The organism is Bifidobacterium miconisargentati, assembly GCF_019331675.1.
Taxonomy (GTDB): Bacteria; Actinomycetota; Actinomycetes; order Actinomycetales; family Bifidobacteriaceae; genus Bifidobacterium; species Bifidobacterium miconisargentati.
In genome coordinates, this window is the sequence record NZ_JAHBBJ010000001.1 from 115,343 (window position 1) to 230,685 (window position 115,343).

Consider the following 115,343-nt stretch of genomic DNA (forward strand, 5'->3'; position numbering starts at 1 on the left):
GACGACACATCACGGCCACACGCGCCGCCCCACGCCGGGCCTGCGGCCCATTTTTCTGCCGGCCTTCGCCCGTTAGGGCTCCGGCCGGAAGCGGAACGGCGAAGCCGTCGTCCCGATTATTTTGTTTTTCCCGGTCGGCCACAGGCCTCTGGATCATACCGGCTTCACGGAACCCGTCAACATCCGCGCCCGACCGGACACGGCCGGTCCGCGCGTCCTTATGACGGAACCCGTTCGGGCCGGTAACGCTTCGCTTGCCCAACCGGGCAAAACAAAAAACCAGGGAGAACCACCATCCCGGTTCGGACCGACAGGAGGGTCACCATGAATCAGGAATCAACGGCACTTGACATTCAACTCAGTGACGGCAGGCCAATCGTCATCGACGCGACCGCCTTCAACCAGCCCGGCCAGCTACCCTACTTCGCCGTCATCGGCATCACCGGCGGCGCAACCGGACGCGACGTCATCAAGCAGGCGGTCGAACACACCATCGGAACATGGCCCGAGGGACGCATGACCGTGAACCTCAGCCCCGCCACGGCGCGCAAGAACATGAGGGAAGCGGGAGCAGCCATCGCATTGAGCGTCATCGGCACAACCGGCATCCAACGCGACCGGTACGCGAACATCCCCGTGCTCGGAGGAACCGACCCCGATGGGAACATCACCACAGTCGAACACGTGCAGCCGCTGCTCGAACACGCAGCCCGAACCGGCATCACGGAAATCATCATCCCCGCCGGCAACGCGAGCGACGCGCGCCCGGTGGAGGGACTCACCATCCGTTCTGCCCGGACGCTCGGGGAAATCATCGGCCGGGTCGACTTCACGCTCGATGAATACGACACGCTACGCGCAGAGGTCACCGGCTATATCACCGCCTACTGGCAGCAGGCCGACGACGGACGCCCCTACTATGCCGCCCAAAACCCCGGTTCAACGACACGGGACATGGCCCGCTCCTATATGAGCGAACGGTACGAGGACTATCTCGCCGACCTCATGGACACCGATCCCGAACTGTTCGCCGCGATCAACAAGAACCCCGTCACCCCGGTCGACATCAACAGAACGCCTCTCGAACAGGCCATCGACCAGTTCGACGCGATGTTCGCCCTTGTCTGGCCCGAAGACTGAAAGGAACACCCATGAACACCATCACCGCCCTCATCATCGAGCCCGGCAGGAAACCCCTTCTCGCGACCATCGAGGACGACCTCGAAACCCTTCAATCAATCGTCGGCGGATACCTCGAACCCCTGCCGCTCGCCTCGGATGCCGTCTGCTACGTGAACGAGGAAGGAAAACTCTTGGGGCTCGAACCGAACCGGATGCTCATGAGGAACAACCATGCCATAGAAGTAATCCGCGGAACGTTCCTCATCTGCGGCCGGCCCCCGGGCACAGACCGTCACGTAAGCCTGAACGATATGCAGGCGGAAACATACAAGCGCAGGTTCGAGCATCCCTTGCGTGCCGCATGAACACGACCCGTGGAACGTGGCCCCGTCCAGCGACGGGAGCCACGGCCGGGAAGAACCGGGCGTTCTCCCCGGCAGCCCCACTCGGCTCGCCAGGCCGTGACGGAGCACGCCACAGGCGAGAACCCTTTCAGAAAAAGAAAGACGGCTACGCCGTCGCCCATCTTCCAAGACTGCGTCTTTCCTTTGTTTTTCCCGGTCGACCGGAGGCCTTTGGATCATACCGGCTTCACGGAACTCGTCAACGCCCACGCACGGCGGACGCCTGCGCGTTCTTATGACGGAACCCGTTCGGGCCGGTAACGCTTCGCTTGCCCAACCGGGCAAAACAAAAAAACCACAGGGGCACACCCCGACACCGTTCAGGACCAACAGGAGGGTCATCATGAACACCATCACCGGTATCAGCACCGAAGCCATCCAATCCGTCGCCGACGGCTGGAAGTCCGACATCATCACCATGGGATACCATGCCGCGAACCGCCAATGGTTCACGCCCCTCATCGACGCATGGCTCGACGCCATCGAAGGCAACGCCCATACCAATGACAATTGGAAGGCCGGGCTTCTGGCGGTTCTCCGGGACAGCAAGTCCATCAGGGACGCCCTGCTCCTGAGCGTCATCGATTCACGTCTGACACGAGACATGCTGCTCGGCGTCGCCGCGGACCCGCACACCCCCGAGACCCGTGAACTCGTCGGACGGACGCTCACCAACGGTTTCGAGAACCCGGACGCCAAACCGGACTGCGAGCGTTTCGCCCGCGCGTTCCTCACCCTCATCGACCTGTCCGCGGCCAGTGACGAACCGGAATACGAATCGCAGCCACTCGCCGCCGCCGCATGGCTCGCATGGTGGGCCGGAGACAAGGACGCGGGGATGCTCGCGTCCGCGGCCCTAGCCATCGACGAAGAAAACTCCTTGGCCACGCTCGTTCTCGCCGCCGGAAACCGTCACCCCGCATACCTCGGCTGACCACATCCCATGAAACGTCGGGCCGTCCCATAAGGACGGTCCGTCACGGAAAGGAACAACCATGAAAGAACAAGACATCACCCTCATCCTCGTCCTGCTCTCCCCCGTATCGGCCGTACTCATGAACACCCCGGGCGGCGTCGTATGGACCGTGACATGGAGCCTGCTGTTCGCCGTCACAACCTCCGCGCTCACCATGCACGCCCTCGTGAAACTCTAGGCAACCGCCGTCCGCGGGCATGGTCCCGCGGACGGCCTCCGGCGGCGCAAGGGAGACGCCGGCGCTCTCCCTTGCGAATCCCTCACGCATCCATTCCACAACAAGGAAAACACCCGGCCGGTAAAATTTTACCGAGCCCAGGAACAGCGCCTACCATCCACATATAGGAGAACCACAGAAGACGAAGGAACGGAACGATGTACGGATTGACCTGGATTATGGTAGACGCGCTCGTCATATGCGTCATGCTCATCATCACCGCGGCCCTCGCCGTACTCGCGTTTGCGATAGGTCTCGTGACCCATCCGATCCGCACCATCGCGTTCGCGCTCAATAAGCTCGCAGGCCTCGCCGGAGGGCTCGCTCTCATCTTCGCCTTGGTCGACTGGTTTCTTTACGACCATGCGAAACCGGATTTCATGCCGGTGCTGCTCGGCTGCATCGGCGTGATAGTCGTGTCCGTGATCGTAAACGTGGCGACCGAAGCCATCCTGGATCTGCCCACACGATCGCAGCGGCGGGCGATCAGGCAAGAGCGGCGCATGCGTCTGGAACGACTCGAACACGAAGGAAAGGCTCGAAGCAAGCCGTGTCGCTTCGACCGGGAGACGGGGAAGATAGTTCCCCTTCAACAGGAGTCGCCCGATCTGGACAGGTAGTACCGTTCCGGGGATGCAGAGAGGCCCGCACTTATTGTGCGGGCCTCTCTGCATTCGGGAGAATCAGTAGCCGGACGAATACGAGTAGCCGGACACCGGAGCGTCCTCCTCGGGCGACATCGAGGAGACGTCGTACCCATCCCCTTCTGACGGCCGCTCCCCCGCATCGGAGACAGGCGGGACCACTGCCGGAGAACCCGTGTCGTCTTTCGGCTCGTCCGCGGCCTTGGATACCGTCTGCCCGTCCGCGGGGGAGGATCCCGGATCCTCGGTCTTCCCGCTCTCGGACTCGTCCATCCGGGCGAGGACATCGGCGCCGAACACCATCCGCCGTTCCGCCGGCGTGCAACGAAGCAGCTTGGCGACATCGGCGACGCTCATCCCGGTCTCCTCCATATACGGGCGCACGGCCTCCTGCGCATCCGCGGCGCCGCTGCGCATCCGGGACACCGCGTCCGCGAGAGAGCCCAACAAAGCGCGGCGCCGTTTCAACGTCGCCTCAAGATCGCGGTCAGCCGCCGCGATCAGATCATTCCTCCACTGTCTGCCTGCGGCAATAGAAGCCATCAGAAATCCTTTCCAAGTTTTCTTCGCCAACACGCACGCGACGACCCGCGTGCCGCATGAGAATCACCTCACGGAAAGCGAGGATAACTATGGAAAACCTGAGCGACGTGCGTGTCCGGCAAGACCGGAACACGCAATCTCCCGCATCGAAGCGGGAGATCCCGGAACGCTTGGCGATTCCGGGAGAAAACACCTCCGAAAATCCTCCGGTTTCCGGAGGAGCAAGCATCGCAAGTGTGGCCACACTTGCCGCTCGCAGGCTTCGCCCGACTCATGCGGGAGACCCGAACCCCATAGCCGGAGGCGACGATGAACTGGCGTGAGGGACGCACGCGCAGCGTGTGTCGGAAGGTCATGCTGACGCCCGAGGAAGCCAAGGAGATCGACGATCTCTACCACCGGGTGAAGGCCGGGAAACGCTACCGCAGCTTCTCGCAATTCGCCCGCGACCTCATGCTCACCGGCCGTGTCGTGAACGTCGTCGTCGCCTGCGAACCTGCCCGAATACGCTCCGAGATACGACGAATCGGCGTCAACATCAACCAGATCGCGTCCCTGGCGAACACGACCGGAACCATCACGCAGGAACAGATAGAGGAGATCCTCACCGGATACGGGGCCATCGAGGCGACGCTGCGCGGCATCGACCGCGAATACCGCCGAAAGCTCTCCGAGCAAGGCGGCGAGTGATGGCGGTCGTGAAAATCAACACGGTCAAAGCGACCATCGACAAGGCCATCGCCTACATCGCGAACCCAGCGAAGACCGAGGACGGAACGCTCGTGGAAGCAAGCTGGACCGATTCCATCGACCCTTGGCAGCTACGCGAGGACATGATGAGCACGCTGGAGGAATCCGCGAACGGCCTACGGCCCGGCAGCGTGCTCGCACGCCACGTCATCCAGTCGTTCGACCCGCGCGACGGGGTCGACCCGCAGGAGGCGCACCGCATCGGCGTCGAATTCGCCGAGCAGATCACCGGCGGGAACCACCAGTACGTGATCGCCACGCACGTGGACCGCGGCCATATGCACAACCACATCATCATCTGCAACGCCTCCGACGTCACCCGCCGCAAGATGCGGCTGACAAAAGGCACGCTCGGCGAATGGCGTTCGATCAGCGACCGCCTGTGCATCGAACACAAACTCAGCATCATCCGCCCCACCGGCAATCCGCGACACGGCAGAAGCATGGGCGAACTGTACACAAGCGCACGGGGCGAAGGCATCAAGGATGCGATACGCACGCTCATCGACGCGACCTGCGCACGCTCGACAAGCTGGCCGGAATTCCGGAACCTGCTCGCCGGCAACGGCGTGACCGTCACCGTACGAGGCAGACACCTGACCTACACGGACCAGGAAACCGGGCTCAGGATCCGCGACGTGAAGCTCGGACTCGCGTACAACGAGGACAACATCATGGCCAAGATAAACCGGCAGAACCTCGACCGGATCACGTTCAACGAGAAGATGATCGCGCGACGGGACGAGGACACGCTCACCGTATGGCTGCCGAAAACCGGGCGCCGCGAGCAGATCACCATCCCCTACGACCATCTCGTCCAAGATGGCAGAACCTGGCACGCATACCTCGGAGAGGACGCCGAACAAGTCGTCACCGACAAGACGGGACGATACGTGCGACGGCTCATGCCCGGCCAGATCTACGAGCATTTCACCCGCCCCGACATCGACCTGACCAGCTTCGTGGACCGCCGTCGGACCGTCGCTCCGGGCAAGACCGACGCCCAACGCCGCTACTACACCGTCCAAGCCATCAAGCTCGACAGGCTGCGCGACCAGGCGCGGGAACTGTCCGCGGCGCAACGGTGGATGGGCGACACCGGCGACGGGCTCGAAGACGCGATCCGTCACCTGGACGAACGGATCCGCCAGGAAAGGGACGGGTTCCAAGCCGAAATCGTGGCCCTCGCGGAGACGACGGACACACGCGGCGAAAGCGAGGAACACAATCCGGGACCACGGGAAAACCCTGCGGACGACCGTCATCTGGAGCTGCGTCAGCGTCGCATCGGCGAACTCCAGAAGGACCTCGCCGCGTTGAAACGAGTCCAGGAACGTGTCCGCACGCAACGCGAGCAACGCCAACGCGAGAGGACCAGGACCCGCGGCATACGCCGATGAACCCACAACAAGGAAAGGAAAACCAATCATGTCATTTGAGGAGCAGGTCGAGCAGATCGCGCAGCAGACGGCCCAGCAAGCCGCCCAAGGTGTCGCGGGAGCGGGAGCCCGAGTCGTCGTGCGAGTAAGCGGATGGGTCGCCAAACAGCTGCTCAAAGGCGCTTCATGGCCCCTCAGAAAAGGAGCGCAAGCCGCCAAAGACGCGATCCACACGAAGCTGACGACCGGCCGGATGAGCGAGAAACGGCTTCAGATCACCGGTGGAGGAGACCTTCACCATCTCGAATTCAACCCGGAGAAACTCAAGGACATCACCCGGGAACTCCGCAAGGCGGGCGTGAACTACAGCATCGAGGAGCATGACAACGGCCAATGGTTCCTGATCTTCCAAGGCAAGGATCAGGACCACATCCAGCATGTAGTCGCGCGTGCGCTCGGCGAACTCGACCTGCAGCTCACGGAGGACCAACCCGACCTGAAACAGGAACAGGAACAGCCGTCGACGCCAGTACAAAAGGAACCTGCCGAACCCGAAACCCCGGAACAGACGGATAAGACAGAGGTCCGGACAGCATCACCGGAGGACGGGCAGACAAGCAGGGAGCAGCCCAAACACAGCGAGAAAACCAAAGCCCCCGGGACCGCCAGACCGAAAAACAAGAAGGCGTTCAAAGCCGAACTCGAAGGCAGGGCGAACGAGAAGCTGCGTATCGCCAATGAGAAACCCGTACCGGTGAAGACCAAGGCAAGAGGCAAATGAGTCCCATGGTCGGCCCATCGGAGCTGCGCGATATCCGCCGTCTCGCCGTCTACCAGGACAGGATCAACGCCGTCGACTGGTCCGGACCATCTTCGCCGGCGACAGCGTGGGCATACTCCGGCGACGTGTTAAAAACGGTCAGCGTCGCAAGCGACGAAGGCCCCGACAGTCAGGGAGTATGGCATATGCCCGGCGATCCGATCGTTGACACATACCGGTACGAGGAATCGGAACACGAGCCGGCGCTCACGCCCACCGGCTCCTCGACCATCGTGGGCAGCCCGCAGTCCCGGGCCGTGGGATCGTTGCCGGACGCACTGACCATGGGCTTCAGCGGCGACGTGAACGTCTCGGAAGGGGTCGTGGAAAAGCCCGGAACGGTACGTCTCGCGATGGCCGATGGGCGGCCGATTCCGTTCGGGTGGGCGCAAGCGGTCAGGCAAGCAGCCATCGAGAACAAGGCTTCAGATCCGGACGGAACCCGAATCGCGGTCATCCAGGCAGCGATAGACGCCCCCTCCGAACCAACCGTCTGGTTTCTGGAAAACAACGGATACGACCTGCACGCCGTCGTCTGGCACCGGGCCGCGGAAGGCGGATACGACAGGGTGGCCCGAACGCACCTGCAGTACCAAGATGCCGGGGACGAGCCGCTGCTGCAGACGATTTCACGCACCGAGCCCACACCCATCGACGTCTCCCAGCGCATGGACACGGCTCGCATGGCATGGGAAAGCCGGCTCATCGTGGACCGCTACCAGCTTCAACGTGCGCAGGACGCGGGCAATCCGGCAGGACTGCGCACACGAATCGGATACCAGCAGCAGGGGCTGCTCTTCCCCGGGGAGCAAGCCCGTCTCATCGTCGCCGGCACCGGCAAGCCGGCGGACCAGTGGCGGGACAAGGTCGCAACGGCCGCGGCCCTGCTACTCGCGCAACAGCCGGAACACACAATCAAAAAGAAAGGACACACCATCATGAGCGACAGCATGAACAGCGGAGAGCAACTGCTCGCGACACTCAAAACCGACCCGGGATCCAAGGCCGGATGGAACGCCGAACAACTCGACGCCGCATTGACGGCGGCCAGCACGGAGGTCAACGAACTCGGCGACCGCATGGAGGAACTCGCCTACGAGATCCGGCAGGCGGAGCGGGGCGAGGGCGGAACCGTGGAGGACGCGCAACAGCGGTTCTACACCGTCCAGGACGAGCATCGGGCCGCGCGGGACCGTCAATGGGACATTCAACAGGAGCTGTTCAAAAGGACCGGCGCGAACCCGTCCAGAACTCAGAACGGATCCGCCGGAGCGACCGGACGAACGCGCGGCCAGGCCAAATCATGGGCGAAGGTCAACGTGCCGAACAAGCTCGTGCACGTGTTCCAGCAGCATGGCAAAGACGGGAAAACCTGGCAGAAAATCAGCGTTCGCATCCCCTCCGGGACCACAATCAACGGCGTTCCATTGGACGGGTTCAATCTCGACCAGTTCGCGTCGAAGCGCGTGCTGGAAGCCAAAGCCAACGGCCGCGACGTCACCGTGGCCTTTCCCCCGGACAAGCCCATCGAGCTCTGGAAAGGCAAGGGAGCGAACCGTGAAACGTTCCGCATCGACAATCCATGGGATCTGTGCAAAGCCGTGAAGGCGAGCCGGGAGGCGTTCCTCAACGCCGCGAAGATCCGGGGTCTCGCCGCCAAGGGGCGGCTCGAACCGGTATCGCCGGCCGGGGAGCCGACCCACGGGGCAAGAGAGCTCGCACTCTGCCTGAACAACGACGCGGACCTCTACCCGCAAATCCAAAGGACCGCCGAACGGCTCGCACGATATTACGTGGACGGCCAATACGATCCCGACAAGGCCGTCAAGGCGTTCCGGCATATCGCCGACCAGGAAGCCATCCAATACGAACGGCAGTTCGGCAACAAGGACGCGCAGCGCATCGGCGACGTCACCTCGTTCACCATGGCGGACCGCACCATGGCCGCCGCCCTCGTGCTCGCCGAGAACACCGAACTCATCAACGAGCAGATCGACAGTCTTGCGGATCAAGGCATCGGCGACCCCGAGATCATCAACGCGAACCTCAACCTGCGCAATCTGGCGAACCCGCCGGAGCAACGGCAGATTCCACCCGAAACGGATATGGACGCTCTCGGACTGGTCGAGAAATGGGGCGAAAGCTACGACAGCGTGTCCCGAAACAGCAGCAGCTGGGAGGTCACCAACCAAATCCTGGAGTACAGCGGGCTGGATCCGGCCGAACACGAAGGCCTCGGAAATGCCGTGCATGAACTCGTGGAACCGGTGTTCGACGAACTGGACGGGGACATGCCTGGCGGGAGCCAGCAGTTCGCCCAAGCCGTCATGGAGCATGAGGCGGAACGCATGAACCCTGACCTGACGCCCATGCAGCAGTTGCCTGAAGGCGTCGGCCAGGACCCATGGCCGTCCGCGGAGCCGACCCGGCCGCCCCAGGATCAGAATCCGGCGCAACCGGCATCCGGCGTGTCCGAACCGCGGCCAGCCAAGGGCACGGACGTCGCCAAGGAATCCAGGCAACCCCCTTCCACGTCGATGAAATCGTTCAGGGAGGCGATGGCGGAACGAGCCAAAACACTCATGGAATCCTCCAGAGCACAGCCGGCGCAGCCCGTTAGGGGACCCCAACATGACGCTCGGTGAAGGCCCGTCCGTCACGCTCGTCGCCGACCGGGATCCGCAAAGCGAAGCAACCAGGCAGATGCTCGACCGGGACGGCGTCTCCTACCGGACCGTCGCCGTGTCAAGCAACGAAGGACGCACGCTGATGGCAGCACATGGGTTCCCGGCACCGCCCGCGGTGTTCGCACCGGGAACCGCATGGTACGGTCACAGGCCCGACCTGGTGAAGACGCTGGCCCATGACCTCGGCGGCGCGAAGTGAACGGCCCGGACACGGTCAGCGCCTACGTGGAGGGATGGCTGCTCAAGGATCCGACAATACCGGACGTCGACGGTCCCGCGACGTTCCTTCTCCAGGCGATCGATTCCACGGGAAGGAGCGGCCCGATCATCCAGGTCACCGTTCCCGGAATGCGGGAGAACCGGTATCTCAGGTTCATGAGGCCACGCGGCGGAGACCGGGCAATCGTCGTCGGAGCCGCCGACGGACAGTCCATGGACGGGCAACGTGCCGCCGTCGAGGCCCGGATTCTGGCGTTTGGCACCAGTCTCGACATGCAGGACGCAGGACCATGCCGGCGACCCTGACGCTCGTGTCCGAGGATCCCGAGGGAACGCTCGCACAGCTGGCGCGAGCGGGCGTCACGGTAGACGACGTCATCCCGGCGGACGCTCCCATGGGTCGGCTCGTGCAGTTCATGACCGGACTCGCCGAAGCGGTCGTCATCACCGATATGGGTCTGGAAACCATCATGCCGATCGCCGAATTGGACCCGGGTAGGACGCCAGGAGTCCATTTCAGGACCCACACGCAGGAGGAGACAGTCATGGCCGACAACGACGGCGGTCCTTCGGACAGCCGCGACGACACGCTCGCGTCACTGCTCACGCGCCGTCAGGCGTTGGAAGACATGCGACGCCGGGCGGAGGAATACCTCCGCGCGCGACGCGAACACGCGCATGAAGAAAACGAAAGGACAAGATAAATGAAACTCGTCATAGCGGAGAAACGCTCCGTGGCGCAGGCCATCGCCCAGGCCCTCGACCCGCACCCGAAGGCCATGGACGGCTACATCCAGACACGCGAAGCAATGGTCAGCTGGGCGCAGGGTCATCTCGTGGACCTGGCGGAACCCGACAAATACGGGGACGAACCATGGCATGAGGGACGGTGGCGGATGGAGGACCTTCCCATCGACCCCATGGAATTCAAATGGGAAACCAGTCACGCCAAAGGAGCCGGCGAACGCTACCGGCAGCTCGTCGGACTCATGAGACGCGACGACGTGGACGGGCTTGTCAACGCCTGCGATCCGGATCGCGAGGGCGAGGCGATCTTCCGTCGCATCACCATGCACTCCGGTGTCGGCAAGCCGGCGTCGCGCCTGTGGGTGGCCTCGCTGGAAGAGGAAGCCATACGCAACGCCTGGCAAACCATGAGGCCGGAGAGCGAATACGACGGGCTCGCACGCGCCGCGGACGCCCGGGCCAAGGCGGACTGGCTCGTCGGCATGAACGCCACCAGGGCCCACACCATCGCCTACCGGCGCACCCTTGTCATGGGCCGCGTGCAAACGCCGACGCTCGCGCTCATCGTGGAACGCGACCGGCAGATCGACGACCACAAGCCGCAGACCTATTGGAAAGTCGCCGCGGACATGGGCGGGTGGACGCTGGTCAGCGACCGGATCGATGACCAGGACGAGGCCGAACGGCTCCGCTCCCGGACGGTCGGGGAAAGCCTGCATGTGGACAAGGCCGAACGAAAGACAGTCCATGACAGGCCTCCCCGCCTCTATGACCTGACCGGGCTGCAGAAGGACATGAGCCGACTGCACGGCATGACGGCCGCGGACACGCTCGCGGCGCTCCAGCACCTCTACGAGTTGAAACTCGCCACCTATCCACGCACCGACAGCCAATACATCACGCACGACGACCTGCCCACGCTCGACACGCTCATAACCTCCGGCAGGCTCATCGACGGATTCCTGACACCGGCGGCCGTGCCGGCGAACCCACGGCCCGCTCTGGCCGTAAACGACGAGAAAGTGGCGGGCCACACCGCGATTCTGCCCACGACAAGACTCGACGCGCCGCGACTGGCCGATCTGGCCGAACCGGAACGCAAGGTCATCACACGCATCGTCCGCCGCATGTGGGAAGCGGTCGGCGGCGACCGTGTCCGGCACGTGACCAGCATCGAAGCCACATGCGCCGGCATACGGTTCACGGCAAGGGAGGATCGGACCATCAGCCCCGGCTGGACCGCGATCGAGACGGAGAAGCCCGCAGATGAAGCCGACGACGCGGAAACGAGCGGATCAATCCCGGAGGAAGCACGAGACGGCGTGGACCTGCGCGCCGTCTCATCGGAGGCCCGTGAATGCGTGACCCAGCCCCCGAAACCGTTCACCGAGGCGACCCTTCTGGCCGCGATGGAACACGCGAGCCGCTACGTGGAGGACAAGCATCTCAAAGCGGCACTCGAAGACGATACAAGCCATTCCGGAGGCATCGGCACGCCGGCCACTCGCGCGGACATCATCGAAAAGCTCGTCTCCTCCAAATACGCGGCCCGCAAAGGCAAGCAATTGCGTTCCACTCCCGAAGGCCGGCTCCTCATACATGTGGCCGCCCCGGAACTCACCGACATACGAACGACCGCCGAATGGGAGGACATGCTCGCCGGCATCGAACACGGGAGAACGGACGAGGACGAGTTCCTCGGCATGATCCGTGGAATGTGCGCCGACATGCCGGGCATGGTCCTGGACCGGCTCGACCCCTACTGCCGCAATGACGACACCGGGAAACCACGGCAGGAATACGGTCCTTGCCCGCGCTGCGGGCAGCCCGTCATCAGGACGGGGAGCATATGGCAATGCTCGACCAACCGCAGTGAGAAAACCCCGGAAGGCGACTGGCAGCAGACCGCAGGCTGCGGGTACAAGATCTTCGGCACGCTTGCCGGACGCAAGCTCACCGACCAGCAGATCCGCCAGGCCCTATCCGGCGCCACGCCAACCGTCACGGGATTCACCAGCCGCAGCGGCAAGAAGTTCGACGCGCGCATCCAAGCCGACCCCGAACGGGGCGTCAGCATGCTGTTCGACAAAGGAGGAAACCGATGAACAGAAAAACCAACCCGATAGCGGTCATCATCACCATGCTGCTCGCCCTCTGGGCGGGCGACCTGCTCGGCATGCAGGCAAGGGCGGAAACGGCCGCCGGCACGCCGGTCAACGACATGATCCTCAAGACGCTGCTCGCCCTCCAGCAACCATTCCGGTTCAGCCTCGACAGGCGGGACCTTCTCGCCGGCCTGGGATGCGCCGCGCTCGTGGGACTGATCTGGATGGTCCGCTGGTCGAATCGACGCAACTACCGGCAGGGCGAGGAATACGGCACCGCCCGATGGGGCGACGCCGACGACATGGCTCCCTACACGGACGCCGATGTCAGCCAGAACATCCAGATGACCCGCACCGAAGGCCTCAGCCTGGACGCGAAGGCCACGCACCGGAACATCAACGTGCTCGTGTCCGGATCCTCCGGCTCCGGCAAGACCCGCTCATACGTGATGCCCAACATCCGACGCGCGAACATGAGCTTCGCGATCACAGACCCGAAAGGCGAGATCTACAGGGCGACCTCGGAAATGCTCGCCGGCAAGGGATACGACGTACGCAAGCTCGACCTCGTGGACCTCATGCAATCCGACGGGTTCAACCCCATGCACTACATCAACCCCGACAGTCCCGAAGCGTCGATCATGACGCTCACCGAGAACCTGATCGCGAACACCGACAGCGCCGACGCGAAAAAGGGCGGAAGCGACGAATTCTGGACGAAAGCGGAACGCGCCCTCTACAACGCGCTCATCACGTGGGTGTACTACACGTCCGACAACCCGTCCCTGAACGAGGTGGTCGACATGGTAGGCAAAATGGAAGCCTCGGAAACCAACGAGAACATGATGAGCGAGATCGACGCCCTCATGGCCGCCGCACGCGACATGATCAAGGAAGTGCAGGACAAGCCCGACGAATGGGACGACGACGTCAAACGCATGTGCCGAGGACTCGTGTTCGCCTGCGGCCAGTACCGCGTGTTCACCCAAGGTGCCGGCGAAACCAAGAAGAGCATCATCATCAGCGCAGGCGTGCGACTCGCACCCATGCAGATGGTCGACATCCGCCGGATCCTCGACCACGACACCATCGGACTCGACCAGGCAGGCCATCGGAAGACCGCGATATACCTGATCATGTCGGACACGAGCACGACATTCAACTTCATGGCCTCGATCTTCTACCAGTGCCTGTTCGAGTCGAACATCTACGTCGCCGACCATCAGGACACCGGCGAACTGCCCGTTCCCCTGCATTTCTACATGGACGAGTTCGCGAACATCGGACAGATCCCGGGATTCGTGCAGAAACTCGCCACCATCCGAAGCCGCCGGATCAGCTGCTCGATCATCATCCAGAACCTCGCCCAGCTCAAAAGCCGCTACAAGGACGACTGGGAAACGATCGTAGGCAACTGCGACAGCTTCCTGTTCCTGGGCGGCAAGGAACAGACCACCACCGAATTCGTATCCAAAACGCTCGGCAAGGCCACCATCGACATGAGGGAGACCAGCGAGCAACGCGGCGCTTCCGGCGGATACACCGTCAGCTATCGAAGCACCGGCCGCGAACTCATGCTCCCCGACGAGCTCGCGCAGATGCCCGACGACCACTGCGTGTACCTGCTTCGAGGATGCAGACCCTTCTATTCGCTCAAGACCATTCCGGACAAGCCGACGGCGAAACCCAAATCCCGTCTCCGGCATTCACCCGATTGGCGACCGGTCAGATGACGATCAAACCCGACGGCAAGAGCGCCACGAACCGGGCCCGAAGCGGATAAAACTCCATTCGTTCATGCGTGCCCCATGCGGGGACACGCATGAACGAATGTGCATCCCGCTATTCACGTCCACCATCCACACGTAGAACAACTGTTCGACAATTGGATGACATGAAATACATGGATCGGATCCAGGCGGATCGTGCCTGCGCCAAAAACATCAGTCCGCTCGTCAACGGGCGACAGCTGAGAATCATTGCCGAGCCCATCGACCGGGGACATTACCTGCGAAGGAAAGTGGAACAGACCTATCGAACGAACAAAGCAGCCACAGAAGGCAGCGGAGGCAGCATCGAATGGGTGCTCCGCTCCGACTTGGCCGATCCGCCGATCCCATTGGAATGACCATCCTAGTCCCCGCTTTATTGCGGCGCGTACGAGCCAGGTCGGCGGTTCACTCCCCGGAAACGGATACCATGGGCTCACACAATGGACGGCCGAAGGCCCGAAGCCGAAGGAGACGACTGCAATACGAACAGCTCGACACCTCCCCCAGTAGATACGTTGTGCTCGATGTGGAGACGAACGGGCTGAGCGCCCGTTATGACGACCTGCTATCGATTTCGTTGTACAAGCCGGACACGCAGGAAAGATATGACAGGTTCCTTCCCCTGGAGTTGTCTCCTTTCGTGGAGACGACCTATATCAACGGCATCACCGAAGAGGATCTCAAGGACGAATCTCCGCTGAGCCAGGACGAGGTCAGACAACTGTTCGAGGATTTCGAGCTTGAATCCAGGATTATATTGCACTACGGAACAATAGACGAACGTTTCCTAAAGCAATATTTTGAACGGCATAATCTGGAAGGCTTCGAGAAGCTGACATTCTTCAATTACAAGAAACTGATCCGCGCGTCGAGATGGTCATCGGGTGAGATAACGAAGGACAACCTCTGCCGCATGCTCGGCATTGAAGGAGTCCGGGAAGTCCATTCGGGAGGCAACGATTGCATCCTGGAGTGGAAGCTGTTCGAGAGGATCGGAGGCCGTGGGCTATTGGCCACGACGGATGGGCCAAGCATCAATGTATTCGTCATCACACCGGGGTATCTCATCCCCGCCAGTTTCCTCTACACCTATCCAAGGCTTGGCGAGTTGATGGACCGCCCCTATATCCTGCATGAGGAGAGGGAGGTGTTCCGGCTTTCGGTTCCAGGCACAGGGATAAAACGGTTCCCCGCGAATATCACGGGCGTCACATTGGAGAATCTCATTGATTCCATGCTCGACGTCAAAATCGTCGACTCGACCGACTTCCTTTCGGACAACAAGAGAAAGCTCGAATACCTTGGCAGCCTAAACACGCAGCAGGCCGCAATCCCCGTGCGACTCGAATCGGACGGCAGCGTGACATCGGCAAGGAAGGAGGATCGAAAGCTCACGGATGAGATTAACCATGTGCTCGACATGTTCCGGAAACGTATCAGCCCGCTTATCGAATACATCAAGCATGATATTTTCGCCGATAAGCCCATACTCTCTCAGGAACTGTGCGTGGATGAGGAGCATGGCATTTTGGCATTGTGCGACCTGTCCACCGATCAGGCCGTGCTCGAAATCAAAACCGGCGAAGCCAACGTGGAACACTATAAGGAGCAGCTTTATTATGAGGCCCATGGCCGCAAGAGCTACATCATGGGCATGGAATGGGTTTTCAACCCTGATCATACGAAGCTCAGAAAAGTCGACTTCGTGATTTCGCAAGTCGTCACAACGGCCGGAACCAAACCGGGGAAAACCGTGACGGCAAACGAGACCAGCCGTTTGCTTGCCGAACGGAGGTGGAAGGAGAGGACGGCACCATTCAACGTGGAAGTCCGGGAATACAAGAACTATAAGACAATGATGCGGCTGGCATGCGGCCGTTGCGGGCAGGAGTGGACGGTAAGCCCGTCAAGATTGTCTGCATTCGATGGCGACCCCTGCCCGAATTGCAATCCGAAGGCACCTAGAACGAGGACTCCCCGTTCGGACGGGCGAAACTCTCGGAAAGCGATGACGCCCGAAGAGGCATTGACGGGACGCGCCAAACGGTTCCGAGCCAAAGTTCTGGAACGCAGTTCGGAAACGATCGAAGTGATTGTTGAGAGCTACACGGGCGCCAAGGAGCCAGTGACGGCGCGCTGTGTGAAATGCGACCATGGCACGATGCCGGTGCCCCAAGTGCGGATGAAGGCACGCTCACGGGGTCATAGGCTACCATCCGAACCAGGCAGTCCAGTGAACCCTCCCGCTGTTTTGTCCGGGGAAACGGACCAGGACGGGGCCGATCCGCCTGATTGGGATGGTGACGTCGACGGGGCGGATGAATACGATTGCGGCGGGGAGTACGAGTAGGACTGCGACGGAGAGGACTGCGACGGAGCAGATGCTTCCTGTTCATCGTTCCCGGCTTCGGTGGTGGTTTTCTTCCGGGCCTCATCGTCGGCCTTGGCCTTGGCCTTGCCGACCTCGTCACAGAGTTGGGTCAGGCGTCGCTCGGCCTCGATGGCCGTCGTCAGATTCGCTGCCGTGACCGGACTATCCCTCCATTCGTCCGCGAGCTCAAGCATTTCAGTCCGGGCGTCGGTGTCGGGTGCTTTCTTCAGACCGTCAGCCGTTGCAATGAGGTCGGACAGGGATGCTCCGACCTCGGAGGCCTTGGATCGCATGACGGCCGTCCAAATCGTATTCAGACTGTCGGTGGCCTTAGCGATGCCATCGGCCTTGTCCTCGTCGTCTTTCGTGGTATCGGTCATGCTGGCGGACAGGGTTTCCCGGGACCGCTTCACCTTCCGGTCGTCGGAGACTGGCGATTTCTTGACTTTTCCGAGTAGCATGTTCGCCCGTTTCGTCGCGTTCGCCAGACTCCGACGCGCCTCATCATCCTTTCGGGCCTGCTCTGCGACCGCCTGCTGTCTGTCGGATTGGATCATATGGACGGCGATCGCGGTACCTCCGCCGGCGAACAGGACCGCGAGGATCAGGACGGGCGCCAGCAGGGTGCGGGTCCAGCCGTTCAGGGTACGGCGGGGGATCTCGTCAAAGGCATCGTCTTCCGTCCCATCCGTTTCGGGATCGGAGGCAGAGGACGCCGGAACGGCTGCGATCTCCCGGATCGGAGAATCGGGTTCACCGGTCTGCTTGATATCCGAAGGCTCTGCTGCGGGCGGCGGGGCGGCGGCCGGTTCCGCGAGGGCCTGTGGTTTTGTGGTTTTCAGGTATTTCGGCGGTCGTTTGTTGTCACCCCGTTTCCAGCCTGCGGGCGGTTCGGGCGGTTCTCCGGCAAGGTCCGGCCCGACCGAGAGAGCATGGTCGATCCAGTCCTGGAGTTCGGGCCATGCGCTGGGATGATCGGCCACCTGTTCGAGCAGATCCCACTGCTCGATGTCCAGGCAGATCGATTCCAGTTCCGCGGGTTTGAGTCTTGGGGACAGGCGTTTCGTCATTGCGTGTCGTCCTCCGCCGAGGCACGTTGCCCGTCCGCGGTCTGGGGGCCGGTGCCCTTGGACGGGGTGAACGCACCCTCCGAAGGCGGGTCGATCCTCGTGATAATCCACCCCATGGTCTTGTCCTTCTCATACGTGAGCGTCCAGGCGAACGGGAGACCCTGGTAGACGCTGCAGGAGACCGCGTCATCGGCTTGGTAGGACAGGAATCCCTGTGGGTCGGCATCCGGCTGGGCGATGATCTTTGATCGCCACTGCAGGCCTTCAGCGTTCTCGGCGAACCAGCCGGTCAGGTCGGCGTCGGCATCCAAGTAGGCGGTCAGGGCCTTCGGTGCGAGTTTTCCGCACACGTCACCCGCCTTGTCGGCCGAGAGGCCCGGATACTCCTGTCCGGCGGATGATCGCCCGGCTTCTCCGGTGTCTTTCTTACGGCTCGTGCTCCGGGTGACGTCAATCGTCGCGGATGACGTTTGCGCCGTCTCGTTCTGCCTCTGGCGGGCCCGCTGCCGTGAGAACATGCCCGACACGATGATCAGGGTGAGCGCGAGAAGGCAGGCGAGGACGACAAGTATCACACGTTTTCGGTCTTTCACGGTCACGTCCTTTCCTTAGTGGATGAAGTCCATGCCGCCTCGATTCGCATCGAGTTCGGCTTTGGTGAATGTGCGTGTGGAGACCACGCCGACGCCCCTGGCGTTGGCCTCGCTGATCAGGATCGAACCGTCCGGGTATACGGCCTCCACGATGGCGACATGTCCGTACGTGGGATCGGCACCCAGCACCCCGGCATGGAAACTGACCGCGTCGCCCGGAGACGGATCCAGACTCACGGAGTATCCGAGACTTCGCGCGGTCACGCCCCACCTGCCGCCATCACCCATATACGGGTCGACCGGCTTGCCGATCTGTGAACGGCGGATCGCCGCCCACCATGTGCATTGCCCCCACGCATATGTGCTGCCGGGACCGGTGTCGATGCCGGTGATGTCAACGATGCCGGCGGCGTTTGCTGACAGTTTCGGGGTCAGTTCGCCCACCGAACCGCCACCCCCGCCCACCGAGGCCTGGTATTTGTTCATCAGGCTCTTGATGTGCGATACATACCGGGCGACCTCGCCGGCCGGCACCCCACCCGCCTTGAGTGCGTTGCCCATGCCCGTGTTGTATGCGGCAAGCGCGAGGTCGACGGGGTCCCCGGTCAGCCGGCCGCTGTCCTTGTAGGATTTCGCCTGCTTGACCAGGTCGCACATGAGCAGGCCCTGCGAGTAGATCGCGTCATGCGGGTTCCACACGTCGGCAACGCCGTCGCCGTCGCCGTCCTTACCCACGGACGCCCAGGTATCCGGCATGAACTGGGATATGCCCTGCGCACCCGCACCGCTCTCCGCCTTGGGATCCCAGTTGGATTCGTTCTCGATCTGCGCGGCTATCAGGGGTGCCGTGATATCGGAGCAGAGGCTGCCGGCGCGCAGCACGTCGGACTGGTATTGCGCCGGCACGTTCGACAGTCCCGATGACTGGGAGCTGTTGAAGATGCTCAGGAACGAGGTCACCAGCATCACCATCACCAGGATGATCGACAGGACCACGGCGGCCGGAACGCCCAGCGATGAGGAGACCGCGGCGGCCATATGCGCAACCATCCGGGATGCGGCCTGGGCGGCACGGGAGGCCCATCGCGCCGCGGTGGAGGCTCCCTGGGATGCCGACCGCACGCCCTTGACGGCCGTTTTGGCGCCTCGTGCGGCGGCCTTCGCGCCACGCACTCCCGTTCGTCCGGCGCGCCAGGCGGCGCGTGGGGCGAACGGCATGCGTTTCGATACGGATATGGTCAGGCCCTGGACCTTGGCTCCGATATGCGTGGCCTCGTCGCCGTCGTTGTTCAGGCCGGCGGCGATGCGATCCGCCGACGACTCGATGCCCTGCACCCCGAAACGGGACAATCCGGTGATGCTCTTGAGCCGATGGACCACGGCACGCTTGCCGGCGCTCTTGCCCACGGCGGGCGCACCGGGATCCCCGGCCGCGATCTTCGCGGCTATGGCCTGGCCGGAACCGGCGGAACGCAGGAGCGATGAGGCCTTGACGTCACGCACCGTCCGGGCCCCGGCCCGCGAGGAACGCCCAGCGGAAACGGGGCCAGCGGCCGCGGTGCGTACGGCAGGTCCTTGTTTCGTTCCCCGGGCACCCTGGACGGGAGATGGGCCGGCGGTTCGCGGGGACTGACGCTCCCCGGCGACCGTTGCCTTCCGGTCAGACGTGCCGCGGGGAACGTTCCCGCCGGACGACCGGCCATGGTCTTCGCCCCCGGATGCGTAGGACGTGTACGCGGGACGTGCGGCGTCATTGCCTTGCCGGGACCGTCCAGGCATGCCGGAACCCGTCGACACCGTCGCTTCCGATCCGATGCCCGAGCCCATCGGGTCGATGCTGGTGCCGAGAATCGCGCGGCTGGCCGACGGCGTGCTCGTAGTGACGTGGCCCGACGCCTGCACGCCGGAGCTCATGGACTTGGCACCGGTATTGACCGTTCCCATGGCCACGGCCCTGTGCGTCTCGGCCGGCCGCGTATCCCCGGATTCCTTCCTGCGGTAGACGCTCGGCATGGATCAGGCCCCGAAGTTGGTGTCGTACAGACGGAACAGTTCGGTATGCGGGTCGATGCGCACATCGAACGGGACGAATGCGTTGCCGAACTTCATCAGGCCCTGGCCGGGCAGCACGCCGGTGAAGTAGGCGCGTTCCTCGTCGGACAAATGGAGCATGTCGCACAGGGTGTCCGCGTCGGTGGGCTGCTGGTTGAGCATCAGCAGGTAATCGACGTTGGACAGCATCAGGCTCGCGTTCCGGTCGCCGAGCAGCTCCTCAATGTTCTGAGTGATGCCGGTGACGCCCAACCCGTACTTGCGGGCTCGCTTGAAGATGTCCTTGAACTGGCGGGAAGAGTACTCGTTGCCGAAGAACCGGTGGAACTCGTCCACGTACAGCCAGGTGCGACGGTTGAGCTGCTGGTTGCGGCGGACACGGTTCCATACCTGGTCCAGGACGGTCATCATGCCGAACGTGCGGATCTCGCCGTCCAAGGCGGACACGTCGAATACCGTGAACCGGTTGGACAGGTCCACGTTCGTCTGGCCGCTGAAGCCCGACAGACTGCCGGTGGCATAGGTTTCCAAGGCGATGGCGAGCTCATGGCCGGCGCTCTCCCCCGTCTTTTCCAAGGCCAGTCTCAGGTCGGCCAGGGTGGGCTGCGGCAGGCCCGGATGCTCGCGGAATTGACGGTACAGGTTCATGACGCAACGATCCACGAGGGCGCGTTCGACCTTGTCCAGACCCTGGCTGCCGCCCAGCAGGCTGCCCATCATGTCGACCACGACCGACGTCTTGGCTCGAATCGGGTCCTCGTCATCGGTGCCGTCCATGAGGATGTCCATCGGGTTGATCCTCTGGCTGCCGCCGGCACTCACCTCGATGCGTGATCCATGGAACGCCTCGCACAACGGCAGATATTCGCGTTCCGGATCGATGACGATGATGTCGTCGTCACGGGTCAGGTAGAGTGCGCCCAGCTCCCACTTCACGCTGAAGCTTTTGCCGCCGCCGGAAGTGGCGAGCACGAAGCCGTTGCTGTTCAGCCCCTTCCTGCGGTCCGCGACAATCAGGTTCCCGGACCTGCGGTTCTGACCGTACACGATGCCGCCGGGCTGGTAGACCTCACGGCTGGTGAACGGGACAAGGATGGACGCCGAATTCGTGGTCAGCGTGCGTTTCATGGGCAGGAGGTTGTTACCCAAAGGCAGTACCGCAATCAATCCCTCGGGCTGCATGTACTGGAGGGATTCGACCTGGCAGGACTGGCGCAGCGCGGCGGCCTTCACATCGGCCGTATGCTGGTCAAGTTCCTCGGGGCTGTCGGCCGAGATGCCGATGACCATGATCGCGTTCACGAGACGCTGGTTCGTGGACTGCAGTTCGGCACGCAGGCCGGCGACCTGCTCCTTCGCGTCCCGCAAGTCCTGCGGGATCGCGTCGGCGGGAAGCCCGGCCTTGATGTTGTTCTTCGACTCCTCGATGGTCTGCATGTCGAGTTCGGCGTCCTTACGCTTCACGATGCGCAGGCCCTCGCCCTTGTCATAGGGTGCCAGATGGATGCTCACGTCGATCTGCGCCTTAACGGCGGTGATCTCCGAAACCAGCTGGTCGGACAGTTCCGGGGGAAAGTCGCTGATCCACATGGTGCGCATGTACCGGGTGCGGTCCCCCGCGGTGATCTTCATATACCCGGGATTGCGGGTGTCCATCGCCCAAGGGGCAACGTAATCCTTCGTATCCGGTTTGCCGAAGCCACGGGACTTCATGAACCGTTCCTCATCGAACAGGAACGGCTGCCCGTAACGCAGCGTCTCGGCCATCAGCCGAAGCCGGTCCGCCCGGTCCATGCGCGTCGCCTGGCACCCGTCTATGGCGTTCAACTGGGCGGTCACGCGCATCACCAGACGGTTCAGCGAATTGACCGCGCGTTCCGCGTCGGCGTCCTCCACGGTCAGGGTCATAGTCTTGACCTGATCCGTGTTACGGGTCGCCGTGCTCATCTTGTCCAGGATGTTGCGGTTGTAGTCCTCCCGCAGCTGGTCGAACCCGTCACGGCGCAACGGCATGCTCACCTCGTCCACGACCTGTTCGACGCCTCGCGTGCGCGTGTGGATGCCGATCTGGAGGCGTTCGCCGCCCGTGAACGAGTTCAGCATGCCCGCCCACCGGTCGATGATCTCCATCTGATGCTGTTCGGTGCTGATCTCGTAGTTGATATCGGTGAACTCCAGGGTCAGAGACCACTGGTTGTCGCCCAGATAGGCGACGCCCTTGCGGGCCATCGAATCATATCCGAGCAGATCCTTGACTCCGGCGGGCATGCGCCGCTTGCGACCCCGGCCCTCCTGCGAGGGTTCCACACCCTGCCGGCGGGAGGAGGAAGGGTTCTCCCCTGTCTTATCCTTACGTTTCGAGAACATCAACGCTCCTTCATGCTTGGCTTGTGCGAACGACGGAAACGACGGGCGGGACCGTCCATCAGCCACAAGTGTTGTCCGGACAGATGGCGCCACATGTAATGCATGTACTTCTCCGACATGAGACCCATGGGCCGCCACCACCCGTAGGCGGCCAACGGCACCATGAGAGGGAATTCCAGATACATGATCACGTTCGGATCCCACCCAGCCAGCAGCCACAGCGCGACATAGCTGCCGCCGCACAGGACTGCCATCAGGGTCAGGCTCAGCAGCTGCCGCCATGTCATGTGCAGCCAGACCTTCGGCTCCACCGTGGAGATCTCTCGGAATACGGGCATCATCAGCATGATGCGTCCTCTCCCCTCGTCATGCCTCGGTGCCCAGCCAGCGCTTGGCCACCGAATTCGATATCGCGACCACGCCGATCAGCAGGACGCTGGCGAGCAGCAGGTTGCCGAACTGGCCGATGACCCAGCCGGACAGGCTGTCCCCCTTGTTGAACGAGTCCGGCTTCATCACGTCCGAAACCATCTGCCGGTACATGACCACGCTCAGATACAAGGTCACGCACTGCAATACGATCGACGCATAGCTCTTGAAATAGCCGATGCCCATCTGCCGCGTCTCCTCGCAGGCGATGAACGCGATGGGCAACGGATTGAACGCGGTCATCAGATAGATCTGGATGAACCGGAGCATCACGACGACAGTGAACACGATCGCCGCGAGCTTGGATACCAGGAACGGGATGATCAGCAGCACCAGGCATGCGGCCTGGCCAAACACGCCCGCGTCCTTGACCGCGTCCTTCATCTGGTCGCCCAAACCCAACGTGTCGGCGTTGCCGGTGGTCGTCGCCACTGAGGTGACGCCACCCATGATCGAGGATCCCACCTCATCGATGCCCTTCAGCATCAGGTCGGCGTTCTGGGCGGCCAGAAGGACCAGGGTGAGCTTGATCATGATCATGCCGATAAGGCGCACGCTCAGCTCGCGGTCGCCGTCGGCCTTCTGGCTGGCACGGGCGAGTTCGAGCATGAACACGATCGACAGCACGATAGCCGCGATGGGCTTGACCGCGACCGTGGCGACCGTCAACGACAGCTGGTAGAGGCTGGCCGAATACTCGGACGGGGCCTGCAGCAGCGTGTCGACAACGGTCTGGTCAACGCCGCCGCCGATCGCGTTGAGCATGTCTATGACGAAATCCTCCATGCCGGCGGCCCCAACGTCACAGGGCGATGGCCTTGAAAATCTGCGCCGCTGCGATGATCAGGCCACCGCCCACCACCTGCCACATGCCGGCCTGGATGCCCGGACCGTTCTGATCCTTCAGGCTGGTGCCGAGAGCGACCGCACCCCACACCAGCAGGGCGCCGCCGCCGATCGTGGTGAACTGGACGAACAGGTCCAGCACCTGGGAGAGCATCTCCGTGCCTCCCGCGGCCAGGACCACGCCGTCCGGCTGCGCCAGAACCTGTCCGTCGGAAAACCCGTGGAACAACTGCATCATGTCTCTGTCTCCTTTGCTGTCATGGTCTTTTCGACCGCTCCAGCATGAGACCGTCGCACGCCGGTTGCGTGCGTGTCAGACGAAAAATCCGAGCATGGGAATGTCATCCCATCACCGGATGGGGCGCCGCCAGCCATGACACGTGCTCGGCCAGCCATGGGCACAACCACGCGAAACACGTGAACACGACGCCCGACCACATCAGCAGGTACAGGACCAGGCGGACCGGAAGAAAACCGGCCTGGAGACGCCACAACAGCAGCATGGGATTCCACCACCCATCCCTGCGCAGCCGTCGGATGGAGGCACGGCGGTCGAGCAGCCAGCATCCCGCGTCAAGCACCAGCCAGGAGCCCAGCAGGAGCACGGCCAGGCTGGGTGTCACGGGAGCGTCATGATTGACGCGGCGCACCGTATCGCTTACACGCGAAATCGTCGCGCCGACGGTTCGAGGCGTCGAGTCCGCACCGGTCAGTTCCCTGACGGTTCCCTCCGAGGCCCGGGCCCAGTAATCGAATTCAGCGAACGCCACAAGACGGTTGGACGGTTCGCTGGTGGGGTATTTCGGATCGCACGTGGTCAGCACGAGCGTACGCTCGCCTTCCACGGGATCGAGCACGCTCCAATCATCCGCGGTGACGATCTTCGTGCCGGTGATCCGGTACACATACCAGTAGTCCTTCGTGCGGATGACCACGGCATCGCCCACACGGACGGTATCGAGCAGCCACAGGCTGGCCGACTGGCGGTGCCCCGCGTAGCCGGTCATGCCGAGCGCGCCGGGCATGACGGAGTTCTCATAATGGGCGACGCCGAGGTTGTTGAGTATGTCATCCCCGGTGCCCTGTTGGATGAGCCGGTCCCAACCGGATCCGAACCGGGGGATGTACATGTGGCCTATCACGCCCGCGTATCCGGGCGCGGCCTCCAGGGGCGGATCGGAATACCGGGGTTCGGCCACGCGCGCGGATCCGGAATCCGTTGCATCGCCGGACGGGTCCCAGCCCTGCGAGGACTCGATCCGCTCCATGGTCGAGACCACGTCGAACGATGCGCCCCAGTACTGCCAGAGCCATTGGACGCCCAGCATGATCGACGCCAGGGCTATCAGGCCCAGCAGCACGTCGAAGAGGCACTCCACGGGACTCCGACGTGACCGTACTCGTCCAGCATGAACGGCATGGACCGAGTCAGCCTTCAACCTTTCCATGTTCCTCCGCCCTCGTGGCCCAGCCACGCTCGGCGAGGAGCCCCACCAGACGCTCCACCAACACGCTGTCCGCGTCGACCTTGGGCTCAATCGGGCTCAGCGTCAACTCGAACGGCAGCCCGTTCTCGCGCACAACGGCCTTATAGAACAGGGTGATCGCCGCGCTCGGCGTCAGACCGAGCTGATCGAAAACCGATTCGGCCTGGCGTCGCAGTTCGGGATCGATGCGAATCGAGGTCGGCGCAGTGGTCGCCATGGGAACTCCTCCCCTACATCAACGCGGATAAACGCTATCCAGCATACGTCACCGCAGCGTGCGTGTCCGGGTACCCGAATTCAATTTGTAAGTGCAACGCCCGTCGTTGGTTGTCGTGTCTTTGACATTACCTTGCCGAGTTCGCGGTACCAAACCTCGTTGGGTGTTTCCCAGCCCAGGACCTTCATGGGGGTGTCGTTGATCTCGTCCACGATGGCCTGCAGGTCCGCGTCCGTCAGGTCGTCGAGGCCGGTTTTCTTGGGCAGGTAGCGGCGGATGCGCCCGTTGCGGTTCTCGTTCGTGCCCCGCTGGTACGAGGAGTACGGGTCCGCGAAATAGGTCAGCATGCCGAGCGCCTCGTCCACGAGCAGGTGGCAGGAGGATTCGGTCCCGTTGTCCCAGGTGCGGTCGATGCGCGCGGGCGCGGGGATGTCCTTGTAGATGTCGTATTCGGCGCGCGCGGTCGCCAGCGCGCTCTTGTCGGGGATGAACCTGGCGAACAGCTTGCGGCTCTTGCGTTCGACCTGCGTGTCGATGCACCGTTTCGACGGGGCGGCGCCGATGACGGTGTCGGACTCGAAGTGGCCGAACTCACGGCGGGAGTCCACGCGTTTGGGCCTGTCGGCGATCGGCACGCGCATCGGGATGTGCGGCCCCTTCGACCGGCGTCCCCTGGCGCGCGTGTGATGCCGTTTGCCTCTCGGCAGGTACTGCCTGAGGTCCAGCGTCCTCTGCAGTTTCGCGTAGATCCACCGGTAGAGGCACTCGTGGCTGACCCTCATGCGCGGGTCGTCGGGGAATTCGACCGTGAGCCGTCCCTCGATGCGTTCGGGCGTCCACCCCTTCCTGAGGGCGTCCATGACCCACGAGAGCGGCGGGTCGTACGCCATGCGCAGGGGCTTGCGCGACCTGCGGGCACGCGTCTCGGCCTTGCGCTGCGCGGTCATGGCCGAATAGAACGGCCGCGACGTCCACGCCCCGGTCTTCAGGCGTTCCGGCCGGTAGGGGCGGTACGGGTCGTTCTCGTTGGACGCGAACCACAGGCCGCGTTTCAGCTCGCGGCTGATGGTCGACTTGTCACGGCCGATCCTCAACGCGATCTGACGCACACCGAGACCGTCCCGGTTCCTCAGTTCGTCGATCCGGACGCGTTCCTCTGCCGACAGGTGGGAATAAGCTTTCATATCGAGCGCAACACTTTCTCTTCGGTTATGAACTTGAACACTTCCAACCATAGACAAGCGTTGCGCTTCTATTTAGAACTCGGGGGTGGACGCCGGAGCGCTGGATCTGCTACCCGACCATGTGCCCGGTCAGGTGGTGATCACACCGCATGCCGGCGAGATGGCGGCGCTGCTCAACCGGCTCGAGGTCGATCCCTTGTCGAAGACCGGCGCTCCGACCGCCGACGACGCTGCGGATGACGAATCTGCCGGGCACGTTGCCGATGACGACGCCGGGCACGACGAATCCGGCACGATCGAAACCGAGGCGGCCGGGCCCAGCGCACCGACGAATGGCGAGGACGGACCGGACGCAATCGCGCCGACACTGGAGCCGGCCGGCCGGCCGCGTCATGCCGGTCCTTCCGATTCGTCACGGTTCACCGTGCAGGATGTGACATCCCATCCGCTCGCCAGCGCACGCCGCGCGCATGAGCTGACCGGTGCGACGGTGCTGCTCAAGGGCGCGGTGACCATCGTGGTGGACGAGGACCATGTCTATGTCTCCGGCAGCGCCCCCGCATGGCTGGCCACCGCCGGCGCGGGCGACGTGCTTGCCGGTCTCGCCGGCGCACTGCTGGCGCAGCAGGGCCCTGAGATCACCACGGCCGAGACCGTGGCGTCCGCCGCCTACCTGCATGGCATGGCCGCGGCGATCGCCTCGGAATCTGAGCAGCAGGGCTGGCAGGAGCCCGAGCTGGTGGGGCACGGCCGCCGTCAGCGGTTCATGACGCTGGGTCACCCCATCGTGGCAGGCGACGTGATCCGAGCCATCCCCGAGGCCATCGCCGACGTGATCGCCTGAGAGTCCGAGAGTCCGAGAGTCCGAGAACCGAAGAGCCGCATTGCTTGGCTTCCCTCGCTCAGGGAAGCCAAGCAATCTTTTATCCGAAAAAACGGTCACACCATCCGCCGACCGTCTCAGGCCTCCGGTTCGCCGTCGATGTCGAGACGGTAGCCCATGCCGGTCTCCGTCTTCAGATACCTGGGCCGCGCGGGATCCGGCTCGATCTTCTTGCGCAACTGCGAAATGTACAGTCGCAGATAGCCGGTGTCCTTGACGTGCTGCGCCCCCCAGATCGAGGTGAGCAGGTCCTGACGGGTCACGAGCTTGCCGGCATTGCGCACCAGCACCTCGAGCACCTTCCACTCGGTGGGCGTGAGCCGCACACGCGTTTCGCGCCCCGCTTCCCCGCAGAATACGGCATGGGCGTTGAGATCCACGGTCACGTCGCCGAACCGCACCAGCGGTGTCTCGCTTTCCGCCGTGCTCTCCTGCGCGACCCGGCGCAGCAGGGCGCGGATGCGGGCCAGCAGCTCGTCGATGGAGACGGGCTTGGTCACATAGTCGTCGGCACCCGCGTCCAACGCCGCCACCTTCTCACGCGCGTCGGTGCGCCCGGACACCACCAGAATCGGCGCCTCGGTCCAGCCGCGCACGCCCTGGATCACGCCCGTGCCGTCCATTCTGGGCATGCCGAGATCCAGGACGAACAGGTCGGGGTGCTCCTCGACCGCCACCGTGATGCATTCGACGCCGTCACGCGCGGTGACGATGTCGTAGCCCTGCGAGTGCAGGGTGATCTTCAACGCCTTGAGGAACTGCGGATCGTCGTCCGCCACCAGAATCTTCATCGACGTGCCTCCTCTCCCGAATCCGTCAGCGACGGGTCCCAACCCGTCGCTCTGTCACCGGCGCCGCCACCGTCGGCGACGGCATCCATCGAGACCGGTTCCACGCCGGACTGTGTGCCGCCCGTGGAATCGTCGTCATACCGTCGTTCATCATCATCCGCTTCCGCAACGTCATGCCGCTCACCGGCGTCAGGCGCGGCATCGGAACCTGACCCCGCGCCCTCCCCAGCGCCGGCGTCAACCGAGGAGCCGGAATCGTCGGAGTCCGCATCCCCCTCATCCCTGCCGCCGCGCATGATGCCGTAGTTGATGAACCGGTCGAGCCCGCGCTCGTCGGACTGCCCGCTGCCCGGCAGCGGCAGGATCACATCGGACACGGCCCCTGAAACGTTCAGCATGTCCTTGGCGATGATGTCGGCCGGATCAGGTCGGTCGTCGGCCGGAATCGGCTGTCCGACACGCAGCTTCTGGTCGGCCACACGCAGGGTGATCACGATGGTCAGGCCACCGCCCGGCGTGTCCTCGGGACTGATCGAACCGCCCATCGATTCGACGAACCCCTTCGACAGCGCCATGCCCAGCCCCAGACCGGTGGTGTTGTCCGTGTCGCCGAGGCGGTGGAACGGCAGGAAGATGTCATTCTTGCGCGAATCGGGCACGCCGGGGCCCTGATCGGCCACGCGGATCTCGACCACGCCGTTGAACGAGGAGGCGGACAGCCGCACCCGCTTGGAGGACGGGGTGAACCGCATCGCGTTGACCAGCACGTTCGACAGCGCGCGGCGAAGCAGGGCCGGATCGGCCACGACCAGCGGTAGGTCGGGGGCGATGTCCAGATCGATGGACCACGGTCCGATGCCGAGTTCGTCGAACAACGGGATGATCTCCTCGCCCACATCCGTGACCACCAGCGACAGCGGCAGCGCGCCCTCGCGGATGCGCGAGACGTCGAGCAGGTCGGTGACGAGCTTGGTGAGCTGCTTCAGGCCGTCGGAGGCCACGCTGAGCAGTCCCTTGCGGTCCCGCGCGCTCATCGTGTCGCCCATGCGCTGCAGTCCGGAGACGGCGGCGGTGGCCGAGGCGAGCGGACGGCGCAGGTCGTGGCTGACCGCGTTGAGCAGGCCGGTGCGCACCTTCTCGGCGGCGGCGAGCGGCCCGATCTCGCTGGCCTTGCGTTCCAGATCCTTGTGCTCGAGCACGGTCTGGATCTGCGAGAGGATGGCCAGCAGCATGCGCTGGTCCGAAGCCTCGACGGGTTTGCCGTACAGCTTGAGCTCCGGTCCGTCGTCCGACATGGCTATGGTCTCCGGCTCCTCGACGGACACGGCGAGGTCACCGTCGCCGTCGATGGCGGAATCCGTCCTCGTGCCCGGTTCGCCGTCCGAGATGATGACGTGGCCGTCCTGCACGACGCGCACGCAGGAGAATCCGAACGCCTCGCGGGTGCGGTGCACGATGGCCTGAAGCGGATCGTCGCTGCGCAGCACCGCCCCGGCCACGCTGGCCAGGGTCTCCGATTCGGCGCTGGCGCGCCGGGCCTGCCGTGCGATGGTGTCGGCGCGGTCCACCACCGCGGAGACGATGACGCCCACGAGCACGTAGAGCACGATGGTCACCATGTCCGAGGCGCGCATCACATGGAAGGTCGCTATGGGCACCGTGTAGAGCAGGTCCAGCACAAGTCCGGAAAGCACCGCGCACACCATGGCGGGCACAAGCCCGCCGATCACGGCGGAGACCACCACCAGCAGCTGCAGCACCAAGGCGTCGCGCTGCGCATAGGTGGGCGCGCTGAACTGGTACAGCATCCAACCGGCGAGCAGCACGGACAACACGGCGAACGCGAACCCGGCCGCCCTGCGCCTCCACGCGATCGGATGCCTATTCGAGGAGGGCATCCTGAAGCCCTTGTTGACGAACGAGTGCGTGACGATATGGACGTCGATATCGCCGGATTTCTCGATGATGCCGTTGGGCGTGGAGGGCCGGCCCAGCCAGCGCGAAAGCGCGTTGCGCCGGGAGACGCCGACGATGACCTGCGTGGCGTTGTTCGCACGCGCATAGTCGAGCAGGGCTTCCGAGATGTCCTCGCCGACGATCTGATGATAGGTGCCGCCCAGCTCCTCGACGAGTTCGCGCTGCTTGATGAGCAGGGCGGGATTGGAGCCGGCCAGCCCGTCCTCGGGGGTGACGTGCACGGCGATGAGGTCGCCGCCGCCGGACGCCCGGGCCACGCGGGCCCCGCGCCGCAGCAGCTGCTCGCCTTCGGGCCCGCCGGACAGCGCGACGATCACGCGCTCGCGCGTCTCCCATTTGGCGTTGATGTGGTGTTCCTCGCGGTAGGCCTTAAGCGCCTCGTCCACGCGCCCGGCCAGCCAGAGCAGGGCCAGCTCGCGCAGGGCGGTGAGGTTGCCGGCGCGGAAGTAGTTGCTCAGGGCCGCATCCACGCGGTCGGGCTTGTAGACGAATCCGGCGGCGAGACGCTCGCGCAGGCCTTCGGGCGGCAAATCGACCAGTTCGACCTGGGAGGCGGAACGCAGCACCTTGTCCGGCACGGTCTCCTTCTGGGTGCTGCCGGTGATCTCACGCACCACGTCGTTGAGCGATTCGATGTGCTGCACGTTGATCGTGGTGATCACGTCGATGCCGGCGTCGAGCAGATCCATGACGTCCTGCCAGCGCTTCTTGTGCACCGATCCGGGTGCGTTGGTGTGGGCGAGCTCGTCGACGAGCGCCACCTGCGGGTGCCGTTCGATGATCTTGAACAGATCCATCTCCTCGAGCCACATGCCGCGGTAGCGCAGATGCCGCCGCGGCACCATCTCGAGCCCATCGGCGGCCTTGGCCGTGGCGGCGCGGCCATGGGTCTCCAACAGGGCGATGACCACGTCCTTGCCGTCCTCCTGCAGGCGATGCCCCTCCTTGAGCATCGCGCACGTCTTGCCCACGCCCGGTGCGGCACCCAGCATCACCCTGAACGTTCCTCGTGCCTGTGCCATATCAGCCCCCGTATTCCCAGACATCCCAATACGACTGTATACGATAAACGTCGTCAGGGGTGGCGGCGCGAATGTCCCGCGTCACCACCCCTGACGACCGGCCGCCGCCTGCCACGGCGATCGACGACAACGCATCAGTCGAATCACCGGCAGACCGCATGCCGAATCACTTGAGCTCGTCAAGCGCCAGATTGAGCCGGACCACGTTCACCGTGGACTCGCCGATGAAGCCGAGCCCGCGACCGGTGGTGTACTTCCGGACCAGATTCTCGACCTGCTCCTCGCTCAGACCGCGCTCCTTGGCCACGCGCTTGACCTGAATGGCCGCGTATTCGGGGCTGATCTCCGGGTCGAGTCCGGAGGAGGACGCGGTGACGGCGTCGGACGGCACGTCCTTGACGCTCACGCCCTCGCGCTTGGCGATGGTCTTGCGCAGTTCCGTGGTGGACTTGACGAAATCGGCGTCGGCATGGCCCTTGTTGGTGCCGGCGGACGCGGCCGCGTAGTAGCCCTGGCTGTCCTCGTCCTTGTTCGGGTCGGATGCCGCCGACGGACGGGACTGGAAGTACTGGGGCAGCGCGTCGCCGTTGGCGTCCGTGAAGGACTGGCCGATCAGCGACGAGCCGACGACCTCCCCCTGCGCGTTGGTAATCATCGAGCCGTTGGCCTTGTCGGGCATGCCGAGCTGGCCGATGCCGGTCATCACGAACGTGTAGACGATCACGATGACGGTGAAGACGATCACCGCCTTGAGCCCGGCCCAATAGGCGTGCAGGTTCAGCGAAATGGTGTTCTTCATGACAATCACTCTTTCCTAATCGCTCTTCGGATCAGAAGCCCGGGATCAGACGGACGAACAGGTCGATGATCCAGATGCCGACGAACGGCGCGATGATGCCGCCCAGGCCGTAGACCTTGAGGTTGCGGCCCAGGATCTTCTCGCTGGCCTCGGCACGGTACTTGACACCCTTCAAGGCCAGCGGGATGAGCAGCACGATGATGATCGCGTTGAAGATGATCGCGGAGAGCACGGCGGACAGCGAGCTGTGCAGACCCATGATGTTGAGCAGACCGAGTCCCGGGAACTTCTCCATGAACATGGCCGGGATGATGGCGAAGTACTTGGCCACATCGTTGGCGATGGAGAAGGTGGTCAGGGCGCCGCGCGTGATGAGCAGCTGCTTGCCGATGGCCACGATGTCGATGAGCTTGGTCGGGTCGGAGTCGAGGTCGACCATGTTGCCGGCCTCCTTCGCGGCCGAGGTGCCGGAGTTCATGGCCACGCCGACATCGGACTGGGCGAGGGCCGGGGCGTCGTTGGTGCCGTCGCCGGTCATGGCGACGAGCTGGCCCTTGGCCTGCTCCTTCTTGATGTAGGCGAGCTTGTCCTCGGGCTTGGCCTCGGCGATGAAGTCGTCCACGCCGGCCTCCTTGGCGATGGCCTTGGCCGTGAGCGGATTGTCGCCGGTGACCATGACGGTGCGGATGCCCATCTTCCTGAGGTCGGCGAAGCGCTCCTTCAGGCCCTTCTTGACGACGTCCTTCAGCTGGACGACGCCGAGCACCTTGGCCTCGCCGTTCGCGTACTGCTCGGCGACGACCAGCGGCGTGCCGCCTTGGCCGGAGATGGCGGCCACGCGGTCATGCAGGGCGTCCCTCACCTCGGTGGTCATGGTACCGCCTTCCCTGTCGATCCATGCCTCGACGGCGGAGGTGGCACCCTTGCGGATGCGGTCGCCGTTCGGCAGGTCGAGGCCCGACATGCGGGTTTCGGCGGTGAACGGCACGGCCACGGCTCCCGGCACCTCGTCCACGTCGAAGCCGTCGGACTTGGCGAGTGCCACGATCGACTGGCCTTCGGGTGTGGCATCGGCCAGCGAGCTCAATGCGGCCGCCTTGACGATGTCGTCATGATCGATGCCGGGCAGGGCGTGGAATTCGGAGGCTTGACGGTTGCCGTAGGTGATGGTGCCGGTCTTGTCGAGCAGCAGCGTGGTCACGTCGCCTGCCGCCTCGATGGCGCGGCCGGAGGTGGCAAGCACGTTGCGCTGCACCAGACGGTCCATGCCGGCGATGCCGATGGCGGACAGCAGGGCACCGATGGTGGTCGGGATGAGGCAGACGAGCAGAGCGACCAGCACCGTCAGGCTCACGGAGGCGCCCACCGCGGAGGCCTGCGGGTTGATGCACAGCACCACCACAAGGAAGATGATGGTCAGGGAGCTCAGGAGCACGTCGAGAGCAATCTCGTTCGGGGTCTTTTGGCGGTTGGCGCCTTCGACCAGGGCGATCATCTTGTCCACGAAGCTTTCGCCGGGCTTCTGGGTGATGCGCACCACGATGCGGTCGGAGAGCACGCGGGTGCCGCCGGTCACCGAGGAGCGGTCGCCGCCGGATTCGCGGATGACGGGTGCGGATTCGCCGGTGATGGCGGATTCGTCCACGGAGGCGATGCCGGAGATGATGTCGCCGTCGCCGGGGATGAGCTCTCCGGCGGAGACGACGACCACGTCACCGAGCTTCAGGTCCGAGCTGGGGACCTCCTCGATGTAGGACGGGCCCTCACCGCGCTCGGGGGCGCGCACGTCAGGGTCGTTCTTCTCGTCGTAGCCCTTGACCAGACGGGCGGGCGTGGTGGTACGGGTCTTGCGCAGCGCGTCGGCCTGCGCCTTGCCGCGGCCCTCGGCCACGGCCTCGGCGAGGTTGGCGAACAGCACGGTGGCCCACAGCACGATGGCCACGATCCAGGTGAAGTAGACCGGCTCGCCATCGGTGAGGGCGGTGTCGAACAGCTGGCACACGCCCAGCAGGGTCAGGAACGCGGCGCCCACCCACACGATGAACATCACGGGGTTGTGCCACATGTTGCGCGGGTCGAACTTGCGGAACGCATCCGGCAGGCTCTTGCTCAGCATCGCGCCCAACGACTGCTCGTTGGACTTCTTGACGTCGTTCGCGATGGAAGTCGCGCCGTTGTTGACGTCGTTCGCGGTTGCGGAAGTCATATCAAGCCACCAAACCTTCTGCCAACGGTCCCAGAGCAAGCGTCGGGAAGAACGTCAGCGCGGAAATCAGGAAGATAACGAACACCAGCAGGACGACGAACAGACCGTTGTCGGTCTTCATCGTGCCGGCGGTCACCGGCACCTTGTCCTGCTTGGCAAGCGAACCGGCCAGCGCGATCACCAGGGCGATCGGCAGGAAACGGCCGATGAGCACCGCCAATCCCAGCGTGGTGTCGAGCCACGGGGTGTCGGCGGTGAGTCCCGCGAAGGCGGAGCCGTTGTTGTTCGCGGCCGAGGTGAAGGCGTAGACGACCTCGGAGAAGCCGTGGTTGCCACTGTTGTTGAGCGACGTGTCGAAGATCGACTGACGTGCGAACGGCACGGCGAAGCTCAGGGAGACGCCCACCACCACGGTGATCGGCATGACGAGGAAGTACAGCGAGGCCATCTTCATCTCGCGCGGGCCGATCTTCTTGCCGAGGTATTCCGGCGTGCGGCCCACCATGAGGCCGGCGATGAACACGGCCACGACGGCCATCACGAGGATGCCGTACAGGCCCGCGCCCACGCCGCCCGGGCTCACCTCGCCGAGCATCATGTTGAGCATGTAGATCATGCCGCCGAGTGCGGTGTACGAGTCGTGCATCGAATTGACGGCGCCAGTGGAGGTCGAGGTCGAGGTGGTGCCGAACAGGCCGGACCACACGATGCCGAAGCGGGTCTCCTTGCCTTCCATGGAACCGCCGGTCAGGGAGGTGATCGGGTCGCTGGCGAAGGATTCGGCGGTCACCACGGCGAAGAAGCTGATGCCGAAGATGATGACCATCGCGCCGAGCAGCGCGTAGCCCTGACGGATGTCGCCGACCATGCGGCCGAAGGTGCGGGTCAGGGCCACCGGAATTGCGAGCATGAGGAGGATCTCGATGAGGTTGGTCCACATGTTCGGGTTCTCGTAGGGGTGCGAGGAGTTGGCGTTGAAGAAGCCGCCGCCGTTGGTGCCGAGCTCCTTGATGACCTCCTGTGAGGCCACCGGGCCCTGCATGATCTTCTGGGTGCCACCGGCGACGGTGTTCACGTCCACGAACCCGGCGAAGTTCTGCGCCACGCCGAGCGCAATGAGAATGATGCCCATGACGATGGAAATCGGCAGAAGGATGCGCATCGTGCAGCGGGTCAGGTCGACCCAGAAGTTGCCGATGGTCTCCGACCTGCGCCACGCGAACCCGCGCACGAGCGCCACGGCCACGGCGATGCCCACGGCCGCGGACACGAAGTTCTGCACGGCGAGGCCGGCGAACTGCACGGTGTAGCCGAGCGTGACGTCCGGCGAATACGACTGCCAGTTGGTGTTGGTCACGAACGAGGCCGCGGTGTTGAACGCGAGCGGGCCCTGCACGTTCGGGAAGCCCAGCGAGAACGGCAGCCACTGCTGCACGCGCTGCAGCAGGTAAAGCACCAGCACGCTCATCAGGGAGAACCCGAGCACACCGCGCAGGTACGCCTTCCAGGTCTGGCCTTTCTTGGAGTCAACGCCGACGACCTTGTAGATCCACTTCTCGAAGAAGAGGTCCTTGTCGGTCGTGAACACGTTGAACATGTAATCGCCCAGCGGCTTGTAGATCGCCGCAAGGATGATGGCAATCAGCGCGAATGCCATGATCGCAAATACATATACCATGTGATGAACCTTTGATTCCTAAGATCTCTCAAGTACAGTCCGGTATGGTTCAGAACTTCTCTGGCCGGCACAGGGAATAAATCATGTAGGCGATTCCCGCGATAGCCAGCACGACACCCAGCACAGTGAAGAACGTCGTCATAGCTTGTCCACCCACTTTCCGAACAGGTCGAACAGCACGAAGACGACCACCGTGCCCGCAACGTAGGCAACATCTACCCACCAGGGCATGTCATTCTCCTTATCATCGAACAAACCCGGTGCCGTGTTCCGCCTCCCGCTAAGGGCTGCGCGACATCGTCATCGGGTCATTGCGATTCCTCATCGTATGGAGCGAGCGGTCAGGGCGAGGCGGTTTTTACGGGTTGCATATGTGCCCGGGGGCTCCGCGCGGCGATTCCTAACGCTTTGCTAACACCGGTTATCCGGCCGGCCCGTACACTGGTTCACGACCTGAATATATAAGGAGGGCCTTTCGCTGTTTGTGGTGGGTGGTTGGTGACGTGGGGGTGTCGTTCTCGGGTAGGTTGGAGGCATGGATACGTCTCGCTTGTTTACCGCCGCGCTCCAGTTGCAGGAGCCTTGGAGGTTGGAGTCCGTGGACTTCCGCGACGCCGGCGACGGCCGCCGGGAGCTGCACATCACGATCGGCTTCGAGGCGGGTGCCCGCTTCCGTTGCCCCGAGGCGGGATGCGGGCAGGCCGCCTGCCCGGTGCATGACAGGCGTGAGCGCGTGTGGCGTCACCTGAACATCTTCCAGTACAAGGCGTTCATCCACGCCGGCATGCCGCGCGTCATGTGTCCCGAGCACGGGGTGAGAACGGTCCCGGCCCCGTGGGCGAGGCCCGGTTCGGGGTTCACGCTCCTGTTCGAGGCGTGGGCCGTGGAGATGGCACGCCACCTGCTCGTGAGCACGCTCGCCGAACAGATCGACGAGACCGACACGCGCCTGTGGCGCCTCATCGCCCACTACGTCGACGAGGCGCGCAGGCTGGAGGACTACACGGGCGTGGAGGCCATCGGCATCGACGAGACCAGCCGCAAGGGCCACAGCTACATCACCGTGTATTGCTTCAATGTTTGTTAGGCGGTTTCGGCAGTGTTTTCCCGCAGTGTAGGCTGATGGTTTTCCCAGGTGTCGTCATCGTTTCCCGGTGATGTAAGCGAGAGGCATCGGTCCCGCCGCCTGTATATTCCCGAGTTGCAATTCGAATCGGATTCGGACGGTTGCCGCCGGCCGGTACTCGGGAAGGAAAGGAACATGGCGATACCGATGCCCATTGTGCAAGATATCAGGAGACTCGACCGGCAGGGGCTGTCGCGTGCGCAGATAGCGCGTCGTCTGCATGTGGATCGAGGGACGGTCGCGAAATACGCGGATATGGCGGATCACTCGCCCAAACCGAAGACGGATCGCAGGCGCGGGTCGAAGATTGATCCGTACGCGCATCTGGTGGACGGGTGGCTGGAGGCCGATCGGATGCTGCCTAGGAAGCAGCGTCACACGATCAAGCGCGTGCATGACCGTTTGTTGGCGGAGACGGATTACGACGGCGAGTATTCGACCACGATGCGATACGTGCACCGGTGGCGCGAGGTGAACCGCGGCATGCCGGATCGCGAGGGGTATGTGCGGCTCGAGTGGGCGACGGGCAGCATGCAGGTTGATTTCGGCATGGCTCGGGCCCGGATCGCGGGTGAGATGGTGGACGTGCATTGCCTGGTGGTCTCGTTTCCCTTTTCGAACATGCGGTTGTGTGTGGCGATGCCGGGCGAGAACGCGGAGTGTCTGTGTCATGGTTTGACGCTTGTGTTCGAGCATATCGGCGGTGTTCCTCCCGTGATCGTGATGGACAACGCCACCGGCGCGGGTCACCGCAACGCGAAGGGCGAGGTCACGCTCACTGAGGTGTTCTCTGCGTTCGTGGCGCATCATCGCATCGAGGTCAGGTTCTGCAACCCGTATTCGGGCAACGAGAAGGGCAGCGTGGAGAACGCCGTCGGCTTCCTGAGACGCAATCTCATGGTCCCGCCCATGCGCGCGGAATCCCATGAGCAGCTCAGTCGCCTCATGCTCGAACAGTGCGACGGGCTGGCGGCCTCTTCGTATTGCCCGAGACTGCTGGACGTGCCCGTGGCCGAGGTGTTCGGCGAGGAGCGGGCGTCGTTGATGCCGTTGCCGGCCATGCCGTTCGATCCGGTGCGTTGGGAGAGCAGGGTGGCGGACAAGTACGGGCTGGTCGACATCGACTCGAACCGGTACCTCGCCGGACCCGGCATGGCGCGTTCCAAGGTGCTGGCCGCGATCCGGTGGGACACGGTCACGCTCACCTCGTGCGCTACCGGCGAGCTCCTCGCGGAGTATCACAGACAGTACGGACGGTCGAACAATATGGAGGATCCCGCGCTCGTGCTGCCCCGGATCGCGGTCAGACCCCGGGCGTGGAGGGAGAGCGCGATCCGCCCCGACGTGCCCGACGACATCCGCGCCTGGCTCGACGCGATGGACGAGAAGACGTTGAAGGAAAGCCTCAAGGCGATCGGCGACGCGTGCCGGGCGGCCGGGTTCGAACCCGCGATGCAGGCATGCGGCGAGATCCTGCGCTGCAACAAGGACATGGGCCTGCACGCGGACTCGCTCACCCCGATCGCGTTGCGCATGCGCGACGGCGACTGGGAATACCCCGGCGCGGTCGCCGAACCCGACCTGAGCGGCTACGACCGGTTCATCACCGACACGGACGACCATGGCAAGGAGGACCGATGAGCGCCGGCCCCGATCCCGTGATCCCGGAGACCCGCCGCCGGCGCGCGTCCACGACCGAGAAGAGCGAACGGATCCTGAAGATGAGCCGCAGCCTGCCGCTGACGCGCGGCGTGCTCGCCGACACGCTGGCCGAGGCCACGCCCAACCAGCTCGACCTCATCGAACGATGGTTCACGGCCGAACTCGACTCACGCGAGCGATCCAAACGCACGCGCCTGCTCAAACAGGCCGGCTTCCCGGCCGACAAGACCCTCGACGGCTACGACTGGACCAACCTGAGGATGCCCGCGGACTGGGGGCGCGCCCAGCTCGAAAGCCTCGACTTCGTCGACAATCGCGAGGACCTCGTGCTCTACGGGCCCGTCGGGGTCGGCAAGAGCCACCTCGCGATCGCGATCGGCAGGCTCGCCTGCGACAAGGGCATACCGGTCAGGTTCTTCACCGCGACCGGACTGCTCATGCGTTTAAGACGCGCCCAGCAGGAGAACCGGCTCGACCGGGAACTCGCGAGCATCGGCAAGGCGCGTCTCCTGGTCATCGACGAGTTCGGATACCTGCCCATCGACGAGGAAGGCAGCCGCCTCCTCTTCCAGATCATAAGCGACAGCTACGAGACAAGGAGCATCATCTACACCACCAACATCGAATTCAGCGGATGGGGACGCATCCTCGGCGACAAGAACATGGCCGCCGCCCTCATCGACCGCACCGTCCACCACGGACGGCTCATCAGATTCGAGGGCCGCTCCTACCGCAGCGAACACGCCCTCATGACCAAATAACAACACAACAACAACAACAACGCAGACAGGCAGCGGCCGATACCGCACACCCTGCGGGAAACCCGCTGCCTACACTGCGGGAAAACACTGCACAAACAGCAGGCCCCGACTTGACAAAACACAGTAGTCCTCCAGCCTGCGCGCCTCGTCGACGTAGTGGGCGATGAGGCGCCACAGGCGCGTGTCGGTCTCGTCGATCTGTTCGGCGAGCGTGCTCACGAGCAGGTGGCGTGCCATCTCCACGGCCCACGCCTCGAACAGGAGCGTGAACCCCGAACCGGGCCTCGCCCACGGGGCCGGGACCGTTCTCACCCCGTGCTCGGGACACATGACGCGCGGCATGCCGGCGTGGATGAACGCCTTGTACTGGAAGATGTTCAGGTGACGCCACACGCGCTCACGCCTGTCATGCACCGGGCAGGCGGCCTGCCCGCATCCCGCCTCGGGGCAACGGAAGCGGGCACCCGCCTCGAAGCCGATCGTGATGTGCAGCTCCCGGCGGCCGTCGCCGGCGTCGCGGAAGTCCACGGACTCCAACCTCCAAGGCTCCTGCAACTGGAGCGCGGCGGTAAACAAGCGAGACGTATCCATGCCTCCAACCTACCCGAGAACGACACCCCCACGTCACCAACCACCCACCACAAACAGCGAAAGGCCAAATAAAAGAAGCATCGGTCGCGACCGACCGGCACGGCGGCTCCTCCGGCCGTTCAGCGGATCACGACGCCCATCGCATCGGAGACGACGGATGTGAGCACGTCCGCCTTGTCACGCCCAACGCCTTCGTCGTCGCACAGACGCGACCATTACAGCAGCGTCTCGATGACGCAGTCGATGATGCAGGAGACGGACAGCCGCACGGCGAACCCCGCGGCGACGGGCTCCCTGCCATCGGGGTCCCGTCCCTCCCACACGGCGGCGACGGCCGCGGTCCACTTGGGGATGCGCGCGTACAACGCCGACCTCAACGCCTCGTTGGAGCGCACGATCCGCAGCCGCAGCGCCAAATCGTCGAGCTGCGCCGACTCGAGCGAGCCGAGCACCTGCGGGGCCACGCGGCGCACGAAGTCGCGCGGCGTGGAATCCATATGACGTCCGATCTCCCGGCGCAGGTCGGCGATTAGCTCGCCGTCGGCCGGGAACCCGATGACGAGATCCTCCTTGGCCGGGAAATACCGGAACAGGGTGATTGGCGAGATCCCCGCCTCGGCGGAGATCCGCTGCGTGGTCACCGCGTCGTAGCCGTCCTCGTCGAACAGGCGCAGCGCCGTGTCCCCGATGGCCTTGCGTATGGCGATCCGTTTGCGCCGCTGCCAGCGGCTGCGGGCGACGGCCGCCTTGACCGACGTCCCACGCCGCGAAGCGGTGTTGGACGGAGTCGGTTCGTCAGATGGCGAACGCCCCGACGATGCTCGTTCCCGATCGTCGCCCGCCGTCATCCCATCCATGTCAGCCGCCATGCCGTCCGCCTCCATCGATCGTCGCGTTCCGGCCGTCGACCGGCCTCTTCGCCAACCAATACTACCCGCCGTCACGGCATCGCCCTCGGCGTCGCCCGAGACATCTAGCGGGTCGCCGCGTCACCGCCGCTGCCGACCGCCGCCCTCCCCCACAGGCGACGCCCCGATCCGTTCCATCGCCATGGACCCGTCGCCACCGCTCCAGATGGGGACGGTGTCGACGATCGGATCGTTGGTTTCGAGACCGAACCATTCCACCGGCCGGCTAATCATGCGCTTGATCCACTGGTAGCTGCGCAGCAGCGTGCGGTCCGAATCCGGCAGGGAGGACTCCGGGCTGACGACGCGGTGCATGAGCACGTATCGGATGCTGCCGATGCCGAGGCGCTCGTTCCTGTTGGCGAGCTTGGGCCACTGCGGTTCGATGCGGGCGATCTCGCCCCGCGAGAGCATGTCCGCCATGATCGCGTCCATGTACTGGCGCAGATAGAACTGCGGTTCCTTGTAGCCGAGGCTGATGATCACACGGTGCAGGCTGGGGCCGAAGGAGACGGCCTTCCACCGGCGTCCGAACGGCCGCTCGGACTGGACGAGGGTGACGATCCAGTACGCGTGCCCGCGATGGTGCACCATGCTGGCGGCCACGTCCTTCTCCACCTCCTTCACGCTCGGATCGGCGGTCAGGTACACGAGATTGTCGGCCACCAGATCACGCCGTTTGTCCGCCATGGACGCGGCGAGGATGTGCGACAGGTCGTCGGCGTGCACGTGCCCGCGGTCGGACGCCTCCAGCAGGCTGCCGCGCGAGCAGATGTGGAAGACGCCGAACAGCACTCCCCAGATGATCACGGTGATGTATCCGCCCTCCATGAACTTGAAGACGCTCGCGGACAGGAACAGAAGCTCGATCAGTCCGAACAGCACGCAGGAGACGAGCGCACCCAGCCGTTTGCCCTCGACCCGCCACAGGAACTCGAACAGCAGCACGGTGATCATGAGCATCGCGATGGTCAGGGCCAGACCGTAGGCCGCCTCCATCGCCGAGGAGGACCTGAAGTACAGGACCACGAGGACGGTGAGCCCCGCCAGCACCCCGCATGCGGACGGGATGTAGATCTGCCCCTTGCTCACGCCCGGGTAGCGCATGTTGAGCCGGGGCAGCCAGCCCAGACCGTCGGCGGCGGCCGTCAGCGTGAACGCGCCGGAGATCAGCGCCTGCGAGGCGATGACGCCGGCGGTCAGGGCGAGCAGCACTCCGAACGGGCGGATCTGTTCGGGGATGATCTGGAAGAACGGCGCGGGGTCGCCGGCGCCCACGCGATGCCCCTCGAGCATCCACGCGCCCTGCCCGAAGTACGAGCAGATCAGCGTCAGATTCACCAGCGGCCAGCTGGCGCGGATGTTGCCGCGTCCCACATGGCCCATGTCCGCGTAGAGGGCTTCGGCGCCGGTCAGCGCGAGGAATACGCTGCCCATCAACGCCACGCCGGCCTTGTTCTCGTCGGAGAACAGGAACCGCACGCCGACCGTCGGGTCGAGCGCCTCGAACACGGTCCAGTCGCGGGTGACGATGTTCATGACGCCGATCACCGCGAGGAACAGGAACCAGATGGTCATGACGGGGCCGAAGAACGTGCCCAGCCTGTTCGTGCCGGCGTGCTGGCTCAGGAACAGCAGCACGATGATGGCTATCGCGATCATCACGGCCAGTTCCTCGGACCAGTAGACGCTGCCGCCGATCGCCGGGATGGACGCGAGACCCTCCACGGCGGAGGTGATGCTCACCGCGGGCGTGAAGACGCTGTCCGCGAGGAACGCCGCCGCCCCGACCATGGCGAACGCCGCCGCGTGTTTCCAGTGGCGCCGCACCGCGGCGAACAGGGCGAACACGCCGCCCTCGCCGTCGTTGTCGGCGTTCATCACGGTCCACACGTATTTGATGGTGACGACCAGCAGCATGAACCAGAACACCAGCGACAGCGATCCCAGGATCTGGAAGCGGTCGAGACGCCCGCCCTGCGCGAGCATCAACGCCTTGGGCGCGTAGATCGGGCTCGTGCCCAAATCCCCGTAGACGATGCCGACGGCGATGAGCATGCCCGCCGGCGTGACCTTATCGATGGGGCGGCCCTCCCCTTTGGTCCCCTTCGCCGACTTGCGTTTCCACAGTGCCATATGCCGCTTCCTCCCATGTCCGGAACGACGGTGCTTTCCATGGCGTGGCCATGGCAGGCCTTCCACGGATGCACGGCGCCCGCGAGGCCCTTCCGCCGCACATTATAGGGGATTTCGCCGAAACGGCCGGTTTTCCGTAAGCAAACCGTTAGGACGCCGGATGCATGGTCGCGTGATCCGGCAAGGACCGTCCGCCGGAACCCCCGAAACGTATATCGACCGGCAACCGGGGGAAAATCAGGAGGTTCCCCGATGGACGGAGCCATCATACGATGGGAGACCGGAGCCACCGACGCCACCATCCAGGCCGGCAAGGCCAACGTGCAAACGTTGACGGACGACAGGGACCAGGCCGAAACCCAGGCCGAAACGGCGACGGCCCAGGCAGAGCAGGCCAAACAGGAGCAGACCAGGGCTGAGCAGGCACGGAAGGACGCGGCCAAGGCCGACGCGGAAGGCATCCGAGGAGAAGGACGCGGCCGACCGCAAGGTCACGGATCTCAAGGACCAGCTCAATCAGGCGGAGGCTGCCCGCAAGGAAGCCACGCTGCTGCAGCAGACGGCGGACGCGGCCAAGGCCGACGCGGAAGGCAAGAAGCAGGCGGCGGCTCAGGCGCAGAAACAGCTCGACAAGGGGTATCTCGGATATCTGGAGCAGGACGGTTCCCAGGCGGCGAAGGATCTCGTGGAAAACGACGCAACCATCCGCCAATGGCTGGACGACGGCATCATCGACCCGTCCAAGGACGATGACAGCCTGAGCCTGGACTCCGTGCGCAAGAGCCTGGCGTACATCGACCAATTCAACCAGCTGCGCAAGGTCGAGGGACTGAACGAACTCAAGGTATCCGACTATCTCATGGCCACAGCGGCGGCATCGAACCAGAAGATCCAGTCCAACGGCTTCCAGCACACGGGGGCCTCGCGCTGGGACGCCAGCGAGAACATCGCCTACGGATCCAGCGACTCGTACAACCCGTTCAACGGCTGGTATACGAGGGAGAAGGCGCTGTTCGACCAGGCGGCCGCGCAGGATCCGAAGCTCGCCGCGCACCGCAACGACGCCTACTGGGTCAGCACGCAGACCCAGTACAAGGATCTGTGGAAGAAGACGGGACATTACCTCAACATCGTGGACGGCAACGAGTCCAGCACGGGATTCGCCTGGGGCGCGAGTCTGGACAACCAAGGCCTCTACATCAAGTACTTCACAGCACACCAGCCGCGAGGACAAGGGGAAGACGACCGACGTCACGACGTTCGCCCAGCTGCTCGACGCATACGAAACGCCGCTTCAGCAGGCTGTGAAGGACGGGGTCGCCGCGGACAAGGCGGCATCCGACGCGCAGGCCAGGGCCGACGCGGCCGACAATGCCGCTTCGGCGAAGGAACAGACGCTCAAGGAACTGCAGAACCAGCAGGAAACGCTGGAGCAGGCGGCCCGGAACCTGAAAGAGGCCCAGGCCAAGGCGCAGCAGGTATTGGACGAGTGGCTCGCGCTCCACCTCGACGGAGGATCGCAGCAGCCGGTGGATCAGGAACTCGTGGACCGTCTCGCAAAGGAATACGAGCAGGCCAAACAGGATGCAGACAGCAAGGCAGACGAGGCCACGGCCAAGGCCGAAGAACTGGCGGCGGCGGACAGGAAGGCCTCGGAAGCCAAAGCCCAGGCCGACGAGGCGGACGCGCAGGCCGCCAAGGCGGCACGCAACGCGCGAGACGCCCAGAAGGAGCTTGACAAGGCCCAACAGCAACTGGACGAGCTGACCGGGCTCCGGCAGGCCGTCGACCAGGCGCAAGAAGCGCTCGACCAGGCGCAAGCCCGCCAGCAGCAGGCGGAGGACGCACTCGCATCCGCGCGAAAGGTCCTGGAGTCGATGAACCGGAACGCGGAAACCGCCAAGCAAGCCCTCGAAACGGCGCAGCAGGCCGCCACCACGGCCGCGGACCAGCTTGAGACAGCCCAGCGACGGTTGAGGGAGCTGGAGGACCAGTCCGGCATCGATCCGGCGCAACTGTCCCGAATCCGCGCCGCCCACCAGTCGCTCACCGAAAAGACCAGGCTGCTCGACCAGGCCAACAAGGCACTGGCCGAAGCCAGAAAGGGACTGGAGGCAAGCAATCTCACGGTAAGCCAGCAGCAGCGCCTGCTCGACGCGGTCGACCAGGCGCAAAAGGCGCTCGACCAAGCCAACAAGGCACTGGACAAGGCTCAGCTGGAATATGACGCCCTCGTCAACAACACGACGCCCGGAGTGCCCGACAACCCCGGAACCAGCCCGGACAAGCCTGACGACGGCGAAACACCCGTTCAGCCCGGCAAACCCGGGAACGGCGATCCGGGTGCGCAGGATCCCGATACAGCCGGCCCTGACGACAACGACTCCGGAAACCTGCCGGACGATGAAGGCGCCACGGGAGGGACCGTGGAATCCGTCGTCAAACCCGATATCACCGTCATCACGACATCCGGGGCGACCGGCTGGGATACGAGTGAATCCCGGCAGACGACCGGGGGAACACAGCCTCTCGCGTCGACCGGCTCGGATACAGCGGTGATCGTCCTCGCGGCCGCGACGCTGCTCGCCGCCGGCACGGGCCTGACCGTGGTCCGCAGCCGCCACCAAGACTAGGATCCATCATCCTATCCTCAAAAATAACGAAGGACGGCATGACCGGCATCTCCTGTGGCCGGTCATGACGTCCTTCCTTTTCCGACCACGCGCAATCGGCCCGGCACGCACGAAACGGATCCTGCACGCCCATAACCTGCCTATCGGCACGAAAAGAAATCCGCAAGGAGCAATGATGACGGAAAACACAGATAAAACGAGCATGGCGAAACAGGACGGTCGCAGGAAAAGCCCCTGGATCATGTTGACGGCCGTATTGGCGGCGGTGATCGTGGCGATGGCGTTCGGCATGGGATACCTCGTGGCGGACAACAAGGCCATGCGCAGCAACAACAATCAGACGCAGGACTCCGCACAACAACAACCGACGGCTGATATGAAGCAATTGGCCGAGTCCATGAACGGGGCGACGGGCAAACCCTCCCGCGTCACCGAGCAGGGCGGTATCCTCATCTCGAAGAACGGATACGGGAAGAAAATGAAAGGCGCGCCCACCATCAGCGTGTACGAGGAGCCATTGTGTCCCTACTGCGGTCAGCTCAACCGCAAGATCGACCCGATCCTCACCCGGCTCATGAAGGCCGGACAAATCAACATCGATGTGCATCTGGTCAATTTCCTTGACCAGGCCAGCAGCGACGGCTACTCGAACCGCGCCGCGAACGGAGCCCTGTACATCCTGGACCACGACGATGACCCCGAGCATCTGCTCGCCTACCTGGCCAACATCTATGCGGAGGACTTCCAACCCAACGAAGGAAACGCCTACCAGCCCGTCGGCAACGACAAGCTCAAGGAACAGGCCATCAAGGCCGGAGTCAGCCAGGACGTCGCAGACAAGGCATTCGACGGAAAACTCGAATACCAGACATGGCTGGACGCGGCGACCGCGTACACGACCAACCTCACCGACCTGTACGGAACCCAGGGCGGGTTCAGCACCCCGACCGTAACCATCAACGGCAACCTATGGAGCATCGAAGCGATCATGAGCCAGGGAGCCGACGCGAACACCGAACTGCTCAAATCAATCGGCCTCGACCAGGCACAGGCCGGCGAAACGGGCACCCTGCCATCCATCGGAGCCAAAGGCAAACCACTCTCCTGACATCAGCAAACACCCGATAATGCCCTGATGCCCGGCACCCCCAATCAAAGGAGTGCCGGGCATCTTTACATATCCGCTGGTTACAGATACGCTCCCGAACGCCGCCCGACCACAGCGAACCCTACGCTGGCCGTCAGAAGGGTCAGGGCACAGGCAAAGGACGAGGCACCGGCAGGGGAACCGGTCTCCGGCATCGCCGCATGTACGACCGGATTAACCGTGACCACGCGCTTTACTTCCGCTTTGTTGCCTGCCGCGTCCGACACCGTGTAGGTGAGCTCGTACTTGCCGGGCTTGGTGGTATCCACCGTGCCGGCAATCTGGATCTTGGACGTGATGTCGTCGTCCGTGTCGTCGCTTGCGGTCACGCCCGCCTTCGGATCGAACTTGTCACCGACGGTGATGGTCTTGTCGTCCGCGCCCTTGATCACCGGCTTGGTCGTATCCACGTTCTTCTGCCAGATGGCGTACAAGGTCGTGGTCTTGCCGTTGCCGACTCTGATGCTGCCTCCCGACGCATAGTTCGCTTCCGTTGCGGACTTGTCGGTGTTCCACCCCAGGAACGTATACCCCTTGCGGGTCGGTTTCGTGGAGGAGATCGTGATGCTCACGGCGGAGCCGTAGGACTTGTTGCTCACGGAGGATGGTGCGCCCAAACCGCCGTTTGCGTTGTAATCCAGTGTGGAATAGCTGCCGGTATAGACGCAGTAACGTGTGCCTGTGCCGTGATACGTGCGCTGGCAGATCGACAGGTCTTCGGACATATACAGGTCGAAATCGTTGCAGTTGTAGGAAACGGATGATGTCCTCAGAGACTCGTAAGCGCCGCAGGAGGACGGTCCGGAATACGTGTCCACGTACTTTGGGGATAAGTATTTTCCGCAGGCAGAGGGGCCGGAAGGCCCGGCCGGGCATGAGCTCGCCGCGTATGCCGCTGACGTGAACCCCGGCACGGCGATGAGGCTGACCGAGGAAATCAGTATGGCGGCCAATTTCTTGAGTCCAAGGTTTTTGTTTTTGGTACTCAATTCCATTCCTTTCTTTCTTGCTGATGGATTGCAGGTCCAGTCGGGTCGGCCTTAAACGCGAAAAGGTCGAGCCGCCCGGTAGGGTCAGCACGCATGGTGCTGGCCTTGCCAGTCGGCTCGACCTTCGAAATGGGAATAGTGGAGGTTAGCAGTAGGTCCTTCGACGCGCGAAGAGACGGGTGCCCAATGCCATAAGAGCGAAGAACGTCGCCCCCCGATCAAGAAGCCGTTAACGGAACCCGTTTCAGGCATGTTCGCGTTCATCACCGGGGTGACGGTGATTACTCGCTTGACTTCGGTCTTGTTGCCCGCGTTGTCCGAAACCGTGTAGTTGAGTTCGTACTTGCCGGGCTTGGTCACGTCCACGGAACCGGAGATCGTGATTTTTGAGGTGATATCGCCGTCCGTCTCGTCCGTGGCGGTCACACCTGCCTTCGGGTCGAACGGATCGCCCACGGTGATGGTCTTGTCATCGGCGCCCTTGATCACGGGCTTGTCGGTGTCCGCCGGCCCCTCATAAGTGAGTTCAAGATATCGGGTGCCCTGTGATCCGAGGGTCGTGCCGGAACTGACTTTAGATTGGGAACCCGTGAACGTGTCGCCATTGGACCCGCTGACCCGCACGCTTGTGCCGCTCATGTTCGGCCCGTATTCCCCGCAGCTCGGAGTAGTTCCGGCGTCCGCACGGGCGGTATAGGTGATTCCGCTTTTCAGGACGGCCTTATCGCCGTTGGATTGGGTGAAGAGGTACGAGGAACGGGATATGCCATCATGATCGGTTTCGGGCAGTGAGAACGTACCTGTATCGTCTCTGAGGTTATCGGTGATGTTCGCGAGGAGCCAGGACGGACCCGTGATGGAGACCTTGGCGCTTACCCGGCAGTTCCACCCGTTGTTTGACCCCTGTACCGGACCGTCGACGGCCAGGGTGCGGGTGACGACGTCATTGGGCGCCTCATCGGACGCCGCCGATGCGGATGGCGCAATGGCTCCGGCGAAAGAAGCGGCGGTGGCCATCGACAGGAGCAACGCCGCTTTTTTGCCGGCGATTCGATGATTGCCGGGGTGAGCCGTGATGCGTGTTCGTTGAGCTTGCATGTATTCTTCCTTTTTTGGTTTTGTGGTTTTCAGCCTTTGTGTTTTCCCGGCAGTCCGGCGTGTTCCCGGCGGCATTGCCAGCCGTTGAAGCCCGCGTAACCGAGCACGCATGGCATGGACGCGACCGATCCCAGGGCGAACGGGTCATCGAGGACGGGATTGCCGTGTTCGGCGTCCTGTTCGTATGGGGCCACGTCGGGCATGCTCGCCCTTGTGCCGGAGACGAGCAGGCGTTTTGTCTTGCGCAGTGTCGTGCAGGTCATCAGGGTGACCCTGTCCTCGTCCTGCTCGATGGTGAGTTTCGAGAAATCATTCGGCATGATCACGTCGATGCGGTCGACCTTGTAGGCGAGCACGTGGCCGGCGACGTGCAGGTAGAACACGTCGCCGGTTTTGAGTTCGTCCAAGTGGGTGAACATGAGGGCGCTGCTCATGCCGTTGTGGGCGCTGATCACGCTGTGCGTGTTCTTGCCGCCGACGGGCAGGCTGGTGCCGTACATGTGGCCGGCTCCCCGGTCGAGGGTTTCGAGGCTGGTGCCGTGCAGGATGGGCAGGTCGACGTTGATCTTCGGGATCGAAACGGATCCCATGGTCCCGTCGCCGTCCATGTTCAATGCGTCCACGTATGCCTGGTCCGTTTCGCTGGCGGGACGTGTCTCGCCCTGCACCTGTGCGAAGGGATCCTGGGTTTCGCCGAGCACGTACTGTCCGTTTTCGTACAGTCGTTTGTTGTAGGCCTGCGCGGCGTGGAACGCCTGTTTCTGCTCGGCGCTGGGCTGTTGGGAAGCGAGTTCGCTTGCCTGGGCGAGTCGTGCTCCGGTGACCGCTTGGGTGACGGCCACCGTGCATAGTGTCGCCGAGGCCAGGAATGCAAGGAGGACCGAGACCCATTTGAGCGTCCACCTACGGCGCAGTTCGCGTCTTGCCGACGCTACGGGCTCCTTTGGCGTGTCGTTCCCGTTGTTCGTGCGGCGGGTGCGGCGTGACGGCATATGGATCATCGGTCCTCTCCTATGGTTGTGGATCCGTGGATGCCGGGTTGATTCAGGCGTTCACGGAGTGCTTGTGGGCCTTGAACGCGATGACGGCGCCACCGGCGGCGGTGAGGATGGTCACGGCCATGAGGATCGTGCCCATCTGGGAGCCGGTGTTGGGCAGCTGGGTCTTGTTCTTCACGCTCATGAAGCCAACCGTGTCGGAGTCGATCTGGAACGCGAGGCCGTTCTTGTTCAGGGACTGGTCGGCGTTCAGGGTCGCGGTCTTCGCGGTCTTGGTGGCCGCGGCGTTGAACACGAAGTCGGCCAGGTAGGTGTCGGACCAGCCGTCGGCGGCGCCGGTCTGCTTGAGCTCGTAGTCGCCGCTGATGCCCTTGAGGACGATCACGCCGCTGTCCGGGGTGGTGAACTCGTTGACGGTGTTGGTGTCGTCCGCGTCGGCCAGCGTGTAGGAGCCATCGGCGTTGGCGACGAAGTTAAGTGCGGTGAACGTGCCGCCCTTGGTGTACTCGCCGATCTGGAACTTGACGCCCTTGAGACCGGCGGCGTTCTTCACGGCGTCGGCGTTGGTCTTGTCGAGGTTCTTGGTGGCCATGATGTCGGCCTGGCCGAGGAGCACGTCGACGGGGCCGGGACCGTCCGGGTTCTCGCCCTCGGAGGAGCCCATGTTGGCGTCCCATGCGTTCGGGTTGTTGGAATAGTTCTGGACGACCGCGTTCTTGTTGGCGTCCTGGTTGACGGCGTCGGAGTTGATGGTCGCCGTGTAGGTGATTTCGATCACGGAACCGGGGGTGAACACGGTGGCGGCATCGCCTTCGAGGATGTTGCGCACGGTGGCGCCGTTGACGGTGGTGTCCAGGCCGAATGCCCAGGTCAGGTGGCGGGCGTTGTTCTGGTCCTGGGTGAACTTGACGTACTTGGCGTCGAGCTCCTTGTCATTGATCTTGACCGTGTAACCGGTCTTGGCGACGTAGTCCAGGCCGGCGCCCAGCGTATCGGACAGTTCCAGACGGTAGCCCTTGTAGCCGGTGGTGTTCGGCACGGTGGCCTTGATGGTGTAGGACACGGTGTCGCCGACCTTGTGTTCGGCGGAGCCCTTGTTGTCGCCGGTGGACTTGACCGGAGGCTTCACGTTCTCGTTGCCGTCGCCGTTGCCGCCTTTGTTGTCATCGATGCTCTTGTAGACGACAACGCCCAGCGGGTTGTCCTTGAAGGACAGGCCGCCGGCCTTGGTGCCGACCAGCATGGGGATTGCGGCGGTGGCGCCCTTGGCGGTGGTGTCGCGGATGAGGTAGTAGCCGGCTTCCAGGTTGGAGAAGGTCAGCACGTTGTCGGTCTGGGAGTCGCCGGAGGAGGATACAGTACCCTTTTCGCCCGTGGCGGCCTTGATAGTCGCGTCGTCGTTGAGGCTCGTGGCGATCTTGCGCAGGTCGGATGAGTAGGCGGGCTTCTCGCTGCCGTTGTCGCCGGTCACGTCCAGCACGGTGTTCAGCGGGTTGGCGGTGTCGATGTCCGTCACGCCGGCGGCGGTCAGGGCGTCGGTCAGGGCCTGCTTGTAGGCGGCAGTGGTCTCCACGCCGACGGCGCTGATGGTCTTGCCGCCATCGGTGGACTGGGCGGACACGTACTTGCCGAGTTCGATGGCTTGGATGGTGTCCGTCTTGCCGGTGAACGCGCCGGAAGTCGTGGCGCTCAGGGTGATGGTCTCCTTGCCGGAAACGCTCACGTCGGTCGGGGTGGCCGCGTTCGCGGTGGCGATGCCGCCGATGGCGAGGCTCGCCGCGGCGACGAGGCCGGCGAGGACTCGCTTCGCCGTCCTGTTGGGTGTGATGGCCATAATCTGTTTTCCTTTCCTTTTGGTGGATTATTGGGAAATCTGTTCGGGGATCAGGTGCCGGTGCCGTTCATGCGCACACCTCCAATGGCGTGAGCGCGGCCAGGTTGGGATCCCGTGTTGCCAGGGTGACGAGATCGATGTCGATGTCGTCTGCATGGAACACGAAGCTGGTTTCGATACGTCCCTTGTATTCGCGGGCGATCGGTTTGTCGGACAGGCGGCCGTGCGCGGTGACGGGCAGTCCGACATGCAGTACTCCCCTGTCGAACAGGAGGCGTACACGGTCGGCAACGTCGCCGGAGAACCTGATCTGGACACGAACCCGCATATCATCAACGGGCTTGTAGCGTTGTTCAGCGGGATCATAACGACGAGGCGAGTAGATGAGCATGACGTTCAGGCTGGGGGCCTTGCCGTCCTTCCGTGCCTTGTAGGTGGGTTCGGCAAGCAGGTCACCGCTCACCGTGGTCTGGCTTTTGATCGCGGCCATACGTTTCCGCTCCTCCCGTTCCGTGGTTCCGCCGGACACGTGTCCGTCGTTCTCCAAGCTGGCTTCAAGCCCTCTTGGAGCCGACGCGGTTAAACCTAGGAGGGTTTCGTAGGGGTAGCGTGCGTGACAAGGAAAATACTTCGGAAATCATGAAGGACCGGACCGGGATGAGACGCTCGATCTCGCGGGGCACGGACAGCGTCTGCTTCGACGCGCCCGTTGAACCGGCATACCGTGGATGGTCAGGCACCGGAGGGGAATCGGATATGAGAAGACCCCGGCCACGTCGTCGTGGTCGGGGTCTTTCAAGATATGTTTCAGTTGGCGGCAGTGATCTGGGCGCTCAAACCGTCAGGCAGGGACACGGCCGTACAGGTGACCTGCAACTCCTGTTTCTGTCCGGCGGTTTTCTTCACATCCGCCATGACAACGTACGTGTACGTACCATCAGCACTCTGGGTGACCTCCTGGACCACACCGGTGATGCCATGCGCCTTGAATCCGTAGGGGAACGCGCGTTCACCGGCCTGATTGCAGGCCACACGCACGGCAGCGGTCATGCTTGCACCCGCCGAGGAGCCGGCATCCGTACCGGACGACGACTCCGAGTCGGACGAACCGGAATCGCTGGAATCATCCGATTTCGATGCGGCCAAGTCGGCCTCCACGATGAGCGTGACCAGGTAATCCGTCTGCGAGGCCTCCTTGACCACGTACTTGGTGCCGGTGTCGGCGAGCACGTCGGATGTGTGGTCGGCGTCACGGTTCGCGATATAACGGGTGTCGACGGTCAAACCCTTGTTCTGCAGATCGGTGATGACGTCGCGGGCGTCAAGTCCTACGAGCGATTCCGTGTCCACCGTCTCCGGTTTCGCCTGGACATCCTCGGATGAGTCGGATTCCGGCGTCTCTGATGCCTTGGGCGTCGTCTGGACGGTCTGTTGCGGCTCCGTTCTGTTATCGCCATGTGATTCGAGTAGTCCGGCTATGCACAGCAGCAGCAAACCCACCGCAATAGCGACGCCGATGATAATCCAGCCTTGGCGTTCATTCCCAGCCTTGACGGCCATGGCATGTCCGCCGTGACGGCCACTGCGGCGCGAACCGCCATCCGATGGTTTCGAGGGACCACCCGCATCCATGATTTCGGCGACCGGGATGATCTCAGGCTCACCCATGGTCAGCGACCCGGATTCGGTCTTTCCATCAATCGGCGCAACATATGGATCCGCTTCGGCTGCCTGTCTGGACGGGAGTGTGTCAGCAGTCTCCCGTCCGCCTGGTTTGGCAAACTCCTCCAGTCGCCGCGCCGCCTTTGTAGCCGCATCAGCCGCGCCGGCTGCAACGTTCCGGACGGCATCCGAATTGGCGATGTCCTTCAGGGTCTTCGACTCGGCGGCACGATGTTTCAATTCGTCCAGCCCTTTGTTGAGATCATGGAGGTCGATCATTGCCTTGCCTTTTCTCCTTGTTCTTCTCGTGGCTGGCCCCATGGTAATCGGACAGCCAGATGAGGCCTTCGACGGGAAAGTCATAAGTATGAAAAGAGGGACGCATCCCGTCACGGGAACGTCCCTCCTCGTTCATCAACCAGGATGGTTAGATGATGTCATCAGGTGGGTCGGACACGTTCTCCAGTCCGTTCCGGATTCCGTTGTCGGGTACGGAAGCGTCCTCGTCGGTGGAATCGGCTGCAGGCTGGCCTGTTTTGCTGCGGCGCAGCGCGTATACGGCGGTGCCGAGAGCCGCGAGGAGCAAGGCGGTGCAGGCGATGGCGATCCACATGCCCGATTTGACGCCGGTGTTGGCCAGGCCGGTCGGGTTATAGGCGTTCCAGTCGTCGTTGTCGCTGGAGACGGCCGATCCCTTGCAAAGAGTGCGGTCTTCGATGGTGACGGTCTCCTGTTCGGCGGGCTTGGATTCCCCGAACGGGTTCGTGTCCGTTGTCGGGCATTCGATCAGCGGGACGCCGGATACGGACGCCCGATCGGTGTGATGGGTCTTCACGCCGGTGAGGGTGGCTTTCACGTCTATGCTCTGGCCGGGTTTGAGGATTAGCGTGTCCCAGTCTTCCGGATATTCGATGTCGGCGATCTCGCCGTCGCCGGCGACGAGCCGGTCCCTCAAATCCAGATCCTTGGTTCGGAACCATGCGCCCTGTCCGTCGGAGTCGACTCCGCTATCGTTCGTGATGGTGAACACGATACGGGTCGAGGAGGAGGTGAGTTTCAATGCCTGATCGGTGGAGTCTCGGTCGCCCTTGTCCCGGCCGCTGGCCTCGTCCCATTTCTCAATGGACAGACGAGGTGTCTGGTCGGGCGTGTGGGTCCATACGGTTTGCGCGGTGCGCGGCTGGCCGTTGAGGGTCTCCGTGAACTTGATACCGGCCTTATCGACGGCCGTGAGGCGTGTGAACTGCGCGTAGGCGCGCCAACCCTGATCCGATGTCTGGGAGGACATGATTTCGAGGTACGTCTTGGTGGCCGTGATGGTCAGGGTGCCGTCCGTGTGCTCGATGGTGAACCATTCCCCGTTGGGGTTCGTGTAGTCGCTGCCGGCGATGCGGTCGCCCTTGCGGGCGAGCGTCCGACCGTCACGGGTGATGTCGTTGCGCGCGTACACGGCCCATTGTCCGGTGTATTGGTCGGCCTTGGTGTCGTATTCGCCGACCATGGTCCAGTCGTTGATTTGGCCGATGGCCCTGTCTGCCGGCAACGTGGACGAGTCCACTCGATAGAGGAACTGCGTGCCTGCGTATACGCTGCCGCCGTTGAGGGAATCCCCGCCCACATTCACGGTCACGTCCTGGTCCGGACTGATGGGTTTGAGCAGGGTCGAGATGACGTTGGACGAGGAGCGCGCGTTGTCGGTGATCTGCGTTGCAGTCGCGTTGACGTTGGAATCCTTGTCATCGGTGGCCGTGACGGTCATGGGCAGGACGAGCTGGTAGTCGTGGCCCAGAAGGTTCTGGTCGATGGTGGGATCCTTGGACCGGTCATGGGATTCCCCTGCCGCGTATTCCTTGAGGTTCTCGGGTTGCGGGTCGCCGGGGAGAACGGTCCCGTCCTTGAGAGTGGTGTCCACGGTCTTGAAGAACATGAGGACTTCACCCCCGGTGATATCGGTCTGCACGTTGGCATGGTCGGTGACGTCCTTGCCTGTGGTCACGTCGATGACTCGCACGTTGGATGCGTCCACTGACAGATGCGCGGGATCGTATTGGGCGATGGCGCCGAGTCGCCATACCGGGTATGCCGTTCCGGTCAGATCGGACGCCTTGATGGTGATCCGATAGTTGAAACGGTCCCCCAGCAGCAGGCTCCTGCCGTCGATGTTGAGGCTGCCGGCCTCCTGGCCGCCAGAGGGCACGCATGCGCCTGTGTCGTCGCAGAACGGGTTGGTCGTGCCGTTCGATGAGACCAATTGACCGTTCACCTGCAGCATGGCGATGTTGCGGATGGAAACGCCCTTTACGTGCTTGCTCACGTTGGCTTGGAAGCTGACTTCCAACCGCGGATGACCGTTGGCAGTCCACGAGTCGAGGACCGTCGCCTCGGGGGTGATGGTCAGCCGATGGTTGGTTGCGTCGATCTCCTTGGTGTAACGGTCGGAGGCGAGCAGGCCTTCCGTGTCGCGTACCTGTATCGATGACGGGTCGATGCCGGTGTTCTCGTCGTAGGCGTCGATGAGGGTCAGGCCCGTGACCGGATAGGCGAGATCGGGCAGGTTCGGGGAGATGACGAGCTGGTATTCGAGTGTGTCGCCGATGGAAACATACCGATTCTCGATGCTTTTGCCGGTGTCTGTGGACAGGACCTTCTTGGTGACGGGAGGCACGTATCCGCAGATCTGCGTGGATTGCGATTTCACGGTCTGCCCGTTCACCCGTTGCTCGCCAAACATCGTGTACGCGGATCCGGTCTTATCGGCGCATAAATCGAGTTCCTCGCCTGATTTCTTGCCGTTGTCCTTCAATGCCTGTGCCGCGCCTTTGCCGGAGGCGAGGGCCGTCTTGCCGGGCACGATCAGCGTGTACTGGCGAGCGGAGTCATGCTTCGCTAGCGTCTGCATGCCCGTTTTGGTCATGGTGGCAGTGAGGGTGCCGTTCTTCTCGGTCAGGGTGAATGATGAGGTGATGTCCTTGCCGGAAGCGAGGACATCGTCCTGGGTGGGGCGGGTTGCGTCGTTCGTGTCGGTCATGATCACGCGAGCCTGTTTGACGTCCGGGGAGAACAGGTATGAGGCCTTGGACCAGTCCGCGGTGAGGGAGAAAGTGGCCGGCGTCTGCGCCGGATCACCCGGGAAGGTGCCGTTGACCGCAATGCCGAGCCTGTCGCCGTCAAGTACCCGACGGCCGCTGATTCCTGTTTTGCCGGTCGCGTCCCCGTCGGTGGCGGTGATCCAACGGCCGGCGGTTTCATCATATCGGATCCAGGTGGAATCGGGTGCCGGAGACCATTGACGGAAACCGTCCTTCGACCCGTTGGCTTCGACGCCGTTCCAGACCATGTAGGCGGTGCCGTCCACGAGACCAGTGGACGGATTCGTAACCGTGGCGTCGTATTCCAATACCAGCGTGGCGCCGGAGGGAAGCATACGGTCGCCGTCGTATACGGCCGAGACGGTCGAGGACGTCTTGTCCCAGTTCAGGGTGAATTCGTCGGACACGTCCCGGCCATCGAGCCGGATCGACATGTTCGACACGTCGACCGTCGCCCCGTTCCCTGCGATATGGTCGCCCAAGGTAAGAGCCCAGCCACCGACTCCGGTGTTCATGGTCACCGTCGCATGGTTCGTCATGCCGTCGGCCGTGGTCACATCCTCGACCTTTCGCGATGGTGCGGCTGGCCTGGTTGATGTCAGGGAGAAAGTGAGTGTGGGATCATGAGCCGTGGTCGACGCGGCGGCGTCCATATGGCCCTGACGCGCTGCAGTGGCCTCGATCCAATACGTGCCTTCCTGCCAAGAGCTCCAGCCTAAGTCCGACGGGGTGAACGTACCGCCCGCCGTTTCGCCCCGGTTCGTCGCATTCGCCCGTTTGGCAGCCTGTCGGGCCTTCACATAACCGCCCGGATGGCCCTCGTAATGCAGGATTGTATTCACCGTCACATTCTCGGCCGGCGCCGACGCACCGGGATCGAGACGCAGCGTCACCCGCACTCCGGCGGAACCGCCGACCTTCACATCGGCCGGTTTGTCGAGCTTTGCCGACAATACCAGAGAATATGATCCGTCTTGTGTGGCTTCCGTCATCACGTTCTGCTGCTGCGGGGCCGGATCGACGGCGTACGCCGTGATGGGTCCGGCCAGGGTCGCCGCCGCGACCAGCGACGCCACCGTCAATGTCGCTCCACGCGACCATATGCCGCCCGACCGGTTTTCGTGACCGGACCGGGATTGTGGATTCAACCTCATGCTGCCTCCAAATGAATCTCTCGATGGACAACACCCACACCCACGATGGCCTGCCGGCCATGGGGCATGGGACGCCGCCAACGCTAGAGACAACAAGGAAAGGCAACGTGCGTGTCACGCATCAAAAGAGGAGCGGCCGCTCTGTGACAGGCTCATCCACAGGATTCGCAACCTGAGAGACGCCGAATGGCGGATAGGCCACCGGAACGACGCACTCGTCTGTCTCGCCCACACCATCCAACCGCGACTCTGCCCATAAGAAGAACGGGGTCCCCACGCTAAACGTCGTGGGAACCCCGCCATGCATTGCCCCTAAAAGAGGACAAGGCCAAAAATATCACCCCATGTCAACAGCGAGAAAGGCACCGAGCGAGAATCTCACGCCTCCCACATACCGGCTATGGATTCGGCACACGAAATAAGATCGCCCAGTTCCCATGCGACAATGAGGTCGATCATCCCGCATTCCAGAACATCGTCGGCATCCACCACGTCATTCTCCTTCCCACCTGAAACCAATAAACCACAAAACCATCAAACCAAGAACCATCGCGGAAGGGTTGCAGGGTGAACCGCACCCTCATTTTCCCGGCCCTATGCGTCCTGGATTCACGACACCGATGAAGCCGCCATCCGATAGGGCCACCGTTACCGGGGACCGGTCGGAAAGCCTGAACAGGGATTGCACCTCGGCTTCGCCTTGCGGCATCACGCTGCGAATCCTGGCATACTCCGGATTCCACCATCGAGTCCGCATCATCGGCGGCACCGCCGCCCTGAGAGCCACACCATGCTGGTAACAGACAACACCGGAAGGCCAGACCGTCCGAGGCTCCGTATCGTCATTGCGCATACGAAGCTCAATCCTCAGCACGTCGCCCTGACAAACACCGTGAAGGAGCATCGCGGAAACCATACGCACGCGCCACGAATCGACACAGGCTCCCCCCGACAACGGCATCACGCCACGGTGAAACCAGAAAACATCACCGCACAGAGAATCAGCAACGAGCCTGAAATCGTAAACGATTCTCACCAGCAGAACGATAACGAGCATGGTAATGGCACACCCGGCCACTACCTTGAAATCAGCAGCAATATACATGACAGCACCTCAAATGAGACCGAAGCACACGCAACGGGAGGACAGCGAATGACTCGAAGACGAAAACACCAGCAGCCAGACGACAAAGCCCAGGCCGAAACTGCGGAAATGATAAAGAAGCTGGATGCGATCGACAACACTCAAAGGGAAATCCTCGCCTCGCTTCAGAAAAGAAAACCGCTGATCGCCGATATCGTGCCGACGATAATCGATATCATCGCTTGCGTCGGAACAATCGGAGGACTGATCTTCGCGGGAGTTCAGATAGATCAATCCACAGACCAGTTCCTGCAATCCGGCCCCGCCTACTCGCTGAAGGTCCTCGGCATGCAGGTGAGCGTCAACGACATGACCGCAAACGGGGTGGCGGCATTGCAGACCGCCGGCATCGGAGTATTGTCCAACAGCGGCAGGCTGCAAGGCAGCATTACAGCCTTCGATCAGGAGATCACCGGCGGCAACAGAACCTGCATACCCACCATGAAAACCAGTCACGGAAAGCAATCGATCTCCACGGACCCAAAGGACGTGAGACTGCTCAACCAAGGACAAATCACGCTCAATCCAGGAGAATCCATTCTCATCCTGTTCGTCACACCCGAAGGAACGGGGAAAACAACGGGCTATCTGCCCAAGCCCGGCAAATACTCCGCGTTCACTCCAGGATGGGACCAAGTGGATATCGACGTAAGCGATCCGCAGGATCCGAAGTCGAATGAGGACATGATCAAGCACTATCAAGACATGCCGGGTTTCGGTCAAGCAGTCGCCAACTGTCGGTCCCTGGCCGAATAGGAACACCATGACGAGCAAGTCGAACCGACTACTAAACCACAAAACCGTCAAACCATGAAACCACTTCACCGGCTCCCCCTCGTTGGCCCGTCGTGAAGATTCGCGTTCCCGGACAGGAGGGAATCGATGATCCCATCCAGGACAAGCACCACGGTCAGCAGCAGTCCGGACGCGCAGCAGGCCGATACGAGCAGCAGAGACGTCCAGAACAGAGCCCGCCCGGACAGGCTGGCGAGCAGCACGACCGGGATGAGGGCCACGAACGCGATCCGGCAAGCCACGGCCGTCACGATAAGACGCCGTTGCCATCTGATCGCGCTCAAAACGCCGGTCATTGGGCGGGCCCCACCATCGTGGCGGACGGGATGCAGCCGACGGGAGACGCGCATCACGCGCCCCCGTACAGGAGCCTCAACGGTGGTTCCTTCCCTTGTTTCCATTCGCGCATCGCCTTCTCGTGCATGTCACGGACCCGCTGTCTCGCGTTGTCCATCGGCACGCGCGCCAACCGGATGAATCCCCGGTATCCGCAGCACCGGCATGACTCCTTGGTCTTGGCGCTGTTGCCCGCCCATTCCCAGCGCACGGGATGACCGCATCTGGGGCACACGCCAACGACCGCCATACGTCCACCCATCATCAGCCTCCTATCCTTTCCAAATGCTCCAGCAGAGCCGTCTCGATCACGTCCTGAATCTTCAGCCCGTGGCCGGCGGCATACAATTTGACCCGGTTCCGGGTATTGACCCGCAACCTGACCGACGTGTTCACCCACTCCTCCGATATCGGGGCTTCCTGGCGAAACACGTCCTCCGGACGCTTCACCCCACGGGTGCTCGCGGAAGGTTTGAAATTCGCGTTCCTCACAGCGCCCCTCCTTCCATGAGCAGCACCGTGGCCGCGACCAAAGCCACGAGGAACGCCAAACCCGAGACATTCTCGACAAGATCCAACGCCCGTTCCGGCAGAGTATGACGTTCCACGAGAGTCGAGGCCAGGGCGCAGACGCACACGAAGCACGAGGGCAGCAACACATACCACGCGGCCAATGCCGTCATCACGCCGATCATGCGACCACCTCCATGAGCTCCCGGTAGGCGTCCGCGTACTCCCACAGCTTCGCCGGCGGGCGCATGAACGATTTCAGAATGTCCTGACGGTGGCGCACGACGGTATCGAAACGGGGCACCTGTTCCTCATCCAGGCTTTCCAACGTGTCCCGGCACGCGGTCGTGCGCGGATCGGCGTCAACGACCAGCACAGCGTGCGGGGCGTCCACGCAACGTTCCCAACGGAACGTCTGCTGCAGATCCAACGGGGTCGCGCCGGTGGGCACGATCACGAAATCGGCTACCCTGCACGTCGCGTCCAGCACCTGGCCGGACGGCGGCGTGTCCACCAGGACAAGCCCGTCCGGACGGCGGCGGGACATCCTTTCCAACGACGCCTGGTTCACGGGCCTGACCTCGAAACCAAGGTCGAAGCCCTGATCCTCGGCGTCCATGGCCCACTGCGTGGCGCTGGACTGCGGATCCGCGTCCAGCACCGTGACCTTCATATCGGGGTCACGCAGCACCGCGGCACGAGCCATGAAAACACAGCTTGTCGTCTTGCTGACCCCGCCCTTCGCATTAGCGATAGTGATGATCATGTCATCCTCCGAAAACCGATTACCTATAAAACGAAAAACCAAAACACCGGGAAACCCGGAAGCCTACGACGCCTGCTCGGTGGCTGTGAGGGCGGCGTGCTTCTGCTTGCGCTTCGCCCATTCCCTGCTCCAGTAGGCATGGGAATCGCCAGCCCATGCGACTTTCGCGGGGTTGGCGCGCAACCATGCCAGGCATTCACGCCGTCGCCGCTCCGGCCGATCCCTGTCCCTACGGCGGATCTCCACGCCATCGGCCTCCATGAGCTCGGCCACGCGCTGGCGTTCCCGACGTGACATGCCCCCGTAGATCGAATCATCGTCATACAGGCCCACGATCGCGTCTGTCAGGCATTCAAGCCGTAACGGACAGGACCGGCAGATCGCGATGGCCAGCCGAGTGGCCTTCGGGCTGCGCCGTCCGTCCTCGCCGGCCGGATGCCATAGCACGTCGGCCAGATGCGGGTTGCGTTGTTCGAGTTCCGCGCAGTACGCGCGCACACGCCCGCTCATCGCACGCCTCCCGCCGTGGCAAGGACCCGCCCGGATGAACCAGCGAACATGTGCCCGCCATTGAGCCGTCTGGCCCGCTCCAGCTCCCGTCGAATGACTTCGCGGTCATCAGTGGTCTTCGGCCTCACCGGTGCCGGCGGGTGTGCCGCGGTCAGCCTTTCGGCCAGCCAGACCACCACGTCGCCCGGGCTCATCCCGGCGGCCAGACGGTCCGCAACAGTCCGGTCATACGCATGACGGATCTCGGAATCCGGTTCGGCGGATCTGAGGATCGCGGAATCCTCCACCAGGCGTCTCGCTTTGGCTTCCGGCGTCTGCGCCGGCATGGCCGGATCCGCTGCCTGGACGGCGACATCCCGGCGCCCCAAGGCGAGCCCGTCGATGATCGTGTCGTTGCGGATCTCATCGAAGTGACGGGCGAAGCGCCGGCCGGTATCGATGCGTTTGAGCCAATACGGGTTACGCAGGCCACGTTCGAGCACGTTCGTGACCACCACGACGGCGGGTTCGAGACCTTTCACGGCATCGAATCTGCGCAGCAGCGCGTCGACCGCGGCCAGATCGGCGGCACCGGGTTGCGGTGTGGTCAGACCCAACGCCGAGCGCCGTTCGGACAGCAGGCCCAGGATCCGCCCGGCATCATCCGACTCCGGAACCGGTGACGTCGCGGCGGTCGATGTCGGAGGAGTCCACGCATCATCGGGACCGGAATCCCCCGCCGGCTTGTCCATGGGTTCGGCGAGTGACTGTTCGTAGGTTCCGGGGGCCGCCCCGCTTGCGGGGAGATGCCCCGTAGGGGCAGAGGGGTTATGTATATCACCTGTATTATTGGGTGCCATTTTGTCCATTTTTCTGGACATTTTGTCCACAGGCTCCGATTCGGGAGCCCCGCACGGGGTGCCATTCTGTCCAGAGCCATCCTCACGGGGTGTCATTTTGTCCAAACCGGAATCCATCCCCGTATCGGACCGCAGCGCGGCCCTATGAGCGGCGACCTTCCTCGCATAACGGACGCATGAATCCATACTCCTTGCGTTCGGGTCCTCGACATCCTCTTCGGGCAGATCCGATTCCTTGCAGATCACGTTCCATACCACGGAACGACGGTCCGCTCTGACCTGCTTGCCGGTCTTCGGGTTGAACGCGCTGAAACCTTGCTGGCCGAGTTCCAGATACCCCTTATCGATCAACAGTCGGATCGCCCGCTGAACGGTACGCTCACCCAGACCGCAATCCTGCGCGATCGTTTCAATGGAAGGCCAGGAAGCCGTCCCGTCATCGAAATGCGCACGCAACGCAAGATAAGCGAGCACGGTCTTTGCCGCATTACGCACATCATGCACATGCTTATGCACCCACACCATAGTCACAACGGTCATCCCAAATCACCTCGCCTTCCCACTCGAACCGGAATGAGGGCCAAGGAAATACTCCCTGCCGACCACACCGAAAGCGGTGTTCTCGCGGACGACCACACGGCCATCACGGTCGGCGTCCTTGGCCAGACTCACCAACACCATCCGGGACACCGGGTCAAGTCCCTCGACACCTTGTGCCCAGTCGACCATTTCACGACTCATGACAACTCCGATCCCGCATGCAACGCCGAAACGATACGCTCGGCCTCCACGCGACGCCCGTACTCGACACCCAACAGAAACGCATCAGTCAAAACCGGTGACGGGGCATCCAACCCACTCAAACGGGAAACCTCCTCGCACTTACCGGAAACGACCGGAACGACCGGCATCAGCACCGTCTTCTTCCTCATCGGTCAGCCTCCCGCGATTCAAGTCCTCCCACACGCGACTCCAGAGCGGAAACACGCGCGGACAACCCCAGCAAGCCATCCCATCCACCAACGGGCACGAACCCGTCAACACCGGACAACAGACTCCGGTCCTCCCGCCAATGGGCGACAGCACGCTCGATGCGCTTATACCCCACCATCAACGGATCCAAACCGGCCTGACGAAACAACACAGTCGGGCTCTCGCCACGCCTGTAGGCAATCGCCACATGACGCTTGAAATCACGCGAATAATGAATGCGACCATGCACGGCATCCACGCGATCCACCGCAGGCAGGGACTCCAGATAAGCCGCCTCAGCCAAAGTGAAACCACCCATCAAGCCACCTCCCCGTCCAATCGCACGGAAATACCATCAGCAGACCAACGAGCCAGATCACGCGCAGCCCTGCGGTTGCCATCAGCCCAGACGAACAACACGACGTCCACGACCATGACCAGCACGCCGGCCAGCAACGCATCCAAACCCAACAGCACAGCCAACAGCGACACCACGAAAGCAACCAGCAACACCAGGAACGACAAAAGCTCCACACGCCCGAACCGTTCCTCGCAATGCAGCCAGTACGCGATCTCATCACGAGCGTTCACGGCAGGCACCTCCCGCCGGATGCAACGACGCATCCACCACACGAACAGCGAAAGCGAACCGCCACTCCCCGCAGGAATCCGAGACGACAGGAACGAATCCCTCATCGAACACCCAAGGACGCAGAGGATCCACCGTGACCCCGATGACATGCCCGTAACAAGTCACCTCTTCGCCTGCATACAAATACACGTCGTCACCGACCCGCACTTCGGACGGATCATCCACGACCCTTACGAAAGCCTTGCACATCGCCGCACTCATCGCGCACCCCCGAACTCAATCCGGGATTTTTTACGCGAACACGACCGGAACATCCAGGACACGGCCGTACCCTTACGGATAGAAAGCGCAGACAACACGCAGGCGTAACCAGTATGATTACGCATGTGTAATGACACTCCTGTTCATTTCAAGGAGTCCGGCAGGATGCACACCATACCGGCTCCAGTTGTTATTGCACAGCCGGTTCCTGGGCGGCTACCCAGGAACCGGCATTTCTTTTATCAGCGGTAAACAATCAACGAGCATCAACCCGATAGGCCACCCCCTACACTCACAGGAGAACGAACAAGCCCCTTATCAACCCAATGACGGGGACGATCACGCCGATAGTTGTAACGAAGATTCAGACGAATAGACTCCACCGACAACCCCGTCGACGCAGCCACATCATCCACCGGCCAACCATCATTCAACAAACGAACAGCCAGGACCATGCGACCAATCGCATGCCCGCACGACAGGCATACGAACATGCCCGCATACAAGCCATCACCCGCAACGAGACGAGACGAACCACAATCAGGACACATCACGCCGACAACCCCGTTCATGCCGCCACCGCCTCCCTATTGGACTCAGTCTCAGCAGCGAAGTACACGTCATAAGGAACAAAATCCAAAACGAAATCACTGGACAGGCCGTAATGATCACGAAGAATGACAAGGTCGTGATAGGACCAGCCAATGTCCCGGTTTATCTTTTGGCTAATAGCGCCAGAAGTCTTACCCAAAACCGCACCAAGCTGCCGATACGAAATCCCCCGCTCCCGCAACCATCGCTTCATATTCGGCATTGTCTAGCACTCCAATTCATTGATTAGCACTCCTAATCATTTAATAGTAATGAGCAGTCTCACTAAACACAAGTCGGTGTGTTAAACTGTGGCCACAAGAGCTTAACTCTGATTAAGACAATCTGTTAGAAAGGTGCCGACATGTCGACAACAACAATGAACACAACTTCAGCCACACAATACGATGTGAAACGCATCGAAGAAGTCATTCGTTACAACATCCGTCGATATCTTCGCTTGCTCGGGCGATCTCAGAATTCCCTAGCACCCTCACTAGGCTGTACCAGAGGTGCCATCTCCCAAATGATGACCGGGTTAACCTCAATGAAGTTCAGCCAAGTATATATGATCGCCCGTGAACTCGGGGTATCCATTGATGACTTGATGGATGATACTTATATCCGTCAAGATGAAGAATTCTTGGAAAAGATGAACACGACAAGTATTAAAAAAGCTTCGGATTCCTCCGAAGCTCCTACGGTGCCCCCGGTGGGACTCGAACCCACACTGCGCAGATTTTGAGGCTGCTTCCTCTACCAATTGGGATACGGGGGCATTGCCCAAGGCACTTTGGAGAGCTTAGCATATCAAGAGGACCTGCGCCGGTAATGACACGCTTTGTGTGCGCGGGCCTGTGCCGGGCGGGTTTGTGCAGCGTGTCAGCTCCGGTCCGGCGGGGTCGTCCTCGGCTTCCCGGCCGGCATCATCCGGTCATACGGCCTGAGTGTTGTCCGTTCCCGTAACCGTTCGTGGACCTACAATGAAGGTGGTTTCACGCAATGCTGTCATGAGGAGGGCATATGAGCAACGAAACGTACCGTCAGTTCGACCCGTGGCGTCCCTCTCCCGTCAAGGAGACTTCACGCCATCAGATCGCGAAGACGCATTACTTCAGCATCGACCGTGTCTCCTACGAGTCGAATGACGGAGGTGAGTTCGACAGGTATTGCCTCTACGGCAATGTCGGCGACACCGTGGGTGTGCTCGCCCTGACCGAAGATGGCATGATTCCGCTGGTGGAACAGTACCGTCTTGCCAGCCATCGCTGGACTTTGGAGATTCCGGGTGGCCATGCGGTGGATTCCGCCGAGCCGACCCAGGATCTGGCCAAGCGCAAGCTCGTCGAGGAGGGCGGCTACGAGGCGGGGCGGATAACGCAGTTCGCTCGCTTCCTCAATACGCCCAGCTATTCCACGCAGCATACCTCGCTGTATCTGGCCACCGATCTGACGCCGGCCAAGCGTCAGGAGATCGGCCCGGAGACGCCGCGCTCCGAGGTCCGTCTGACGTCGGTGGACGACGCCTATCAGATGGTGCTCAACGGCACGATCGTGGACGCGAAGACGATCATCGCCATCCTGCGTCTCAAGAGCGGCAGTCTGACACAGCTGAACGACTGACGTCTCCGGCATTCCTCCCGCGCTCCCCTGCCGAACCGGAACGGGACCGAGCCGAGGAAGGGATGCCAGAAAACAACGCCAAGGCTGCACATCACATGCGGTCGCATACGAAAGAAGCCTCCTACCCGATTGGATAGGAGGCTTCCTGTTACCTACGGTCTAGAGCCGCGGGACTTGCAACCGGAATCAGTCGCAGGCGCCGACGGTGTGGACGTAGATGGAGTCGGTGCGGCCCGGCTGGTGATCGCCCTGGGCGGAGCTCAGGATGACGATCTTGTCGCCGTCGGCAACCTTGCCGGCGTCCTTAAGGACCTTGTCGGTGTAGATCATGAGGTCCTTGCGGGACTTGTCGTGGTAGTCCTCGGTGACGTAGAAGGCCTCGGTACCCCAGGACAGAGCCAACCAGTGGTAGGTGTGCTCGTTGTTGGTGATGCCGTAGATCGGGGCGGCCGGACGCTCACGGGAGACGCGGTGCACGGTGGAACCGGTCTGGGTGTAGGCGACGATGGCCTTGGCGTTGAGCTTGTCGGCCAGGTCCACGGCGGCGGAGGAGACGGCGCCGGTGGAGGACATGTCGAGGTTCTTGAGCTCCGGGATGCGGTCGAAGCCGTGGTCGGTGGCGTAGCCGGAGATGCGGGCCATGGTGTTCACGGTCACATCCGGGTACTTGCCGACGGCGGTCTCGTTGGAGGTCATGGTGGCGTCGGCGCCGTCGAGGACGGCGTTGGCGCAGTCGGAGGCCTCTGCACGGGTCGGGACCGGGGAGTTCACCATGGAGCCGAGGACCTCGGTGGCCACGATGACCGGCTTGGCGTACTGGCGGGCCAGCTCGATGATGCGCTTGGTGGCCAGCGGGACCTCTTCCAGCGGGCACTCGACGGCCATGTCGCCACGGGCGGCCATGACGCCGTCGAAGGTCTTGACGATCTCCTCGAGGTTCTCGAGGGCCTGCGGCTTCTCGATCTTGGCGACGATCGGGATGCGACGGCCTTCCTCGTCCATGATCTCGTGGGCGCGATCGATATCGGTGGCGAAACGCACGAAGGACATGGCGATGATGTCGGCACCGGTGCGGATGGCCCAACGCAGGTCGGCCTCATCCTTCTCGGTCAGGGCCGGCAGGGAGACGGCCACGCCCGGCAGGTTGATGCCCTTGTGGGAGGACACCGGACCGGCCACGACGACCTTGGTGTGCACGTTGTTGCCCTCGACCTTGGTCACCTCAAGACGGACCTTGCCGTCGTCGATGAGGATCGGGTCGCCCGGGTGGCAATCGCCCGGCAGGCCCTTGAAGGTGGTGGAGGTGATGTGCTCGTCACCCTCGATGTCGTCGGTGGTGATGATGAACTCCTGGCCAAGCTGCAGCTGAACCTTGTCCTCACCCTCGGCGTTCTTCTTGAACCAACCGCAACGGATCTTCGGGCCCTGGAGGTCGACCAGAGCGGCGACGTTGCGACCAGTCTCCTTGCTGGCCTTGCGCACGTTGTTGTAGACGCGGAGGTGATCCTCAGGAGTGCCGTGGGAGCGGTTCAGACGAGCAACGTCCATACCGGCTTCGACGAGCTTGAGAAGGTTGTCGTAATCCTCGGTAGCGGGACCGATGGTATCAACGATCTTGGCTTTACGCATGAATGCCTGCCTATTCTTTCATTGTGGTTCCGAGGCTGAATGCCTCACTTGCCGCAATACAGTTTACTAGCGCAGGCCGCCGCATGACAAATTTTTCGCCCGGTGTGTTGTGAGCGCTCACATTGTTGCGGCGGCTAGGTTTTGGCCAGCAGTTTCCTTTGCGTTTTCAGGCTTTTTCGACTTCGTTCATGCTCTTCATCTTGATCACGGAAGCCAGCGCCGCACCGCCGATTGCCACCACGATCACCGCGAGGGACAGCCAGGTGGGCACCTCGGGCACCCAATGGATGCCCTCGCCGCCGTTGATGAACGGCAGGGTGTTGCCGTGCAGCGCCTCCATGATGAGTTTGACGCCGATGAAGCCGAGCACCACGGACAGGCCCACCGGCAGGTAGACCAGCTTGTCCAGCAGGGCGCCGAGCAGGAAGTAGAGCTGCTGCAGGCCAAGCAGGGCGAACACGTTGGAGGTGAACACCAGGAACGGATCCTTGGTCAGGCCGAAGATGGCCGGGATGGAGTCGAAGGCGAACATCACGTCGGTGGTGCCGATGGTCAGGAACACGATGAGCATCGGGGTCCAGTAGCGGATGCCGTTCTTGGTGGTCCTGAGCTTCTCGCCGTCGTAGTCGTTGGAGATCTTGATGACCTTGCGCAGCGTGCGGATCAGGCCGTTCTCATGGTATTCCTCGTCCTCGTCGCCGCCGATGACCAGTTTCAGGGCGGTGTAGATGAGGAAGGCGCCGAAGATGAAGAACACCCAAGTGAAGCGGGTGATCAGGGCCGCGCCGATGAGGATGAAGATGCCGCGGAAGATCAGGGCGATGGTGATGCCCACGGACAGCACGTACTTCTGGATCTGCTTGGGCACGGCGAAGTTTGACATGATGATGACGAACACGAAGAGGTTGTCGATGGACAGCGAGTATTCGGTCAGCCAGCCGGAGTAGAACTCGATGGCCGGCTTCGATCCGGCGAAGAACCAGATGCATCCGCCGAAGATCAACGCCATCACCACGAAGAAGGCGATGTGCTGCACGCACTCCTTGGTGGAGGGCACGTGGGGCCTGCGTCCGATGATGAACAGGTCCACGATGAAGAACAGCGCGAGCACTACAAAGGTAATGATTTCAAATGCAAGAGGGGTTTCTGCCATGCCTCACTACCCTAATTTATGGAGTTGACGGGGAGGGCCGTTCCGTTAGCGTTGACCGGTGGAGGGCCGGGGTATGTGCATCTCGACACACTCAAGGCCGTTTGGCCTCGCTCCGGCGTGTGCTCGCGGAGCTTAGCACACGCCTGCGCTGCTTACAGTCGAGGTGCACATACCCCGGCCCTCCGCCTCCGCATCGCAAGATACAATCAAAAGCCCAGACAAAATCCGCAATCACGATGCGGATGGTTATGGGATGTGCCGTAAGACCGTAGGCTTGGCCGAACGGCCTTGAGTGTGTCGCACGGCACATCCCATAACCATCCGCAGGCCAACCGTCACGGAACCGAGAATCTACTTGTTCGCCTCGGTCATTTGGCGGAGTTCCTTTTTGAGGTCGCGGATCTCGTCGCGCAGACGGGCGGCGAGCTCAAACTGGAGCTGTTCGGCGGCGGTGTGCATCTGCTCGGAGAGCTGGCGGATGAGGTCGGCCAGGTCCTGCGCCGGCAGTCCGGCCTTGAGAATCTCCTCGTGGCGCTTATCCGCCTCCGCAGGGTCGAGCGTGGGCACGCCCAGATGCGTGTTGCCTGCCTTGCCGGCGTTGCGGTAGCCGCCTTCCAGCAGGGTCTGGGTGTCCACGTCCTCCTTGGCGAGCATGTCGTTGACGTCGCTGATCTTCTTGATGAGCGGCTTGGGGTCGATGTGGTGCTCCTGGTTGTACGCCATCTGCTTGGCGCGGCGGCGGTCCGTTTCGTCGATGGCCTTGCGCATAGCCTCGGTGGTCTCGTCGGCGTACATGATCACCATGCCGGACACGTTGCGGGCCGCGCGGCCGATGGTCTGGATGAGCGAGCGGTACGAACGCAGGAAGCCTTCCTTGTCCGCGTCGAGGATAGCCACCAGGGAGACCTCGGGCAGGTCGAGGCCCTCGCGCAGCAGGTTGATGCCCACGATCACGTCGATCTTGCCTTCGCGCAGCATGCGCAGTAGTTCCACGCGGCGCAACGTGTCCACGTCGGAGTGCAGGTACTCCACCTTGATGCCGCGTTCCAGCAGGTAGTCGGTCAGATCCTCGGCCATCTTCTTGGTGAGCGTGGTCACCAGCGCACGCTCGTTGCGGGCCACGCGCTCCTTGATTTCGGCGAGCAGGTCGTCGATCTGGCCTTCGACAGGACGCACGTCGATCTTCGGATCGAGCAGGCCGGTCGGGCGGATGATCTGCTCCACCACGCCGTCCGACAGCCCCAGCTCGTAGTCGCCGGGAGTGGCGGACAGGTATACGGTCTGGCCCACGCGCTGGAGGAATTCAGGCCATTTGAGCGGGCGGTTGTCCATTGCGGAGGGCAGACGGAAGCCGTGCTCCACCAGCGTGCGCTTGCGGGAGGCGTCGCCCTCGTACATCGCGCCGATCTGCGGCACCGTGACGTGCGATTCGTCGATGACGAGCAGGAAATCGTCGGGGAAGAAGTCGAGCAGGGTGTGCGGCGGAGTGCCAGGCGCACGACCGTCGAAATGTCGCGAATAGTTCTCCACGCCGGAGCACACGCCCACCTGAGTGAGCATTTCGAGGTCGTACGTGGTACGCATGTTGAGCCGTTGGGCCTCAAGCTCCTTGCCCTGCTTGCGCAGTTCGGCCACGCGCTCGTCCAGCTCCTCGCGGATGGTCTTGAGCGCGCGTTCCATGCGTGCGGGACCGGCCACGTAATGGGATGCCGGGAAGATGTGGACCTCGGTCTCGTGGGCGATCTCGTCGCCGGTCAACGGATGGAGGGTGGAGATGCGGTCGATCTCGTCGCCGAAGAACTCGATGCGCACGGCCAGTTCCTCGTACACGGGGATGATTTCGACCGTATCGCCTCGCACGCGGAAGGTGCCACGGGTGAAGGCGATGTCGTTGCGCTTGTACTGCATGGCCACGAACTGGCGCAGCAGGTCGTCGCGGTTGATTTCCTGGCCTTCCTTGAGGAAGAGCATGCGGCCGGCGTATTCCTCCGGCGTACCGAGACCGTAGATGCAGGAGACGGTGGCCACCACCACGCAGTCGCGCCGGGTGAGCAGGTTCGCGGTGGCCTGGTGGCGCAGTCGCTCCACATCGTCGTTGATGTTGGAGTCCTTCTCGATGTACGTGTCCGTCTGCGGGATGTACGCTTCGGGCTGGTAGTAGTCGTAGTAGGAGACGAAATAGCTCACGGCGTTGTCCGGCATGAGCTCGCGGAATTCGGCGCACAGCTGCGCGGCCAAGGTCTTGTTGGGCTCGATGATGAGGGTCGGGCGCTGCAGCTTCTCGATGAGCCAGGCGGTGGTGGCCGTCTTGCCGGTGCCGGTGGCGCCCATGAGCACCACGTCGTTCTCGCCGTTCTCGATGCGTTCGGCGAGTTCGGCGATGGCCTGCGGCTGGTCGCCGGACGGCTTATACGGTGACTTGACGACGAAGGGCCGGTCGGCGCGCTCGATATTGAATCCCATGGGCCCTATCTTACGCGAGGCTTCGAACATGTGTTCGTCTACTCGACCGGTGGCCGATGGCCGGTACGGCACGGCACAGCCGTCATCGCATGGACAAAGCCCAAACCCGGTAGAGGGCATCCGCCTGTGCCAGCATGTCCGGCAAGGGGCGCGTGGCGTCGATGACGACGTCGGCGATGGCGCGGCGGTCCTCCTCGCTCGACTGGTGAAGGATGCGGTCCCGGGCCTGTTCGCGGGTCATGCCGCGATCGGTGACCATGCGCTCGACACGCACGTCGACGGGTGCCTCGACGGTGACGATGTGGTCAAAATCAAAGGGAATCGTATTGATGACTTCCGCAAGCAACGGCACGTCATGCACCACGATCAGCGGACCGGGCGTATCCGTTTCGCTGCGTTCCGCACCTGCAACGGCATTCGCCTCGAGCCACCGTGCCTCGTCGTAGATCAACGGGTGTTCGATGGCGTCAAGCCGTTCGCGGGCGCCCGGTTCCGCCCCGCGCCCGAAGATATGGTCGGCGATCCACGCGCGGTTCAGCGTGCCGTCCGGGTTCAGCGCGGCCTCTCCGAACACCTCGGCGATGCGGGGCAGCGCCTCTCCCCCGGGCTCCACCACCCGCCGGGCCAGCGCGTCGTAGTCGATATGCACCGCGCCCAGTTCTCGCCATCGCGCCGCCACCGTGCTCTTGCCTGCGGCGATGCCGCCCGTCAATCCGATTCTCAGCATAAGTGCCATGCTAATACGAAGAAACCCGGCCCATACGGACCGGGTTTCATTCACAGGCTAGGCGTTATGCCAGCGGCAACTCACTTGCCGAGCAGCTGGTCGCGCAGGGCGGCGAGCTGATCGGAATCGGCGAGGGTACCGGTGGTCGGCGCGGCGGAAGAGTAGTTGGAGGTCTCCTCGACCGGCTTCTCTTCCTTCGGGCCCTGGCCGTCGGCGGCTGCGGACTCGGCAGCGTTCTCCAGCTCCTTGGCCACGAACTCCTTGTGCTCCTCCCACAGCTCGTGAGCGGCGGCGTACTGGGCCTCCCACTCCTCGCGCTGCTTCTCGTAGCCAGCGATCCACTCGTTGGTGTTCGGGTCGAAGCCTTCGGGGTACTTGTAGTTGCCCTGCTCGTCGTACTCGGCCGGCATGCCGTACAGAGCCGGATCGAAGTCCTCGGAAGCCGGGTCAACGGAGTCGTTGGCCTGCTTGAGGGACAGGGAGATGCGGCGACGATCGAGATCGACGTCGATCACCTTGACGAACACGGTCTCGCCCGGCTTGACCACGGTCTCCGGGTTCTCGACGTGACGGTTGGCGAGCTCGGAGATGTGCACCAGGCCCTCGATGCCGTCCTCGACGGAGATGAAGACACCGAACTGGACGATCTTGGTGACCTTGCCCTTGACGATCTGGCCGGGGACGTGGGTGCGAGCGAAGCGCTGCCACGGATCCTCCTGGGTGGCCTTCAGGGACAGGGAGATGCGCTCACGGTCGAGATCGACGTCGAGCACCTCGACGGTGACCTTGTCGCCGACCTTGACGACCTCGGACGGGTGGTCGATGTGCTTCCAGGACAGCTCGGAGACGTGGATCAGGCCGTCAACACCGCCCAGATCGACGAAGGCGCCGAAGTTGACGATGGAGGACACCACGCCCTCACGGATCTGGCCCTTCTTGAGCTGGGACAGGAAGGTCTCGCGGACCTCGGACTGGGTCTCCTCGAGGTACTGGCGACGAGACAGGACCACGTTGTTGCGGTTCTTGTCGAGCTCAAGGATCTTGGCCTTGATCTTCTGGCCGATGTACGGGGAGAGGTCGCGGACGCGACGCATCTCGACCAGGGAAGCAGGCAGGAAGCCACGCAGACCGATGTCCACGATGAGGCCGCCCTTGACGGCTTCGATGACGGTGCCCTCAACAACGCCGTCAGCTTCCTTGATCTTCTCGATGTCGCCCCAGGCACGCTCGTACTGAGCACGCTTCTTGGACAGAATCAGACGGCCTTCCTTGTCTTCCTTGGTGACGACAAGGGCCTCAATCGGATCGCCAACCTTGACGACCTCGTCGGGATCGACGTCCTTCTTGATGGAAAGCTCGCGGGAGGGGATCACACCCTCGGTCTTGTAGCCGATGTCGACCAGGACCTCGTCGTGATCAATCTTGACGACGGTACCCTCGACCAGATCACCATCATCGAAGTTCTTGATGGTGGAATCGACTGCCTTGATGAAGTCCTCTTCGGTGCCGATGTCGTTGATGGCGACCTTGGCGACTTCAGTGTTGTTCTCTGCCATGTAAATATATGGTTTCTAATAGATGGATGGATAATTGCTCGTTATTAAGTTATCTGCGCACCTTTCGGGCGCACAAATATCTAGATTACAGGCATCTATGGCCAAATTCCCTAGAAAAACTCGGGTGTGTCGCGGCGGTTCGGATTCGTCGACCGCCGCGATGTATCACAGCGAGCGCTCGGCCATTTCGACGACGTTGGCCAGGAGCATGGCGCGGGTCATCGGGCCCACGCCGCCGGGGTTCGGCGTGTAGGCGGAGGCCTTCTCGTAGCAGGCCTTGTCAACGTCGCCCTTGATGCGGTAACGGCCGGCCTCCTCGTCGAAGACGCGGCTGACGCCCACGTCCACCAGCACGGCGCCGTCCTTGATCTTGTCCGGCGTGACGAACCCGGCCGAACCCATGGCGGCCACGATCACGTCCGCACGGCGCATGTGGTCGACCACGTCCTTCGTGCCGGTATGGCACAGGGTCACGGTGGCGTTCACGGCGTTGCGTGTGAGCATCAGGCCGATGGTGCGGCCGATGGTGATGCCGCGGCCGAGCACGCACACCTCCTTGCCGTTCAGGTCGATGTCGTAGGCGCCCAGCAGCTCGATGACGCCGCGCGGGGTGCAGGGCAGCGGCGTGGTGATGTCGCCGCGCACGTGGAGCACTAGTTCGCCGAGGTTGTACGGATGCATGCCATCGGCGTCCTTGGCCGGGTCGATGAGGTCGATGATGGCGTTCTGGTCGATGCCCTTGGGCAGCGGCAGCTGCACGATGAAGCCGTTGCACGCCGGATCCTCATTGAGTTCCTTGACCGCCTGCGCGATGTCCTCGAACGTGGCGGTGGCGGGCAGCTCCTTCTTGACGGAGTTGATGCCCACTTCGGCGCAATCCGCATGCTTGCCGGCGACGTACTTGACCGAGCCGGGATCCTCCCCCACGAGCAGCGTGCCGAGGCCCGGCGTCACGCCCTGAGCCTTGAGCTTGGCCACTCGCTCGGCGAGATTCGCCTTGATATCCGCCGCAACCTGCTTGCCGTCGATTTTTGTGGACATCGGTACCCTTCCTGTAGGTTTTCGGTGATTATTCGCAACGATAGGCTACTGTTGAAACAAGTCCGTTTTGTTTCGCAGCTCAACGAAGAAGGCACGCCATGGGTATCCGATTCACTCGACTTACGCGACTTGCGGCCGCCGCCGCAGGCGCGGCACTGCTGTTCACCGCCGCCGCATGCGGCACCCAGAACACCGCCGACACCGAGACCAAGTCCGACCCGGACACCTCCTCCAAGGCCACCGGACCGATCAACGTGGTGGCCTCCATCAACCAGTGGGGCTCCCTGGCGGCTGAACTAGGCGGCGACGACGTGAACGTCACGTCCATCATGAGCTCCACCAACGTGGACGCCCACGATTTCGAGCCGAAGACCTCGGACGTGGCCAAGCTGTCCAAGGCGCAGATCGTGGTGGCCAACGGCGCCGGCTACGATGCCTGGGCCACCAAGTCGCTCACCAAGTCCACCACCATCGTCTCCGCCGCATCCGTGGTGGGCGCGATGGAGGGCGACAACCCGCACCTGTGGTTCTCCAAGGACGCCCGCTCCGGCATGGCGACGGAGATCACCGAGGCCTACATCAAGGCGCTGCCCAGCAAGAAGGCCGATTTCCAGAAGCGCCTCAAGGAATGGCAGGCCGGCGAGAAACAGCTGGAAAGCTGGGCCGAGGACTTCACCAAGACCCATGACGACCTGACCTACGCGGCCACCGAGCCCGTGGCCTACTACCTCATGGCGGACCTCGGTTTCGAGGACTCCACCCCCAAGGGCTATGCGCAGTCGCAGGCCTCCGGCGGCGAGGTGGCCCCGGCCGATCTGCAGTCGTTCCAGAAGATCATCGAGGGACGCAAGGTCGACGTGCTGCTCAACAACACGCAGGAGACCAGTGACGCGACCAACATGATCACGGGCACGGCCGGCCGTTCCGACGTGCCGGTGGTGGATGTCACCGAGCAGATGCCCACGGACTCCGAGACGTTGGACGACTGGATCAACCAGCTCGTCAACACGATCATCGACGCCGTGGATCCGAGCTACGGCTGCGAGGACACCTCGGAGGGCGAGGCCGATTCCTCCGATGCCGATGCCGCGGATGCCTCCACGGACGGCGAATCGAGCGACGGCACCGATGGCGACGGCCAGTCCGCCGATGCCGGTGACAGTACCGATTCCTCCGGCGAGTCGACCGATTCGAACTCCTCCAGCACCGATTCGAAGACCCGCACCTACATCCGCGAATGCAAGGCCACGAAGTCCGGCACCTCCAAGGACGACCAGTCCACGGATGATTCGCAGAACAACACGGACTCCTCCACCGACTCACAGGTGCCTTCCAACGAAGGACAAACCGATCCGGGCAAGTAGCCCGCCCAATTCAACCGATTCCCCGGCTCCCCTCGACTCAACGAGGGGAGCTTTTTGTTTGGCCCCGTTAATCCCCCATTCTTGGCTCCCCTTGTCAGGACATTGCCGTGAAGCAGACAGCGGAGCTGTTTGTAGGCGATGTGCGAGACGACAGTCGAGCCAGCAAAACGCGAACGAAGTTCGTCCTCAATTGCAGGACGAGCTGTCGGCACAGCCGACTGAGGGGTAGTCAAACCGTTTATACCGATTTCGGTTCAATAGAGCCCGCTTATCCCCTCCCTCGTCACACCAAACCGATATTGAGAACGATTGTCAGCATCATTTGCCACAATCGGCCTTATGAGCGAATCATCCGATTGCATCGTCTTCCGTGACGCCGCCGTGCGTCGAGGCGACCGTATCATCTGGCAGCATGGCACCTTCGCCATCCCCACCGGATCGGTCACCGCCATCGTGGGCACCAACGGCACCGGCAAAACCACCATGATGAAGGCCGAGCTGGGCCTGCTGCCGCTGGCCGCCGGCTCGCTGACCGTGTTGGGCCGTCCGGCCGGCGAACGCAACGCGCAGATCGGCTATGTGCCGCAGAGCTATGCCTCGGACATCGACTCCAATCTCACTGCGGAGCAGTCGGTGCTGCTGGGCCTGACCGGCACGCGCTTCGGCATCCACCTGGTCACCAAGGCACAGAAGGCCAAGGTGCGCGAGGCCATGGAGTTCACCGGCATCGCGGACAAGGCCAAATACCGTCTCTCCGAACTGTCCGGCGGCCTGCGCCAGCGCGTGGCCATCGCCCAGGCGCTCGTGTGCGATCCCAAGCTGCTCATGTTGGACGAGCCGCTTGCGAACCTCGATCTGGCCAGCCAGCGCGCCGCCGTGCATGTGCTCGCCAAGCTCAACCGCGAGCTCGGCATGACCATTCAGGTGGTGGCGCATGACCTCAACATGCTACTGCCGATCCTGACCGGAGCCGTCTATCTGCTGGATGGCCACCCGCATTACGCGGACATGGGCAAGGTGCTTGATTCCGATCTGCTCACTCACCTGTACGGCACGCAGGTGCAGGTGGTCACCACTCCGCAGGGCGATATGTTCGTGACCCCCACCCCGGACGAGCCGCTCGACCAGGTGCAGGACATGCATTCGGCCACCGAAGTGGCGCAAATGCATCATCATTCCCATGATTCCGCGGCATCCGCGCCCGGCGCGGGAAAGGCAGGCGCACGATGAGCACCATCGATTTCTCGTTCGATCCCGAATGGATGGGCACGCTCACGGCCCCGTTCATGACCAATGCCTTCGTGGCCGGGCTGTTCATCGCCCTTGCCGCGGGCGTCATGGGATACTTCACGATTGCACGCCATTCCACATTCGCCGCGCACGCCTTGGCCCACATCGGCCTGCCGGGTGCCACCGGTGCGGTGCTGCTGGGACTGCCGGTCTCGTTGGGCATGGGCGTGTTCGCATTGGTCGGCGCATTGGTCATCGGAGCGTTGGGCAAGCGCGTCTCCGAACGCGAGATCGCCACCGGCACCGTGCTGGCCTTCGCCACCGGTCTGGGCCTGTTCTTCGCGCGACTGTCCAGCTCCGCGTCCCAGCAGATGCAGTCGATCCTGTTCGGTTCGATCCTGACCATCACCACCGACCAGATCATCGGGTTCGCCATCTTCGACGTGCTGCTGCTCGTGCTGCTGGCCATCATCTACCGCCCGTTGCTGTTCAGCTCGCTGGACGAGCAGGTGGCGCAGGCCAAGGGCGTGCCGATCGGCGTGATGAACGTGGCGTTCATGGCCATCATGGCCGGCGTGATCACCATCGCGGTGCCGGCCGTGGGTACGCTGCTCATCTTCGCGCTGGTCATCACGCCGGCCGCCACCGCCAACATCCTGGCAGGCTCGCCGTTCAAGGCCATGGTCATCGCGAGTATCCTGTGCCTCGCCGCGATCTGGCTGGGACTGGTGCTGTCCGCGATGTTCCCCGCTCCCCCGAGCTTCATCATCGTGACGCTGTCCACCCTGTTCTGGGCCATCGCCAAGGGCGCCGCCGCCCTGAAGGCGCGCTGAACGAACAGTCCCGAACCACCGACACATGCTAGTAAGGGTGCCCCGCTGACATCGATTCAGCGGGGCACCCTCGTATTCGGTATGTCGCCAATCAGCCGCGCACGACCAAGGCGCTGGCGATGGCGGCGATGCCCTCACCCCGGCCGGTGAAACCCATGCGGTCCGTGGTGGTGGCGGTCACGGACACGCGGCAGCCGACGGCCTCCGACAATGCGGTCTCCGCCTCGGCACGCCGGGTACCGATCTTCGGCCGGTTGCCGATCACGGCCACGGACGCCGATACCGGCGTGAATCCGTGCTCCTTCAGATGATCCGCCGTCTCCCGCAGCATATCGGTGCCATGCATGCCGGCACCATGGGCACCGGAGCCCACGCCGAACAGCGAGCCGATATCCCCCAGTCCGGCCGCGGACAGCAGTGCATCGATAAGGGCATGGGCGGCCACGTCGCCATCCGAATCACCCTCGATACCCTCGTAACGTGCGGCCTGTGCGGCATCGGCACCCTCCGGCACCGGCCAGAACAGGCCGGCCAGCCACAACGGGCGTCCCGAACCGGGTTCGGCGAAACGGTGGGCGTCGAATCCCTGGCCGATCATCGGGATCGCCGAGATTGCCGGAATCATCGGGCTGTCAGTATCCATGGACGGTTTCCTTTCGACGGCTCGGTCCCCGAAAAAGCAAAAACCCGGCCCGCAATGCGCGGAACCGGGTCAAAGCGATCACTGCTCACTTCTTCTTGGACTTCTTCTGGGACTCGATGCGGGCCAGCGTATCGGCGGCGGCCTCCTCGGGCTCCTCGGTGTGGTGCTTCTCGTCACCGGGCTGGGCGGGCTCATAGCCAAGGTTCACGTCCAGCAGGCGCTGGGCCTCGGTCTCGTCGATCTTCTCGGACAGCGCGATCTCGGAGGTCAGGATGGAGCGGGCCTTGGTGAGCATGCGCTTCTCGCCGGCGGACAGGCCATGCTCGTCCACGTCGCGCTGGGCGAGGTCACGCACCACCTCGGCGATCTTGTTGACGTCACCGGTGGCGATCTTCTCGACGTTCAGCTTGTAACGGCGGGACCAGTTCATTTCCTTCTCGACGATCGGGGTGCGCAGGATCTCGAAGACCTTGGCCACCTCGGATGCGGAGACGATGTCGCGCACGCCGACCTTCTTGGCGTTGTCGACCGGGACGTTGATGACCAGACCGTCCGAGGACAGCACGGACAGCTGCAGGTACTGACGGGTGACTCCCTTGACGGTCCGTTCGGTGATGGCCTCCACCTTGGCTGCACCATGACGCGGATAGACGACCATATCGCCGACTTTGTAAGACATGTATCCTCCGAGAGCTGATCGGCTTACACACAAAAACTCGAATAATTTTGCCAGAAGCCCTGGACCTCACCTTTGAGAACGTTCACATTCGGGGGAAAACGAAAAAACGGCGGCAACACGCCATTCCCCGACGCGCCAATGTAGCGTTTCCTTCGTTAACACAAGTACACTTTGGGGCATGGCTAAAGAAACGATCAAAGAAGATACCATCACCGTGCCTGTCCCCTCCGGCGAACTGGACTCGGTGAGCAATGCTGAATTCTACAACCCCCACGAGGTGCTCGGCGGGCACCTCGGCATCGGCAAGCATGCCGACACCGTCACCATCCGCGTGCTGCGTCCTCTCGCCAAGGCCGTGACCATCCTGACCCAGGACGGCGAGTATCCCATGCACCATGAGCACAACGGCGTGTTCGTGACCACCGTGCCCGCCGCCGGCACCCCCGACGAGCCCGGCATCCCGGACTACCGCGTGCGCACCGAGTGGGAGGACGGCGAGACCATCGTCGAGGACGACCCCTACCGCTACCTGCCCACCCTCGGCGACATGGACACCTACCTGTTCGGCGAAGGCCGCCACGAGAAGCTGTGGGAGGTGCTCGGCGCCCACGTGCTGCGCTACGACGATCCGATGGGCGGCGCCGACGGCACCCCCGGCGAGCAGGTGGTGGGCACCGCGTTCTCCGTATGGGCCCCGAACGCCCACGCCGTGCGCGTGGTGGGCGACTTCAACGGCTGGGACGGCCGCCGCCACGCCATGCGCGCGCTCGGCTCCTCCGGCGTGTGGGAGATCTTCATCCCGGGCATCGGCGCCGGCGAGCACTACAAGTTCCACATCCTCAACGCCAACTCCCAGTGGGAGATGAAGGCCGACCCGATGGAACGCCAGCACGAGGTCCCGCCGAACACGGCCTCCATCGTGACCGAATCGGACTACGAGTGGCAGGACGACGCCTGGATGAACCACCGTCGCACCACCGACCCGAACAACGGCCCGGTCTCCATCTACGAGGTCCACGCCGGCAGCTGGCGCAAGGGCCTGACCTACCGCGAGCTGGCCGACGAGCTGGTGGACTACGTCAAGCAGGAAGGCTTCACGCACGTGGAGTTCATGCCGCTGGCCCAGCACCCGTTCTCCGGTTCCTGGGGCTACCAGGTCACCGGCTACTACGCCGTGGACTCCCGCCTCGGCTCCCCGGACGACTTCCGCTACCTCGTGGACAAGTTCCACCAGGCCGGCATCGGCGTGATCATGGACTGGGTGCCCGCCCACTTCCCGAAGGACGGCTTCGCGCTCGGCCGCTTCGACGGCACCCCGCTGTACGAGGATCCGGATCCGCTGCGCGGCGAGCACCCGGACTGGGGCACCTACGTGTTCAACTTCGGACGCCACGAGGTGCGCAACTTCCTGGTGGCCAACGCCCTGTTCTGGCTTGAGGACCTGCACATCGACGCCCTGCGCGTGGACGCCGTCAGCTCCATGCTCTACCTCGACTACAGCCGCGAGCCCGGCCAGTGGAGGCCGAACATCTACGGCGGCCGCGAGAACCTCGAGGCCATCGACTTCCTCAAGGAAGCCACGGCCACGGCCTACAAGAACAACCCCGGCATCATGATGATCGCCGAGGAGTCCACCGCATGGCCGGGCATCACCGCCCCCACCTCCGCCGGCGGCATCGGCTTCGGCCTCAAGTGGAACATGGGCTGGATGCACGACACCCTACAGTACCTGCACGAGGAGCCCATCAACCGCAAGTGGCACCACAACGAGATCACCTTCTCCATGGTGTACGCCTACTCCGAGCACTACGTGCTGCCGATCAGCCACGACGAGGTCGTGTACGGCAAGGGTTCGGTGTACGGCAAGATGCCGGGCGACGGCTGGCAGAAGATGGCCGGCGTGCGCTCCCTGTTCGCCTACCAGTGGGCCCACCCGGGCAAGAAGCTGTCCTTCATGGGCAACGAGCTGGCCCAGTGGGGCGAGTGGAATCACGACGCCTCCATCGACTGGGATTGCCTCAACTGGGAGGAGCACCGCCAGATCCAGCACTTCGTGGGCGACCTCAACGCCTTCTACAAGGCCAACCCGGCCCTGTGGAGCCAGGACTTCGATCCGGCCGGCTTCCAGTGGCTCACCAGCGATGACGCCGACCACAACACGCTGAGCTTCCTCAGGATCGGTTCCAAGGGCGAGACCCTGGCCGTGGTGGTCAACTTCTCCGGCGAGGCCTGGTCCGACTACAAGGTGGCCCTGCCCTCCGGCGGCAAGTGGACCGAGGTGTTCACCACCGACGACGCCCAGTATGGCGGCTCCGACATCCACAACGGCACCGTCGAGGCGGTCGAGGGCGAGTACCACTCCCGTCCGTTCTCCGTGAACATCACCGTGCCGGCCCTCGGAGTTGTATTCTTGAAGCCGGAAGAGGACTGATAGGGGCAACACCGAAAGGACAAAGGTAACCGGTTTTATGCTCAACACCACAGCGCGTCAGAATTCGGCACCGCACACGGTGCTGGTGGTCGAGGACGAGCCCACGCTCGCCACGGCCATCGCCCAGCGCATCACCGCCGAGGGGTGGACGGCCCGCGTGGCCGGCGACGGTGCGTCCGCCGTGCAGGCGGCGAACCAGCTGCGCCCCGATCTGGTGATCATGGACATCATGTTGCCGGTGATGGACGGTCTGGAGGCCACCAAGCGCATCGTGGCCGAACGTCCGGTGCCGGTGCTGATTCTGACCGCCCGTGACGACGAGGCGGACAAGGTCATCGGCCTTGGCGCCGGTGCGGACGATTACATGACCAAGCCGTTCTCCATGCGCGAGCTCATCGCCCGCTGCAAGGCGCTGTTGCGCCGCGTGGAGCGTGCCAAGGTCATCGCCAAGAACTCCGAGAACGAGAAGATCCTCGATTTCGGGTCCATGGTGATCGATCCGGCCCAGCGCATCGTGACCGTCAACGGCCAGCAGGTGCATCTGACCCCCACGGAGTTCGATCTGTTGGCCACGCTGGCCCGCCGCCCGAAGTCCGTGCTCACCCGCGAGAAGCTGCTTGAAGAGGTGTGGGATTGGGTGGATGCCTCCGGCACCCGTACGGTGGACAGCCACGTCAAGGCCCTGCGTCACAAGCTCGGCGCGGACACCATCCGCACCGTGCACGGCGTGGGCTACGCCTTCGAGCCGCCCGCCGCGTGAACGACGGTGCCTGCCTCCCTATTGTGATTCGATGATGCACCGGGTTCGTCCTCGCCGACGGGCCCGGTGCATTCTGTTGTACGACGAAACGGCTGATTCGATTTATCCATGGCAAAGCAAACACCGAAATCCCGGCTTGACGCGCTGAAGCGGTACACCAAACCGGTTGATTTTTTCTCCTCCCTGAAACTCGAGCTCAGCGCGCTCATCGTGGTGGCCACCGCCATCGCCTTCGCGATGTGCTGGATCCTGCTCAAATACGGCTGGTCCGGCTGGATCGCCATGCCGCTGACGCTGGTGGTGGCCCTGAGCATCACCTATGCGTGCTCCCGCGGCATCACCGCTCCGCTGCGCCAGATGCGCGACGTGGCCGAGGCCATGGCCGACGGCGACTACAGCGTGCGCGTGGACATCGACCAGGTCCGTCATGACGAGGTGGGCCAGCTCGCCCGTTCGTTCAACGAAATGGCCGGCGAGCTCGAACACGCCAACCAGATGCGCATGGACATGATCGCCAACGTGAGCCACGAGCTGCGCACGCCCGTCTCCGCATTGCAGGCGATGGTGGAGAACATGGCCGACGGCGTCACCGAGCCGACGCCGGCCAATCTCGAAAGCATTCTCACCCAGACCAAGCGCTTGTCCGACCTGATCGCCTTCCTGCTCGATCTGAGCCGTATGGAGGCCGGCGCCGCGAGTCTCAACGTCGAGCGGTTCAACTTCGCCGACTTCCTGGACGAGACCATCGAACCGTTGGAGATCGCGGACGGCGGCCACGCGCACGACATCCTGGTCCACGTGCCGAACGACATCGCCATGGAGGGCGACCAGGACCGCCTGCGCCAGCTGTTCACCAATATCATCGCCAACGCGCTCAAGCATTCCGCGGACGGCACCACCGTGCTGGTCGAGGCCCATGAGGACGAGACGATGGGTACCATCGTGACCAATGTGGTCAACTTCGGCTCGCAGATCGCCCCCGCCGACCGTTCCGCCATCTTCCGCCGGTTCGTCAAGGGCAAGACCGGCCCCGGCACGGAGTCGGGAGGCACCGGATTGGGCCTGTCCATCGCACGCTGGGCGGCGCAGCTCCATGGCGGCACCGTCAAGGTGGTGGATGACGTGCGTGGCGCCGATTTCGAGATCACCCTGCCGAAATACCACATCGCCGAAGGGTGAGGCACCCGTTGCGAAGCACCAGCACAGTGGTTCTGTCAATACCGGTTTGACAGAACCACTGTGTTTATACATACTTTCCGATAGAATCGAACATACGTTCGATTTTGGGGGTGTGTGGTGTCGGGGACGTCCGATGTGCGGGATTCGCTGTTCGTGGTGCAGATGGCGGGCGATTCCATGCGCATTCCCGAAGATGCAGATGCCAACGATGGCAATAATCTGCGAGACGGCGGCATCCGGGATGGCGACCTGCTCATCGTGGACCGGTCGCGCACTCCCCTGCCCGGCGATGTGGTGGTGGCCGTGCTGGACGGCGAACTGGCCGTCAAACGGCTGCTGATACGAGGCTCACGCACCATTCTGCACGCCGACAACCCGCGTTTCCCCGATTACATGGCGCCGGACGGGCTGTGTCCACCCATCTGGGGCGTGGCGGTCGGCGCGTTTCCCGTGCGGGAGTCCCCGGATGTTCCAGAGGTATACGGATCGTCCTCCTCATCGGATCCGTAGCGGACCACGGCGTGGGCCAGGGCCAGCGCGCCGACCGGTACGGCACCGGCCCCATGTAACGCGGCCATGCACTGACGCAATGTGGAACCCGTGGTGATGATGTCGTCCACCAATACCGCCACCGCGCCCTGCAACGGCCTGTCCGGGAGGGGAATGGCTTCGACGTGTCCGCCGATGCGCTGGGCGCGCTGGGCCGAGGAGACCTGCTGCACCGATCGGCCGCCGCCCGCGGTGCTGGCCAGCACCCGAGCCGGCACGGCGTCCACCCCCATATCGCACAGGGCGTCGGCGAGCGCTTCGGCCAACGGCATGAGATGGCGCCTGCCACGCCGTCGCGTGGATTGGCGGGAGGATGGCGCGGGAACCACCAGCACGGGGCCATGGGATGCGGCATGCCGCAACGTTTCGGACAGTGTTTCCGGCAGCCCCGACCTTCCCAGCAGATCCACGATGATCTCAGCGAAGGGCCCGTCCAGTTCCACGTCGTCGTGGTCCTTCCAGTCGAGGATGGCATGGCGGGCGAATCCCTGATAGATGGCGGCGGCATAGGCCGAACCGGACGTGCGGCCTTGCAGTTCCCGTTCGTGGCAGCCGTCGAACAACGCGCGGCAATCGGGGCAGAGCACCTCGTCGGGCCTGTCGCATCCGGCGCATCCGCGGGGCAGGAGCACGTCCCGTATCGCGGGCCAGACATGCGGCAGCACCCCGCCGCTCCCCCGCATCCGGCGATGTCGTCTTCCGTCCGCCCGCGTGACCATGGTTCTGACCTGACGCCGTTATCTCGACGATGACAAGCCGCGGTCCGGCTGCAGTCGGGCGAGCAGCGCGTCCATCAGCCCCAGGGCGTCCTGGGGGTCGGTCACGCGCATGCCCATGGCTCCGGCCTCGACGGCGGGATAGTCGTTGCCGCCCGGTCCCATGCGGTCGCCGGTGAACAGTATCCGGCCGGGGTCGATGTTCAAGGCGGCGGCGAGCGAGCGCACGGCATAGGCCTTGTCCATGCCGTGCTTGCTGACGTCCACGCTGGAGTATCCGCCCGCACGGATCTTCAGGTCGGGCAGGTCGGCGCGCACGGCTTCGGCGAGCGCGTGCTTGCGGGTGTTGTCCGGATCCCACGCCTGCTTGACCTCGACCGGCGCGTATTGGCCGCATGCGGAGAAGGTGATCTGGCTGCCGCGGTTCTCGATGCGCGGCCCCCATGTCTCGGCCTCCCATAGGCCGAGTTCACGGGCGTGCCGTTCGAGGCTGGATTCGATGGCGGCCACGGTTTCGGGGTCGAGGTCGTGCGAATACACCAACGCCCATTCGGATTCGGCCGCGTCCCACCGGTAGTAGCGCGAGCCCGAGGTGGGCATGACGTGGAGATTGGCGCGGTTCGCGGTGGGGGCGAGCACGTCGAGCACCTGGGAGGAGACCACGGCCATGCTGCCTCCGGAGATGAGCGCCACCGTGGCGCATGAGGTCAGGGCACTGAACCGTTCGATCATCGGCGGTTTCATGGGCTGTTTGGAACTGGCGAGCGTGTTGTCCAGATCGAAGCCGAACACCTTGGCCCGCGAGCACAGTTCGTCGAGATCGCATTCGGTCCAGGAGCGCACCATCATCCCCGTGTCCTCCTCACGCGAGTATCCAATGCACCGATTCTAACGCATATTGCCGCCGCCTTGGCCTATGGTGGGAACCATGCTTCAACCGCCTTGGAACGCCCGCGTGTACCGGAACCGGCACGGACGCGGCACCCGCACCCCGATGTTCGGCACTCGTCTGCCCCGTTACCGTACCCGCACCGGCATGTTCGACGACATGGTGGCCGCGCAGGTGCGCCGTCTCGGCGAGGCGTGGCCGCAGTTGGTGCGCCCGCTGCAGTTCGCGGTGGAGGATGTGCCGCCTTCCGACCCGACGCCCTGGCAGACGGAGCCGAATTTCACGTCGCAGTGCTTCCCCGCCAGCCATGGCATTCCGGCGCGCATCGTGCTGTATCGCATGCCGTTGCAGACGGAGGCGCCGACCAAGATGGAACTTCAGTTGGCGATCCGTGACGAGCTGGTCTCGCGTCTGGCGGAACTGTACGGGCGGCGTCCCGAGGAGATCGACCCCGACTGGGGTCTGTGATCCGCCCGTTACCGCACGATGGTGGAGTCGTTGCGGGCCCAGACGTGGGCGATGGACGGTACGAGCGCGGTCGGGCCAAGGGCGGCCAGGCCGGCTACCTTGCCGTCGCCCAGATCGTCGTGGGTTAGCCGCACGTTCCAGCCCACCTGCTTGCCCTGATCCTCGACCATCAGCACGACCGCGGCATTGTCGCCGTCGGACAGATCGGAGGCCTTGACGGCTTGCGCGGCGTTCGCCCCAAGCGTCACGTCGCGGCTTTTGACCGCGTGGCCCTTGGCGTCGTAGGCGCGGATCGTCACCTTCGTCTCCTTGTTGGACAGGTTGGCCAGGGTGATGGTTCCGGTCACGTCGTCCGGCAATGCCAGTCCGGCGTATGCCGCGGGCTGGGAGGCGTTGACGAGCGCGAAATCGGCCTGGTCGCCGTCGCCGGAGCGGGTGGTCTTGACGGTGAGGAACAACTTGTCCTCGGCGGTGGACATCACGCCCAACGCTCCCTTGGGGGCGTCGCCCAGATCCACGACGGACACCTGGCCCGCCTTGACCGTCACATCCTGGGCGCGTACCAGACCGCTTGCGGTGATCCAGGACAGTTCGGTGCGTGTATCGACGTGCGCGAACAGGTAGGCGGTGGCCTTGTCCCCCTCGTTCACCGAGGAGGCCACGGCCGCGTTGGAGGCGGATCCCAACGGCATGGCGAAGTCGGACCCCTTGGAGGTCAGGCCGTCCATGCTCACCACGCGCACCACGGCGGCGATCGGCGTCTCCTTGCTGGAGACCGTCGCGTACAGGCCGTCCTGGGCGGTGGCGGCCGCGGAGAGTTCCAGCGTGCTTTCGCCACCGGCCGGCACGGTCAGCGTGGATTGGGTGGACATGGTGAGTTTGCCGGCGGACTTGGAACCCCACACGGACACGTCCACGGTGGTGGGCTTGGTGGAGGGGTTGGCCACGATGAGCTGCTGCGTGGTGCCGGTGGCGGTGGACGGCAGGAGGAACGACTGGCGCAGGGCCGTGGCCACGCAGGAGGCCGCGGAGACGCCCTTGAGGTCGCCGTCGCTGGCCCAGGAGGCGATGGAGCCGGCGGTGCCGGTGCCGGCCTCGGCCGTGAGCATGTGCGTGTCGATGAGGCGTGAGCCTTGGCTGATCTTCTCGGAACCGGTCTTCACCTGATCCTCGTCGGTGGCATCGTCGTCCTTGAGCGTCACGGTGCCGGAGGCGGACGTCGAATCGTCCCCGAACGCGGCGACGGCGGCGCTGTACACCGAGCCGAACGCCGCATAGCGGGCCTGGGTGGCGAGGTTGCCCACAGTGGCCTGGAATTCGCTGTCGCCGTAGGTGCCGGAATCGGCGAGCGCCATGGGTGCTGGGCAGTACGTTTCGGATTGGGTGGGGCTGACCGTCTGGTCGATGGCGTCGGTGGTGGCCTGGACGCGGTCGATCAATGACTTCGGGCCGGGCAGGACCATCAGGGCCGCGAACAGGGTGATGAGCACGATCATGGTGATGATGCCGGTCACCACGCGCATGACGCGCCTGGGGACGGATGACGTTGATTTCCTTGCTTTGCGGCTCATGCTTCCTCCTCCAAGCCGTCCATGATGCGTCGGCGCGGCAGGGCCACCAGGCAGTACAGGGCGAGCACGACCGCGAGGCAGATGAGCCAGGCGCGTCGCCAGCTGCTGTTCTGGGTGCGCTGCTGCCATGAGGTGTCCACGTTCTGAGATGCGGCGGAGCGCAGGGTGAGACGGTAGTAGGTGCCGGCGTCGGTGCTGACCAGTGCCTGAGTGCCGTTGGATGCGGCGATGTTGGCGCTCAGCTGTTCGTAGGGCGTGGCTGTGGTAGCCGATTCGCCGTCAGAGACCACGTAGATGCCGCCGAAGCCGAGCTGGCTAATGGTGGCGATGGCATCCTCGTCCGGATTGGACAGCAGCGTGGCGCACGCCTTGGCGAGCGTCTGGTCGATCTCGTCATGCTCGCCGTCCAGCAGACGCACGCGCTGGGCCGGGGAGCTGTCGATGAGGTCGCCGCGGGAGGTGCGCATCACCGAGTAATCGACCACGTTGCGGGTCTGGGCGCTGATGGCCAGCACGCGGTGGTCCTCGCCGGAGGCCAGGTAGTCGGTGGTGACCATGGGCAGGCCGGACCGGGAGACGCCCAGTCCCTCGCCGTGATGGCGTTCGAGGCCGTACCAGCATTGGATGGCCACGCACCCGGCGAGCACCACGGCGAGCACCATGCGGCCGGATACGATCAGCGGGCGCAGACGGTCGCGCGCCGGCGCCTCGATCTCGCCTTGCGCGTTCGAGTGCAGGGGGTGGAAGCGTTTCACCGCGCCGCCGGCCACCAGGCACACGCAGGCCAGGAAGCCCATCATCATCAGGAGCATGCCGGGTTCGGCCGAGCCGGCCACCGGGCCGCCGGCGTCCACGTCGATGGCCACGCGCGAGGAGACGAGCGAAAGCGCCGCGCCGCAGACGATGACCACCCACATGAGTCGGGAGGCGCGCAGGGCGAACGGCAGCACGAGCGAGGCGATGGCGAGCACGGTCACGATGAGGAGCAGGAGCGCCATGGCCAGGTCGAGCATGTGCGTGGACAGGGGGTTCCATCCGAGCGCGCGCTGGGCCACCTGCAGCAGGCTCAACGCCTCGGGGGAACCGTTGGATGCCGTGGAGGGCACCATGATGTCGCCGAACAGCTGACGCCATGAGCCCAGATGCGCGTAGCGGACCGAGTTGACGAGGATGGGGGCCACGGCGAACGCGGCGGGTACGGGGATGAGCAGGAGCGTGGCGCGCTTGCGGCGTACGAACATAAGGAACGCCACGAACGTCACGACGAGCGCCAGCAGGAGCTGCGGCTCGGCGGCCACCACGGGGATGAAGCACAGGGCGGACAGCGCCGCCGCCTGCACGGAGGGGCGCGGCTTCAACGGATCCTCGGTGTGGTACATGCCCACGGCGCGGAACACGAACGCGAAGGCGGCGGGCAGGAAGACCAGCACGGTGAGCATCGGCAGGTCGGCGCCGGCGTACCAGCCGAACATGATGCCTGAGGAGGCCCACAGGAGGCCGCCGAGCACGCGAACCACGTCCGAACGGGTGAAGATGCCCGCCAACGCCCAGAAGGACAGGGCGGCGAGCGGGGCCGCGGCGAACAGCATGAGCGACAGCGCCGCGCCCACATGACCGATGGTGAACAGGGAGGCCACCATCAATACGAGCAGCCACGGTGTGGGAGACGCGGGGATGCCGATGCCGGAGCCGAACACCCACGGTGTGGTGGCGGCCTGCGCCAGCTGGTGGAAGCTCGCGCCGGTGGGCAGCAGCGTATTCGAATACAGCGAGCCGTTCGAGAACACGGCGCGGAACACCGGCCAGTGGATGGCCATGATGCCCAGGAACGAGACGAGCGCCATGATCATGGCCCACGACCATCGGCGGATGATGCGGCTGCGCAGATGCGCGCGTTCGAGCGGGCTCAGCAGCACCACGCCCTGCTGGGCGATGAAGGCGTCGCGCCGGTCGTGGAACTGGGCGATCTGCCGGCGGTCGGCGGCAAGCACCTGCAACGAGGACATCGGCACCTTCGACTGGCGGGCCACCAGCCTGCGCGAGCGCATGGCTCCGGGGATGGAGGTCAGGGCCAGCCACGGCAGGCACAGCTCGATCCACGCGCCGTATGGTTTCTTGCCGAACAGCATGGCGAGCGCCATGCCGAAACTGCGGATGAAGCGCCACAGCCATACCGGGATCCACGAGGACATGGCCATGTCCGTGTATAGGTAGCGTTGCTGGGCGCGGGCCACGGTCATGGCTGGGCTGATGGTGTGGTGGGAGTTGAGCGCCTCGCCGCCGCGGGTGCGCACGCCTTCGTAGCGGGCGCGGCGGTGGGCGATCTGCGCCTGCGGCACGATCACCACGCGGCCGCCGCTCTGGCAGACGCGACGGCAGAAGTCCAAGGATTCGCCGTAGGTGGTGAACCAGGGATTGATGCCTTTGAGTCGCTTGAACGTGCTCAGCGAGACGAGCGCGCCGGCCAGGGATACGGCGTACACGTCCTGGCGGCCGTCGTACTGCTCCTGATCGGGTTCGCCGTCCACCACGAGGGAGTGGACGGTGTGGCGGCCCGCATACATGCCCACGTTGTGCAGTTGCTTGCCGTCCCAGTCGCACTGTTTGCAGCCGAGCACGTTGGCGCCCGGCGTGTTGCGCCAGGATTCCAGCAGCCGTTCCAGACAGGTGTCGTCCGCGGGGCGCGAATCGTCGTGCAGCAGCCACAGCGCACGGGTCGAGGGGTCGAGTTCGGCGTAATCGAGGGACTTGTCCACGGCGTCGCCGAACGAGCGGGCGCCCTTGGCCCGCACGATCTGCACGCTGACCTCCTTGGCCTGCGGCATGGCCATGACCGGGCCGGCCGGCGAGGGGATCACCTCGAAGGACGTTCTGACGGGCTGTCCGGTAGCGCCGGTGGCGTCGGCGATGATGATGACGCCCGGCAGCACGTTCTGGGTGAGCAGGGCCCGCAGTGTGGCCGCAAGGAAACGGGCGTCCTCCTCGACGGTGATCACGGCCGCTATGCCGGCGTCGACATCCTGCCGGTGCGTGTACGGCCTGGATGCCATGGCTTCGGCCAGAGCCTGCTGAATATCGCTGTTACCTGTCGGACTCATAAACCCCCAGAGTAATAGGCACCACCGCCGAGTATCCGTGAATGGCGGCAAATGCCTTCATATTCCTTGATTTGCTCACATTCGACGTCAGGAGACGCCAGGAGACGCCGGAACCTGACCGATGCGGCCGACCACGGGATACGGCATCACCGTGAAGCCCATCAGGGACGAACCGGATATGGACGCATGCCATGCAGGACGCAACCGCAGGATGATCCACCCCGCGTCTTACGCCTGTTCGCGGTGGCTCTTCTTGTACCGGCGGCGTTCGCGTTCGCTCATGCCGCCCCAGATGCCGAAGCGTTCGTCATGGTCGATGGCCCATTTGAGGCACTGCTCGCGCACCTCGCACTTGGCGCACACACGCTTGGCGTCACGGGTGGAGCCGCCTTTTTCGGGGAAGAACGCTTCGGGATCGGTCTGCGCACACAGCGCCTTGTGCTGCCATGAGACGTCGCCGTCCGGCTTGAACAGGCCCCATAGCTCGTTCCACTGCTCTTCGGCGGAATCGTCGACCACACCCCACATGCGACTCTCCTTGCCTTCGAGCATTTCAAAATTTGACGGTTACATTACACTCATGCCGCCGTGTTTTTGTCAAATGGTGTCTCGTGTCATTACGCCTGTTTATGAGAAATTGTGCTATAAGCGTGTGACTGTCTGCACTGTGCCGCCGGGCGCGGTTCGGTTGCATCCGGGCTTTGGCAGCGGCGGGCGGCGGGGCGGGTTCCGTGGCGGGCATGCGTGGGATATGCGTTGAACATGCGCCGGGTATGTGCCGGTCATGCGAAGGAACCGCACCCGTCTGGCCTGTTCGCCGGGCACTGTGTCAAAGTGGCTTTCAGTCATTTTCGACGGTATGTGGAGGATTGCATGACGCAGGAAACAAGTGGAGCGGACCAGAATATCAATCCGCCGAGCTTCGTTCCCTCCGCCGGTCGCCGTCAGCGTCCCTCCGCCTCCGCGCCGCAGTCCTTCGCTCCGGCGCGTTCTCGTGCGACCGGGTCCTCCGGCGCACGTCGCAGCGGCGACGATGCCGTTGAGGCCTCTTCCGCACGCTCCATCACCCCCGACAACGGCGGTTCCGCCGATTCCGTGACGTCCTCCTCGCAGCATGCCGTGGGTGCGGCGACCCCGCCGCCCAGCTTCTCCCCCAACGCGCGTCGTGCGGCCCGCCGCAGCACGCCGGGCGACGCCATGCCGCAGAGCATCGCCCCGACTCGGGCGCGCCGCTCCTCCGGTTCCTCCCGTAACGCCGTGCGCCCGGCATCCACTCCGGCCGATCCTCAGATGAGCCGTCCGGCCGCGGCTTCCCTGCGCGCAGGGCGTGGGTCCATCTCCCCCGGCGCCGGCGTGGCCCGTGCCGTACGCCCCCGTCACCGTGCCGGCCGTATCGCGGCCATCGCCGTGGCCGTGCTCGTCGCGGCGCTCGTGGTGTCCGTGTTCGGCGCCTGGACGTGGGTCAATGGCCGGTTGAACAAGGCCGATTGGCTGACCGACTCCGCCGACACGCCCGCATCCACATGGCTGATCCTAGGTTCGGACGAGCGCGACGGCTCCACCGATTACGGCGGCGTGGACGATGTCTCCGGTTACCGCACGGATACGATCCTGGTGCTCACCAAGCCCAAGAGCGGCGCGAGCTCGCTGATCTCCATCCCCCGTGACTCGCTGATGAACGTGGACGGCCAGTACATGAAGATCAATTCCGTGGCCCAGTTCGCCGGCAACAAGGCGCTGGTGGGCGAGATTGAGACCCTGACCGGTCAGCGCATCGACCATGTGGCGCAGATCAAGTTCGGCGGACTGCAGGAAGTGGTCAACGCGCTGGGCGGCATCGAACTGTGCTACGACGAGGACGTGCAGGACGCCTACTCCGGCCTCAACTGGCAGGCCGGCTGCCATACCGCGGACGGCGCCACCGCCCTGTCCTTCTCCCGCATGCGCTACGCGGACGCGCAGGGAGACTTCGGCCGCAACGCGCGCCAACGTCAGGTCATCGCGGCCATCGTCAAGAAGGCCTCCAGCGCGCAGACGCTGACGAATCCGGCGAAGGTCTCCAAGCTGGCCAGCGCCGGGCTGGATTCGTTGACCGTGGACAACAAGACCACGCCGTTCACCCTGCTGTCCATGGCGCTGGCGTTCAAGGCCGCCACCGGCAGCAACGGCGTCTCCGGCAGCGTGTACTGGTCCGATCCCGACTACTACGTGGACGGCGTGGGCTCCTCCGTGTTGCTGGATGACGCGAAGAACACCGAACTGTTCAACGAGCTCGCGGCCGGCACGCATGCCGCCGGTACCGTCGGCACCCTCGCCGAAAGCTGATACACGGCTTCTGCCGGTAGGAGCTTCCGGCTCCCTTCTTTGAGGGGAGCCGTCGAACGAAGTGAAGCTAAGGGGAGCTCTTTCGGCTCGGTTAGGTCAAGATTGGCATGCCCCCATTCTTGGCTCCCCTCTCCGAGGGGAGCTGTCGCCATAGGCGACTGAGGGGAGCTCATCATCCCGCGTAGGCCTCCCCTCAGTCAGCTTCGCTGCCAGCTTCCCTAGGAGAAGGGAGCCAGAACAACAACACAGAAGCTGGAACCACATAGGCCGGTTCGGCTTGCGCGGGACGCCCGGATCGGTTCACGCTGGAAGGCATGTCAAGACATGCACAGCAACGACGCACCTCCTCCCCTCGCCATGAGCGGCGCAACCGTCACGGTTCCGGCCGACGCTCCAATCGTCCCGACTCCACTGCACGCAACGGCGCCGTCCAGGACCCGCGCGCCAAACTCATGGTCTTCGCCATGGCGGCGCCCCTGTTCGCCCAGATCATGATGATCGTGGTGATGATCGTCCAGGGCCAGTGGATGTTCGCCATGATGGTGGTGCCCGGTGCCATCGGCTGTCTGGCCTCGGTGCTCATCGCCCTGCCCTGGGGATCGCCGGCCCCAGCCGGAACCGCATCACCGTCCATATCCGCTGCCTCGCCACGCCCCACCGCCGTCGATGACGACACCGGCGGCACCGTGGCCTTCCATACGATGACCTCGCAGCCCATCGAGTCGATGCTCGGCTTCGACCGGCTGCCCTGGCGCACCATCGTCAACCATTGGATAGGCCCGGCGGATCTCAACGTGCCGCTTGGCGTCGCCGCGCAGAGCCGGTTCGATCTCGATCTGGTCCGTCAGGGGCCGCACGCGCTGGTGGCGGGCACCACCGGTTCCGGAAAGTCGGTGCTGCTGCAGAGCTGGTGCTTGGCGTTGGCCGCGTGCAACGGCCCGGACCGGCTCAATTTCGTGTTCCTTGATTTCAAGGGCGGCTCCGCGTTCCGCGCGCTCGAACAGCTGCCGCATACCGTGGGCAACGTGTGCGACCTCGACCTGGCGCATGCGGCCCGCGCCCTGCGCGCGTTGGAGGCGGAGCTGACCCGGCGCGAGCGGCTGGCCGCCGAGCATCACGCCGCGCATATCGGGGACATGCCGCTGCCGCCGCCGCGTCTGATGGTGGTCATCGACGAGTTCCACGCGCTAAAGGACCAGCTGCCGGACTACATCGGCCGTCTGGTGCGCATCGCCTCGCTTGGCCGTTCGCTCGGCATGCATCTCATCGCCTGCACGCAGAACCCGCTCGGTCAAGTCAACGCGGACATGAAGGCGAACATGGCCATCAACATCTGCCTGCGGGTGCGCGACACGATGCAGTCCACGGAGCTTCTGGGCGATGGCAGGGCCGCGTCCATCCCGCCCACGCTGCCCGGTTCGGCGTACTGCAACGACGGCGAACAGGTCACGGCATTGCGTTGCGCCCCGGTGGGGGATATCGCCCGCTGCTGCCGGCAGGTGTCGCTGGCGCAACGGTTCATGGGATTCGCGCCCACCCCTGCCCTGTTCACCGCGCCGCTGCCCATGCGGGTGCCGGCTCCCGTCCGTGCGGGGCATGCGCGCAACCGGTTCCCTGATCGGCTGTGGTTCGGCCTTGCGGATGACGGCATCGCCCTGCACGATGCCACGGTCCCGGTTGCGGGAGGCAACATCGGCGTGATCGGCGCGCACGGTCGCGGCAAGACCACGGTGCTGACCATGCTCGCTCGTTCCGCCGCCGGCATGGACGGTCTGATGGTGAGGCACAGCATGATGCGGCGTGGCGAGCGGGTCACCGAACTGCTGCGGGGCGGCGATGGCTTCGGCGCAGCGGCCGCGGAAAGGCCGGACGCACCGCTTCCGCCGCGACTGGTGTGGGTGGTCGATGACGCCGACGAGCTGTTCGACCCGTTCAACGTCGGCGATGAGGCGGACGCATTCCGCAAGGCGCTGGCGGATGCCGCCGTCACCGTGGTGTTCGCGGTGACGACCGCCCGTCACGTACGGGTGCCCGAGCATTGCGTGACGCGCATCGTGTTCCCCTGCGGCGAACGGACGGCGGATCTGACGGCGGGCATCCCCTCGAATCTGTTGTCCACGCTCGGCCAGCGCGATCTGGACACGCCGGGCAGGGCGGTGCTGGTCACGGGAGCCGCGGCCTGTCTGGTGCAGTGCGCCGCCTGATGCGCCGGCATCGCGGGCCGGCGGCGCAGGGCTTGGCGTGTCGTCACTTTCTGGGCGAAAACTCTTGAAAAACGGTATGGTTCGTGGTTACCTTGTATCTGGGCTTATAGAAACAACAACAGCCAGAGGCTTTAAACAAGGAGGCAAGCATTGAGCAGCGCTTTTGATTGGCGAGCCAAGGCCGCATGTCGTGACAAGGATCCGGAGCTTTTCTTCCCGGTGGGCAACACCGGGGCAGCCTACCAGCAGATCGAAGAGGCCAAGGCCGTGTGCCGTACCTGCAAGGTGATTGACGCATGCCTGAAGTGCGCGCTGGACACCAATCAGGATTACGGCGTGTGGGGCGGCCTGAGCGAGGACGAGCGCCGCGCCCTGAAGCGCCGCGCCATGCGTGCCCGCCGTTCCCAGGCCATGCAGATGCAGATCTGATCGGCGAACGTATTCCAAAGGTTTATACGCGAAGACCCTCCCCTGATCGGGAGGGTCTTCGCGTATGTGGAGTGCCGGTCGTCTTCACCTCTTCAGCGGCATGTCACACGCCATGCCGCGCCCCCGCCCATTCGAAGGGCGACGGCTCCCCTCCGGAGAGAGGAGCCGGAGAGCCACGACGGAATGCCTACTCGTCCTGGGCGGCGCGCAGCTTCATGTCGAGGACCACGCGGGTGCCGCCCTCGCGGCGCGGCTCCCAATGCACGGAACCGCCGAAGTCGTTGGTCACGAACGTGTTGATGATCTGCGTGCCGAGGCCCGAGCCGGAGGAGCGGGCCATGCCGTTGTGCTCCTCGGAGCCGAGGCCAGTGCCGTCATCCTCCACCACCACGTTGAGGTTGGAGCCGGAACGGCCCACGGAGATGACGATGTGGCCCTCCTTGCGGCCCTCGAAACCGTGCTCCACGGAATTGGTGATGAGCTCGGTGAGCACCAGCGACAGCGGCGTGGCGTCCTGGGCGGGCATCATGCCGAACTTGCCCATGAAGTTGATGTCGATCTGCTGGTCCTTCATGGTGGCCAGGTCCACGGCCATGCGCAGCAGGTTGGAGATCACCTTGTCGAAGTCCACGATCTCGTCCGCGGTCTGGCTCAGGCCCTCGTGCACCATGGCGATGGTCTGCACGCGGCGCTGCGCCTCCTGCAGCTCCTTCTTGACCTCCTCGGACTTGGTCTTGCGCGCCTGAAGACGCAGCAATGCGGAGACGGCCTGCAGGTTGTTCTTCACGCGATGGTGGATCTCGGAGATCGTGGCGTTCTTGGTCTGCAGCTCCTGCTCGCGTCGGCGCAGCTCGGTCACGTCGCGGCACAGGACGATGGCGCCCACACGGCCGTTATTGTCGAACAGCGGCAGCGAGCGCATGGAGACGGCGGAACGGTTCGCGCTGAGTTCGGAATCGACCGCAGCCTTGCCGGAGAGCACCAGCGGCAGCGTCTCGGGCACGGAATCGTTCTCCTTGATGAGCTGGGTGCCCAGTTCGCTCAGGTACTGGCCGGGCATGGTGGTCAGCAGGCCCAGTCGACGGAAGCAGCTGATGGCGTTAGGCGAGGCGTAACGCACCACGCCGTCGATGGTCAGGACGATGAAGCCGTCCGCCACGCGCGCGATGTGGCGCTGGCTCATCACGGAGTCCTGGTACGGGAACTGGCCGCGCGGGATCATCTCGTAGAGCTGCTTGCCGGCGTTGATGCTTTCAGACTCGTATCGGCCGTTGGATTCCCGTGTGGCCATGTTGGTCTCGCGCACCACCAGGCCCAGGGTCTTGCCGTTGTGACGCACCGGCGCGTACACGTTGCAGACGGTGGCCTTGCCCACGGTCCTGAGCACGGTGGAGCGGAACACCACGCTGGACTGCATGGCGGCGTCCAGTTCGCCGGCCATGTCCTCGGGCATGACCTCGCCCACCACGTCCTCTCCACGGAGCGTCATCACGGTGGAGGGACGGCACTGTTCGGCCACCACGTACCTGCCGGAACCATCCTGCACGAGCAGCAGCAGGTCGGCGAAGCTGAGGTCGGCGATCACCTGCCAGTCGGCCACCAGATGGTGGAGCCATTCGCGGTCTTCGTCATCGAAATCGGGGCGCGTTGCGAGGATATGAGAGAAATCTGCCATGCGCACCATAATACGCAGGATACGGCCGTCGGACGCGCGTCAGGAGGTCATCGCCGCGTAGACCGCGGAGGAGGCTTCGATGATGGCCTGCTGCGCGGTCGTCGAGTTCACGCCGGAGGTCATGACCACGAGCACGTAGTCGCGCGCGGAACCATCGGAGGCCTTGCCCCAGATGATGGCGGCGTCGTTCTCCACGCCGGCCAGTTCGCCGGTCTTGTTGGCCACTTGGACGCCTGCGGGCAGGCCGGAGGGGATCTTGTTGCGCCGGGTCTGGCCTTCGAGCAGTCCGAGCATGGCCTGGCTGGCCTCGGGCGAGACCAGCTCGCCGCGGTAGATGGCGGCGAGGAGTTTGCCGCAGTCGGCCGAGGAGGTCCAGTTCTCGGTGCCGGTGCCGTCCGTGCCTGCGTCAGAGAGCGCGCGCAGCTGTTTGGAGGAGGCGTACCCGTATTTCGCGGCCGTTTCCGTGACCCGATTGATGCCGGTGGCCATGTCGCCGTCGCCGATCATCTGCACGAGCTGGTTGGTGGCGGCGTTCGAGCTGACCGTGATCATCTGGTTGAGGAGCGTATCCGTGTTTTGTCCGCCGGTGTTGAGGGTGCCGGAGGCTAGCCGGTCGTACACGGCAAGCATCACGTATAGCTTGATTTCCGAGGCGGCCACCATCGGCTGTTCGTTGAGGCTCACGGTCTTGCCGGTGTCAAGGTTCTCGACGTACGCGGACCAGGTGCCGCCGCTCGCCGGCATCGTCGATTCAAGGGCGGACTTGACATTGGTGATGCGGGTCTCGGCCTCAAGATCGCGCGTATCCGGCCGGGGCGTGGACTCGCGGTCGAGCGTGCCGTGGGTAGGCTTGCCCGCGGTTGCGCTCGTCGCGGCGTCCGCGGCCGCGGATGTGCCGGATGTTGCGGACGTGGTTCCAAGGGTCTGCGATGATCGCACTCCCCCGTCGCCGCCGGCCGTCCGTCTGTTCGGCAGCCACCATCCGAAGGTGACGGCGAGCGCGACGATGACGGCCACGACCGCCACGGCGGCTCCGATCGTCACGGCCTTGGACCGCGCCGGACGTGGCGCGCGGTGACGTTGATGACGTGCCATGGCGGTCACTGCTTCAGGGTGGTATCCACGCTGGCGAGCACCTTGCTCATCAGTTCGGCGGCCACCGCCTTGCCCTGGTATTGGGTGGTGACGGCCACGGCGGCCTTGTGCCCGTTGGCCTCCACGATAGCGAAGTAGTTCCATGTGTCCTGGATGCCCTGGCCGCGGTGGGCGTGCACGGTCATGCCGGACGGGATGGTCACGCCTTCGGAGGCGATGTCCACGTTCATGAGCGAGGTGCCGCCCTTGGCGTCCACGGAGGCGAGCATGAGCGCGGCGTCGCGCGAGGAGCTGTAGTTCTCGTAGCCGTTGTTGCTGGCGGCCACGTCGCCGTAGTTGCGGGAGAACGTGGTGCCGCTGTAGCCGTGGGAGGAGGCCCACGAGTTGACGGCGTCCCATCCGCCGAGCGCGGCGGCGGCGTTGTTGCCGGAGGCGTTGTCCATCGTGCTCATCATGGTGGCGGCCTGCGCCTTGGCGTCGTCGTTGCCGCTGTCCATGGCGGCCAGGTAGACGGGCAGGTAGAGACCGGCGGCCACGAACTGCTTGCCGGACTGCGCGGTGGTGGCGATCACCGCGTCCTCGGAGGACTTGGCCTTGGCGACCTTGTCGTCGATCACCACGGCGGAGACGGCCACGTCCGAGGAGGAGTAGGAGTCGGCGATTTCGGAAAGCTGGCTGGAGGTGATGACCGGCCCGGTCTCCTCCGCTTCCTCGCTCTTCGTATCCTGCTTGTCTTCGCCGTCCTTGGTCTTGTCCGCTTCGCTTTCGGACTGCTTCTTGCTTTTGGAGGAGGTGCCGCCCTTGGATTGGCCATCGGTTCCGCTCGCGGTCTGGGTGGTCTGCGCGGACTGGTTTGCGCCCCACAGTCCCATGCTGTGGGTGACGAACAGGCCGATGACCAGCGACACCACGCAGATCAGTGCGATGAGGATGACGATGACGGCCGTGGAGCGTTTGCGTTGAGGCTGGGCCGGCGCGCCGTTGGCGGGCGGGACCGGAGCGCCGGGTACGGCGGCTGCCGGCACGGTGGGCGCGGTGGTGCCGTTGATGGGTCCGGCGGGCGCGCCGACCACGGGCGGGGCCGGGACCATGCCGGGCGCCGGAGCGGCGGCCTGCGGTGCGGGAGCGGCGTATCGCTGCGGCGCGGCGGCGGGCTCCACCAGCGTGCGATCCGGCGCGGCCGCCGCGGACGGTGCCGCACCGGCGTCCGGATGCTCCAGCGGCGTGCCGCATTGGGTGCAGAAGGCGTCGCCGTCGTTGTTGGCGAAGCCGCATTCGGTGCAATACACCATGTCAAACCCCTTGGTTCTTCTTCGGTTCTCTCCTGGCTCCATCGTATCGCCACCGCCGGCGGGAGCGGCCGAAGTGTTCACGGAGGTGATAGGGTTCACGTGAGTTGCTATTGACAAATGGATAAGTTACGTTAACGTAGGTTACGGTAGCGTAAGAAACGCTCCGCGAGTCCTGACGATTGGGGGAACAATGGCATCAACGAACGATGACGGACGGACCGCGACGGACGGACGCCCCCACTGGTCCGATCCCGAGATCGAGGCGAAGCGCCAGGCGGCCATCGAGGCGCGTGAACAGGCGCTCAAGGCCAAGGCGGACGCGATTCGCGCCAGGGGACAGTTCAAAGCCGAGGCCATCCGAGCCAAGGCCGAGGTGAAGGCCCGGCATGCATTGTCCAAGGCGGAGAACCATGCGTTGAAGGTCGAGGGCATCGCCCCCGCGGAGGTGGAGCGCAAGATCCGTCTGGACGTGCATGGCCGGCCGAAGCCGCTGATGCGCGGCTGGATCCACGCGATAGCCTCTCCCCTGTCCCTGGCGGCCGGCATCGTGCTCATCTGCCTGGCGCAGGGCGCGGGGCTCAAGTGGGCGTGCGCGGTGTTCATGACCGCCTCGCTGGTGCTGTTCACCAATTCCGCGGCCTACCATCTGGGCGATTGGAGCCCGCGTGTGACGGACGTGCTGCGCCGCATCGACCATGTGAACATCTTCCTGCTCATCGCGGGCACCTATACGCCGGTCTCGTTCGCGTTGGAGCCGTTCTGGCGTAATTTCATCATCATCTCGATGTGGGCGTGCACCCTGGTGGCGCTCATCATCCATGTGATCTGGATCAACGCGCCGCGATGGCTGTACACGGTGGTCTACATCGTCTTCGGCATCTACGGCCTGGCGTTCATGATGCTGTTCTGGAACTCCCCGTATGCCGGTCCGGCCGTGGTGATCCTGTTGTGCTCGGGCGGGGCGTGCTACATCCTGGGAGCCATCGTCTACGCGCTGCGCAAGCCCGATCCCTGGCCGCGCATCTTCGGATTCCATGAGATCTTCCACTGCGGCACCGTCGCCGGATACGCCTGCCACATGGTGGCGATCTACATGGTGATCGTCTCGTTGTGGAGCTGATTGATTTGCGTAATTGGCGCTGTCGGCGGGGAATAGGTGGGCCTCGACACACTCAAGGCCGTTCGGCCAAGCCTACGGTCGTGACCCACCTATTCCCCGCCGACAGCTTTCCGATATGATTTGGCTCCCCTCGCTGAGGGGAGCTGTCGTCGTAGACGACTGAGGGGAGTTCATAGGAGCGAATTCCGGTGCTCCCCTCAGTCAGCTTCGCTGACAGCTCCCCTCAGGGAGGGGAGCCAAATGCATACGTGCTGATCGCAATCAGGCCAGCGGCTTGGCGGCCTTGACGGTCACGGACAGCTGACGGCCGTTGGGGGCGGTGTAGGAGAACACGTCGCCGACCTTGGCGCCCTGGATGGCCTGGCCGATCGGGGAATCCGGGGTCATGATGTCGTAGTCGGTGCCGGAGACGATGTCGCGGGTGCCGAGCACGTAGGTCATCTCGTTGCCGTTGAGGTCGATGGTCACCACGGAGCCGTTGCCCACGGTGCCTTCCGGCGCGTTCTCGATGATCTTGGAGTCGCGCAGCTTGACGGTGAGCTCGGCGATGCGGCCCTCGTTCTTGCTCTGGGCCTCGCGGGCGGCCTGGTAGCCGCCGTTCTCGGACAGATCGCCCTCGGCGCGGGCCACGGCGATCTTGTGCGCGATCTCCTCGCGCAGCTCGCCCTCGCGGTGGGCCAGCTCTTCCTTCATCTTGTTGTACGCTTCCTGCGTGAGCAGGTAGACCTTATCCTCAGCCATGTTGTCCTCCTCTGATAAGTATTCGGCGAGTATTCAACGTTTCACATTGACGTGCACATATAACAAAACGCCGGCTTCTACCCCGGCGTTCGTCACTGCTGGTCCGCTTGACGCGGAAGGTCAGCGAGTGGAGATGATGTCGATGACGAACACCAGCGTGTCGCCGCCGCCGATGCCGGCCTGCGGAACGCCACGGGAGCCGTAGCCGTACTCCGGCGGAATGGACACCACGAGGCGGGAACCCACGTTGTGGCCCGGCACGGTCTGGTCCCAGCCCTTGATGACCTGGCCCACGCCGATGCCGAAGCTGGCCGGCTGGTGGCGCTCGAAGCTGGAATCGAAGGCGGTGTCCTTGCCCCACACCACGCCGTGGTAGTTCACGGTCACGGTGTCGCCGCGGCGGACGATCGGACCGTCGCCCTCGGTCAGTTCCACGGCCTTGAGGCCCTTCGGGGCTTCCTCGGTCGGGAATTCGATGACGGGCGTGGTACCGAATTCGGCGTTTACCTTGGGCATCTGATCTGCCATTGGTCCTCCTTTACGACACAATGCGCCCTACAATAGCACTTCCGCGCGATTGGCGTCGAGCCTTTCGCGCCTGGCGACACACCGGGCGAGTGATGCTCAGCACTCCACGACGTTGACGGCCAGGCCGCCCTTGGAGGTCTCCTTGTACTTGGCCATCATGTCCTCACCGGTCTGCTTCATGGTGGCGATGGCCTGGTCGAGGGTCACAATGTGCGAGCCGTCGCCGAGCATGGCCATGCGCACGGCGTTGATGGCGGTGTTGGCGGCCATGGCGTTGCGTTCGATGCACGGGATCTGCACCAGTCCTCCCACCGGGTCGCAGGTCAGGCCCAGATTGTGCTCGATGCCGATCTCCGCCGCGTTCTCCACCTGTTCCGGCGTGCCGCCCATCACCGCGGCGAGTCCGGCGGCCGCCATCGAGCAGGCCGAGCCGACCTCTCCCTGGCAACCGACCTCCGCCCCGGAGATCGAGGCGTTGCGCTTGAACAGGTATCCGATGGCACCGGCGGTCAGCAGGAAGGTGACGACGCCCTGTTCGTTGGCGTCGTCCACGAAGTGCCAGTAGTAGTGCAGCACCGCGGGGATGATGCCGGCCGAGCCGTTGGTGGGGGCGGTGACGATGCGACCGCCGCCGGCGTTCTCCTCGGAGACGGCGAGCGCGAACAGGTCCACCCATGCGGCGTCCGAGGATTCCAGCACGGCGTCCTTGCGGCGGCTGTCGCGGCGCAGCACGTCCGAGTTCGAGGCGAGGCGCTGGTACATGCGCGGTGCGCGGCGGGGCACCTCGAGGCCGCCCGGCAGCGTTTTCTCGCCGGAGGTGCAGCCGTGGTTGACGCATTCGCGCATCACGCGCCACACGTTGTCGATGGTGGAGCGCACCTGGATGGCCGAACGGGTGGCGGTCTCGTTGGCCCAGACCAGTTCGGCGATGCTCATGTGGTGTTCGCGGCACAGCGCCACGAGTTCGGCGCAGGAGGAGAACGGGTAAGGCGTCTCCGGACCGAAGTCGGTGGAGGCCGATTCGTCCTCGTCGGCGAAGGAAGTGCCTGCCGGCGGACGGTCGTGGATGCCGATCATGAGGTCGTCGGGGCTGCCCTGGCGGATGAAGCCGCCGCCGATGGAGTACCAGACCTGTTCGTCCACGAGGCTGCCGGCGGCGTCGAAGGCCTGGAACCGCATGCCGTTGGGGTGCGCGGCCATGCGCTTCCACATCTCGAAGACCATGTCCTTCTCGTAGTCGAAGCCGATGCGCGTGGTGCCGGCCAGGTTGATGGTGTTGTCCAGCGCGGCGGTCTCGCGGATGTGGAGCATGTGCTGCGTGTCCACGGTGGCGGGCACGTTGCCTTCGAGTCCGGCCATGACGGCACGGTCGGTGCCGTGGCCGAGTCCGGTCAGGGCCAGCGAGCCGTAGAGCGTGACCTTGACGCGGGCGGTGCGTGCGGTCAGCCCGTCGCGTTCCAGCGCGGCGACGAAGGCGTGCGCGGCGGCCATCGGCCCCACGGTATGCGAGGAGGACGGCCCCACGCCGATGGTGAACATGTCAAGCACACTGAACATGGCGTACCTACTTCGTGGACGGGATCTGGCCGAAGATCATGAACAACACGATGCCGCCGAGCACGGCCAGCACGATCTGGACGATGAGCAGCGCGATGACGGCGGTCTTGCGCGTGGCGAGCTTGGCGCCGTACGCCTGGGCCAGCAGGAAGGCGATGAAGCCGAAGACGGCGTAGTTGGCGGTCAGGGCCAGGATGTCCTGGTTGGCGAGCGCCACGCCGTTGACGGCCTGGTCGAGCGAGTTCATGGTGGTTCCCATCACGAACATGCCCCAGATGGCGTATCCGATGAGTCCCACCACGGCGTATGCCCACGGCTTGAACGTGTCCTTCATGCGGTTGGTGAAGGATTCGGCGCACCACAGCAACGCGAAGCCGACCACATAGGAGAACACGACGGCGATGAGCACGGTCACGGCCATCCACGGCACCAGGGCCACCACGGGGCTGCCGGTCTTCGGGTCGGCGATCATGGACAGGTAGAATCCGGAGCAGGCGATGGCGCCGACCGTCAGCGCGGCGCCGGCGATGACCGCCTGCGCGAGCATGGTGGGCAGTGCGCCCTGTTCGACTCGTTCGACTTCGGTCCAGCGTGAAGCCATGGGATTTGCCTCGTTTCGGGTTCGGATGCGATTACGACGAAGAACAGGGTAACGGGGTTATGTTTCGAGAATTTGCCCCACATTTTGCCCATATTATTCTGGATAAGCTAGCGATCCGCGGACAACGGGAAGCCTTCCGATCCTGCTCGCATAAGGCTTCCAACCATTCCTACGCTCTGTGAAAGTGCCTCCAGCGGGACTCGAACCCGCAAGCCGAAGCGATCGATTTTAAGTCGACTGCGTATACCAATTTCGCCATGGAGGCGTTGGCCCGTGGGCCAACCGTTTCATTGTACGCTATCGCGCGAGCAGGCGGCGCCCGTAGTCGAGGACGATGCCGTCGAGCAGGCCGTGTTCGCTGGCCACGTACGAGTCGATGGCCTCGCCGTGGTCGGCCGCGGCGGCCTCGCTCACCTTGGCGAGCACGCGGTTCCACACCACGGCGCCGCCGCCCACCACGTCCACGCGGCCGGGGTGGATGGTCTTGTATTCGCGGCGTTCGGCGCGGGACATGTTGAGGAATTTGTCGTCCACCGCGTAGGCGTCCTCAAGGCTCAGACGATGGCCGTCCACCACGGTGTGGTCGTATTCGGTCAGGCCGAGGGCGAGGGCGGTCATGGTGGTCACCGTGCCGGACACACCGATGATGGTGCGCGCCTTGCCGGCATCCACCGTACGGAACGCCTCGTCGATGTGCTCGTCCACGTCCTTGATGGCGGCGTCGATCTCCGCCTGGGTGGGCGGATCGGTCTTGAGGTGTCGTTCGGTCATGCGCACGGAGCCGATGTTCATCGAGAAGGCGCTTTGGACCTGCGTGGCGGGCGCGTGCACGCCGTCGCCGCCGATGACGAGCTCGGTGGAGCCGCCGCCCAGGTCGACCACCAGGTACGGGGCCTTGAGCTCGCCGCGGTTGACCACGGAGGTCGCGCCGAGGAAGCTCAGGTCGGCCTCCTCCGTGCCGGGGATCACCTCGGGTCGCACGCCGAGGATGGATTCGATGCCGTCCTCGAACTCCTCGCGATTCTCGGCGTCGCGCGTGGCGGAGGTGGCCACGAAGCGCAGGCCGTCCACCGGATGTTCGGCGAGCACGCCGGCGAACTCACGGGCGGCCACGTAGGCGCGTTCCAGCGCCTCGTCGGCGAAACGGTGGGTCTTGTCCACGTCCTGGCCGAGTCGGATCACGCGCAGGATGCGCGGCACCACCTCATGCATACCGTCGGCATCCACACGGGCGATCTTCAACCTGATCGAGTTGGTGCCGCAGTCGATGCCGGCCACGGTCACGGATTCCTTGCTCATTGCCTTCTCCTTCGGGTCCAGTCGAATGGACGGTTTCAGTCTTCCAGCGTGCAGCGGCACACGGACGGGTCGAACTCGTCCTTGACACGTTCGAGCACCATGTCGCCGATCGGGTTCGCGCCGGGGCCCATGACCAGCGACTGGGCCAGAAGGGCGTGCAGGCACTTGACGCGCACGGGCATGCCGCCGGCGGACGTGCCCTCGATGTGCTCCTCGCTGTCACCGAGTCGGGTGGCCAGTTCGTGGCGGAACGCCAGATACAGTTCGTGGGCCCGCGCGTAGGCGGCGCGCAGCTCCTCATCGGCGGCGAGCATGTCGTTGTACTGCTGCATCACGCCCGCGGCCTCCACATGGGAGGCGGCCTTGACGGCTTCCGGGCCGGTCAGATAGCAGGTGGTGGGGAACGGGATGCCGCCGGGCAGCACCGGGCGGGTGATCACCGCCAGCGGACGGCCGCACACGCATCGGGCGCCCACGGCCACCATGCCTCGCGGATAACGGCCAAGCTGGCGCTGGACCAGATCGATGTCATGGTCATTCGCGGGTTCGGCGAGCACGGCGTCAACGAGGGACACGGCCTTGGCGGTGATGTCGGTGGTCACGGTTGGGTTTCCTCCCCTAATGGTCGATGATGGTTGGTGCGATGGAAAGAATGCGGGTGTCACTGTCCGCTCTGGTCGGTGCCGGACGTGCCGGAATCGGCGGACTGCCCGGACGAATCGGACTTGGACTTACTGGATTTGGAGGACGTATCTGACGAAGACGAGTCGGACGAAGACGAACCGTCGGACGTGTTGTCGGACGTGCCGGACTTGGCGTCGGTCACGGGTTCGTCGGCCTTTTTGAAGGCGTACGACAGCTCGCTGTACCACGGCAGGACGTTCTTGTCCGAGCTGGACGAGGAGTCGGACGATTCCGCGCCGGTCTCGGTGCCGGTCACGGCCTCCGGGTGCAGCACGCGGACCGCCTGCTCGCCGGGGAACACGAAGCCGAGGCGTTCGCGGGCCTGGGCGGTGATGTAGGCCTTGTCGTTCCAGCGTTTGATGTCGTTTTCCAGTTCCTGTTTCTTGGCGATCAGCGACGCCTCCTCGCGCTTCAGGCCGTTGAGTTCGGCGAGGTTCAGCGCATAGGTGTGGAATGTGGCGACCAGTTGGATGGTGCCGAGGGCCACAATGAACAGGGAGACGAAGAAGGCGATGGGTCCCGCACCGTTCCGCCTCTTTTTGGCTTTTGCTGTGCCGGATTTGCCGGCTCGGGACTGCTTGCTCATGACATACGAAAATACCCGTCGCATTCGACCGAACGGATGCGACGGGTATCAGGATTCACCGGAACCTCACGCCTTCACGGGCGTTTTCGGTTCCTCGTGCTCACTTGGCCAGGTACTTCTTGCAGGCCTTGAAGGCGCTGTAGCCGGCGTACTGAGCGGTGGAGCCGAGCTCCTCCTCGATCTCGAGCAGGCGGTTGTACTTGGCAACGCGCTCGCCACGGGCCGGGGCACCGGTCTTGATCTGGCGGGTGTTCTTGGCCACGGCCAGGTCGGAGATGGTGGTGTCCGGGGTCTCGCCGGAACGGTGGGAGACCATGGAGGTGTAACCGGCGGTGGTGGCCAGCTCGATGGCGTCGAGGGTCTCGGTCACGGTGCCGATCTGGTTCAGCTTGACCAGCAGGGAGTTGGCGGCGCCGAGCTCGATGGCCTTGGCCAGACGAGCCGGGTTGGTCACCAGGAGGTCGTCGCCCACGAACTGCAGACGGTCGCCCAGCAGCTTGGTGATGGCGGTCCAGTCTTCCCAGCCCTCTTCCTGGAACGGATCCTCGATGGAGACGATCGGGTACTCCTCGATGAGCTGCTCGTAGAAGTCGAGCATGTACTGGGAGTCGCGGTCGTCACCCTCGAAGTGGTACTTGCCGGTCTCCTTGTTGTAGAACTCGGAGGAAGCCACATCCAGGGAGATGCCGATCTGCTTGCCGGGCTCGTAGCCGGCGGCGGAGATGGCGTCCATGATGTAGTTCAGGGAGTCCTTGTTGGACTTCATCTTCGGAGCGAAGCCGCCCTCATCGCCGAGGCCGGTGTTCAGGCCTTCCTTCTTGAGGACGTTCTTCAGGGTGTGGTAGACCTCGACACCGGCCTGCAGGGCCTCGGAGTAGGTGTTGAAGCCGTACGGGGAGATCATGTACTCCTGGATGTCGGTGGCGAAGTCGGCGTGGGCGCCACCGTTCATGATGTTCATGTTCGGGACCGGCAGGATGTGGCCGTTGGTGCCGCCGATGTAGCGGTACAGCGGCAGGCCGGCGGACTCGGCGGAAGCGTACAGAGCGGCCAGGGAGACGCCCAGGATGGCGTTGGCGCCCAGCTTGCCCTTGTTCGGGGTGCCGTCGAGCTCGATCATCAGGTCATCAAGAGCGCGCTGGTCGGCGGCATCCATGCCGATGACCTTCGGAGCGATCTCCTCGTTCACGGCCTTGACCGCGTTCAGAACGCCCTTGCCGCCGTAGACGGACTTGTCGCCATCGCGGCGCTCCCAAGCCTCGGCCTCACCGGTGGAAGCACCGGACGGAACCAGGCCACGACCCTGGGCGCCGTCCTCGGTGTCGAGGATGACCTCGACGGTCGGGTTGCCACGGGAATCGAGAATCTGACGCGCGTACACGCTTTCAATTGCTGCCACAACTACTCCTTAAACGGTTGTGTATCTAATGACAGTCCTAAGAATAGTGCGATTTGTGGACGTTGTGAACGACACGCCCAAAAATGGTGTGAACGCTCACATTCTTGTGATGTCCCGTTCGATAGCCGCCCGGTCACACGTCCGCGCATCCATGCGACGCCGCTACGCGACCCCGTTGAGGTAGTCGATTTCCTCATTGCTGAGGTCCAGCGCCGCGGCCTGGAAGGAATCCCCGATCTCCTGCGGATTGCGGGCCGAGGGAATCGTGAACAGGCGGGGGTACCGGGCGAGTTCCCAGGCCAGCGTGACCCGCTGGTGCGAGCAGCCGTGATGGGCGGCGACCTCACGGAAACGGTCGAAGCAATGTTCGTTGAACGGGTCGAGGAACCCGCCGAGCGGCGACCAGCAGACGAAGGCCAGCCCCAGTCGCTCGCAGGTGTCCATCGTGCCGTCCGGATCACGGTAAACCGGCGAGAACTGGTTCTGCACGGCCACCAGCCGGTCGCCGAGAATCTCGCGGGCGAGGCTGATTTCCTCGTTGCCCACGCGGGAGATGCCCACGGCCTTGGCCACGCCCGCGTCCACGAGCTCCTTCAGGGCACCCATCTGATCCTCGTAGGGTACCTGCGGGTCGTTGCAGTGCGAGTAGAGCAGGTCGATGGCGTCCACACCGAGACGCCGGCAGGATTCCTTGGCATTGGCGATCATGGTCTTGGGCCGCGCATCCGCCTGCCATCCGTAATGGCCACGCTCGTCCAGCGTGCGAAGCCAGCCGGTTTTGGTGGCCACAAGCACCTCGTCCTTCGGGCCGTTCCACGAATCCAGGGCGTCATGGACGAGGTATTCGCCGTAGCCCATGTCCTCCGGCTCCCCGGTGCCGGGCTTGCTGGGCAGATAGTAGGACCAGGCGGTGTCGAGGTAGCGCACGCCGGCGTCAAGGGCGGCATGGATGGTTTCGATGGCCTGATCGCGGCTCTCGGGACGGCCTTCGATGGCGAGAGCCATGGTGCCCATGCCGAGTCGGGGGATGGTGAACCCGGCGAGGGTGCCGGTGTTGCGGGGCGCGGCGGGCGTCGCGGCCGCGGCATTCGCGCCGGTTGATTCGGTTGCATTGGATGCGTCGTCTGCGACGGTTGCGGAAACTTCGGTCATACCCGTCACTTAAACCCCGCCGCTGGACAGCCTGGACGTTGCATCCACATCGCCGACGCCGATGCCCAATCGCCCCTGCAGAGCATCGGACACGGCCGGATATCCCGGCGTATCGGCCATGGGGGGCAACCAGTGCCCGATTGTCTGGCGGAGGCCAAGGCAAAGTCCATCCCCAGACCCGTATCCAGGCGGACTTTGCACCGAATCGCACATATCCCGGAACATGGCCACATGCCACTCGATATACGGACGTAACGCGGGCCAATGCGGGATAATCCGACGAACGACGTCTTTGTCCCGCACCATCGTGGAACGATACGCACTTCAACCGTCTTATATTGGTTTCATACCACGCATGCCTGGCACGAAACCGTTGGAAACAAGCCATTTTCTTGATTTTCGTGTTTTCGCCAGGTAATGGGGCCGCGGGATGAAAGACGCAAAACATGACAATCGCCGCTTCGTCCCACGGTTGAAGCCCGTGCACCCCCGTGCGGAACAAGGGCGTACGGTAGATGCCGTCAGGACAGCGAGGTGAGGATAGATGACGGGTAACGACGAAAGGCAAGTGGTCCACTGCCCGAATTGCGGCGCGGAGGTGACCGGCCGCGGTAAATTCTGCGCGAAATGCGGGCAGGCGCTACCGCCGGAGGTGTTGGCTGGCTCCGGTTTCGCCGCCGATTCGCATGCGCGGGCCACCTCGACCAGCACCGGCGCAACCGGTCAGGCGGGGTTGCCCACGCCCGGTTCCGGTGATTTCGCTCCGGGCGCCGTCCACTCCCCCATACCCGCGCCGACGGTGCCGCCCGTTCCGTTGCCGAATGCCGCGGATGACCGGAACACCAAGGACGCAAACGGCAAGGGCCCGAATCGGAAAGTGGTCGTCATCGGCGCGATTGTCGCCGCGATGATTGTGTTGGCGGCGATCGGCGGATTCGTGGCGTACCGCATGGCACATGATCGCGCCGTGGCGAGCTGCCAGGAGTCGGTGCTGCAGTTGAAGGACGCGCAGACGAAGCTGAGCAAGGCCATTGGCGAGGCCCAGCAGACGGTGGATGCGGCCGGCTCCGATTCGTCCGCCGCGTCGTCGCTTTCGGATGCGCTGGGCAAGGCGAAGGAGAAGGCGGACGCGAGCGTCATGTCATGCTCGACGGATCCGAAGACCGCGCAAGGCACCGCGGAAACGCTGATCAGGGAGATCACCGCGATCGAGAAGACACTGACCGGGGAGGACGCCGACCAGCAGAAGCAAACGTTGGCGGAGGCGAAGAACAAGCTCAAGAGCGCCATAGACGCGGCGACCTCGACGCTGAGTTCTTCAGATGGCAAGGTGGACGACCAGGCCGTGCGCGATGCGCTGTCCAAGGCGTTGGAAAGCGCGAACGGCATACTCGATTCCGGCAAGACCGCCAAGGAATTCAGTCAGGCCGCCTCCGCGCTCGACACTGCACGCACCGCCGTCGAGACCGCCGTGACCAAATGGAATTCTGAGGACGGCAGCCGCTGCTCCGCGTATGCGGCCGATCTCTATGCCGGAGATATGGGCGGGCACCCTATCCTGTCAGCCGATTGCACCGTGCAGACGGTAGCGGGTCCAACTCCGGATACCACCGTCTACACCATCGAAGCCGCATATGTTCCCGGGACATTCCACAAGAACGCCGATGGCACCGCAAGCTGGACCGGAAAGGATCCATCCGGGAGCACCGGTACTTGGACGTATTATCCAACAGGTTCTGCGGCACCAGTACCTTCAGATAGAGCTTCCTATTGGAGCGAACGTTTCAACTGGGAATCAGACCCGGTGCTGATCGGTCCGAATGACGAGGTTTATTCCGGACATCAATTCTCGTAGACCACCTCAATCCGTCTCCGCCGCCAGCTCGTCCTGCAATTAAGGATGAACTTCGACCGCGTTTTGTTGACTCGACTGGCATCTCGCACATTGCCGTGGAGCAAACAACTCTGATGTCTGTTCCACGGCAATGTCCTCAGAGGGGTGAGCACAGCATAGAGTGGACTACTTGCGCGGCTGGGGACGGTATGCCAGGTCGTCGAGGAGCTGGTTGGCCCACAGGACGATCTGATCGGAGCTCATCGGCCCCTGGCCGAGCGAACCGTTGAAAGGCGCCGGAACCAGCAGCTGGTGGGTGACCGGGCGGTACTGGGTGCCCTTGTAGATGCGGGCCATGCGCATCTGCACGGATTCGGGCGGGTCGATGCGGCCGATGCGCACGCGGTTGGACTGCGCCAGGATCTCGGAGACGCCGAGCTTGCGAGCCTTGAACTTCAGACGAGCCACGTCGAACAGGGTCTCGAACTCGACCGGCGGCTTGCCGTAACGGTCGGTAAGCTCCTCCTGGAGGTCCTTCAAATCGGCCTCGTTGCGGGCGGAGGCGAGCTTGCGATACGCCTCCAAACGCAGCTTGTCCGAATCGATGTACTCCACCGGGATGGACGCCTCGATGGGCAGATCCACGGACACGGCGATCGGCTCGACGTTCTCCTCGGGTTCCTTGTACTTCTCCACGGCCTCGGAGACCATGCGCACGTACAGGTCGAAGCCCACGCCCTCGATGTGGCCGGACTGTTCGTCACCGAGCAGGTTGCCGGTGCCGCGCAGCTCCAGGTCCTTCATGGCCACGTCGAAACCGGAACCGAGCGCGGTGTTCTGCGCGATGGTGGCGAGTCGGTCGTGCGACTGCTGGGTCATCGGCTTGGCCGGATCGTACAGGAAGTAGGCGTACGCGCGTTCACGGCCACGGCCCACGCGGCCGCGCAGCTGATGCAGCTGGGAGAGGCCGAAGCGGTCGGCGTGGTCCACGATCAGCGTGTTGGCGTTGGAGATATCGAGACCGGTCTCGATGATCGTGGTGCACACGAGCACGTCGATGTCACGATGCCAGAAGTCGCGGATGATCTGGTCGAGCTGCTTCTCCCCCATCTTGCCGTGGGCGATGCCCACCTTGGCCTCCGGGACAAGCGTGTGGATCTTGTCCGCCACATGCGAGATGTCCTGCACGCGGTTGTGCACGTAGAACACCTGGCCGCCGCGCAGCAGCTCACGGCGCACGGCCGCGGTGACCTGCGCGTCCTCGTAGGCCCCCACGTAGGTGAGCACCGGCAAACGGTCCTCCGGGGGCGTGGCCAGCGTGGACATCTCACGGATGCCGGTCACGGCCATTTCCAGCGTACGCGGGATAGGCGTGGCGGACAGCGAAAGCACGTCCACGTTGGTGCGCAGGGCCTTCAGGGTCTCCTTGTGCTCCACGCCGAAGCGCTGCTCCTCGTCGATGATCACGAGGCCCAGATCCTTGAATTTGATCTTGGGGTTCAGGAGCTTGTGCGTGCCGATGACCACGTCCACCGTGCCCTCTTCGAGCCCGGTGATGGTCTCGTTGATCTCCTTGGTGGTCTGGAAGCGGCTCATGGCGGCCACGTTCACCGGGAAGCCCTCGAAGCGCTCGGTGAACGTCTCGTAATGCTGTTGCACGAGCAGCGTGGTGGGTACGAGCACGGCCACCTGCTTGCCGTCCTGCACGGCCTTGAAGGCGGCGCGCACGGCGATTTCGGTCTTGCCGAAGCCCACGTCGCCGCAGATGAGGCGGTCCATAGGCACGGGCTTCTCCATGTCCGCCTTGACCTCGTCGATGGTGGTGAGCTGGTCAGCGGTCTCCTGGTAGGGGAAGGCGTCCTCCAGTTCCTTCTGCCACGGGGTGTCCGGGCTGAAGGCGAATCCGCGGGCGCGCTGGCGGGCGGAGTAGAGCTTGATGAGGTCGTCCGCGATCTCGTGGACGTGCTTGCGGGCCTTGGCCTTGGTGGCCGCCCAGTCGGAGCCGCCGAGCTTGTTGAGCTTCGGCGCTTCGGCGCCGATGTACTTGCTGACCTGGTCGAGCTGGTCGGTGGGGATGAACAGCTTGTCCGCGGGGGCGCCGCGCTTGGAGGGCGCGTATTCGATGACGAGGTATTCGCGGGTGGTGCGGTTCGCGCCGGTGCCGATGGTGCGCTGGCGCATCTCCACGAATCGGCCGATGCCGTGCTGTTCGTGGACCACGTAGTCGCCGGCCTTGAGCTCCATGAGGTCGATGGCCTTGCGGCGGCGTTTCGGCGTCTTGGCCACGGCCACGGCCGAGGTGCGGCCCGTAAGGTCGCGTTCGGTCAGGAGCGCGATCTTGGCGGCCTTGTCCACGAATCCGTCGATGGCGCGGGAGCGGATCGTGTCGAACGTGGCGATGCCGGTGGTGTTGATGGCGCGCTTGAGTCTGGCGAGTGTGCCGGCGGCGGCAGCGGTGATGGTCACGGCGAATCCGGCGTCGATGAGGCCTTCGATGCCGCGTGTGGCCTTGGCTTCGTCGCCGCGGAATTCGGCCGGGTTCTGCGCGTCGAGCTGCACATGGCCGGGCAGGGTGGCATCCACGCCGAAGCTGGTGAGACGGATCACGTCATGCTCGGAGTACTCGAGGGAGCTGATGGTCTCCTCGAAGTCCAGGAAGCTGGCCTCGTCGAAGCTGATGGGTGCGCCGGCACCATGGCCGGACGCGGCCACATGCCAGCTGGCGGCGAGGAACTCGTTGGCGGTCTTGGCCAGGTCCT

General features: G+C 63.7%; 97 protein-coding genes, 2 tRNA genes and 5 pseudogenes (1 of these 104 cut by a window edge). 40 read left to right on the plus strand and 64 right to left on the minus strand.

Going from position 1 to position 115,343, the window contains the following annotated elements; all coding sequences use genetic code 11:
- Positions 1-324 precede the first annotated feature (324 nt).
- The 5 genes from KIH81_RS00480 to KIH81_RS00500 all read left to right on the plus strand — a co-directional run bounded on the left by KIH81_RS00480 (position 325) and on the right by KIH81_RS00500 (position 3,339).
- Entirely contained in the window at positions 325-1,140 is an 816-nt protein-coding gene (locus KIH81_RS00480; RefSeq protein WP_214303594.1) for a magnesium chelatase domain-containing protein, read from the plus strand.
- 11 nt (positions 1,141-1,151) lie between these two features.
- On the plus strand, positions 1,152-1,487 hold the full coding sequence (locus KIH81_RS00485) for a DUF3846 domain-containing protein (RefSeq protein WP_214303595.1): 336 nt from the start codon (positions 1,152-1,154) through the stop codon (positions 1,485-1,487).
- A 382-nt stretch (positions 1,488-1,869) separates the two neighbouring features.
- The gene (locus KIH81_RS00490) at positions 1,870-2,460 is read left to right on the plus strand and encodes a hypothetical protein (protein WP_214303596.1); all 591 of its coding nucleotides are present in this window, start codon (positions 1,870-1,872) and stop codon (positions 2,458-2,460) included.
- Positions 2,461-2,521: 61 nt separating this feature from the next.
- A complete protein-coding gene (locus KIH81_RS00495; protein ID WP_214303597.1) occupies positions 2,522-2,680 on the plus strand; it encodes a hypothetical protein in 159 nt (52 codons plus the stop codon).
- 197 nt (positions 2,681-2,877) lie between these two features.
- On the plus strand, positions 2,878-3,339 hold the full coding sequence (locus KIH81_RS00500) for a hypothetical protein (RefSeq protein WP_214303598.1): 462 nt from the start codon (positions 2,878-2,880) through the stop codon (positions 3,337-3,339).
- A 63-nt stretch (positions 3,340-3,402) separates the two neighbouring features.
- On the opposite strand, the gene KIH81_RS00505 is transcribed toward KIH81_RS00500, so the two are convergent.
- Positions 3,403-3,906 carry a hypothetical protein gene (locus tag KIH81_RS00505; protein ID WP_214303599.1) on the minus strand — a complete coding sequence of 168 codons (504 nt, stop codon included), beginning with the start codon at positions 3,904-3,906 and terminating at the stop codon, positions 3,403-3,405.
- Between the two features lie 309 nt (positions 3,907-4,215).
- Here KIH81_RS00505 and KIH81_RS00510 point away from each other — a divergent pair, with 309 nt between their 5' ends.
- The 10 genes from KIH81_RS00510 to KIH81_RS12230 all read left to right on the plus strand — a co-directional run bounded on the left by KIH81_RS00510 (position 4,216) and on the right by KIH81_RS12230 (position 16,735).
- Positions 4,216-4,596, plus strand: a complete 381-nt coding sequence (locus KIH81_RS00510; protein ID WP_214303600.1) for a MobC family plasmid mobilization relaxosome protein — start codon at positions 4,216-4,218, stop codon at positions 4,594-4,596.
- Complete coding sequence (locus KIH81_RS00515; protein WP_214303601.1) at positions 4,596-6,056, plus strand: relaxase/mobilization nuclease domain-containing protein; 1,461 nt, start codon at positions 4,596-4,598, stop codon at positions 6,054-6,056. Before KIH81_RS00510 ends, KIH81_RS00515 begins: the two co-directional genes overlap by 1 nt.
- 28 nt (positions 6,057-6,084) lie before the next feature.
- Positions 6,085-6,816 carry a DUF3801 domain-containing protein gene (locus tag KIH81_RS00520; protein WP_214303602.1) on the plus strand — a complete coding sequence of 244 codons (732 nt, stop codon included), beginning with the start codon at positions 6,085-6,087 and terminating at the stop codon, positions 6,814-6,816.
- Positions 6,817-6,821: 5 nt separating this feature from the next.
- Positions 6,822-9,500 carry a hypothetical protein gene (locus KIH81_RS00525; RefSeq protein WP_214303603.1) on the plus strand — a complete coding sequence of 893 codons (2,679 nt, stop codon included), beginning with the start codon at positions 6,822-6,824 and terminating at the stop codon, positions 9,498-9,500.
- The gene (locus KIH81_RS00530; RefSeq protein ID WP_214303604.1) at positions 9,487-9,741 is read left to right on the plus strand and encodes a thioredoxin domain-containing protein; all 255 of its coding nucleotides are present in this window, start codon (positions 9,487-9,489) and stop codon (positions 9,739-9,741) included. The genes KIH81_RS00525 and KIH81_RS00530 overlap by 14 nt, the downstream gene beginning before the upstream one ends.
- A gap of 310 nt (positions 9,742-10,051) precedes the next feature.
- Entirely contained in the window at positions 10,052-10,465 is a 414-nt protein-coding gene (locus KIH81_RS00535) for a hypothetical protein (RefSeq protein ID WP_214303605.1), read from the plus strand.
- On the plus strand, positions 10,466-12,613 hold the full coding sequence (locus KIH81_RS00540) for a type IA DNA topoisomerase (protein ID WP_214303606.1): 2,148 nt from the start codon (positions 10,466-10,468) through the stop codon (positions 12,611-12,613).
- Positions 12,610-14,346 (plus strand): VirD4-like conjugal transfer protein, CD1115 family, encoded by a 1,737-nt coding sequence (locus KIH81_RS00545; RefSeq protein ID WP_214303607.1) that lies wholly within the window; start codon positions 12,610-12,612, stop codon positions 14,344-14,346. Before KIH81_RS00540 ends, KIH81_RS00545 begins: the two co-directional genes overlap by 4 nt.
- 161 nt (positions 14,347-14,507) lie before the next feature.
- On the plus strand, positions 14,508-14,741 hold the full coding sequence (locus tag KIH81_RS00550) for a hypothetical protein (RefSeq protein ID WP_214303608.1): 234 nt from the start codon (positions 14,508-14,510) through the stop codon (positions 14,739-14,741).
- A 161-nt stretch (positions 14,742-14,902) separates the two neighbouring features.
- Complete coding sequence (locus KIH81_RS12230) at positions 14,903-16,735, plus strand: 3'-5' exonuclease (protein WP_214303609.1); 1,833 nt, start codon at positions 14,903-14,905, stop codon at positions 16,733-16,735.
- 1,087 nt (positions 16,736-17,822) lie between these two features.
- Here the strand turns inward: KIH81_RS12230 and KIH81_RS00560 are convergent.
- A complete protein-coding gene (locus KIH81_RS00560) occupies positions 17,823-18,425 on the minus strand; it encodes a hypothetical protein (protein ID WP_214303610.1) in 603 nt (200 codons plus the stop codon).
- Positions 18,426-18,434: 9 nt separating this feature from the next.
- Positions 18,435-19,922 (minus strand): lytic transglycosylase domain-containing protein, encoded by a 1,488-nt coding sequence (locus tag KIH81_RS12235; RefSeq protein ID WP_214303611.1) that lies wholly within the window; start codon positions 19,920-19,922, stop codon positions 18,435-18,437.
- Between the two features lie 274 nt (positions 19,923-20,196).
- On the opposite strand from KIH81_RS12235, the gene KIH81_RS00570 reads away from it, so the two are divergent.
- Positions 20,197-20,421, plus strand: coding sequence for a hypothetical protein (locus tag KIH81_RS00570; protein WP_214303612.1), 225 nt, complete (start codon positions 20,197-20,199; stop codon positions 20,419-20,421).
- A gap of 14 nt (positions 20,422-20,435) precedes the next feature.
- Here KIH81_RS00570 and KIH81_RS00575 read toward each other — a convergent pair whose 3' ends face one another.
- The 7 genes from KIH81_RS00575 to KIH81_RS00605 form a co-directional block, all read right to left on the minus strand.
- Positions 20,436-22,838, minus strand: a complete 2,403-nt coding sequence (locus KIH81_RS00575) for a VirB4-like conjugal transfer ATPase, CD1110 family (RefSeq protein WP_214303613.1) — start codon at positions 22,836-22,838, stop codon at positions 20,436-20,438.
- Positions 22,838-23,179: a PrgI family protein gene (locus KIH81_RS00580; RefSeq protein ID WP_236029024.1), complete on the minus strand. Its 342-nt coding sequence runs from the start codon at positions 23,177-23,179 to the stop codon at positions 22,838-22,840. The genes KIH81_RS00575 and KIH81_RS00580 overlap by 1 nt, the downstream gene beginning before the upstream one ends.
- A gap of 25 nt (positions 23,180-23,204) precedes the next feature.
- Positions 23,205-24,053: a VirB6/TrbL-like conjugal transfer protein, CD1112 family gene (locus KIH81_RS00585; protein ID WP_214303614.1), complete on the minus strand. Its 849-nt coding sequence runs from the start codon at positions 24,051-24,053 to the stop codon at positions 23,205-23,207.
- A 16-nt stretch (positions 24,054-24,069) separates the two neighbouring features.
- Positions 24,070-24,267 (minus strand): hypothetical protein, encoded by a 198-nt coding sequence (locus KIH81_RS00590; protein WP_214303732.1) that lies wholly within the window; start codon positions 24,265-24,267, stop codon positions 24,070-24,072.
- A gap of 187 nt (positions 24,268-24,454) precedes the next feature.
- Positions 24,455-25,492: a sortase gene (locus KIH81_RS00595; RefSeq protein ID WP_214303615.1), complete on the minus strand. Its 1,038-nt coding sequence runs from the start codon at positions 25,490-25,492 to the stop codon at positions 24,455-24,457.
- A 49-nt stretch (positions 25,493-25,541) separates the two neighbouring features.
- A complete protein-coding gene (locus tag KIH81_RS00600) occupies positions 25,542-25,817 on the minus strand; it encodes a type II toxin-antitoxin system RelB/DinJ family antitoxin (RefSeq protein WP_214303616.1) in 276 nt (91 codons plus the stop codon).
- A gap of 80 nt (positions 25,818-25,897) precedes the next feature.
- On the minus strand, positions 25,898-27,001 hold the full coding sequence (locus tag KIH81_RS00605) for an IS30 family transposase (protein ID WP_214303617.1): 1,104 nt from the start codon (positions 26,999-27,001) through the stop codon (positions 25,898-25,900).
- A gap of 421 nt (positions 27,002-27,422) precedes the next feature.
- Between KIH81_RS00605 and KIH81_RS00610 the strand changes: the two are divergent.
- A pseudogene (locus tag KIH81_RS00610) lies at positions 27,423-27,845 on the plus strand (NAD(P)H-hydrate dehydratase); the annotation flags it as partial.
- A gap of 116 nt (positions 27,846-27,961) precedes the next feature.
- Here the strand turns inward: KIH81_RS00610 and KIH81_RS00615 are convergent.
- The 5 genes from KIH81_RS00615 to kdpA all read right to left on the minus strand — a co-directional run bounded on the left by KIH81_RS00615 (position 27,962) and on the right by kdpA (position 36,357).
- Positions 27,962-28,675: a response regulator gene (locus KIH81_RS00615; RefSeq protein ID WP_214303618.1), complete on the minus strand. Its 714-nt coding sequence runs from the start codon at positions 28,673-28,675 to the stop codon at positions 27,962-27,964.
- Positions 28,672-31,674 carry an ATP-binding protein gene (locus KIH81_RS00620; protein ID WP_214303619.1) on the minus strand — a complete coding sequence of 1,001 codons (3,003 nt, stop codon included), beginning with the start codon at positions 31,672-31,674 and terminating at the stop codon, positions 28,672-28,674. The genes KIH81_RS00615 and KIH81_RS00620 overlap by 4 nt, the downstream gene beginning before the upstream one ends.
- A gap of 166 nt (positions 31,675-31,840) precedes the next feature.
- Positions 31,841-32,473, minus strand: coding sequence for a K(+)-transporting ATPase subunit C (gene kdpC, locus KIH81_RS00625; RefSeq protein WP_214303620.1), 633 nt, complete (start codon positions 32,471-32,473; stop codon positions 31,841-31,843).
- A gap of 31 nt (positions 32,474-32,504) precedes the next feature.
- A complete protein-coding gene (kdpB, locus tag KIH81_RS00630; protein WP_214303621.1) occupies positions 32,505-34,679 on the minus strand; it encodes a potassium-transporting ATPase subunit KdpB in 2,175 nt (724 codons plus the stop codon).
- A 1-nt stretch (position 34,680) separates the two neighbouring features.
- Positions 34,681-36,357 carry a potassium-transporting ATPase subunit KdpA gene (gene kdpA, locus KIH81_RS00635; protein WP_214303622.1) on the minus strand — a complete coding sequence of 559 codons (1,677 nt, stop codon included), beginning with the start codon at positions 36,355-36,357 and terminating at the stop codon, positions 34,681-34,683.
- 535 nt (positions 36,358-36,892) lie between these two features.
- Here kdpA and KIH81_RS00640 point away from each other — a divergent pair.
- The 3 genes and pseudogenes from KIH81_RS00640 to istB all read left to right on the plus strand — a co-directional run.
- Positions 36,893-37,423 (plus strand): annotated as a pseudogene (locus KIH81_RS00640) (helix-turn-helix domain-containing protein); the annotation flags it as partial.
- A 195-nt stretch (positions 37,424-37,618) separates the two neighbouring features.
- Positions 37,619-39,124: an IS21 family transposase gene (istA, locus tag KIH81_RS00645; RefSeq protein ID WP_214303623.1), complete on the plus strand. Its 1,506-nt coding sequence runs from the start codon at positions 37,619-37,621 to the stop codon at positions 39,122-39,124.
- A 17-nt stretch (positions 39,125-39,141) separates the two neighbouring features.
- Positions 39,142-39,906, plus strand: a complete 765-nt coding sequence (istB, locus tag KIH81_RS00650) for an IS21-like element helper ATPase IstB (RefSeq protein WP_214303733.1) — start codon at positions 39,142-39,144, stop codon at positions 39,904-39,906.
- Positions 39,907-40,005: 99 nt separating this feature from the next.
- Here the strand turns inward: istB and KIH81_RS00655 are convergent.
- From KIH81_RS00655 to KIH81_RS00665, 3 genes and pseudogenes are all read right to left on the minus strand, one after another.
- Positions 40,006-40,497, minus strand: a pseudogene (locus KIH81_RS00655) (helix-turn-helix domain-containing protein); the annotation flags it as partial.
- 215 nt (positions 40,498-40,712) lie between these two features.
- On the minus strand, positions 40,713-41,354 hold the full coding sequence (locus KIH81_RS00660) for a TetR/AcrR family transcriptional regulator (RefSeq protein ID WP_214303624.1): 642 nt from the start codon (positions 41,352-41,354) through the stop codon (positions 40,713-40,715).
- 132 nt (positions 41,355-41,486) lie between these two features.
- Positions 41,487-43,541, minus strand: coding sequence for a KUP/HAK/KT family potassium transporter (locus KIH81_RS00665; RefSeq protein ID WP_214303625.1), 2,055 nt, complete (start codon positions 43,539-43,541; stop codon positions 41,487-41,489).
- A 772-nt stretch (positions 43,542-44,313) separates the two neighbouring features.
- Between KIH81_RS00665 and KIH81_RS12305 the strand changes: the two are divergent.
- The 3 genes and pseudogenes from KIH81_RS12305 to KIH81_RS00675 form a co-directional block, all read left to right on the plus strand.
- Positions 44,314-44,721 (plus strand): annotated as a pseudogene (locus tag KIH81_RS12305) (CAP domain-containing protein); the annotation flags it as partial.
- A gap of 124 nt (positions 44,722-44,845) precedes the next feature.
- Positions 44,846-46,174, plus strand: coding sequence for a coiled-coil domain-containing protein (locus KIH81_RS11950; protein ID WP_236029025.1), 1,329 nt, complete (start codon positions 44,846-44,848; stop codon positions 46,172-46,174).
- A 175-nt stretch (positions 46,175-46,349) separates the two neighbouring features.
- Positions 46,350-47,282 (plus strand): DsbA family protein, encoded by a 933-nt coding sequence (locus tag KIH81_RS00675; protein ID WP_214303627.1) that lies wholly within the window; start codon positions 46,350-46,352, stop codon positions 47,280-47,282.
- An 80-nt stretch (positions 47,283-47,362) separates the two neighbouring features.
- On the opposite strand, the gene KIH81_RS00680 is transcribed toward KIH81_RS00675, so the two are convergent.
- Entirely contained in the window at positions 47,363-48,046 is a 684-nt protein-coding gene (locus tag KIH81_RS00680) for an immunoglobulin-like domain-containing protein (RefSeq protein WP_214303628.1), read from the minus strand.
- A gap of 85 nt (positions 48,047-48,131) precedes the next feature.
- Here KIH81_RS00680 and KIH81_RS00685 point away from each other — a divergent pair, with 85 nt between their 5' ends.
- Positions 48,132-48,365, plus strand: coding sequence for a hypothetical protein (locus tag KIH81_RS00685; RefSeq protein WP_214303629.1), 234 nt, complete (start codon positions 48,132-48,134; stop codon positions 48,363-48,365).
- Between the two features lie 29 nt (positions 48,366-48,394).
- Here the strand turns inward: KIH81_RS00685 and KIH81_RS11955 are convergent, their stop codons facing one another.
- From KIH81_RS11955 to KIH81_RS00720, 7 genes are all read right to left on the minus strand, one after another.
- Complete coding sequence (locus tag KIH81_RS11955) at positions 48,395-49,483, minus strand: DUF5011 domain-containing protein (RefSeq protein ID WP_236029026.1); 1,089 nt, start codon at positions 49,481-49,483, stop codon at positions 48,395-48,397.
- Positions 49,438-50,409, minus strand: coding sequence for a class C sortase (locus tag KIH81_RS00695; protein ID WP_214303630.1), 972 nt, complete (start codon positions 50,407-50,409; stop codon positions 49,438-49,440). The genes KIH81_RS11955 and KIH81_RS00695 overlap by 46 nt, the downstream gene beginning before the upstream one ends.
- Before the next feature lie 43 nt (positions 50,410-50,452).
- Entirely contained in the window at positions 50,453-52,240 is a 1,788-nt protein-coding gene (locus KIH81_RS00700; protein ID WP_214303631.1) for an isopeptide-forming domain-containing fimbrial protein, read from the minus strand.
- A 67-nt stretch (positions 52,241-52,307) separates the two neighbouring features.
- Complete coding sequence (locus KIH81_RS00705) at positions 52,308-52,730, minus strand: hypothetical protein (protein WP_214303632.1); 423 nt, start codon at positions 52,728-52,730, stop codon at positions 52,308-52,310.
- A 317-nt stretch (positions 52,731-53,047) separates the two neighbouring features.
- Positions 53,048-54,181: a YPYG domain-containing protein gene (locus KIH81_RS00710; protein ID WP_214303633.1), complete on the minus strand. Its 1,134-nt coding sequence runs from the start codon at positions 54,179-54,181 to the stop codon at positions 53,048-53,050.
- Between the two features lie 148 nt (positions 54,182-54,329).
- Positions 54,330-58,067 carry an LPXTG cell wall anchor domain-containing protein gene (locus tag KIH81_RS00715; protein WP_338024715.1) on the minus strand — a complete coding sequence of 1,246 codons (3,738 nt, stop codon included), beginning with the start codon at positions 58,065-58,067 and terminating at the stop codon, positions 54,330-54,332.
- Between the two features lie 658 nt (positions 58,068-58,725).
- On the minus strand, positions 58,726-59,250 hold the full coding sequence (locus KIH81_RS00720) for a hypothetical protein (RefSeq protein ID WP_214303635.1): 525 nt from the start codon (positions 59,248-59,250) through the stop codon (positions 58,726-58,728).
- Between the two features lie 48 nt (positions 59,251-59,298).
- Here KIH81_RS00720 and KIH81_RS00725 point away from each other — a divergent pair, with 48 nt between their 5' ends.
- The gene (locus KIH81_RS00725) at positions 59,299-60,045 is read left to right on the plus strand and encodes a hypothetical protein (protein WP_214303636.1); all 747 of its coding nucleotides are present in this window, start codon (positions 59,299-59,301) and stop codon (positions 60,043-60,045) included.
- A 65-nt stretch (positions 60,046-60,110) separates the two neighbouring features.
- Here the strand turns inward: KIH81_RS00725 and KIH81_RS00730 are convergent, their stop codons facing one another.
- The 10 genes from KIH81_RS00730 to KIH81_RS00775 form a co-directional block, all read right to left on the minus strand.
- On the minus strand, positions 60,111-60,380 hold the full coding sequence (locus KIH81_RS00730; protein ID WP_214303637.1) for a hypothetical protein: 270 nt from the start codon (positions 60,378-60,380) through the stop codon (positions 60,111-60,113).
- 304 nt (positions 60,381-60,684) lie between these two features.
- Positions 60,685-60,912 (minus strand): hypothetical protein, encoded by a 228-nt coding sequence (locus KIH81_RS00735; protein ID WP_214303638.1) that lies wholly within the window; start codon positions 60,910-60,912, stop codon positions 60,685-60,687.
- Positions 60,909-61,115 (minus strand): hypothetical protein, encoded by a 207-nt coding sequence (locus KIH81_RS00740; protein ID WP_214303639.1) that lies wholly within the window; start codon positions 61,113-61,115, stop codon positions 60,909-60,911. The genes KIH81_RS00735 and KIH81_RS00740 overlap by 4 nt, the downstream gene beginning before the upstream one ends.
- Entirely contained in the window at positions 61,112-61,696 is a 585-nt protein-coding gene (locus tag KIH81_RS00745; RefSeq protein ID WP_214303640.1) for a ParA family protein, read from the minus strand. Before KIH81_RS00745 ends, KIH81_RS00740 begins: the two co-directional genes overlap by 4 nt.
- Positions 61,697-61,759: 63 nt before the next feature.
- The gene (locus KIH81_RS00750) at positions 61,760-62,206 is read right to left on the minus strand and encodes a WhiB family transcriptional regulator (RefSeq protein ID WP_214303641.1); all 447 of its coding nucleotides are present in this window, start codon (positions 62,204-62,206) and stop codon (positions 61,760-61,762) included.
- Positions 62,203-63,585, minus strand: coding sequence for a helix-turn-helix domain-containing protein (locus tag KIH81_RS00755; RefSeq protein WP_214303642.1), 1,383 nt, complete (start codon positions 63,583-63,585; stop codon positions 62,203-62,205). Before KIH81_RS00755 ends, KIH81_RS00750 begins: the two co-directional genes overlap by 4 nt.
- A gap of 197 nt (positions 63,586-63,782) precedes the next feature.
- Positions 63,783-63,977: a hypothetical protein gene (locus KIH81_RS00760; protein ID WP_214303643.1), complete on the minus strand. Its 195-nt coding sequence runs from the start codon at positions 63,975-63,977 to the stop codon at positions 63,783-63,785.
- Positions 63,974-64,336: a transposase gene (locus KIH81_RS00765; protein WP_214303644.1), complete on the minus strand. Its 363-nt coding sequence runs from the start codon at positions 64,334-64,336 to the stop codon at positions 63,974-63,976. The genes KIH81_RS00760 and KIH81_RS00765 overlap by 4 nt, the downstream gene beginning before the upstream one ends.
- Positions 64,336-64,608 (minus strand): hypothetical protein, encoded by a 273-nt coding sequence (locus tag KIH81_RS00770; protein WP_214303645.1) that lies wholly within the window; start codon positions 64,606-64,608, stop codon positions 64,336-64,338. Before KIH81_RS00770 ends, KIH81_RS00765 begins: the two co-directional genes overlap by 1 nt.
- Before the next feature lie 830 nt (positions 64,609-65,438).
- Entirely contained in the window at positions 65,439-65,684 is a 246-nt protein-coding gene (locus KIH81_RS00775) for an XRE family transcriptional regulator (protein WP_214303646.1), read from the minus strand.
- Positions 65,685-65,840: 156 nt separating this feature from the next.
- Here KIH81_RS00775 and KIH81_RS12310 point away from each other — a divergent pair, with 156 nt between their 5' ends.
- Positions 65,841-66,206, plus strand: a complete 366-nt coding sequence (locus tag KIH81_RS12310) for a helix-turn-helix domain-containing protein (protein WP_420829107.1) — start codon at positions 65,841-65,843, stop codon at positions 66,204-66,206.
- Here KIH81_RS12310 and KIH81_RS00785 read toward each other — a convergent pair.
- Positions 66,166-66,239 (minus strand) — tRNA-Leu (locus tag KIH81_RS00785). The two genes, KIH81_RS12310 and KIH81_RS00785, sit on opposite strands and share 41 nt — an antisense overlap.
- 245 nt (positions 66,240-66,484) lie before the next feature.
- Here KIH81_RS00785 and KIH81_RS00790 point away from each other — a divergent pair.
- Positions 66,485-67,084 (plus strand): NUDIX domain-containing protein, encoded by a 600-nt coding sequence (locus tag KIH81_RS00790; RefSeq protein ID WP_214303647.1) that lies wholly within the window; start codon positions 66,485-66,487, stop codon positions 67,082-67,084.
- Between the two features lie 186 nt (positions 67,085-67,270).
- Here the strand turns inward: KIH81_RS00790 and pyk are convergent, their stop codons facing one another.
- From pyk to KIH81_RS00820, 6 genes are all read right to left on the minus strand, one after another.
- Positions 67,271-68,713: a pyruvate kinase gene (gene pyk / locus KIH81_RS00795; RefSeq protein WP_109058140.1), complete on the minus strand. Its 1,443-nt coding sequence runs from the start codon at positions 68,711-68,713 to the stop codon at positions 67,271-67,273.
- A 166-nt stretch (positions 68,714-68,879) separates the two neighbouring features.
- Positions 68,880-69,866 carry a TerC family protein gene (locus KIH81_RS00800; RefSeq protein ID WP_214303648.1) on the minus strand — a complete coding sequence of 329 codons (987 nt, stop codon included), beginning with the start codon at positions 69,864-69,866 and terminating at the stop codon, positions 68,880-68,882.
- Positions 69,867-70,217: 351 nt separating this feature from the next.
- Complete coding sequence (gene uvrB, locus KIH81_RS00805) at positions 70,218-72,329, minus strand: excinuclease ABC subunit UvrB (protein WP_214303649.1); 2,112 nt, start codon at positions 72,327-72,329, stop codon at positions 70,218-70,220.
- 82 nt (positions 72,330-72,411) lie between these two features.
- On the minus strand, positions 72,412-73,065 hold the full coding sequence (gene coaE, locus KIH81_RS00810; RefSeq protein WP_214303650.1) for a dephospho-CoA kinase: 654 nt from the start codon (positions 73,063-73,065) through the stop codon (positions 72,412-72,414).
- A gap of 71 nt (positions 73,066-73,136) precedes the next feature.
- Positions 73,137-74,612 (minus strand): 30S ribosomal protein S1, encoded by a 1,476-nt coding sequence (gene rpsA / locus KIH81_RS00815; protein ID WP_109057167.1) that lies wholly within the window; start codon positions 74,610-74,612, stop codon positions 73,137-73,139.
- A gap of 165 nt (positions 74,613-74,777) precedes the next feature.
- Positions 74,778-75,653 (minus strand): bifunctional methylenetetrahydrofolate dehydrogenase/methenyltetrahydrofolate cyclohydrolase, encoded by an 876-nt coding sequence (locus tag KIH81_RS00820; protein ID WP_214303651.1) that lies wholly within the window; start codon positions 75,651-75,653, stop codon positions 74,778-74,780.
- Positions 75,654-75,751: 98 nt separating this feature from the next.
- Here KIH81_RS00820 and KIH81_RS00825 point away from each other — a divergent pair, with 98 nt between their 5' ends.
- From KIH81_RS00825 to KIH81_RS00835, 3 genes are all read left to right on the plus strand, one after another.
- Entirely contained in the window at positions 75,752-77,017 is a 1,266-nt protein-coding gene (locus tag KIH81_RS00825; RefSeq protein WP_214303652.1) for a metal ABC transporter solute-binding protein, read from the plus strand.
- 339 nt (positions 77,018-77,356) lie between these two features.
- Positions 77,357-78,247, plus strand: coding sequence for an ABC transporter ATP-binding protein (locus tag KIH81_RS00830; protein ID WP_214303653.1), 891 nt, complete (start codon positions 77,357-77,359; stop codon positions 78,245-78,247).
- The gene (locus KIH81_RS00835) at positions 78,244-79,080 is read left to right on the plus strand and encodes a metal ABC transporter permease (protein WP_214303654.1); all 837 of its coding nucleotides are present in this window, start codon (positions 78,244-78,246) and stop codon (positions 79,078-79,080) included. The genes KIH81_RS00830 and KIH81_RS00835 overlap by 4 nt, the downstream gene beginning before the upstream one ends.
- A gap of 91 nt (positions 79,081-79,171) precedes the next feature.
- On the opposite strand, the gene ispF is transcribed toward KIH81_RS00835, so the two are convergent.
- Positions 79,172-79,678, minus strand: a complete 507-nt coding sequence (ispF, locus tag KIH81_RS00840; RefSeq protein ID WP_214303736.1) for a 2-C-methyl-D-erythritol 2,4-cyclodiphosphate synthase — start codon at positions 79,676-79,678, stop codon at positions 79,172-79,174.
- Positions 79,679-79,808: 130 nt separating this feature from the next.
- Positions 79,809-80,402 carry a CarD family transcriptional regulator gene (locus tag KIH81_RS00845; RefSeq protein WP_214303655.1) on the minus strand — a complete coding sequence of 198 codons (594 nt, stop codon included), beginning with the start codon at positions 80,400-80,402 and terminating at the stop codon, positions 79,809-79,811.
- A gap of 178 nt (positions 80,403-80,580) precedes the next feature.
- Between KIH81_RS00845 and glgB the strand changes: the two genes are divergently transcribed.
- From glgB to KIH81_RS11960, 4 genes and pseudogenes are all read left to right on the plus strand, one after another.
- Positions 80,581-82,833, plus strand: coding sequence for a 1,4-alpha-glucan branching protein GlgB (gene glgB / locus KIH81_RS00850; RefSeq protein WP_214303656.1), 2,253 nt, complete (start codon positions 80,581-80,583; stop codon positions 82,831-82,833).
- 37 nt (positions 82,834-82,870) lie between these two features.
- Positions 82,871-83,593: a response regulator transcription factor gene (locus KIH81_RS00855; RefSeq protein ID WP_109057174.1), complete on the plus strand. Its 723-nt coding sequence runs from the start codon at positions 82,871-82,873 to the stop codon at positions 83,591-83,593.
- Positions 83,594-83,701: 108 nt separating this feature from the next.
- Positions 83,702-84,772, plus strand: a complete 1,071-nt coding sequence (locus KIH81_RS00860) for a sensor histidine kinase (protein ID WP_214303657.1) — start codon at positions 83,702-83,704, stop codon at positions 84,770-84,772.
- 177 nt (positions 84,773-84,949) lie between these two features.
- Positions 84,950-85,117 (plus strand): annotated as a pseudogene (locus KIH81_RS11960) (S24 family peptidase); the annotation flags it as partial.
- Positions 85,118-85,161: 44 nt separating this feature from the next.
- Here the strand turns inward: KIH81_RS11960 and KIH81_RS00865 are convergent.
- Positions 85,162-85,986 carry a ComF family protein gene (locus KIH81_RS00865; protein ID WP_338024711.1) on the minus strand — a complete coding sequence of 275 codons (825 nt, stop codon included), beginning with the start codon at positions 85,984-85,986 and terminating at the stop codon, positions 85,162-85,164.
- A gap of 72 nt (positions 85,987-86,058) precedes the next feature.
- Positions 86,059-86,886 (minus strand): HAD-IIB family hydrolase, encoded by an 828-nt coding sequence (locus KIH81_RS00870; protein WP_214303659.1) that lies wholly within the window; start codon positions 86,884-86,886, stop codon positions 86,059-86,061.
- A gap of 145 nt (positions 86,887-87,031) precedes the next feature.
- On the opposite strand from KIH81_RS00870, the gene KIH81_RS00875 reads away from it, so the two are divergent.
- On the plus strand, positions 87,032-87,394 hold the full coding sequence (locus tag KIH81_RS00875) for a metallopeptidase family protein (protein ID WP_170115010.1): 363 nt from the start codon (positions 87,032-87,034) through the stop codon (positions 87,392-87,394).
- Positions 87,395-87,402: 8 nt separating this feature from the next.
- Here the strand turns inward: KIH81_RS00875 and KIH81_RS00880 are convergent, their stop codons facing one another.
- The 3 genes from KIH81_RS00880 to KIH81_RS00890 form a co-directional block, all read right to left on the minus strand.
- Positions 87,403-88,965: a DUF5719 family protein gene (locus tag KIH81_RS00880; RefSeq protein WP_214303660.1), complete on the minus strand. Its 1,563-nt coding sequence runs from the start codon at positions 88,963-88,965 to the stop codon at positions 87,403-87,405.
- Positions 88,962-92,063: a glycosyltransferase family 2 protein gene (locus KIH81_RS00885; protein WP_214303661.1), complete on the minus strand. Its 3,102-nt coding sequence runs from the start codon at positions 92,061-92,063 to the stop codon at positions 88,962-88,964. The genes KIH81_RS00880 and KIH81_RS00885 overlap by 4 nt, the downstream gene beginning before the upstream one ends.
- A 228-nt stretch (positions 92,064-92,291) precedes the next feature.
- Positions 92,292-92,591, minus strand: coding sequence for a WhiB family transcriptional regulator (locus tag KIH81_RS00890; RefSeq protein ID WP_109057181.1), 300 nt, complete (start codon positions 92,589-92,591; stop codon positions 92,292-92,294).
- A 345-nt stretch (positions 92,592-92,936) separates the two neighbouring features.
- On the opposite strand from KIH81_RS00890, the gene KIH81_RS00895 reads away from it, so the two are divergent.
- The 3 genes from KIH81_RS00895 (at position 92,937) to KIH81_RS00905 (ending at position 97,021) form a co-directional block, all read left to right on the plus strand.
- Positions 92,937-94,388: an LCP family protein gene (locus KIH81_RS00895; RefSeq protein WP_214303662.1), complete on the plus strand. Its 1,452-nt coding sequence runs from the start codon at positions 92,937-92,939 to the stop codon at positions 94,386-94,388.
- A gap of 452 nt (positions 94,389-94,840) precedes the next feature.
- Positions 94,841-96,592 carry an FtsK/SpoIIIE domain-containing protein gene (locus tag KIH81_RS00900; protein WP_214303737.1) on the plus strand — a complete coding sequence of 584 codons (1,752 nt, stop codon included), beginning with the start codon at positions 94,841-94,843 and terminating at the stop codon, positions 96,590-96,592.
- 150 nt (positions 96,593-96,742) lie between these two features.
- Positions 96,743-97,021: a WhiB family transcriptional regulator gene (locus KIH81_RS00905; RefSeq protein WP_003835265.1), complete on the plus strand. Its 279-nt coding sequence runs from the start codon at positions 96,743-96,745 to the stop codon at positions 97,019-97,021.
- A 187-nt stretch (positions 97,022-97,208) separates the two neighbouring features.
- On the opposite strand, the gene KIH81_RS00910 is transcribed toward KIH81_RS00905, so the two are convergent.
- Genes KIH81_RS00910 through KIH81_RS12170 form a run of 3 tightly spaced genes read right to left on the minus strand, consistent with a single transcriptional unit; the run spans position 97,209 to position 101,083 of the window.
- Positions 97,209-98,696 carry a sensor histidine kinase gene (locus KIH81_RS00910; protein ID WP_214303663.1) on the minus strand — a complete coding sequence of 496 codons (1,488 nt, stop codon included), beginning with the start codon at positions 98,694-98,696 and terminating at the stop codon, positions 97,209-97,211.
- Positions 98,697-98,735: 39 nt separating this feature from the next.
- Positions 98,736-99,791 carry a serine hydrolase gene (locus tag KIH81_RS00915; protein WP_214303664.1) on the minus strand — a complete coding sequence of 352 codons (1,056 nt, stop codon included), beginning with the start codon at positions 99,789-99,791 and terminating at the stop codon, positions 98,736-98,738.
- Positions 99,792-99,796: 5 nt separating this feature from the next.
- Positions 99,797-101,083, minus strand: a complete 1,287-nt coding sequence (locus KIH81_RS12170; RefSeq protein ID WP_214303665.1) for a zinc-ribbon domain-containing protein — start codon at positions 101,081-101,083, stop codon at positions 99,797-99,799.
- Between the two features lie 190 nt (positions 101,084-101,273).
- Between KIH81_RS12170 and trhA the strand changes: the two genes are divergently transcribed.
- Entirely contained in the window at positions 101,274-102,203 is a 930-nt protein-coding gene (trhA, locus tag KIH81_RS00925) for a PAQR family membrane homeostasis protein TrhA (protein WP_214303666.1), read from the plus strand.
- A 261-nt stretch (positions 102,204-102,464) separates the two neighbouring features.
- Here the strand turns inward: trhA and KIH81_RS00930 are convergent, their stop codons facing one another.
- From KIH81_RS00930 to KIH81_RS00975, 10 genes are all read right to left on the minus strand, one after another.
- Entirely contained in the window at positions 102,465-102,944 is a 480-nt protein-coding gene (locus tag KIH81_RS00930) for a GreA/GreB family elongation factor (protein WP_214303667.1), read from the minus strand.
- A 120-nt stretch (positions 102,945-103,064) separates the two neighbouring features.
- Entirely contained in the window at positions 103,065-103,472 is a 408-nt protein-coding gene (locus tag KIH81_RS00935; protein ID WP_109057185.1) for an FKBP-type peptidyl-prolyl cis-trans isomerase, read from the minus strand.
- A 96-nt stretch (positions 103,473-103,568) separates the two neighbouring features.
- On the minus strand, positions 103,569-105,029 hold the full coding sequence (locus KIH81_RS00940; RefSeq protein ID WP_214303668.1) for an L-serine ammonia-lyase: 1,461 nt from the start codon (positions 105,027-105,029) through the stop codon (positions 103,569-103,571).
- Positions 105,030-105,036: 7 nt separating this feature from the next.
- The gene (locus KIH81_RS00945) at positions 105,037-105,630 is read right to left on the minus strand and encodes a cadmium transporter (protein ID WP_214303669.1); all 594 of its coding nucleotides are present in this window, start codon (positions 105,628-105,630) and stop codon (positions 105,037-105,039) included.
- 185 nt (positions 105,631-105,815) lie between these two features.
- A tRNA-Leu gene (locus KIH81_RS00950) sits at positions 105,816-105,895 on the minus strand.
- A 32-nt stretch (positions 105,896-105,927) separates the two neighbouring features.
- Complete coding sequence (locus tag KIH81_RS00955; RefSeq protein WP_214303670.1) at positions 105,928-106,929, minus strand: Ppx/GppA phosphatase family protein; 1,002 nt, start codon at positions 106,927-106,929, stop codon at positions 105,928-105,930.
- A gap of 35 nt (positions 106,930-106,964) precedes the next feature.
- Positions 106,965-107,531 (minus strand): DUF501 domain-containing protein, encoded by a 567-nt coding sequence (locus KIH81_RS00960; RefSeq protein ID WP_214303671.1) that lies wholly within the window; start codon positions 107,529-107,531, stop codon positions 106,965-106,967.
- 59 nt (positions 107,532-107,590) lie between these two features.
- Positions 107,591-108,199, minus strand: a complete 609-nt coding sequence (locus tag KIH81_RS00965) for an FtsB family cell division protein (protein WP_214303672.1) — start codon at positions 108,197-108,199, stop codon at positions 107,591-107,593.
- Positions 108,200-108,299: 100 nt separating this feature from the next.
- The gene (eno, locus tag KIH81_RS00970) at positions 108,300-109,598 is read right to left on the minus strand and encodes a phosphopyruvate hydratase (RefSeq protein ID WP_214303673.1); all 1,299 of its coding nucleotides are present in this window, start codon (positions 109,596-109,598) and stop codon (positions 108,300-108,302) included.
- 162 nt (positions 109,599-109,760) lie between these two features.
- On the minus strand, positions 109,761-110,612 hold the full coding sequence (locus KIH81_RS00975) for an aldo/keto reductase (RefSeq protein WP_236029080.1): 852 nt from the start codon (positions 110,610-110,612) through the stop codon (positions 109,761-109,763).
- Between the two features lie 682 nt (positions 110,613-111,294).
- On the opposite strand from KIH81_RS00975, the gene KIH81_RS00980 reads away from it, so the two are divergent.
- A complete protein-coding gene (locus KIH81_RS00980) occupies positions 111,295-112,605 on the plus strand; it encodes a hypothetical protein (protein WP_214303675.1) in 1,311 nt (436 codons plus the stop codon).
- A gap of 165 nt (positions 112,606-112,770) precedes the next feature.
- Here the strand turns inward: KIH81_RS00980 and mfd are convergent, their stop codons facing one another.
- Positions 112,771-115,343, minus strand: partial view of a transcription-repair coupling factor gene (mfd, locus tag KIH81_RS00985; protein WP_236029037.1) — the 3' portion only. The gene runs 1,108 nt beyond the window's last position; 2,573 of the gene's 3,681 nt are visible here — the last part of the coding sequence; its start codon lies off the right edge, out of view; it ends in the stop codon at positions 112,771-112,773.

What these genes read in the sequence shown, in the direction of transcription:
- KIH81_RS00480 (WP_214303594.1), top strand. Translation starts at nt 325, where the DNA reads ATGAATCAGGAATCAACGGCACTTGACATTCAACTCAGTGACGGCAGG.
- KIH81_RS00485 (WP_214303595.1), top strand. Translation starts at nt 1,152, where the DNA reads ATGAACACCATCACCGCCCTCATCATCGAGCCCGGCAGGAAACCCCTT.
- KIH81_RS00490 (WP_214303596.1), top strand. Translation starts at nt 1,870, where the DNA reads ATGAACACCATCACCGGTATCAGCACCGAAGCCATCCAATCCGTCGCC.
- KIH81_RS00495 (WP_214303597.1), top strand. Translation starts at nt 2,522, where the DNA reads ATGAAAGAACAAGACATCACCCTCATCCTCGTCCTGCTCTCCCCCGTA.
- KIH81_RS00500 (WP_214303598.1), top strand. Translation starts at nt 2,878, where the DNA reads ATGTACGGATTGACCTGGATTATGGTAGACGCGCTCGTCATATGCGTC.
- KIH81_RS00505 (WP_214303599.1), bottom strand. Translation starts at nt 3,906, where the DNA reads ATGGCTTCTATTGCCGCAGGCAGACAGTGGAGGAATGATCTGATCGCG.
- KIH81_RS00510 (WP_214303600.1), top strand. Translation starts at nt 4,216, where the DNA reads ATGAACTGGCGTGAGGGACGCACGCGCAGCGTGTGTCGGAAGGTCATG.
- KIH81_RS00515 (WP_214303601.1), top strand. Translation starts at nt 4,596, where the DNA reads ATGGCGGTCGTGAAAATCAACACGGTCAAAGCGACCATCGACAAGGCC.
- KIH81_RS00520 (WP_214303602.1), top strand. Translation starts at nt 6,085, where the DNA reads ATGTCATTTGAGGAGCAGGTCGAGCAGATCGCGCAGCAGACGGCCCAG.
- KIH81_RS00525 (WP_214303603.1), top strand. Translation starts at nt 6,822, where the DNA reads ATGGTCGGCCCATCGGAGCTGCGCGATATCCGCCGTCTCGCCGTCTAC.
- KIH81_RS00530 (WP_214303604.1), top strand. Translation starts at nt 9,487, where the DNA reads ATGACGCTCGGTGAAGGCCCGTCCGTCACGCTCGTCGCCGACCGGGAT.
- KIH81_RS00535 (WP_214303605.1), top strand. Translation starts at nt 10,052, where the DNA reads ATGCCGGCGACCCTGACGCTCGTGTCCGAGGATCCCGAGGGAACGCTC.
- KIH81_RS00540 (WP_214303606.1), top strand. Translation starts at nt 10,466, where the DNA reads ATGAAACTCGTCATAGCGGAGAAACGCTCCGTGGCGCAGGCCATCGCC.
- KIH81_RS00545 (WP_214303607.1), top strand. Translation starts at nt 12,610, where the DNA reads ATGAACAGAAAAACCAACCCGATAGCGGTCATCATCACCATGCTGCTC.
- KIH81_RS00550 (WP_214303608.1), top strand. Translation starts at nt 14,508, where the DNA reads ATGAAATACATGGATCGGATCCAGGCGGATCGTGCCTGCGCCAAAAAC.
- KIH81_RS00570 (WP_214303612.1), top strand. Translation starts at nt 20,197, where the DNA reads ATGCCGGAACCCGTCGACACCGTCGCTTCCGATCCGATGCCCGAGCCC.
- KIH81_RS00575 (WP_214303613.1), bottom strand. Translation starts at nt 22,838, where the DNA reads ATGTTCTCGAAACGTAAGGATAAGACAGGGGAGAACCCTTCCTCCTCC.
- KIH81_RS00580 (WP_236029024.1), bottom strand. Translation starts at nt 23,179, where the DNA reads ATGATGCCCGTATTCCGAGAGATCTCCACGGTGGAGCCGAAGGTCTGG.
- KIH81_RS00585 (WP_214303614.1), bottom strand. Translation starts at nt 24,053, where the DNA reads ATGGAGGATTTCGTCATAGACATGCTCAACGCGATCGGCGGCGGCGTT.
- KIH81_RS00590 (WP_214303732.1), bottom strand. Translation starts at nt 24,267, where the DNA reads ATGCTCTCCCAGGTGCTGGACCTGTTCGTCCAGTTCACCACGATCGGC.
- KIH81_RS00600 (WP_214303616.1), bottom strand. Translation starts at nt 25,817, where the DNA reads ATGGCGACCACTGCGCCGACCTCGATTCGCATCGATCCCGAACTGCGA.
- KIH81_RS00605 (WP_214303617.1), bottom strand. Translation starts at nt 27,001, where the DNA reads ATGAAAGCTTATTCCCACCTGTCGGCAGAGGAACGCGTCCGGATCGAC.
- KIH81_RS00615 (WP_214303618.1), bottom strand. Translation starts at nt 28,675, where the DNA reads ATGAAGATTCTGGTGGCGGACGACGATCCGCAGTTCCTCAAGGCGTTG.
- KIH81_RS00620 (WP_214303619.1), bottom strand. Translation starts at nt 31,674, where the DNA reads ATGGCACAGGCACGAGGAACGTTCAGGGTGATGCTGGGTGCCGCACCG.
- kdpC (WP_214303620.1), bottom strand. Translation starts at nt 32,473, where the DNA reads ATGAAGAACACCATTTCGCTGAACCTGCACGCCTATTGGGCCGGGCTC.
- kdpB (WP_214303621.1), bottom strand. Translation starts at nt 34,679, where the DNA reads ATGACTTCCGCAACCGCGAACGACGTCAACAACGGCGCGACTTCCATC.
- kdpA (WP_214303622.1), bottom strand. Translation starts at nt 36,357, where the DNA reads ATGGTATATGTATTTGCGATCATGGCATTCGCGCTGATTGCCATCATC.
- istA (WP_214303623.1), top strand. Translation starts at nt 37,619, where the DNA reads ATGGCGATACCGATGCCCATTGTGCAAGATATCAGGAGACTCGACCGG.
- KIH81_RS00660 (WP_214303624.1), bottom strand. Translation starts at nt 41,354, where the DNA reads ATGGATGGGATGACGGCGGGCGACGATCGGGAACGAGCATCGTCGGGG.
- KIH81_RS00665 (WP_214303625.1), bottom strand. Translation starts at nt 43,541, where the DNA reads ATGGCACTGTGGAAACGCAAGTCGGCGAAGGGGACCAAAGGGGAGGGC.
- KIH81_RS00675 (WP_214303627.1), top strand. Translation starts at nt 46,350, where the DNA reads ATGACGGAAAACACAGATAAAACGAGCATGGCGAAACAGGACGGTCGC.
- KIH81_RS00680 (WP_214303628.1), bottom strand. Translation starts at nt 48,046, where the DNA reads ATGTCCGAAGACCTGTCGATCTGCCAGCGCACGTATCACGGCACAGGC.
- KIH81_RS11955 (WP_236029026.1), bottom strand. Translation starts at nt 49,483, where the DNA reads ATGCCGCCGGGAACACGCCGGACTGCCGGGAAAACACAAAGGCTGAAA.
- KIH81_RS00695 (WP_214303630.1), bottom strand. Translation starts at nt 50,409, where the DNA reads ATGATCCATATGCCGTCACGCCGCACCCGCCGCACGAACAACGGGAAC.
- KIH81_RS00700 (WP_214303631.1), bottom strand. Translation starts at nt 52,240, where the DNA reads ATGGCCATCACACCCAACAGGACGGCGAAGCGAGTCCTCGCCGGCCTC.
- KIH81_RS00705 (WP_214303632.1), bottom strand. Translation starts at nt 52,730, where the DNA reads ATGGCCGCGATCAAAAGCCAGACCACGGTGAGCGGTGACCTGCTTGCC.
- KIH81_RS00710 (WP_214303633.1), bottom strand. Translation starts at nt 54,181, where the DNA reads ATGATCGACCTCCATGATCTCAACAAAGGGCTGGACGAATTGAAACAT.
- KIH81_RS00720 (WP_214303635.1), bottom strand. Translation starts at nt 59,250, where the DNA reads ATGTATATTGCTGCTGATTTCAAGGTAGTGGCCGGGTGTGCCATTACC.
- KIH81_RS00725 (WP_214303636.1), top strand. Translation starts at nt 59,299, where the DNA reads ATGACTCGAAGACGAAAACACCAGCAGCCAGACGACAAAGCCCAGGCC.
- KIH81_RS00730 (WP_214303637.1), bottom strand. Translation starts at nt 60,380, where the DNA reads ATGACCGGCGTTTTGAGCGCGATCAGATGGCAACGGCGTCTTATCGTG.
- KIH81_RS00740 (WP_214303639.1), bottom strand. Translation starts at nt 61,115, where the DNA reads ATGATCGGCGTGATGACGGCATTGGCCGCGTGGTATGTGTTGCTGCCC.
- KIH81_RS00745 (WP_214303640.1), bottom strand. Translation starts at nt 61,696, where the DNA reads ATGATCATCACTATCGCTAATGCGAAGGGCGGGGTCAGCAAGACGACA.
- KIH81_RS00750 (WP_214303641.1), bottom strand. Translation starts at nt 62,206, where the DNA reads ATGAGCGGGCGTGTGCGCGCGTACTGCGCGGAACTCGAACAACGCAAC.
- KIH81_RS00755 (WP_214303642.1), bottom strand. Translation starts at nt 63,585, where the DNA reads ATGACCGTTGTGACTATGGTGTGGGTGCATAAGCATGTGCATGATGTG.
- KIH81_RS00760 (WP_214303643.1), bottom strand. Translation starts at nt 63,977, where the DNA reads ATGAGGAAGAAGACGGTGCTGATGCCGGTCGTTCCGGTCGTTTCCGGT.
- KIH81_RS00765 (WP_214303644.1), bottom strand. Translation starts at nt 64,336, where the DNA reads ATGGGTGGTTTCACTTTGGCTGAGGCGGCTTATCTGGAGTCCCTGCCT.
- KIH81_RS00775 (WP_214303646.1), bottom strand. Translation starts at nt 65,684, where the DNA reads ATGCCGAATATGAAGCGATGGTTGCGGGAGCGGGGGATTTCGTATCGG.
- KIH81_RS12310 (WP_420829107.1), top strand. Translation starts at nt 65,841, where the DNA reads ATGAACACAACTTCAGCCACACAATACGATGTGAAACGCATCGAAGAA.
- KIH81_RS00790 (WP_214303647.1), top strand. Translation starts at nt 66,485, where the DNA reads ATGAGCAACGAAACGTACCGTCAGTTCGACCCGTGGCGTCCCTCTCCC.
- pyk (WP_109058140.1), bottom strand. Translation starts at nt 68,713, where the DNA reads ATGCGTAAAGCCAAGATCGTTGATACCATCGGTCCCGCTACCGAGGAT.
- KIH81_RS00800 (WP_214303648.1), bottom strand. Translation starts at nt 69,866, where the DNA reads ATGGCAGAAACCCCTCTTGCATTTGAAATCATTACCTTTGTAGTGCTC.
- uvrB (WP_214303649.1), bottom strand. Translation starts at nt 72,329, where the DNA reads ATGGGATTCAATATCGAGCGCGCCGACCGGCCCTTCGTCGTCAAGTCA.
- coaE (WP_214303650.1), bottom strand. Translation starts at nt 73,065, where the DNA reads ATGGCACTTATGCTGAGAATCGGATTGACGGGCGGCATCGCCGCAGGC.
- rpsA (WP_109057167.1), bottom strand. Translation starts at nt 74,612, where the DNA reads ATGGCAGAGAACAACACTGAAGTCGCCAAGGTCGCCATCAACGACATC.
- KIH81_RS00820 (WP_214303651.1), bottom strand. Translation starts at nt 75,653, where the DNA reads ATGTCCACAAAAATCGACGGCAAGCAGGTTGCGGCGGATATCAAGGCG.
- KIH81_RS00825 (WP_214303652.1), top strand. Translation starts at nt 75,752, where the DNA reads ATGGGTATCCGATTCACTCGACTTACGCGACTTGCGGCCGCCGCCGCA.
- KIH81_RS00830 (WP_214303653.1), top strand. Translation starts at nt 77,357, where the DNA reads ATGAGCGAATCATCCGATTGCATCGTCTTCCGTGACGCCGCCGTGCGT.
- KIH81_RS00835 (WP_214303654.1), top strand. Translation starts at nt 78,244, where the DNA reads ATGAGCACCATCGATTTCTCGTTCGATCCCGAATGGATGGGCACGCTC.
- ispF (WP_214303736.1), bottom strand. Translation starts at nt 79,678, where the DNA reads ATGATCGGCCAGGGATTCGACGCCCACCGTTTCGCCGAACCCGGTTCG.
- KIH81_RS00845 (WP_214303655.1), bottom strand. Translation starts at nt 80,402, where the DNA reads ATGTCTTACAAAGTCGGCGATATGGTCGTCTATCCGCGTCATGGTGCA.
- glgB (WP_214303656.1), top strand. Translation starts at nt 80,581, where the DNA reads ATGGCTAAAGAAACGATCAAAGAAGATACCATCACCGTGCCTGTCCCC.
- KIH81_RS00855 (WP_109057174.1), top strand. Translation starts at nt 82,871, where the DNA reads ATGCTCAACACCACAGCGCGTCAGAATTCGGCACCGCACACGGTGCTG.
- KIH81_RS00860 (WP_214303657.1), top strand. Translation starts at nt 83,702, where the DNA reads ATGGCAAAGCAAACACCGAAATCCCGGCTTGACGCGCTGAAGCGGTAC.
- KIH81_RS00870 (WP_214303659.1), bottom strand. Translation starts at nt 86,886, where the DNA reads ATGATGGTGCGCTCCTGGACCGAATGCGATCTCGACGAACTGTGCTCG.
- KIH81_RS00875 (WP_170115010.1), top strand. Translation starts at nt 87,032, where the DNA reads ATGTTCGGCACTCGTCTGCCCCGTTACCGTACCCGCACCGGCATGTTC.
- KIH81_RS00880 (WP_214303660.1), bottom strand. Translation starts at nt 88,965, where the DNA reads ATGAGCCGCAAAGCAAGGAAATCAACGTCATCCGTCCCCAGGCGCGTC.
- KIH81_RS00885 (WP_214303661.1), bottom strand. Translation starts at nt 92,063, where the DNA reads ATGAGTCCGACAGGTAACAGCGATATTCAGCAGGCTCTGGCCGAAGCC.
- KIH81_RS00890 (WP_109057181.1), bottom strand. Translation starts at nt 92,591, where the DNA reads ATGTGGGGTGTGGTCGACGATTCCGCCGAAGAGCAGTGGAACGAGCTA.
- KIH81_RS00895 (WP_214303662.1), top strand. Translation starts at nt 92,937, where the DNA reads ATGACGCAGGAAACAAGTGGAGCGGACCAGAATATCAATCCGCCGAGC.
- KIH81_RS00900 (WP_214303737.1), top strand. Translation starts at nt 94,841, where the DNA reads ATGGTCTTCGCCATGGCGGCGCCCCTGTTCGCCCAGATCATGATGATC.
- KIH81_RS00910 (WP_214303663.1), bottom strand. Translation starts at nt 98,696, where the DNA reads ATGGCAGATTTCTCTCATATCCTCGCAACGCGCCCCGATTTCGATGAC.
- KIH81_RS00915 (WP_214303664.1), bottom strand. Translation starts at nt 99,791, where the DNA reads ATGGCACGTCATCAACGTCACCGCGCGCCACGTCCGGCGCGGTCCAAG.
- KIH81_RS12170 (WP_214303665.1), bottom strand. Translation starts at nt 101,083, where the DNA reads ATGGTGTATTGCACCGAATGCGGCTTCGCCAACAACGACGGCGACGCC.
- trhA (WP_214303666.1), top strand. Translation starts at nt 101,274, where the DNA reads ATGGCATCAACGAACGATGACGGACGGACCGCGACGGACGGACGCCCC.
- KIH81_RS00930 (WP_214303667.1), bottom strand. Translation starts at nt 102,944, where the DNA reads ATGGCTGAGGATAAGGTCTACCTGCTCACGCAGGAAGCGTACAACAAG.
- KIH81_RS00935 (WP_109057185.1), bottom strand. Translation starts at nt 103,472, where the DNA reads ATGGCAGATCAGATGCCCAAGGTAAACGCCGAATTCGGTACCACGCCC.
- KIH81_RS00940 (WP_214303668.1), bottom strand. Translation starts at nt 105,029, where the DNA reads ATGTTCAGTGTGCTTGACATGTTCACCATCGGCGTGGGGCCGTCCTCC.
- KIH81_RS00945 (WP_214303669.1), bottom strand. Translation starts at nt 105,630, where the DNA reads ATGGCTTCACGCTGGACCGAAGTCGAACGAGTCGAACAGGGCGCACTG.
- KIH81_RS00955 (WP_214303670.1), bottom strand. Translation starts at nt 106,929, where the DNA reads ATGAGCAAGGAATCCGTGACCGTGGCCGGCATCGACTGCGGCACCAAC.
- KIH81_RS00965 (WP_214303672.1), bottom strand. Translation starts at nt 108,199, where the DNA reads ATGAGCAAGCAGTCCCGAGCCGGCAAATCCGGCACAGCAAAAGCCAAA.
- KIH81_RS00975 (WP_236029080.1), bottom strand. Translation starts at nt 110,612, where the DNA reads ATGGGCACCATGGCTCTCGCCATCGAAGGCCGTCCCGAGAGCCGCGAT.
- KIH81_RS00980 (WP_214303675.1), top strand. Translation starts at nt 111,295, where the DNA reads ATGACGGGTAACGACGAAAGGCAAGTGGTCCACTGCCCGAATTGCGGC.